The 115,343-nt window shown below is 53.5% G+C and carries 92 protein-coding genes, 1 tRNA gene and 1 pseudogene (1 of these 94 only partly in view); 46 read left to right on the top strand and 48 right to left on the bottom strand.

Features of this window, described 5'->3' with window-relative positions; genetic code table 11:
- Positions 1-155: 155 nt before the first annotated feature.
- Together H9I52_RS12495 and H9I52_RS12490 are read left to right on the top strand one after the other, a co-directional pair.
- Positions 156-3,446 carry a SusC/RagA family TonB-linked outer membrane protein gene (locus H9I52_RS12495; protein ID WP_187454153.1) on the top strand — a complete coding sequence of 1,097 codons (3,291 nt, stop codon included), beginning with the start codon at positions 156-158 and terminating at the stop codon, positions 3,444-3,446.
- A gap of 12 nt (positions 3,447-3,458) precedes the next feature.
- Positions 3,459-5,111 carry a SusD/RagB family nutrient-binding outer membrane lipoprotein gene (locus H9I52_RS12490; protein WP_262386061.1) on the top strand — a complete coding sequence of 551 codons (1,653 nt, stop codon included), beginning with the start codon at positions 3,459-3,461 and terminating at the stop codon, positions 5,109-5,111.
- 81 nt (positions 5,112-5,192) lie between these two features.
- Here H9I52_RS12490 and prfB read toward each other — a convergent pair.
- The 8 genes from prfB to H9I52_RS12450 form a co-directional block, all read right to left on the bottom strand.
- A protein-coding gene (gene prfB, locus H9I52_RS12485; protein WP_139516252.1) for a peptide chain release factor 2 occupies positions 5,193-6,270 on the bottom strand; the annotation gives its coding sequence in 2 pieces (ribosomal slippage) (positions 5,193-6,218 and positions 6,220-6,270; 1,077 coding nt in all).
- Positions 6,271-6,405: 135 nt separating this feature from the next.
- Positions 6,406-7,470: a branched-chain amino acid aminotransferase gene (locus H9I52_RS12480; protein WP_139516253.1), complete on the bottom strand. Its 1,065-nt coding sequence runs from the start codon at positions 7,468-7,470 to the stop codon at positions 6,406-6,408.
- A gap of 107 nt (positions 7,471-7,577) precedes the next feature.
- On the bottom strand, positions 7,578-8,126 hold the full coding sequence (locus H9I52_RS12475) for a cob(I)yrinic acid a,c-diamide adenosyltransferase (RefSeq protein WP_139516254.1): 549 nt from the start codon (positions 8,124-8,126) through the stop codon (positions 7,578-7,580).
- A gap of 120 nt (positions 8,127-8,246) precedes the next feature.
- The gene (locus H9I52_RS12470; RefSeq protein ID WP_187454151.1) at positions 8,247-8,972 is read right to left on the bottom strand and encodes an ABC transporter ATP-binding protein; all 726 of its coding nucleotides are present in this window, start codon (positions 8,970-8,972) and stop codon (positions 8,247-8,249) included.
- A gap of 15 nt (positions 8,973-8,987) precedes the next feature.
- Positions 8,988-12,044 (bottom strand): hypothetical protein, encoded by a 3,057-nt coding sequence (locus H9I52_RS12465; protein WP_187454150.1) that lies wholly within the window; start codon positions 12,042-12,044, stop codon positions 8,988-8,990.
- Between the two features lie 6 nt (positions 12,045-12,050).
- On the bottom strand, positions 12,051-12,338 hold the full coding sequence (gatC, locus tag H9I52_RS12460) for an Asp-tRNA(Asn)/Glu-tRNA(Gln) amidotransferase subunit GatC (protein ID WP_139516257.1): 288 nt from the start codon (positions 12,336-12,338) through the stop codon (positions 12,051-12,053).
- 26 nt (positions 12,339-12,364) lie between these two features.
- Positions 12,365-13,246 (bottom strand): lysophospholipid acyltransferase family protein, encoded by an 882-nt coding sequence (locus tag H9I52_RS12455; RefSeq protein WP_262386060.1) that lies wholly within the window; start codon positions 13,244-13,246, stop codon positions 12,365-12,367.
- A 124-nt stretch (positions 13,247-13,370) separates the two neighbouring features.
- Positions 13,371-13,958 (bottom strand): NUDIX domain-containing protein, encoded by a 588-nt coding sequence (locus tag H9I52_RS12450; protein WP_187454149.1) that lies wholly within the window; start codon positions 13,956-13,958, stop codon positions 13,371-13,373.
- 439 nt (positions 13,959-14,397) lie between these two features.
- Here H9I52_RS12450 and H9I52_RS12445 point away from each other — a divergent pair, with 439 nt between their 5' ends.
- Together H9I52_RS12445 and H9I52_RS12440 are read left to right on the top strand one after the other, a co-directional pair.
- Positions 14,398-14,652, top strand: coding sequence for a hypothetical protein (locus H9I52_RS12445; RefSeq protein WP_139516259.1), 255 nt, complete (start codon positions 14,398-14,400; stop codon positions 14,650-14,652).
- A 135-nt stretch (positions 14,653-14,787) separates the two neighbouring features.
- Positions 14,788-15,363 carry a ribonuclease HII gene (locus tag H9I52_RS12440; RefSeq protein ID WP_187454148.1) on the top strand — a complete coding sequence of 192 codons (576 nt, stop codon included), beginning with the start codon at positions 14,788-14,790 and terminating at the stop codon, positions 15,361-15,363.
- 42 nt (positions 15,364-15,405) lie between these two features.
- On the opposite strand, the gene H9I52_RS12435 is transcribed toward H9I52_RS12440, so the two are convergent.
- The 3 genes from H9I52_RS12435 to H9I52_RS12425 form a co-directional block, all read right to left on the bottom strand.
- Entirely contained in the window at positions 15,406-15,849 is a 444-nt protein-coding gene (locus tag H9I52_RS12435; RefSeq protein ID WP_139516261.1) for a response regulator, read from the bottom strand.
- Positions 15,850-15,916: 67 nt separating this feature from the next.
- Positions 15,917-17,449, bottom strand: coding sequence for a sensor histidine kinase (locus H9I52_RS12430; RefSeq protein ID WP_187454147.1), 1,533 nt, complete (start codon positions 17,447-17,449; stop codon positions 15,917-15,919).
- A gap of 35 nt (positions 17,450-17,484) precedes the next feature.
- On the bottom strand, positions 17,485-17,847 hold the full coding sequence (locus tag H9I52_RS12425) for a CZB domain-containing protein (RefSeq protein WP_187454146.1): 363 nt from the start codon (positions 17,845-17,847) through the stop codon (positions 17,485-17,487).
- A 225-nt stretch (positions 17,848-18,072) separates the two neighbouring features.
- On the opposite strand from H9I52_RS12425, the gene gcvT reads away from it, so the two are divergent.
- Together gcvT and H9I52_RS12415 are read left to right on the top strand one after the other, a co-directional pair.
- Entirely contained in the window at positions 18,073-19,173 is a 1,101-nt protein-coding gene (gene gcvT / locus H9I52_RS12420; protein ID WP_187454145.1) for a glycine cleavage system aminomethyltransferase GcvT, read from the top strand.
- A 152-nt stretch (positions 19,174-19,325) separates the two neighbouring features.
- The gene (locus H9I52_RS12415; protein ID WP_187454144.1) at positions 19,326-20,048 is read left to right on the top strand and encodes a 2-phosphosulfolactate phosphatase; all 723 of its coding nucleotides are present in this window, start codon (positions 19,326-19,328) and stop codon (positions 20,046-20,048) included.
- Between the two features lie 25 nt (positions 20,049-20,073).
- On the opposite strand, the gene H9I52_RS12410 is transcribed toward H9I52_RS12415, so the two are convergent.
- The gene (locus H9I52_RS12410) at positions 20,074-20,412 is read right to left on the bottom strand and encodes a nucleotide pyrophosphohydrolase (RefSeq protein WP_187454143.1); all 339 of its coding nucleotides are present in this window, start codon (positions 20,410-20,412) and stop codon (positions 20,074-20,076) included.
- A 50-nt stretch (positions 20,413-20,462) separates the two neighbouring features.
- Positions 20,463-20,912 carry a D-aminoacyl-tRNA deacylase gene (dtd, locus tag H9I52_RS12405; RefSeq protein WP_187454142.1) on the bottom strand — a complete coding sequence of 150 codons (450 nt, stop codon included), beginning with the start codon at positions 20,910-20,912 and terminating at the stop codon, positions 20,463-20,465.
- A 140-nt stretch (positions 20,913-21,052) separates the two neighbouring features.
- On the opposite strand from dtd, the gene H9I52_RS12400 reads away from it, so the two are divergent.
- Entirely contained in the window at positions 21,053-22,510 is a 1,458-nt protein-coding gene (locus tag H9I52_RS12400) for a hypothetical protein (protein ID WP_187454141.1), read from the top strand.
- A gap of 34 nt (positions 22,511-22,544) precedes the next feature.
- On the opposite strand, the gene mltG is transcribed toward H9I52_RS12400, so the two are convergent.
- Together mltG and H9I52_RS12390 are read right to left on the bottom strand one after the other, a co-directional pair.
- Complete coding sequence (gene mltG / locus H9I52_RS12395) at positions 22,545-23,621, bottom strand: endolytic transglycosylase MltG (protein WP_187454140.1); 1,077 nt, start codon at positions 23,619-23,621, stop codon at positions 22,545-22,547.
- 39 nt (positions 23,622-23,660) lie between these two features.
- A complete protein-coding gene (locus H9I52_RS12390; protein WP_187454139.1) occupies positions 23,661-25,148 on the bottom strand; it encodes a helix-turn-helix domain-containing protein in 1,488 nt (495 codons plus the stop codon).
- Positions 25,149-25,350: 202 nt separating this feature from the next.
- Between H9I52_RS12390 and aceB the strand changes: the two genes are divergently transcribed.
- Together aceB and aceA are read left to right on the top strand one after the other, a co-directional pair.
- Positions 25,351-26,979, top strand: a complete 1,629-nt coding sequence (aceB, locus tag H9I52_RS12385; RefSeq protein ID WP_187454138.1) for a malate synthase A — start codon at positions 25,351-25,353, stop codon at positions 26,977-26,979.
- A 167-nt stretch (positions 26,980-27,146) separates the two neighbouring features.
- Positions 27,147-28,430: an isocitrate lyase gene (aceA, locus tag H9I52_RS12380; RefSeq protein WP_187454137.1), complete on the top strand. Its 1,284-nt coding sequence runs from the start codon at positions 27,147-27,149 to the stop codon at positions 28,428-28,430.
- A gap of 211 nt (positions 28,431-28,641) precedes the next feature.
- Here aceA and H9I52_RS12375 read toward each other — a convergent pair whose 3' ends face one another.
- Entirely contained in the window at positions 28,642-29,814 is a 1,173-nt protein-coding gene (locus tag H9I52_RS12375; RefSeq protein WP_139516273.1) for a ribonuclease D, read from the bottom strand.
- Between the two features lie 638 nt (positions 29,815-30,452).
- On the opposite strand from H9I52_RS12375, the gene H9I52_RS12370 reads away from it, so the two are divergent.
- Both H9I52_RS12370 and H9I52_RS12365 read left to right on the top strand, forming a co-directional pair.
- The gene (locus H9I52_RS12370; RefSeq protein WP_139516274.1) at positions 30,453-33,518 is read left to right on the top strand and encodes a SusC/RagA family TonB-linked outer membrane protein; all 3,066 of its coding nucleotides are present in this window, start codon (positions 30,453-30,455) and stop codon (positions 33,516-33,518) included.
- 63 nt (positions 33,519-33,581) lie between these two features.
- Positions 33,582-34,910, top strand: coding sequence for a RagB/SusD family nutrient uptake outer membrane protein (locus tag H9I52_RS12365; protein ID WP_139516275.1), 1,329 nt, complete (start codon positions 33,582-33,584; stop codon positions 34,908-34,910).
- 76 nt (positions 34,911-34,986) lie between these two features.
- Here H9I52_RS12365 and H9I52_RS12360 read toward each other — a convergent pair whose 3' ends face one another.
- A complete protein-coding gene (locus tag H9I52_RS12360) occupies positions 34,987-35,895 on the bottom strand; it encodes a prohibitin family protein (RefSeq protein ID WP_187454136.1) in 909 nt (302 codons plus the stop codon).
- A 152-nt stretch (positions 35,896-36,047) separates the two neighbouring features.
- Positions 36,048-36,521, bottom strand: a complete 474-nt coding sequence (locus H9I52_RS12355; protein ID WP_187454135.1) for a hypothetical protein — start codon at positions 36,519-36,521, stop codon at positions 36,048-36,050.
- Between the two features lie 208 nt (positions 36,522-36,729).
- Between H9I52_RS12355 and H9I52_RS12350 the strand changes: the two genes are divergently transcribed.
- Together H9I52_RS12350 and H9I52_RS12345 are read left to right on the top strand one after the other, a co-directional pair.
- Entirely contained in the window at positions 36,730-36,972 is a 243-nt protein-coding gene (locus H9I52_RS12350; RefSeq protein ID WP_187454134.1) for a hypothetical protein, read from the top strand.
- Between the two features lie 246 nt (positions 36,973-37,218).
- The gene (locus tag H9I52_RS12345; protein WP_262386059.1) at positions 37,219-39,825 is read left to right on the top strand and encodes a M14 family metallopeptidase; all 2,607 of its coding nucleotides are present in this window, start codon (positions 37,219-37,221) and stop codon (positions 39,823-39,825) included.
- Positions 39,826-39,904: 79 nt separating this feature from the next.
- Here H9I52_RS12345 and H9I52_RS12340 read toward each other — a convergent pair whose 3' ends face one another.
- From H9I52_RS12340 to H9I52_RS12330, 3 genes are all read right to left on the bottom strand, one after another.
- The gene (locus H9I52_RS12340) at positions 39,905-40,213 is read right to left on the bottom strand and encodes a hypothetical protein (RefSeq protein ID WP_139516279.1); all 309 of its coding nucleotides are present in this window, start codon (positions 40,211-40,213) and stop codon (positions 39,905-39,907) included.
- A gap of 113 nt (positions 40,214-40,326) precedes the next feature.
- Entirely contained in the window at positions 40,327-41,616 is a 1,290-nt protein-coding gene (locus H9I52_RS12335; protein ID WP_316248036.1) for an S-adenosylmethionine:tRNA ribosyltransferase-isomerase, read from the bottom strand.
- Between the two features lie 66 nt (positions 41,617-41,682).
- Positions 41,683-42,459, bottom strand: a complete 777-nt coding sequence (locus tag H9I52_RS12330) for a class I SAM-dependent methyltransferase (protein ID WP_187454132.1) — start codon at positions 42,457-42,459, stop codon at positions 41,683-41,685.
- A 234-nt stretch (positions 42,460-42,693) separates the two neighbouring features.
- On the opposite strand from H9I52_RS12330, the gene H9I52_RS12325 reads away from it, so the two are divergent.
- Positions 42,694-43,272, top strand: a complete 579-nt coding sequence (locus H9I52_RS12325; protein WP_187454131.1) for a hypothetical protein — start codon at positions 42,694-42,696, stop codon at positions 43,270-43,272.
- Positions 43,273-43,362: 90 nt separating this feature from the next.
- On the opposite strand, the gene priA is transcribed toward H9I52_RS12325, so the two are convergent.
- From priA to rpsF, 6 genes are all read right to left on the bottom strand, one after another.
- Positions 43,363-45,900: a primosomal protein N' gene (gene priA / locus H9I52_RS12320; RefSeq protein WP_187454130.1), complete on the bottom strand. Its 2,538-nt coding sequence runs from the start codon at positions 45,898-45,900 to the stop codon at positions 43,363-43,365.
- A gap of 142 nt (positions 45,901-46,042) precedes the next feature.
- Positions 46,043-48,094, bottom strand: coding sequence for a thioredoxin domain-containing protein (locus H9I52_RS12315; RefSeq protein ID WP_187454129.1), 2,052 nt, complete (start codon positions 48,092-48,094; stop codon positions 46,043-46,045).
- 53 nt (positions 48,095-48,147) lie between these two features.
- Positions 48,148-50,007: a GSCFA domain-containing protein gene (locus H9I52_RS12310; protein WP_187454128.1), complete on the bottom strand. Its 1,860-nt coding sequence runs from the start codon at positions 50,005-50,007 to the stop codon at positions 48,148-48,150.
- Positions 50,008-50,221: 214 nt separating this feature from the next.
- Positions 50,222-50,665 (bottom strand): 50S ribosomal protein L9, encoded by a 444-nt coding sequence (rplI, locus tag H9I52_RS12305; RefSeq protein WP_139516285.1) that lies wholly within the window; start codon positions 50,663-50,665, stop codon positions 50,222-50,224.
- A gap of 21 nt (positions 50,666-50,686) precedes the next feature.
- Positions 50,687-50,938, bottom strand: a complete 252-nt coding sequence (gene rpsR, locus H9I52_RS12300; protein WP_139516286.1) for a 30S ribosomal protein S18 — start codon at positions 50,936-50,938, stop codon at positions 50,687-50,689.
- Between the two features lie 4 nt (positions 50,939-50,942).
- Positions 50,943-51,320, bottom strand: a complete 378-nt coding sequence (rpsF, locus tag H9I52_RS12295; protein WP_139516287.1) for a 30S ribosomal protein S6 — start codon at positions 51,318-51,320, stop codon at positions 50,943-50,945.
- A gap of 450 nt (positions 51,321-51,770) precedes the next feature.
- Here rpsF and H9I52_RS12290 point away from each other — a divergent pair, with 450 nt between their 5' ends.
- The 21 genes from H9I52_RS12290 (at position 51,771) to gmd (ending at position 79,110) form a co-directional block, all read left to right on the top strand.
- Positions 51,771-53,117, top strand: coding sequence for a cytochrome c3 family protein (locus H9I52_RS12290; RefSeq protein WP_187454127.1), 1,347 nt, complete (start codon positions 51,771-51,773; stop codon positions 53,115-53,117).
- A gap of 101 nt (positions 53,118-53,218) precedes the next feature.
- Positions 53,219-56,260: a TAT-variant-translocated molybdopterin oxidoreductase gene (locus H9I52_RS12285; protein WP_187454126.1), complete on the top strand. Its 3,042-nt coding sequence runs from the start codon at positions 53,219-53,221 to the stop codon at positions 56,258-56,260.
- 65 nt (positions 56,261-56,325) lie between these two features.
- Complete coding sequence (nrfD, locus tag H9I52_RS12280) at positions 56,326-57,783, top strand: NrfD/PsrC family molybdoenzyme membrane anchor subunit (RefSeq protein ID WP_262386058.1); 1,458 nt, start codon at positions 56,326-56,328, stop codon at positions 57,781-57,783.
- The gene (locus H9I52_RS12275) at positions 57,776-58,303 is read left to right on the top strand and encodes a DUF3341 domain-containing protein (protein WP_187454125.1); all 528 of its coding nucleotides are present in this window, start codon (positions 57,776-57,778) and stop codon (positions 58,301-58,303) included. The genes nrfD and H9I52_RS12275 overlap by 8 nt, the downstream gene beginning before the upstream one ends.
- On the top strand, positions 58,303-59,025 hold the full coding sequence (locus H9I52_RS12270) for a c-type cytochrome (protein WP_139516291.1): 723 nt from the start codon (positions 58,303-58,305) through the stop codon (positions 59,023-59,025). Before H9I52_RS12275 ends, H9I52_RS12270 begins: the two co-directional genes overlap by 1 nt.
- A gap of 6 nt (positions 59,026-59,031) precedes the next feature.
- Positions 59,032-60,342, top strand: a complete 1,311-nt coding sequence (locus tag H9I52_RS12265; protein WP_262386057.1) for a quinol:cytochrome C oxidoreductase — start codon at positions 59,032-59,034, stop codon at positions 60,340-60,342.
- 38 nt (positions 60,343-60,380) lie between these two features.
- Positions 60,381-61,457, top strand: a complete 1,077-nt coding sequence (locus H9I52_RS12260; RefSeq protein WP_187454124.1) for a cytochrome c oxidase subunit II — start codon at positions 60,381-60,383, stop codon at positions 61,455-61,457.
- Positions 61,458-61,480: 23 nt separating this feature from the next.
- A complete protein-coding gene (locus H9I52_RS12255; RefSeq protein WP_222940498.1) occupies positions 61,481-63,340 on the top strand; it encodes a cbb3-type cytochrome c oxidase subunit I in 1,860 nt (619 codons plus the stop codon).
- Between the two features lie 174 nt (positions 63,341-63,514).
- Complete coding sequence (locus H9I52_RS12250) at positions 63,515-64,594, top strand: COX15/CtaA family protein (protein WP_187454123.1); 1,080 nt, start codon at positions 63,515-63,517, stop codon at positions 64,592-64,594.
- 52 nt (positions 64,595-64,646) lie between these two features.
- Positions 64,647-65,498: a heme o synthase gene (gene cyoE / locus H9I52_RS12245; RefSeq protein WP_187454781.1), complete on the top strand. Its 852-nt coding sequence runs from the start codon at positions 64,647-64,649 to the stop codon at positions 65,496-65,498.
- A 9-nt stretch (positions 65,499-65,507) separates the two neighbouring features.
- Complete coding sequence (locus H9I52_RS12240; RefSeq protein ID WP_139516295.1) at positions 65,508-66,095, top strand: heme-copper oxidase subunit III; 588 nt, start codon at positions 65,508-65,510, stop codon at positions 66,093-66,095.
- Between the two features lie 22 nt (positions 66,096-66,117).
- On the top strand, positions 66,118-66,891 hold the full coding sequence (locus tag H9I52_RS12235; RefSeq protein ID WP_139516296.1) for a cytochrome c oxidase subunit 3: 774 nt from the start codon (positions 66,118-66,120) through the stop codon (positions 66,889-66,891).
- 91 nt (positions 66,892-66,982) lie between these two features.
- A complete protein-coding gene (locus tag H9I52_RS12230; RefSeq protein ID WP_139516297.1) occupies positions 66,983-67,324 on the top strand; it encodes a cytochrome C oxidase subunit IV family protein in 342 nt (113 codons plus the stop codon).
- A gap of 3 nt (positions 67,325-67,327) precedes the next feature.
- Positions 67,328-68,002, top strand: a complete 675-nt coding sequence (locus H9I52_RS12225) for an SCO family protein (RefSeq protein ID WP_187454122.1) — start codon at positions 67,328-67,330, stop codon at positions 68,000-68,002.
- Complete coding sequence (locus H9I52_RS12220; protein WP_187454121.1) at positions 67,977-68,531, top strand: DUF420 domain-containing protein; 555 nt, start codon at positions 67,977-67,979, stop codon at positions 68,529-68,531. Before H9I52_RS12225 ends, H9I52_RS12220 begins: the two co-directional genes overlap by 26 nt.
- Before the next feature lie 96 nt (positions 68,532-68,627).
- Entirely contained in the window at positions 68,628-68,816 is a 189-nt protein-coding gene (locus H9I52_RS12215; protein WP_187454120.1) for a hypothetical protein, read from the top strand.
- A 71-nt stretch (positions 68,817-68,887) separates the two neighbouring features.
- Positions 68,888-69,241, top strand: a complete 354-nt coding sequence (locus tag H9I52_RS12210) for a DUF983 domain-containing protein (RefSeq protein WP_262386056.1) — start codon at positions 68,888-68,890, stop codon at positions 69,239-69,241.
- 86 nt (positions 69,242-69,327) lie between these two features.
- Positions 69,328-73,059 carry a sensor histidine kinase gene (locus tag H9I52_RS12205; protein ID WP_222940497.1) on the top strand — a complete coding sequence of 1,244 codons (3,732 nt, stop codon included), beginning with the start codon at positions 69,328-69,330 and terminating at the stop codon, positions 73,057-73,059.
- A 147-nt stretch (positions 73,060-73,206) separates the two neighbouring features.
- Positions 73,207-76,779 carry a hypothetical protein gene (locus H9I52_RS12200; RefSeq protein ID WP_187454118.1) on the top strand — a complete coding sequence of 1,191 codons (3,573 nt, stop codon included), beginning with the start codon at positions 73,207-73,209 and terminating at the stop codon, positions 76,777-76,779.
- Between the two features lie 141 nt (positions 76,780-76,920).
- Positions 76,921-77,862, top strand: coding sequence for a GDP-L-fucose synthase family protein (locus H9I52_RS12195; protein WP_187454117.1), 942 nt, complete (start codon positions 76,921-76,923; stop codon positions 77,860-77,862).
- A gap of 138 nt (positions 77,863-78,000) precedes the next feature.
- Positions 78,001-79,110, top strand: coding sequence for a GDP-mannose 4,6-dehydratase (gene gmd / locus H9I52_RS12190; protein WP_139516304.1), 1,110 nt, complete (start codon positions 78,001-78,003; stop codon positions 79,108-79,110).
- Between the two features lie 109 nt (positions 79,111-79,219).
- On the opposite strand, the gene H9I52_RS12185 is transcribed toward gmd, so the two are convergent.
- The 7 genes from H9I52_RS12185 to H9I52_RS12155 all read right to left on the bottom strand — a co-directional run bounded on the left by H9I52_RS12185 (position 79,220) and on the right by H9I52_RS12155 (position 88,050).
- Positions 79,220-81,298, bottom strand: a complete 2,079-nt coding sequence (locus H9I52_RS12185; protein WP_187454116.1) for a beta-N-acetylhexosaminidase — start codon at positions 81,296-81,298, stop codon at positions 79,220-79,222.
- Between the two features lie 80 nt (positions 81,299-81,378).
- Entirely contained in the window at positions 81,379-82,728 is a 1,350-nt protein-coding gene (locus H9I52_RS12180) for a DUF58 domain-containing protein (RefSeq protein WP_187454115.1), read from the bottom strand.
- A gap of 64 nt (positions 82,729-82,792) precedes the next feature.
- Positions 82,793-83,860, bottom strand: a complete 1,068-nt coding sequence (locus H9I52_RS12175) for an AAA family ATPase (RefSeq protein WP_187454114.1) — start codon at positions 83,858-83,860, stop codon at positions 82,793-82,795.
- 213 nt (positions 83,861-84,073) lie between these two features.
- Entirely contained in the window at positions 84,074-85,309 is a 1,236-nt protein-coding gene (locus tag H9I52_RS12170; protein WP_187454113.1) for a DUF4350 domain-containing protein, read from the bottom strand.
- Positions 85,309-86,118 carry a DUF4129 domain-containing protein gene (locus H9I52_RS12165; RefSeq protein ID WP_187454112.1) on the bottom strand — a complete coding sequence of 270 codons (810 nt, stop codon included), beginning with the start codon at positions 86,116-86,118 and terminating at the stop codon, positions 85,309-85,311. The genes H9I52_RS12170 and H9I52_RS12165 overlap by 1 nt, the downstream gene beginning before the upstream one ends.
- A gap of 38 nt (positions 86,119-86,156) precedes the next feature.
- Positions 86,157-87,062: a hypothetical protein gene (locus H9I52_RS12160; RefSeq protein ID WP_187454111.1), complete on the bottom strand. Its 906-nt coding sequence runs from the start codon at positions 87,060-87,062 to the stop codon at positions 86,157-86,159.
- Between the two features lie 28 nt (positions 87,063-87,090).
- Complete coding sequence (locus H9I52_RS12155; protein WP_187454110.1) at positions 87,091-88,050, bottom strand: stage II sporulation protein M; 960 nt, start codon at positions 88,048-88,050, stop codon at positions 87,091-87,093.
- Between the two features lie 98 nt (positions 88,051-88,148).
- Here H9I52_RS12155 and H9I52_RS12150 point away from each other — a divergent pair, with 98 nt between their 5' ends.
- Positions 88,149-88,865, top strand: coding sequence for an RDD family protein (locus tag H9I52_RS12150; protein ID WP_187454109.1), 717 nt, complete (start codon positions 88,149-88,151; stop codon positions 88,863-88,865).
- An 86-nt stretch (positions 88,866-88,951) separates the two neighbouring features.
- Here H9I52_RS12150 and H9I52_RS12145 read toward each other — a convergent pair whose 3' ends face one another.
- The 3 genes from H9I52_RS12145 to H9I52_RS12135 all read right to left on the bottom strand — a co-directional run bounded on the left by H9I52_RS12145 (position 88,952) and on the right by H9I52_RS12135 (position 92,130).
- A complete protein-coding gene (locus H9I52_RS12145) occupies positions 88,952-89,683 on the bottom strand; it encodes an SDR family oxidoreductase (protein ID WP_139516313.1) in 732 nt (243 codons plus the stop codon).
- Positions 89,684-89,900: 217 nt separating this feature from the next.
- On the bottom strand, positions 89,901-90,338 hold the full coding sequence (locus H9I52_RS12140) for an RDD family protein (RefSeq protein ID WP_187454108.1): 438 nt from the start codon (positions 90,336-90,338) through the stop codon (positions 89,901-89,903).
- Between the two features lie 157 nt (positions 90,339-90,495).
- Positions 90,496-92,130, bottom strand: coding sequence for a bifunctional GNAT family N-acetyltransferase/carbon-nitrogen hydrolase family protein (locus H9I52_RS12135; RefSeq protein ID WP_139517821.1), 1,635 nt, complete (start codon positions 92,128-92,130; stop codon positions 90,496-90,498).
- Positions 92,131-92,489: 359 nt separating this feature from the next.
- On the opposite strand from H9I52_RS12135, the gene H9I52_RS12130 reads away from it, so the two are divergent.
- Entirely contained in the window at positions 92,490-92,816 is a 327-nt protein-coding gene (locus tag H9I52_RS12130; RefSeq protein ID WP_187454107.1) for a hypothetical protein, read from the top strand.
- A gap of 84 nt (positions 92,817-92,900) precedes the next feature.
- On the opposite strand, the gene H9I52_RS12125 is transcribed toward H9I52_RS12130, so the two are convergent.
- The 9 genes from H9I52_RS12125 to H9I52_RS23250 form a co-directional block, all read right to left on the bottom strand.
- On the bottom strand, positions 92,901-93,557 hold the full coding sequence (locus H9I52_RS12125) for a 3-oxoacid CoA-transferase subunit B (protein WP_187454106.1): 657 nt from the start codon (positions 93,555-93,557) through the stop codon (positions 92,901-92,903).
- Positions 93,558-93,586: 29 nt separating this feature from the next.
- Positions 93,587-94,891: a serine hydrolase domain-containing protein gene (locus tag H9I52_RS12120; protein ID WP_187454105.1), complete on the bottom strand. Its 1,305-nt coding sequence runs from the start codon at positions 94,889-94,891 to the stop codon at positions 93,587-93,589.
- 80 nt (positions 94,892-94,971) lie between these two features.
- Positions 94,972-95,670 carry a CoA transferase subunit A gene (locus H9I52_RS12115; RefSeq protein WP_187454104.1) on the bottom strand — a complete coding sequence of 233 codons (699 nt, stop codon included), beginning with the start codon at positions 95,668-95,670 and terminating at the stop codon, positions 94,972-94,974.
- A gap of 291 nt (positions 95,671-95,961) precedes the next feature.
- On the bottom strand, positions 95,962-96,915 hold the full coding sequence (locus H9I52_RS12110; protein ID WP_187454103.1) for a bifunctional riboflavin kinase/FAD synthetase: 954 nt from the start codon (positions 96,913-96,915) through the stop codon (positions 95,962-95,964).
- The gene (gene truB, locus H9I52_RS12105) at positions 96,899-97,705 is read right to left on the bottom strand and encodes a tRNA pseudouridine(55) synthase TruB (RefSeq protein WP_187454102.1); all 807 of its coding nucleotides are present in this window, start codon (positions 97,703-97,705) and stop codon (positions 96,899-96,901) included. The genes H9I52_RS12110 and truB overlap by 17 nt, the downstream gene beginning before the upstream one ends.
- A complete protein-coding gene (locus H9I52_RS12100; protein WP_187454101.1) occupies positions 97,702-98,490 on the bottom strand; it encodes an undecaprenyl-diphosphate phosphatase in 789 nt (262 codons plus the stop codon). Before H9I52_RS12100 ends, truB begins: the two co-directional genes overlap by 4 nt.
- Positions 98,491-98,805: a DUF3098 domain-containing protein gene (locus H9I52_RS12095; RefSeq protein ID WP_139516322.1), complete on the bottom strand. Its 315-nt coding sequence runs from the start codon at positions 98,803-98,805 to the stop codon at positions 98,491-98,493.
- Between the two features lie 78 nt (positions 98,806-98,883).
- A complete protein-coding gene (locus tag H9I52_RS12090; protein ID WP_139516323.1) occupies positions 98,884-99,777 on the bottom strand; it encodes a cell division protein FtsX in 894 nt (297 codons plus the stop codon).
- An 84-nt stretch (positions 99,778-99,861) separates the two neighbouring features.
- Positions 99,862-104,442 carry a translocation/assembly module TamB domain-containing protein gene (locus H9I52_RS23250; RefSeq protein WP_187454100.1) on the bottom strand — a complete coding sequence of 1,527 codons (4,581 nt, stop codon included), beginning with the start codon at positions 104,440-104,442 and terminating at the stop codon, positions 99,862-99,864.
- 258 nt (positions 104,443-104,700) lie between these two features.
- Here H9I52_RS23250 and tsaD point away from each other — a divergent pair, with 258 nt between their 5' ends.
- The 5 genes from tsaD (at position 104,701) to H9I52_RS12060 (ending at position 108,116) form a co-directional block, all read left to right on the top strand.
- Positions 104,701-105,711: a tRNA (adenosine(37)-N6)-threonylcarbamoyltransferase complex transferase subunit TsaD gene (gene tsaD, locus H9I52_RS12080; protein ID WP_187454099.1), complete on the top strand. Its 1,011-nt coding sequence runs from the start codon at positions 104,701-104,703 to the stop codon at positions 105,709-105,711.
- Between the two features lie 12 nt (positions 105,712-105,723).
- A complete protein-coding gene (locus H9I52_RS12075; protein ID WP_187454098.1) occupies positions 105,724-106,140 on the top strand; it encodes a thioesterase family protein in 417 nt (138 codons plus the stop codon).
- A gap of 23 nt (positions 106,141-106,163) precedes the next feature.
- On the top strand, positions 106,164-106,637 hold the full coding sequence (gene smpB / locus H9I52_RS12070; protein ID WP_187454097.1) for an SsrA-binding protein SmpB: 474 nt from the start codon (positions 106,164-106,166) through the stop codon (positions 106,635-106,637).
- Positions 106,638-106,712: 75 nt separating this feature from the next.
- Positions 106,713-107,501: a C40 family peptidase gene (locus H9I52_RS12065; protein WP_262386055.1), complete on the top strand. Its 789-nt coding sequence runs from the start codon at positions 106,713-106,715 to the stop codon at positions 107,499-107,501.
- Between the two features lie 120 nt (positions 107,502-107,621).
- Complete coding sequence (locus H9I52_RS12060) at positions 107,622-108,116, top strand: HNH endonuclease (protein ID WP_139516328.1); 495 nt, start codon at positions 107,622-107,624, stop codon at positions 108,114-108,116.
- Positions 108,117-108,246: 130 nt separating this feature from the next.
- Here the strand turns inward: H9I52_RS12060 and H9I52_RS12055 are convergent, their stop codons facing one another.
- A complete protein-coding gene (locus tag H9I52_RS12055) occupies positions 108,247-109,104 on the bottom strand; it encodes an alpha/beta fold hydrolase (protein ID WP_187454096.1) in 858 nt (285 codons plus the stop codon).
- Positions 109,105-109,377: 273 nt separating this feature from the next.
- Between H9I52_RS12055 and H9I52_RS12050 the strand changes: the two genes are divergently transcribed.
- On the top strand, positions 109,378-110,442 hold the full coding sequence (locus H9I52_RS12050) for a fatty acid desaturase family protein (protein ID WP_187454095.1): 1,065 nt from the start codon (positions 109,378-109,380) through the stop codon (positions 110,440-110,442).
- A 54-nt stretch (positions 110,443-110,496) separates the two neighbouring features.
- On the opposite strand, the gene H9I52_RS12045 is transcribed toward H9I52_RS12050, so the two are convergent.
- Positions 110,497-111,300 (bottom strand): hypothetical protein, encoded by an 804-nt coding sequence (locus H9I52_RS12045; protein ID WP_187454094.1) that lies wholly within the window; start codon positions 111,298-111,300, stop codon positions 110,497-110,499.
- Between the two features lie 59 nt (positions 111,301-111,359).
- On the opposite strand from H9I52_RS12045, the pseudogene rpsA reads away from it, so the two are divergent.
- The 3 genes and pseudogenes from rpsA to cphA all read left to right on the top strand — a co-directional run.
- Positions 111,360-113,177, top strand: a pseudogene (gene rpsA, locus H9I52_RS12040) (30S ribosomal protein S1); the annotation flags it as partial.
- 541 nt (positions 113,178-113,718) lie between these two features.
- Positions 113,719-113,789: transfer RNA gene (locus tag H9I52_RS12035), tRNA-Cys, on the top strand.
- Between the two features lie 271 nt (positions 113,790-114,060).
- On the top strand, positions 114,061-115,343 hold the 5' end (the start) of the coding sequence (gene cphA, locus H9I52_RS12030) for a cyanophycin synthetase (RefSeq protein WP_187454093.1). Its footprint extends 1,363 nt past the window's final position; only the first 1,283 of its 2,646 coding nucleotides appear in the window; its start codon is at positions 114,061-114,063; its stop codon lies beyond the right edge, outside the window.

Below are 115,343 nucleotides of genomic sequence, written 5' to 3'. Positions count from 1 at the left end.
CTTGCAAGGACACACACAGGATGTGACAAACCAGCCCGGTTGGTTGTGAAAAAATCACCCCTAAAATCCAATGTCAAGGCTGGAATTTTGTTAGGTTTGGAAAATCATAAACCCTTTTCACTCACTTAAAAGCCACAAAACAACACTTCACTCACATGAAAAAACTGTTTCTATTGTTCAACCTTTTGCTCTTTACAGCCCTGTTGCAGCAGGTTGTGGCGCAAAATCGCTCCATTTCTGGGCGAGTAACTGACCGGGCTTCCGGCCAGGGACTGCCAGGAGTAACCGTTGTTGTGAAAGGCACAACGGTAGGAGCTTCTACCAATTCGGATGGAACGTATGCGTTGAGCGTGCCTGCTTCGGCTACCGCTCTTACCTTCAGCTCCATTGGTTACATTGCAGTAGAAAAGACTCTTGGTGATGCTTCTACTTATGATGTAGCCCTGGCTACCGATTCCAAGCAGTTGGGCGAAGTAGTCGTAACGGGTGCACTGGGTATCCAGCGTCAGCAACAGCAAGTAGGTTATGCTACGGCTTCGCTGGATAGCAAAGAGTTGACCCAAGCCCGCGTTACTAACGTTGCCAACGGCCTCGCTGGTAAAGTGTCGGGTCTGCAGATTCAGACTCTGAACAACGGTGTTAACCCAAGCCCACGCGTAACGCTGCGCGGTAGCCGCTCCTTGACCGGTAACAACGAAGCCCTTATCGTACTGGACGGTGTTATCACCACGAACGATGTGTTGGGAGCTCTTAACCCCGACGATATCGCTTCTATCGACGTGCTGAAAGGTGCTAACGCAGCAGCTTTGTACGGTTCGCAAGCTTCTAACGGTGCCTTGATCATCACCACCAAAAAAGGCAAAGCCGGTACTTCGCAGGTTACTTTCTCGCACACTTCGCAGTTCGAGTCGATCTCGTTCCTGCCTAAGTTCCAGAAAGAATTTGGTCCTGGCTCACCTGACTGGTACAACAACTCAGACAACGCCAAAGCTGGCGTGTTCTTCAAACCCGACAATACCCCTGATACAGGCTACGGCTACCAGTACCAAGGCTTCGAAAACCAGCAGTACGGTCCTCGTTTCGACGGTTCAGTTCGTCCTTTCGGTCAGGCTTTGGCTAACGGAGACGTACAGCAACTCACGTATGAGGCCCGCCCAGATGAGAAGCGTAAGTTTTTCAACACTGGCTATCAGATGCAGAACGGCGTAACGTTCTCGGGTGGAAATGACAAAACGAAGTTCTTCGCTTCTTACCAGAACCTGCGCAACAATGGCATCGTGCCGAAAGACGTATTTGACCGGAACGCCTTCCGCTTCAATGCTTCGCACGAAATTGGTCGTTTGACGGCTGGTTTCAACATTTCGTACACGCAGCAAAAGGCTAATGTTACCTCGAACCTGGACCGTAACACCTCTGTGTACTGGAACGTGTTCAATACGTCGGTAATGGCTCCGCTCACGTCGTACAAAGACTACCAAAACGACAAATACTCCGATCCAAGCTTCGGCTATTACAACGCCTACTACTTCAACCCGTACTTCATCATCGATGCTAACCGCACGACTGATCGTCGGAATACAGTACAGGGTAACATTGACTTGTCTTACAAGCTAACTGATTGGTTGCGTGTGCAATACCGTTTGGGTACCACCACTACTGCCCAATCGAACGAGAACACGCAAAACAAGTTCACACTCGCACCAGGTTCTCCTAAGCAAATCGCCAGCTACACTGGTTTTGTACAAGACCTGAGCAGCAACTTGACGCGCATCAACTCGGATTTGTTCGCCAGCATGGACAAAACCTTTGGCGATTTCAGCGTGCAGGCCATCCTGGGTAACAACGTTCAGCAGCTGGACAGCCGTTATGACTATGTAGCTTCAACTGCTTTGGCTGTGCCGGTTACGGATGCAGCAGGTGTATTCAACCTGCAAAACCGCATCGGTAACTTAGATGGCCGTGCAGCTCGCGCTCAAACCCGCTTGTACGCCTTCTACGGAGACCTGACCCTCGGTTACAAAGACTTCTTCTACCTGCACGGTTCAGGTCGTAACGACAACATTTCTATCCTGGATGCTGGCAATCGCAGCTTCTTCTACCCTGCGGTAGATGCATCTTTTGTTGTTACCAACGCTGTTCAGTCTTTGAAAGACCTTTCTTTCTTGGATTATGCTAAGATCCGTGGCGGTATCTCTAAGGTGAGCCAAGTAAACTTGTCAGGTGCAACCGTCAACGGTGTGTACAACACGGGTGGTGCTTACCAGACTGCTGCTACCTATCCCTTAGCACTAGGTTTCCCCTTCCCTTCGCGGGCATCCTTCACCGCAGCTGGCCAACTGGTTCAGCCCGGTCTCAAGCCTGAAGATACCCGCTCGATCGAAACAGGTATCGAACTCAGCTTCTTGCAGCGTCGCATCGCGGCCGCTGCTACTTACTACGCTCAGCGCAGCACCAACCAAACGGTTAACACAACTATCTCTGGTGCATCGGGTTACCAAACTCTTCTGCTGAACGCAGGTGAAGTGCAAAACCAAGGTGTTGAACTTGACCTGAATCTGACTCCCATTCGCTTAGAGAATGGCTTGAGCGTGACGGTTGGTGGTAACTTCAACTACAACAACAACAAGGTAATTTCGCTTCCAGGCGATTTGCCACAGCTCGTGCTTGCTGGTAGCGGTGCCGCTGGCCAAACTACCAACGCAGACTTGTACGCTATCAAAGGCAAGCCTTTCCCTTCTTTGGTGGGTACCTATTATCAGCGCACCGACGATGGCCGGGTGAAAATGGCAAAAGTGAGTGATCCGAATGATCCGACCCTGCAGCGCTACGTTCCGCTGATTGCTACGGACACCAAGAATTTCGGTAACACTCAGCCGAAGTACAAGTATGGCTTCAATGCCAACATCACTTACAAAGGGTTGACGCTGTCTGGCCAAGGTGAACTCCGCACGGGCTATGTTGTGTACAACACCATTGGCGAAAACCTCGACTTCACGGGTGGTGGCCAACGCAGTGTACAGTTCGGTCGTCAGGATTTCGTATATCCTAACTCGGCTATTCCTCAGACGGATGCCGCTGGCAATGTCACCTATGTGCCTAACACAACGGCACTGACGCCTGGTGGTTCGGAGTTCTGGGCTAACACGCCAACTTGGAACACGGGCGTAGCTGAAAACTACGTTACCTCAGGTAAATTCTTCAAGATCCGGGAAGTATCGCTGAGCTATGCGTTGCCGACTGCTATGGTATCAAAAATTGGCTTGGTGAAGGGTGCTTCGGTGAATCTTTTTGGCCGGAATATCTTTACGTGGGTACCGAAATCAAACATCTATACGGACCCCGAATTCAGTAACACCGCTATCGGCAGTAATGCCATTGGTATCAACACTGTTTTGCAAACGCCTCCTACCAAATTCTACGGGGCAACGCTTAACGTAACCTTCTAATCTGATTTATTCATGAAAGCACTTTTTAGAGTCCTGCTCGCTGCAGCGCTTACCTCTACAGCGACAGGTTGCGAGAATTTTCTCGATATAAACAAGAACCCCAATACTGCTACCTCAGTAACTCCCGATGCACTTTTGGCTAACGCTCTTGTTACCACTGCTGCTATTTACACGGGCGGTATATCTGCGGGCAGTAACTATAACACCTATGCCAGCTTTGCTGCTGGTTATTGGGGTAAGTCGGGTACGGTAAGTGGCTTTTCGCAAGAGCGTACTTACACGTATTCCACTACTTATTACCAAGCGCTTTGGAACAACACCTATGACAACCTGAATGACTACAACCTCATTCAGCAGCAAGGTGCGACTACTTACCCCAACCATGCGGCTATTGCCCGCATTATGAAGGTGTATGATTTCCTGTTGCTGGTAGATGAGTACGGTGATATTCCTTACACCAGCGCATTGAAGGGACTTGGAAACACGACTCCTACCTATGACAAGGCAGCTGACATCTACAAGGATTTGGTAGTGCAGCTAAAAGGAGCAGTGGCTGATATCAATGCAGCACCTGCTTCGGCTCCTGTTGTAGGCAACGAAGACGTCGTATTTGGTGGCGGCGCTGCTGGTATGACTCGTTGGAAGAAGTTTGCCAACAGCCTGCGTCTGCGTATTTTGTTGCGTGAGTCGTCGACCAACGACGCCGCACTGAATTCTTATGTAGCCACAGAAATGGCTGCTTTGCAGACTGCTGCCGACGGCTTCATTGACCGCGACGTAGCAGTACAGCCAACTTACACGGCTAATACCAACCAGCAAAACCCGTTCTATGACCGTTACGGATTTGCTGCAGGTGCTACCCGTGCACAGTCGGAGTACAGCTATATCCTGCCTACGAACTACATCATCCGGCAGTACGAGAGCAACAGCGATAACCGTATCACTCAGCTCTACCGTGTTGGCCAGATTAATATCGCAGGCACAACAACTGCCAAAGCTGGGTACGCCGGAACCGACCTAGGTGAAGCAGTGCCTCCGCAGTTTGACCCTACAGATGGTGCTACCGTTGGCTCGCGTTTCCTGCAAGGCGGAACTTTCTTGCGCAGCGCTACTGCTCCAACCATACTGATGCTCCTGTCTGAGCACCTCTTCTCGAAGTCTGAAGCCGAAGCGCGTAATTTGATTACCAACGGTGATGCCAAGCAGGATTACCTGGACGGCATCAAAGCTTCGTTCGTGACCACTTACCGTGACGGTAACACTGTACCTACTACGTTGGCTGCCTCCGCTTCTGCTCCGGGCACCACGCAGTATGCAGCCTACCTGACTGCTAATGCTGCCAATGGTTTGGTAGATTGGGACGCCGCTACTACAACTGTGCCTGAAGGAACAGCTGCTTCCACTGCTCCGCTCACTACTCCGCGTGCCGTAAGCAAGACTGATAAAATTCTCTATCAGAAGTACTTAGCTGAAAACACGATTGCTAGCGTTGAAGCATGGGATGACTTCCGTCGTACTGGCCAGCCTAAATTTAAGCCGGCTCTAACTGCAAATCCGATTCCGAAGCGTTTGTTTTACCCACAAACGGAGGTTAGCACCAACCAAGCTAACATCCCAGCTGGCGTAAATCAAAACACGCGAATCTTCTGGGACGTGGTAGACTAACCGAGTCCACCTCCAGAATACAAAAAAGGGCTGCCCAATTGGGCAGCCCTTTTTATTTAGCACGTTGGCAAAAGCAAACAGTTAGTTCTGCATCAAAAAACCTTTGATGTACTCATCGAGGTCACCATCCAGCACATTCTGCACGTCAGTGCGCTCGATGCCGGTACGCAGGTCCTTAATGAGCTTGTAAGGATGCAGCACGTAATTGCGAATCTGCGAGCCAAAATCGATGCGTTTCTTAGTGGCTTCCACCTTATCACGCTCGGCGTGGCGCTTGTCCATCTCGATCTGATAAAGACGCGATTTGAGCATGCGCAGCGCGTGTTCCTTATTCATGAGTTGGCTACGCTCAATCTGGACGGCGATGATGATGCCCGAAGGGGCGTGGGTAAGCCGCACGGCAGTTTCCACCTTGTTCACGTTCTGACCACCCGCGCCGCCCGCCCGAAACGTATCCCAGGTAATATCGGCAGGGTTGATCTCGATGTTGATGGTATCGTCGATAACCGGGTAGGCAAATACCGAAGCAAACGACGTGTGGCGCCGCCCGCTGCTATCGAAGGGCGAGATGCGAACCAGCCGATGCACCCCGATTTCGCTTTTGAGGTAGCCGTACGCGAAGTCTCCGTCGATCTCAAGGGAGGCCGACTTGATGCCTGCGCCCTCGCCGGGCTGGTAGCTGATCTGCCGGACGCCAAACCCGTGGCTTTCCGCCCACATAATGTACATGCGCATGAGCATTTCGGCCCAGTCCTGGCTTTCGGTGCCGCCGGCGCCGGGGTTGATGTCGATGATGGCCGAGAGCTGGTCTTCCTCATCAGAAAGCATGCGCTTGAATTCGAGTGCTTCGACGGCTTTTAGGGCCTTATCGAATTCCTGCTGCATTTCCTGCTCGGTTGCTTCGCCTTCTTTGTAAAAATCAAAGAGTACCTCCACGTCGCCCACGGTTTGCTCTACTGCTTCGTAATCGGTGGTCCATACCTTTTGGCCCTTGATTTCTTTCAGTATGGCCTCAGCCTTTTTGGAGTCGTCCCAAAAGTCGGGGGCGGTAGTCTGCTTCTCGATTTCGTCTACTTGGGCCTTGCGCGTATCGTAGTCAAAGGTACCTCCTCAGGGCCTCAGCGCGGCCCTTCAGTTCCTTAACCTGGTCTTGGGTCATGGGAATCTTAAAAGTGAAATGTTAGGACTGGAATGCACTAAAGGTCTCAAAAAATAAAGCGGCTAGCTCTAAAAAGAGCCAACCGCTTTATAAAATATTGATTATCAGATGTTTATGCAGAAAGGTAGTTTGGTCTTAAACCTGTACCATCCAGCCGTGGGTATCAGGAGCAGCGCCCGTGCGGATGGCCGTCAATGCGTCGGATACACGCCGGGAAAAGGCCTGTGGACCGGTCGTGGGCAACGTATGGTCTTGGCCTTGGTACCCGATTACGGCAATGGGCGCAATGGTGGCCGCAGTGCCAACGCCGAAGGCTTCCTCTAGCGTACCCGCCGCCAAAGCATCCAGAACTTCAACGGCCGAGACTTTGCGTTCTTCGACGGTCATGCCCCAATCGCGGGCTAGTTGAAGCACGCTGCGGCGCGTAATACCATCCAGAATGGAAGTGCTCAGCGCCGGGGTAATGAGTTTGCCTCCAATGACAAATGCCACGTTCATCGTGCCCGATTCCTCGATGTAGCGGTGTTCCGAAGCGTCGGTCCAGAGCAGCTGGTTGTAGCCTTCCTGCTGAGCCAGCTTGGTTGGGTACATCGACGCGCCGTAGTTGCCGGCATTTTTAGCGTAGCCTGCGCCGCCTTCGGCCGAGCGCACGTACTTTTCTTCGAAACGCACCCGCAATGCTTTGTTATAAAACGCGCCTACGGGGCAGGTAATGATCATGAAGCGATACGTATCCGAAGGACGTACGCCCAGCATGCCGTCGGTGGCAAACATGAACGGCCGAATGTACAGCGAAGTCCCTTGGGTGTTCGGCACCCATTCGGCGTCCAGCTTGATGAGTTGCAGCAGGCCTTGCATAAACAGCTCTTCGGGCACGGCAGGCATGCACATGCGCTCGGCCGAGGCGTTGAGGCGCCGCAGGTTATCTTCCGGACGAAAAACAGCAATATCGCCTTGCTCGTTTTTGTAGGCTTTCATGCCCTCAAAAATGGCCTGACCATAATGCAAAGCCGAGTTAGCAGGACTTACTGTGATGTCGCCGTAGGGCACAATCTGAGGCTCTTGCCATTCGCCATCGCAGTAGTCCACCACAAACATGTGGTCGGTGAAGGTTTTCCCGAACTCGAGGTTTTCGGGGTCCAAGAGCGCCAGGCGCGAAGCCGTGGTGCGTTGGGTCCGGATGGTTAGGGTTTCGAGCATAAAAGTGGGGGTGGGTGGAAATGTGTGTTGAAGGAAGGGTGGGTGGTATTCTTAAAACGGGATTCCGGAGTAGCAGTTGCCGGGTGGGGGGTTCGGCAACGGGTACGTTACAGGCGCGGTTTCCAAGTAACCTCTTCCGCGCCCAAATCGTGCGCCATCTGGCGACTAAGCACGAACAGATAATCAGATAAACGGTTTAGATATACAATCACCAAATCGGCCACGAACGCATCTTCGTGGAGCGCAATTGCCAGGCGCTCGGCGCGTCGGCATACGCAGCGCGCCACATGCGCGTACGACACCGAGGCGTGTCCGCCGGGCAGGATAAATTCCCGCAATTCCGGCAGGTGCTCGTTCATCTGATCGATTTCGCGCTCCAGCAGCAAAACGTCGCCGTCGTGCAGATCCGGAATTTTCATCTTCGACTTTTCAGGGTCTGATGCCAGGGAAGCGCCAATGGTGAAAAGCCGGTCCTGAATTTCTTTGAGCATCTCACGGCGCGGGCCGTTTACGTCTTGGTCGCGCACCAAGCCGATGTAAGAATTCAGCTCATCGACGGTTCCGTAGCAATCAATTCGCAGGCTCGATTTCGGGACGCGCGTACCGCCAATTAAGGAAGTGAGGCCTGTGTCGCCCGTCTTGGTGTAAATTTTCATTCAGCAATTGTCATTTGCCAAGCAACAGTCGGCCAGCCAGTATGGATAAGTATACTTTGTAAGTAACTGATAATCAAGTATTTATAATTCGTATAGTTGTAATGGGAGCGATAAGCTTGTCTAACCCGGCACCGTCAGATGGTCGTGCCGGGCAACATCAGTGTTTACGGCATCCGACTCGACCAAGCCATCGCGCAGGCGCACAATGCGGTGGGCATACCGCGCAATATCCTCTTCGTGCGTTACCATGATAATGGTATTGCCTTTGGCATACAGCGCCTCAAACAGGTCCATGATCTCGTAACTCGTCTTACTGTCGAGGTTACCCGTTGGTTCGTCGGCCAGGATGATGCTGGGGTCGTTAACTAGTGCGCGGGCAATGGCCACGCGTTGGCGCTGACCACCTGATAGCTCGTTGGGGCGGTGTTTGGCCCGGGTTTCCAGGCCTACGCTTTTGAGGGCTTGCATGGCCTTTTCTTCGCGGTCGCTTTTGCTAAAACCTGCATAAATGAGCGGTAGCGCAACGTTATCGAGTGAAGTAGCGCGCGGCAGCAGGTTGAAGGTTTGGAAAACGAATCCGATTTCCTTGTTCCGAACTTCGGCCAGCTGGTTATCGGTCATGCGGCTAACATCCTGACCATTAAGTATATAACGTCCGCTGGTTGGAGTATCCAGGCAGCCCACAATGTTCATGAGGGTAGACTTGCCCGATCCCGAAGGACCCATGAAAGCGACGTATTCGCCCCGTTGGATGGTGATGGTGACGGACCGCAACGCGTGGATGCGTTCGGTACCCATCTGGTACATTTTGGAAATATCGGTTGTTTCGATAACGGGGTGCAGCATAACCAAGCCAAGAGGTTAGTTCCAGGGGGCAGTAGCCGCAGCCTGCGCGGCGCGGCGCGCGTCGTACTGAGAACGAAAGGTAGCGTATTCCAGGGGGGAAAGCAACGAGCGCAATTTCTCCAAAGAGGCCTCCGCATATTCCGTCAAACCAGCCGGAATAGCTGCCAAAGCGTATCCTTTCAACAGCTGCGGCGAATCTGCATTGTATTCCAAGCTGCGCAGTAGCACGTCGTAAGCAGCGGCGAAGTCGCGTCGGTGCGCATAAAAGTTAGCGGCGGCCAGCACTCCTTCTTCCACGTAAGGGGCCTGATTGGCAAGCTGTTGGTAAAGCTGGGCCGCCTGTGTGGGGTTGTTGCTTAGCTCGGCCGCTACTGCGCGGTAATAGAGGCGGTAAGGCTGGTGCAAAGGCTCGAAATACGCGGTACGAGCAAATTGCTGCAATGCTGCCAGCTGTTTGCCACGCACTAACAGATTACCTCTCAAGATATTCCACTCAGAAGTTTGCGGCGACTTGGTGGTAGCCTGCGGGGCAAACTCCTCGATGACTGCCTGCACATCTGCTAGCTGGTTGCTGACCAACGCGCGCCGCGCTTGCGCCAGCATGGCGACTTGCCGGGCCGGCGCAGCACGAATAGCTTTCGGAGCAGACAATTGCTCTGATGGGGGCAACTCAGCACCGCGCAAAACGATGTATTGTGCCCGAACCGAATCAGTGGCCTGCCCGAAGTCGGTGGGGTAGCGGAGTTGCAACACTTGCACCAATTGCCGGGCAGCCTGAGCCTGGCTGGCATCGGGAATGCGCGTTGCCCGCACGGCGGCGACGCGTGCCGAATCAGGTTGGTTGCTCAGTGCCAAAGCGTATGCTCGTGGCAAATGCGCATCGGCATAGCCATTGGTTGCGGCTTCCGTGAAACGCGCTGCTGCTGAAGCGTTTGCGCCTTCCTCCAAAAGCCACAGACCTTGCAGATGTTGGTAGTACGCCACACCGGGCGAATTGCCAGTGGTCAAAGGAAGCAGGGTGGCTTGGGCCGTAACGGGCCGGTCTCCGTACTGCTGCGTAAGCGCCACCAAGAACGTCAACTGATCGAAATATGCGCTGTTGCCTTGCCGTTTTACCAACTTGGTCAGCGCTGGCAGCAACGTAGTGTCATGGGCAACGGCGCGACGCAAGGCATCGTGATAAAGGCGCGAAAACTCTGGCAAGGTCAGGTCCTGATCAGAAGCCAAAACCTTCACCTTCGGAGCCAGCTTGCCCGTAAGTTGGGCCAAAAGCAATGCGTTGCTCTGAATAACGGGTTGACTATCAGGTGATTTTGTTTCTTCGGTTAGCTTCTGGGCTTCAGCCAATTGCTGTTGCTGCACCAGAAATGCAATGCGATTGGCGCGAATTACTGGGTTTTCAGGCGCCAGCGCCTCGGCCCGGTGCAAGTAAAACTCAACCGAATCGGTAATGGTCGAACGGGTGTAAAGCTGTGCCATGTCGTTGGCGAGCGCTGCACTCTTCGGCGCACTTTTGAGGCCTTGACGCAACACCTGCAAGCGATCGAAGAAGTCGTTGGGCTCGTTGTAGAGCGAGGCCAGGCGCAGCGAAATCTTCTCTGAAGGCCGCCGACTCAAGGCCCTGCGCAGCGCATTGATCTCGTTTTGGCGTTGGGCACGAAAGTGATACAACGCCGCCCGCCCAAGGCTGGCCTTGTGGTTGAAGCGATCGAGGACGTCGCTCTCGGCGTAGTAGCGCTCGGCCAGCAGCGCCAGCGCATCAACTGTTGGCTGTTGTTCGCTCTGGAGGCGGGTCAGGTCGCCTAGGTTATTGAAGTAACCGGCCTGCACCTGGTCGCGCAGAAAAAAGTTGTTTCGTGCCTGCACCGCGACAATGCCCGCAATGCCCAGCAAATACACCACGTACAGCGGAAAGCGGCGCGGGTTATACACCACGCGATACACGCGCAGGCGCTGCCGAATAAGCTGCGCGAAGTTGATGAGGATATACAGCAAAAATGCGCCCCCGCAGGTAAGAAAGGCCAGCGCCACGAAATCACGACCCGCCGTCAGCAACGGGTCGTTGGCTGTAGCAAACGCGTACCCCACAAAGCCTAATGCTAACACGCAGAACGTCAAATAGTTATACCTGGCGCCGGGCGCATACGGCAGCCATTCGCCATAAGAGGTAGCGCGGCGCTGCAACCCAAACCAGCCGATAACCATGGCCGGCAGCAGCAATACGTACGGATCGAGGTGAACGCCCGGCAGAATCAGTAGCTCGCCATCGTTGAGGTAGTACATGAGCAAAATGCCCAAATACAGGCCGCTAGCCAACAAGAAAGGCAGCAGCCCAAAACGGCTGGACGCATTTTCGGCCTGCGTATTAAACCACAGCAAGCCGTGAATATTCTCGAAGGCCACCCACAGAACGAGTAACCCCACCGCGATTGCACCGGAGGTAGTAGCGTAACTGGCTAAATGTAAAGCAGTTGTGTTGGCGGGGTAATCGCTGCGCAGAAAGAGCAGCGCCGACAATCCGGCAAGTAAACCCGCAAACAACAGGATGCGCTGCCACAACGGTACATCCGTCCAGAAGGCATGAAAAGTATAGGCCGGCACACCCAACGCCAGCAGCGCCAGCATCAGAAAGTACTGCTTCTGCGCGTCGAAAATGCCCAGCAAGTCGGCATTGAACGACATGAGCAGGAAAATCACGAAGGCCATGCCTGCCACAAAAGCCGGGCGGGCGAGCGTACTAATCGCCGCTAGCGCATAAGCCAAGGCAATCGCTACGAGCACCAACAGTGCAGCGGCCGCTTCCGGGCGGACGTAAGGGCCCGCCATGTCGTAGGTTTGGGTAATCAGGTAACCATTGACGCGCATTGGCAGCGCCGCCAAGCCCACCTGTACCTGGTGTAGTACCAGCGGTACGGGCTTGAGCTGCGGTACGGGCAGCAGCGGAAACGTCTGGTCGTTGCCGGTGACATAGTGGTAGCAGGCTAGGCCAAAGGCCAGCAACACCAAAAGGCCCAGCCCCAGAAGCGGGCTGCGCCAAAGCGACCGAGATTGCGAAACTGAAGAAATCGGCACCCGAAGTTAGTCCAGTACTTTCGGTACGCGGAAATAATCCGAGTCTTTGCGCGGCGCGTTGCGCAGCCCGTCTTGGTGACTGACAGTGTTGCGCGGCTCATCGGGACGAAGCACGTTGATCTCTTGCGATAGGTGCACCAGCGGCTCGATGTTGCTGGTGTCGAGCTGGCGCAGTTGATCTACCCAGTCCAGAATCTTGTTCAGGTCGCCGAGCATTTCCTGCTCTTTGGTAGCATCAAATTCCAGACGGGCCAGATGTGCCAGATTGCGGAGCGTGTTTAGATCGGTACTCAAGGGATATGGAAATAAGAAGGTCAGAATTAAGAATTAGGCAGGCTTAGCTCGGCTTTGCCGTCAGCAGCAACCGCATCTTGCACAGGATCAGAAGATTGTGCTTTAGGCGCTGCCTGAGCTGCTGCGTCAGTCAGCCGCCACGAGGAGACCTCCGGGATGCCCGCCGCTTCGGGCCGAAATTCGCTGGCAATGATGGCGTACGCTTGGTCTTTCAGAGCGGTAACGTCGGCTAAGGTCAGGGTTTTTGTCGGGATGGGCTCATGAATCACCACGCGTAACGGCGAATAGCGCACCCGCAGCGTGCCGCTCACGTCGGGCATGAAGCGATGATTCAGGGGCATCGTGATGGGCACTATCGGTACACCGGCTGCAATGGCGAGCTGAAAAGCTCCTTCCTTGAACGGCACCATCTCTTCGCCGGGCTTGGGCGAAATCGTGCCTTCCGGAAAAATAACCACCGATCGGCCCGCTTCTAGGCTTTTGCGCGCCTGCACAATGGAGCGGCCCCGGCTTACGGCACTGTCGCGGTTCACGGTGATATACGCCCGGCCAAACAGTGGTCCCCAAAGCGGAACTTTGGCCAAACCGCTCTTGCCCACGATGTTAAGAAACCCCGGAATGGCCTTGAACAGCAGCGGAATGTCGATGTAGGAACTGTGGTTGGCCACATACACGCACGGCTGACCGGCGGGCAAGGGTTTCTTACGGATTACCTCCACCGGCATTCCCCACATCCGGATGGCGAAAATGGACCAGCCGCGGTTGATGGTGTGCAAGTGGCGGTACCACGCGGGTCGCTGCGCCAAAAGCCATTGCGCAGGATACGTCACCACGAAGGGCAGCACAAACCAAAAGGTGCTCCAAGTAGTGTAAAGTCGGTGGCCGAGGAATTGCAACAAACGACGCATACCGCAAATTTAAGGGTTTGAAAGTTTAGGCGTTTTCTAAACCAGTAGTTTAACCTTCCGAACGTGAAGGCGGTATGAATCGGAGTATTCAATCCAAGTTTATAAAATATTGATTATCAATAGTTTATGTATTTTGCTTTCGGGCCTGTAATGTTCTTTCTGCTTTCAGCAACCCGATTACGCTGATGGCGTCGGTGATGCGGTTGTCCATGGCCATTTGCACGGCTTCGGCCAGCGGAAGTTTCCACAGGCGGAGCTCTTCGGTTTCCTCCGGCTCTACATCGCCGTGCTCCAGTTCTTCAGCTAGAAACACGAAGCCTTCTTCGTCGGTGACGGAATTGGACGTGTGCAAGCGGGCAATGTTGGTCCAGCGGCGGGCCGTCATGCCGGTTTCTTCCCGCAGCTCGCGCTGCGCCGATTCCAGAATATCATGCTCGACCAAGCCGCCGCCCATCGGAATCTCCCAACTGTATTCATTCAAGGGGTAGCGGTATTGGCCCACCAGCCACGTATTGCCGTCAGCATCGACAGGCACAATGCCGAGGGCCTTGTTTTTCATCGACACCACGCCGTAGATGCCCGGACCGCCAGCGGGGTTGATAACTTGGTCCTCACGAACGCTAATCCAGGGATTATTATATTTTATCTCGGTTCTGACTACTTGCCACGGATTGCGAGTTTCGTCAAATGCGTGGTCTGGAACGTGATGCATAGCTTGGGGTAAGCAAAATGGAATAAGGCAAAGGTACAATCTGCGGAGAAAGTAAGCTCAACCGTACAAACGTCTACCGAGCGGGAAGGCGGCTTTACCGCGTGGAGGGGGACTTTGGTCAAAAAGATTCGTCGCAAAGGGCTGACGCATAATAGCTTTGTGTAACAAAAGTACCAGCGCTGGTAGGGAATATGGAAAGGAAGGACCTTCCAGCGTGGCGTCGGGTGGAAGTTAGGAGTAGGGTGGATGAATAATCAACCCCGACGCACAGAAAAAGGCCGTTGTGTAAAACAACGGCTTTTTTGTTTGTATGCACTAACGCACTGACGGCCAACAGGTGAGCAAGTAAAGGCCAAGGTTTTGTTCCAACCCCAATCTTATCGCTGCCGTAACATTCTCTTAACCGGCTGCTCACTTCCCGGCCGGTTCGGAATATTCTATGGCAAACCAACCAAAAAAACAGTCCGCTCCACAGCAACCCGGCGATCCGCTTTTCAACCTCAAGCACGCGCAGGCCGAAGCCGAGCTGCAAGCCAAAACCGGTGGCCTCGGCCCAATCACCAATGTGTACACTACGTCTGACGAGGAAGACGAAATAGACCGCGGACAAGGCCCCCTTGACAAGCAAGGCCAGCGTCGCGGCGCCAATGACCCAACCGACCTGAGTGGCAGCACTGCAGGAAGCCACAAATAGAAACTGCGTTCCAAATCGGAACATCTTTTAAATCAATACGATAACGGCCGTCCCGGTAGCCTGCCTTGCTACCGGGACGGCCGTTCCGCGTTTCGGCTTACGGCATAGTCGGGCGCGAGCGGTATTTTTGGGGCCATGCTACTTTCTTCTTACACCGGCCAAGCGCTGGAGGCTGGCATTGACGAGGCGGGGCGCGGCTGCCTAGCCGGACCCGTATTTGCGGCAGCTGTCATTTTGCCCCCCGATTTTGCGCCCGCCTACCTCAACGATTCCAAACAGATGACGGCCAAGCGACGCGAACATATGCGCGGCGAAGTCTGCCGGGAGGCCATTGCTTGGGCCGTCGCCGAAGCATCGCCCGACGAAATCGCCAGCATCAACATTGCGCAGGCCAGCTACTTAGCAATGCACCGCGCCGTGGCGGCTTTGCCGGTCGTGCCCACTCATTTGCTGGTCGATGGCAACCGGTTTAAGCCGTACGCGGGCATCGAACACACGTGTATGATTGGCGGCGATGGCCGCTTTCGCCACATTGCTGCGGCCTCCGTGTTGGCCAAAACCTTCCGCGACGAACGTATGCGGGAGCTAGCCGCCGAGTATCCGCAGTACCATTGGGAGCAGAACGCCGGCTACCCGACGGCGCAGCACCGCGACGCTATCCGTAAGCACGGCCCCACAGAACATCACCGGATAGGTTTTCGGCTGCTATAGATTAACTAAGTGATTATGGAATAGTTGCCTTTTGACTAGCAGCTAATTCTTCAGTTGCAGCAAGTCCAGGAAAAGACTAAACCCATCGACTGTAGTAGCGCCTTCGCCAAACTTGTCGAAGCTAAGCGGCTTAATGATGTAGCCGCTCACAGCCAACTCCTGCGCTTTCATGCGCTCGGTTTCAAGGTCGGAGGTGGTCATGATAAATACATTCAGACCCACAAACTCGGGGTCGGAGCGCAGGGTTTCGAGCAGCTCAAGCCCGTTCATACGGGGCATGTTAATGTCCAGCATGACCACGCTGGGCTTGGTGATTTTGTCTTGGCCCGCTTCGCCACGCAGCAAATTGAGGGCGTCGCGGCCGTTGCGAGCGATGTGTAGCGGTACGGCGATGTCATGCTTGCGCAACTCACGCTGCACGTTCATAATGTCCATTTGGTCGTCTTCGACGAGCAAAATGCTGGGTTGAGAAACGTCGGTTGCCATGAGTGAAAGGAAAAACGAAGGCGGCCGGAATAGGATACGCTTTTGGCCTATACGGCTTTTGGCCGGGTTAGGCTGCGGACAACGGCTGTTGGGGCCGCAGATCTAGGGCGCCGCCGTGTTCTTTAGCCCAGGTAAAAGTGAAGGTGGCGCCCTGTCCTTCCGCCGATTCAACCCGAATGGTGCCCCCGTGCTGCTCCACAATCTTCTTGACGATGGTCAGCCCAATGCCCGTGCTTTCGAAAGTGTCGCGTTCCGTTAGGGTCTGAAAAATGACGAAAATGCGGTCGTGATACTCAGGGGCAATGCCAGGGCCGTTGTCCGAAACCGAGAATACATACTGCTGCCGATCTTCCCGACATTTGATGCGCACCACGCCGGTTTCGGGGCGCTCGTGGTACTTGATGGCGTTGCTGATAAGGTTGGTGAACACCTGCTGAAGCTGCACGCGCGTGGTCGAAAGCGTGGGCAGGTAGGAGGGAAGCATTATTTGAAAGCCCTCGGGCGGCGCCAGCGAATCGATGATTTCGTGCAGCAATTCCCGCACATTTACCCGCTCCGCAACCTGCGTGACGCGCCCCACGCGAGCCAGCTCCAGAATTCCGCTGATCAGGTGCTCCATCCGCTGCACGCGCACGCGCATCAGCTTCAAAAACTCCTGAATCGCTTCCGGCACGTCGCTGCCCATGTCTTCTTCAATCCAGCGCGAAGCACTCTCAATGCCGCGCAGCGGTGCTTTTAAGTCGTGCGACACAACGTAGGCAAACTGGTCCAGCTCCTTATTGCGCTGCTCCAATTGGTTGATGGTGCGTCCGATGGTGCGCGACATCGTGTTCAGCGACAGCGTTAGGGCACTGAGCTCGTCTTCTTCCGAATCGTGCATGCGGGTAGTGTACTCGCCATCGGCAATGCGCGTGGCCAGTGCCACCATGGTGTCGATGCGCCGGGAAATAAGCCGGACAATATAGATAGCCCACGTTAATCCTAATACTGTGGTAATCAAGGTTATAACAATTGAGATATAACGAGTTTGCTGAATGCTGGACGCCAGCTTTGCGCGCTGTTTGTCGCGTGAGGTCAGCTCTTCGCGGTCGAAAGCATTGAAAAGCACCCGAATCTGATCGATAAGGCGTTTGCCTGTTAGGTCTTCCGCCAGGTTGCGGTGCTCCAGGCCGTCCATGGCGATCTGGTTTTTGTCGCGAAACCGCGCCTCCCGTTTTTCGCTGATGAGCAGGTGGGAGTACGCTGTCCATTGCTGGTACAGGTGCTGCGCCCGCACGATGCGCGCGTACTGCGGGTCTTCTTTGTCGAGCAGGCTGCGCAAGTGATTGAAGCTGGTCAGCAGGGTGCGTTCGCCCTCGTAATAAGGCACCAGCACCGCTTCGTTGCCGATCAGCAGGTAGCCCCGAAAGCCCGATTCCATATCGACGATGCTGCGCAGGAGCGTAGTGGCTTCCGCCGTCACGTTCTGCGACTGCGCCACCCGCTGCGAGTTGCGCAGCACCTGCCGCGAAAGCTGGTAATTGATGGCCACAACCGCCGTAAACAGCACCGAAATGGCTAAAAAGCCAGCAAAAAGTTTGGTAGAAAGCTTGAGCTTCATGCAGCAACTACAACGGCGCGGCGCAACAAGGGTTACTACGCCTGCGCGAGTTTTTGCTGCATCAGGCGCAACAAATCCGTCAGTTGGTCAGCCAGTGCATCTACTTCCAGCAAGCCATCAATGGCCTGCTCGGTTTGGCCTTGCAAGCGCAGATCCATGAGGCGGTTGGCCACGCGATGAATTTCACGGTGCACCCGATCGAGCTGGCGGCTTTCCGGCAAATGACTGTATTTTATAAGTGCCTCATTATGAATCCATTGGCCGAAAGCGCAAATCTCCGGGCTGCGGATGGGCTCCTCGTCAATGTTGGCGCCATATAGGAAAGAGCGCAGCTTCGATTTGAACAGTAAATGCTTAACCGATACTGTGCGAAATTCTTGTTGTAACTCTTCGTTCATAGTAGCTACGAAGCTATACGGAGCAACCGGCGAAACGATCCGGCAAAAGATCTAGTCCACGGGAAGCAATGCTTATTCGTAAAAAGGGTGGCGTCGCACACCCGGTTTTATTGGCTAATTTCGCCCTTCTTGAATGGCCAGTCACAAACCGAAACCTAGGCGCAAAGGTAGAGATCTACTGCCCGGCGGCCGGCCATAATTTCTCACCAACCCTTAGTCCCACCCATGGCCGAAGAACTCAAAACTGTTACCCTCAACGATTTGCACCAGCAATTGGGCGCCAAAATGGTGCCGTTTGCGGGGTATAACATGCCCGTGCGGTATTCCTCCGACCTCGACGAGCACCACACGGTGCGCCGGGCGGTAGGCATTTTTGACGTGTCGCACATGGGCGAGTTTCGGGTGCGCGGCCCGCAGGCGCTGGACCTGATTCAGCGCGTGACCAGCAACGACGCCAGCAAGCTCACCGACGGCAAGGCCCAGTATTCGTGTCTGCCCAACAACGAGGGCGGCATCGTCGACGACTTGTTGGTGTACCGACTGGCCGAAAACGATTACCTGCTGGTCGTCAACGCCTCGAACATTGAAAAGGACTGGAACTGGATCAGCCAACACAACACGCAAGGTGCCGAAATGGAAAACATTTCAGACCAGATCAGCCTGTTTGCGGTGCAAGGCCCGAAAGCAATTGACGCCCTTCAAAGCCTCACCGATGTTGACCTGAAGAGCATTCCGTATTACTCCTTCGTGCAAGGCACCTTTGCCGGTGCCGAAGACGTAATCATTTCAGCTACAGGCTATACTGGTGCCGGTGGCTTTGAGCTGTACGTGCCCAACAAATCGGCGCGTGAGGTGTGGGATAAAGTAATGCTGGCTGGTAAAAAGTTCGGTATCAAGCCGATAGGTTTGGGCGCCCGCGACACCTTGCGTCTGGAAATGGGGTATTGCCTCTACGGCAACGACATCGACGATACCACGTCGCCGCTGGAAGGCGGCTTGGGCTGGATCACGAAGTTCACCAAAGAATTTACCAATTCGGCCGCCATCAAACAGCAGAAGGAACAGGGCGTTAGCCGCAAACTGGTTGGTTTTCTGATGGACTCCGGCGGCATTCCACGCAGCCATTATCCGTTGGTCAACGAGGCCGGCGAGCCGATTGGCGAGGTAACTTCCGGCACCCAATCGCCTTCCCTAAGCAAAGGCGTAGGCTTAGGCTATGTAAAAACTGAGTACAGCCAACCCGGTAGCCAGATTTTTGTGCAGGTACGCGGCAAAAACCTGCCTGCCACTGTCACCAAGCTGCCTTTTGTAAAAGGCACGGAATAACCAAAATCATAAGGGTGCAGCTGTTGTACCAAGTCCGTCATCCGGAGCGTGAGCGAAGGACTTCTATACACGCAGTATTCACTGCAATAGAGGTCTTTGGCTCACGCTCCGGATGACGGACATTTTTATAGACTCATCTCTTGATACCCCAGATGCCTTCTCTTGATATTTGCTTCACGCCGGAGCTATTGCCGCTCTATGACTTGCGCGGTCGCGTAGCGGTAGTCGTTGATATTCTGCGCGCTACCTCTTCTATGGTTACGGCGTTTGCGGCGGGCGTGACGCACATTGTGCCGGTCAGCGAGCTGGACGATTGCCGGCGCCTCGGCTTGGAGCAAGGCCACCTCACCGCTGCGGAGCGCGACGGCCGGCAGGCGGAAGGCTTTGATTTGGGCAACTCGCCCTTTGGCTATCTAGACGGCGTGGTGGCAGTGCGGGGGCGCGCCGTGGCCATTACCACCACCAATGGCACCACGGCCATTCACCGCTCACTCAGCGCTGATGCCGTCATTCTGGGCGCTTTTCTGAATCTGGAAGCCGTTGCGGCGTTTTTGCGGCGCACCGGAAAGGATGCTGTGGTCGTGTGCGCGGGCTGGAAGGGAAAATTTAACCTGGAGGATACCGTTTTTGGCGGTGCCCTGGCCGAATTGCTACAAGCCGACTTCGACGTAACAAGCAGCGACGCGACGCTGGCGGCGCACCACCTCTGGCAACAAGCAAAGCCCGATCTGGCGGGGTATCTGCTCCAGTCGTCCCACGTCCGCCGCCTCAACAGTCTGGAAGCCAATCAAGACATGGAATTTTGCGTCCGGCTGAACGAATACAACCTTGTCCCAATCTGGCATGACGGGCGCTTGGTGGTGGCCGAAAAATAAGCGCCTAAGCTGGGTAGAGGCTGGTTTAGCCTTCCGCGCTTTTGAGCTTGTCGTTGTTGCGGTGGCGGTCGGCGTCACGGATGGTTTTCTTGGCAAGGTTGCGTTCGAGCGCCTCCGTCAGATCCACTCCGGTTTGGTTGGCCAGACAAATCACCACGAACAGCACGTCGGCCAACTCATCGCCCAGAACCCGATCGCGGTCAGAGGCCTTAAACGACTGCTCGCCGTACTGCCGGGAAATGATGCGCGCCACTTCGCCCACTTCTTCCGTGAGAATAGCCATGTTGGTAAGCTCGTTGAAATAACGAACTCCAGTGGTCGTAATCCACTGATCGACAGTCTGTTGAGCTTCTTGGATGGTCATAAAACCTGTATTGGTAAATACTTGATTATCAATATGTTGTATGCTAAATCTCAAGCTGATGGCGAGTCCAGTACAATGGTCACGGGCCCGTCGTTGAGCAAGCTCACCTTCATGTCGGCGCCAAACTCGCCGGTCGGTACTGGTTGACCCAGCAAGGTTTCCAGCATCTGCACAAACTGCTGATAGAGCGGAATGGCCACCGGCGGCGGCGCAGCCCCGATGTAGCTGGGGCGGTTGCCCTTGCGGGCGTCGGCCAGCAGCGTAAACTGGCTGACTACCAGCACCTGGCCGCCCACATCCTGCACGCTGCGGTTCATTTTGCCTTCCGCATCCCCGAAGATGCGGAGTTGCACCAGCTTGCGGGCAATCCAGTCGAGGGAGCGGGTGTCGTCGTCGGGAGAAAAGCCGGCCAGAACCAGCAGCCCCGGGCCAATATGGCCCGTGATGCGGCCTTCAACGGTGACACTTGCTTCGCTGACGCGTTGAATAACGACTCGCATACAGGATATTTGGAGGGAAGAAGCACGCGTCGGCTCTGCAACGCGTGAGTGGGACAGCTCTTTTTATACTTCGCAACGCCTTACAAGCGGGCAAAATAGCAATGCAGGCCGCGGGAAACGACAAACTAACAACAAACTCCTTGTTCTGGCTCTGGACGGCGCTGCTCCTGGTCATGGTCGTGCGCCTGTACAAGCTGCCGCAGGCATCGTTGCCCGACTACGATTCGGTGCGTAACTGGCAGATTGTCCATGAGATAGCGCAAGGCCGACTCCAGAACTTGTTTCACCACGCCAGCCCCGGATTTTTCATCGTGTTTGCGCCGGTGGCGGCTCTGCACCCCGATTTTCATTGGTTCCAGTACCTCAACGTGCTGATTTCGGTGCTGGCAGTTGGCTGGCTGGTAGCATTTATCGGGCGCGAACTGGACTTGCAAGGACCCGATTTGGCCCTGATGGCGCTGCTTGTGGGCACGGCGGTATTCCCCACTTTTTCATCCCGCGACTTTACCATGGGCTCCCTGAGTCTATTGGTATTTGTAGGCTTGCTGCGTACTTACTATCAACGATTTACAGAGCCTTCGCAAAGTGCGTTGCTCAAAGCCGGCGTCTGGCTGGCACTCGGGTTGTGCGTGAACTATAAATTCCTGCTGACGCTGCCGATTTTGGCGGTTTTGGAGCTGCTGTGCAACGATAAGCTGCTGTTGCGGCAGAAAAACCTGTGGCGGCTGTTGTTGATCCTGGCCTCGCCTTACCTGGTGCTGGGTTTGCTGGGCTGGGCCGCTGGGCTACCCATATACCGTTGGCCAGCAACGTATTATGCTGTTCTGTTCCCGTCGGCCATCAACGCGGCGGGGCGTACAGGCAACGTGCGGCTGGACCTGCTCTACTACTTCTGGTTCCTAATCGACTTTGAGCTGCCGTTGCTGCTCGGGATTGTGTTTTTCCCGTTGGTGTTCGGGCGCGAGATCTGGACGGGCCTGCGCCGCCCCAATCTGCTGGTTTACTTGGCCGTGTGGGCGTACTGCCTGTTGGGCGGGATGTCGTTGCTGTTGAAGGCGCCGCGGGGGCTGCTGTTTGCGTACGGCCTCTTTGCCGTGCTGGCGTATCTATGTTTATTGCGTCTTACTCGCACGCGGTTGGTGATCAAACTGGTGGCTGTTCTGCTAGCTGTGGCGCTTAACCTCTTTCGTATTCAGCGCGAAGTATATGCCTATACACCAAGCAATTACCCAAAAGCGGCGGCTTGGCTGAAGGCACATAAAGCCGAAGGACTTGTCAGCACGGTCGGCCAACAGATTGTCCCGTACGTAGCGCCCGACTCTGTAATCGTCATCACGCATGAGCGGCAAGTGGCGCCCCTGTACAAGCGCGGCTACCGCTACGTGCTGCTCGATGCGTATTGGCGCGTCGCTGGTATCCGGCACTTCCAAGGCCTTCGCAAGCAAAAGCCGGTCGCGGCTTGGTCAGAGCCCATCTTAACCTCGCCCTTGCTTTTTTTGGAGCACTCCGAGTTCACGGGCTTAGGCTACGAAGAAACCCTCGCCATCCAGCGAGCCGCCAAGCAGGATTCGCTACAACTGCGGCTGTTGCAGCTCTGAGCACACAACATATTGATTATCAATATGTTGTGTGTTATCGTTTGATCTTCAAACTGTCCAGCATGTGCTGATATTTCCTCGCATTCTGCTTGTGAATGGCGAAAGTTTCGGCGAAGTCGGAAAAGCCGCTGTGGTCGGGGCGGGCGCAGAAGAAAAAGTATTTGTGCGCCGTTGGCTTAAGCACCGCGTCGAGGCTCTGGCGGTTGGCCGACGTGATGGGCCCCGGCGGTAATCCCTTGTTTTTGTAGGTGTTATAGGGCGAATCGACCAGCTTGTCCTTGTTCAGCACACGTTTCACGCCGAAGTTGCCGATGGCCCAAAGCAACGTTGGGTCGGCTTGCAAACGCATGCCCGTGCGCAGCCGATTGAGGTACACGCCCGCGATTAGCGGTTTGTCTTCGGGCTTGGCGGTTTCGCGCTGCACAATGCTGGCCAATACATGCACTTGAGTAGGCGAAAGCCCCAGCGAGTCGGCACGTTGGCGCCGTAAAGGCGTCCAGAAGCGCCGGTGCATGGCCGCCGCCGAATCGAGAAACTGCCGCGCCGACGTATTCCAGACTAGTTTGTAAGCGCCTGGTAGAAAGAGCGTTAATATAGTCGTAGTGTCCAGCTGATACCGTTGCTGTAGAAAGGTATTGTCTTGCAGCAGCTGGCGCAAGCTCCCCGAATCGGTTTCGAGTTGTCGTGCGATCTGGCGAGCCAGTTGGGGCTTGTATTTGAACGCATCCAGCGTAAAATCAACGGTATCCTGCTGACCAGCCAGAAGTTTACTGACTAAGTCAGAATTGCTCTCTTCGAAGTTCAGCAAATAACGGCCCGGCCGAACGTGCTGCGGGTAATCGCGTTGTTGCGCCAGCCAGAAAAATGTTTCGGGTTCAAGCAATAAGTCTTGGCGCTCAATGGATTGCATGACGTCGTCAAACGAAGCGCCGGTGCGGATGTACAGGTACGCCGGCCCGAACGGAGAAGGCGTTACATTGGGTTTCCACAGCACGCGCCATGCCCCATACAGCGCAATCGCGCCCACGAGCAGCACCACCAGCAACAGCGCTTTGATAACACGGCGACGCAGGCGAGCAGAAGACGATTTGGGGCGCAAAACTTGAGGCATTCCCTGAAATTTGAGTCGGCAAAAAAGCGGTTGGCGGCGTTAATCGCCGTTTACCAAAGCCGCGACAGCTTCTTCCAGTTCCAACTGTCGCTCTTGGCGCTCTATTTCAACAGGCGGCGCCGAGCGCACTTCGCAGTCGGGAATGGGGCAGCGCTCGCAGGTTTCGTTCACTACTTTCAGCGGAATGGCCGGATCACTGATGAACTTAACCTTCTGACGCAGAGCGTCATCGCACAGCAAGCCAACAGTCACGCTTACGGCTGGTTCGGTGGCGGTGCGAGCGCGGGCCAGGGTAAGGCAGAGGTATTCGTTATTGGTGCCGTAATAGCGCGAATGCTGGGCGCCCAGCGCAATGTTGGGGCCGGTAGTAGCCGGCTGTTGGCGCAGCTCCTGAATCAGGCGCAGCGAAATCCAGCGGCGGCAATAATGCTCGTGGAGTTCGTTGCCGTGCGGATTGTGCAAGCGTGAAATGTGCAGCTCCTTGGTCAGCACGAAATCGTTGGCGGCCGTTGCTTGGTCGAAACGCAGAAAAAACATGCTTTGCAACCCAAAATGCCGCGGCAGCAGGTTGGTGACGCGCTGCATAAACATCTCCGGCGACACATCATACTTAGTAATCAAATCCAGCAGCTGCGTGGGCGCCCATTTTTTGTTGGCGAAAAACTTCTGCAAGTCCCGCACCAGCGTTTCTTCCTCCATCAGCAACGCGCCGGCGAAATAGGAAGCCTTGAAGTTATTGAGCACTTCGTCGAAGGAGCGAATGGGAAAGTTGGCGTTTACATAAGGCCGCTCCTTGAGGTTCAAGTAGTTAAACGCCACCTCGCGGCCCAACACAAACGCTTGCTGCGTACCCGAAAGGCCCGGCCTGAGCAGTAGGCATCTGGTTTTGGGCTGGTATACCGAGCGCAAACGCCCCAGATTGGTGTATTGCCCCAGTGTTTCGCGGTCCAGCTTATAGCCGTACTTTTCTACCAGCACCCGTTCCAACTGTGTGGTGTCGAAAGGGGCAGTGGTCGTGATGTTTTGCTCGACGGTGAAGGTGCGCACGTCCTGCTCCAGCTCCTCAAAATAGTTGTCGCACATCTCCTGGTACGAGCGCAGCGCTGCCAGAAAGAAGTTTTCCTGCCGCATTTCGTAGTTGCGGGCGATCTCAAAAAGGGTGCTGATGAAGGCATTCATCTTGGCCGGCGCGTCGGCAATCAGCTCCACGATGCGTGTGGGGTCGAGCCCAAACATCTCCAGCGGAAACTCCTTCAGCAAATCCGACTGGAGCAATTCAGAGATAGGCGCTAGGCGACGGCTTAGGGTCAGTGAGGTAAGCTGATCATACGTCACACCCAGCACCTTGCTGAGGCTCAGGATCTTATCGGCTTTGGGGTATTTTTTTCCTTTCTCAATCTCGTTGAGATACGAAACCGAAACATCGCAGGCGCGAGCCAGCTCGGCCGGCGTAAAACCACGTTCCTGGCGCAGTTCGCGCAGTTTTAGTCCAAATATTAACCGGACAACCTGACCGTGACTTAGCATATGCAGCAATAGAAAGGGCGAAGCATGAGGAAGTCCACAAAGAACTAGGATTTCGTCAAGTCAACACGAAAGACGGATAAAAAATCCTGCAAATCTACGTTGAAACAGCGATTAATAATTATTAGCGAAAATTCGCTTGTTAATAAATATTCGCTGTTATATATTTGGTTATACAGCTTCTATCACCCTAACCCTCAGCGCTATGAAGTTTGCCGAACCCCACACGCTAGTTCCAAAGCCCAAATACCTTACGCCTGATCGGGTGAAAGTGCTGGGTGAGTTCACTTCCGAGTTTGCGGAGATTCTGACGCCCTCGGCGCTCGCTTTTATTGCCGAGCTGCACCGACGTTTTGATGGTACGCGCAAGCAGCTGTTGGCACGGCGTACGTTGCGGCAGCAGCAATTTGAAGCCGGCGTGCTGCCTGATTTCCTGCCTGAAACTCAGCTGATTCGAGATAAGGAATGGACTGTATCGCCCGTGCCGAAAGACTTGCTGGACCGGCGGGTAGAAATTACGGGCCCTACGGACCGCAAGATGATCATCAACGCGATGAACTCGGGCGCCAAAGTATTCATGGCCGATCTGGAGGATTCTAACTGCCCCACGTGGAGCAATGTGATCGAAGGGCAGCGCAACCTGCGCGATGCTGTCCGGCGCACGATCTCGCTCAGCACGCCCACCAAAGAATATAAGCTCAACGACGAAACCGCCGTGCTGATGGTGCGGCCGCGTGGCTGGCATCTGCTTGAGCGTCATGTGCTTGTGGATGGCGAGCCCATTAGCGCTTCGCTGTTTGATTTTGGCCTTTACTTTTTCCATAACGCCCACGAGTTGTGCGCTCGCGGTAGCGGACCTTACTATTACCTGCCCAAAATCGAGAGCCACCTCGAAGCGCGGCTCTGGAACGACGTGTTTGGCTTCGCGCAGTGGTCGCTGAAAATGCCGAAATGCGTAATCAAAGCCACGGTGCTAATCGAGACGTTGCCGGCGGCGTTTGAACTCAATGAGATCCTATATGAGCTGCGCGAACATTCCGCGGGCCTGAACTGCGGCCGTTGGGATTATATTTTCTCCTACATCAAGCGGCTTGGTGCGAAGCCGGAGTTTCGCTTGCCCAACCGCGCCGACGTCACCATGACGGTGCCCTTTATGGCGGCTTACTCACAGCTCGTCATTCAGACTTGCCACCGCCGCGGCGTGCACGCCATCGGGGGCATGGCCGCTCAAATTCCCATCAAAGATAACCCTGAAGCCAACGAAGCCGCGCTGGAAAAAGTCAGGCAGGACAAGGTGCGCGAGGCCCAAAACGGCCACGACGGCACCTGGGTCGCACATCCGGGGTTGGTGCCGGTGGCGCTGGGCGTGTTTAATGAGCTGATGACCAGCGCCAACCAAATTGATCGCAAGCGCGAAGACGTGCATGTAACCGCTGCCGATCTGGTGCGGGCACCCGAAGGCCGCATCACCGAAGAAGGCCTGAAGCTCAACATTGATGTGGCCATCCAGTACCTCGAAGCGTGGTTGGGCGGCAACGGCTGCGTACCCATCTACAACCTGATGGAAGACGCCGCAACGGCCGAAATCTCGCGGGCGCAGGTGTGGCAATGGATTCATACACCTAATACGAGGCTCGCCGACGGCCGCCCCGTAACGGTGGAGCTGTACCGTTCGCTTGTGCCCGGTCAGCTGCACAAAATCCGCGATCTGGTAGGGGAGGCCCGCTACGATATGGGCCATTACGAGCAAGCCGCCCGGCTGTTCGACCAGTTGGTGGTCAATCCGCAGTTCACGGAATTCCTGACGCTGCCGGCCTACGAGCAACTAGGGTAAGCCGCATTCGGAGGCATCTTCCGGTCATGTTTTTCCGGCTTTTTTCTGACAGGCTTTATGTCTAACGGTCGACTATTGTCTTTGATTTAGATACGTTATTTAATATAAATAATTGATTGTGAAATATTTGTGATTTACAACTAAATCAACCTCAACTTCATTTCCTCATGAACAAGCACGAACGAATCGCCGCTATTGCGCACGACTGGTCCCATAATCCACGCTGGTCTGGAATTGAGCGGCCATACGCTCCCGAAGACGTAGTGAAGCTGCAAGGCTCTGTCAGGATTGAGTATTCGCTGGCCCGCCAAGGAGCCGAGCGGCTGTGGCGATTACTGCATTCGGAGCCGTATGTGGCTGGGTTAGGGGCCCTGACCGGCAATCAGGCGGTGCAGGAAGTGCAGGCCGGCCTCAACGCCATCTACCTCAGTGGCTGGCAGGTAGCGGCCGACGCCAACCTCGCCGGCCAGATGTACCCAGATCAAAGCCTGTATCCTTCGGACAGCGTACCCAACGTGGTGCGGCGCATCAACAACGCCCTGCTCCGCGCCGATCAGATCCAGACCCTGACCGGCGACGGCAATGTGCATTGGTTGGTGCCCATTGTGGCCGATGCGGAAGCGGGCTTTGGAGGCAATCTCAACGCGTTTGAGTTGATGAAAATGATGATCGAAGCCGGGGCCGCGGGCGTGCATTTTGAAGATCAGCTTTCGTCGGCCAAAAAATGCGGCCACCTCGGCGGCAAAGTGCTAGTGCCTACGCAAGAGGCTGTAAATAAATTGATTGCGGCCCGCTTGGCTGCCGATGTACTGGACGTCCCCACGCTCATCGTAGCCCGCACCGATGCCGACGCCGCCGACCTCCTGACTTCGGACATCGACGAGCGCGATCTGCCTTTTGTCATCGACGCTACCCGCACCAGCGAAGGTTTCTACCGCGTTCGGCCGGGCGTCGAAGCCTGCATTGCGCGGGGGCTGGCTTACGCACCCTACGCCGACCTGATCTGGATGGAAACGTCGCACCCCGATTTGCAGCAGGCACGCGAATTTGCCGAAGGCATTCACGCCAAATATCCCGGTAAGTTGCTGGCTTACAATTGCTCACCGTCTTTCAATTGGGCGTCAAAGCTGAGCAAAGAGCAAATGGAAACCTTCCGGGAAGAGCTAGCCGCAATGGGCTACAAATTTCAATTTATCACGTTGGCAGGCTTTCATGCGCTCAATACGAGCATGTTCGAGTTGGCACAGGCTTACCGCGACCGCGGTATGGCGGGCTATTCCGAGCTTCAGGAACGGGAGTTTGCTCTGCAAAAGCACGGTTTCAAAGCCGTAAAGCACCAGGCATTTGTCGGTACGGGCTATTTCGATGCCGTTCAGCATGTAGTTTCAGCCGGCAAAGCCAGCACTGCCGCGTTGGTTGGCTCTACGGAAGAAGCACAATTTTCTACCTGAACCGCGGCTTGGGGCGGGGGAGTTGGATTTCACGGATTTTGTGGACGTTTTGGGTTCTTCGCTCATGTCCTTTGATAAGACTTGAACAGCAAAAAAGCCCGCTGCATATACAGCGGGCTTTTTATAAATATATGGTTATCAAGCGCTTATAGAATGAGCCGAATCTTCTGCAAGATCCGTGAAACCCGGCTCCTCGGCCCCAAGCCGTGGTTCAAACAAACGGATCTGCCAACGAACCATAATCTAGGTTGTGGCGCTCGGCGGTTTCGCGCAGAATGGTTTTCTGCCACGGCCGCAACACTTGCTCGGCACCCAACTCGATGATATCGGCCACCAAGCGGTTGGAAAGCACTAAGTTGGCTACGTAGCCGTTTATGTCGTTGGTAATGTGCGTCTTCAGCGTAAGCAGAAGTTGCTCGCGGGCATCGGCCCGAGCCGCTTTGTCGCCGTTGAGGCGTCGGCGGAACGGAAAACGGCGCTGCTCGGCAGGCGGGGTGGGCTCGGGAACCGCAACGAAATTATCGGGCGAAAGCGCCGCCAGTTGGTCGAGGTAGGGCATGCGCTTCAGCTCCGGGTGCAAGCCGCGGGCGGCCTTCCAATCGTTGGCGCTGCGGGGCGTATCGCGCACCAGCTCCGACAAGCGGTCGTTGGCAAAAACCATATAGGGCGGCCTGTCCAGCTCCTTAGCCAACTGATCGCGAAGCAGATACAAATCGCGGAACAACGGTAGCTCGTTGGGCTGAATGCGGTATTTGCCCGCAATCCGCAGGTATGGGCGTTCGTCGCGAGTATAACGAACGTCTTCGAGCGCTGCATTTTCTTCGTTGGCCCACTGCGTGCGGCCCAGGGCAGCTAGCTTTTCGCTGAGGCGGTCGGCTAGCTCAAACAAATACAGCACGTCGTTGGCTGCATACAGCTTCTGTGCTTCGGTAAGCGGGCGCTTCAGCCAGTTGGATTTCTGTTCGCCCTTATCTACTTCAATTCCTAACTCGCTCTGTATTAGGCGGCCCAGGGAAATGTTGTTGTCCGATTCGCCCAGTAAGGTATACTGCACGCTGGTATCGGTAATGGTGCGCACATGCACGCCGAATAGCTCATCGAGCAGCAGAATGTCGGATTTGCAGCTGTGAAATACCTTCTCGATAGCCGGGTTGCGCAACAAAGCCCAAATTGGCTCCAGCTCGTGGGCCGGGTTGGTAAGCGGAATAGGATCGAGAAGGTAAACTTCAGTGCCGTCGAAAATCTGAATTAAAGCCAAGTTGCGCCCGTAGCGGTGGCGCATGTCGTCGAACTCTAAATCAACTCCTAAACGCGGTTTAGAGCCTAAAATTCCGGCAACGTGCTCAATAGCAGCGGGCGTCGTTAGGTATTGAATATTAGCCATTAAATAAGAGGAACTGCAGAAAAAAGGCTGTTGAAAGCGGCTGGACGCAGAAGGTTCTGTGAGGGTAAAGGTATGCAGTTACGGCGGGAGAATGCAATCGGGTTCGTGTTGCATCCCATTAAGCCATGGGCTGAGTACAAATGGAGCCCGCGCAGTCACTTATTTAAGTAGCTCAACCCTCTGCAAACCGCTCCTTGAATTTACAGCTACACGGTTGCTGACCGTGCCGGATTTGCTTGGATGCAAGCTAATTCAGCATCAGCGCATAGCTATAAGCGATTATTCAAGAAACGTTTGCACTGGATTTTACGGCCAGATGAGCCTTCGATTTGAAATAAATTATTTCCCTGTTTTGTCTAAAGTATTGTTGTTGAAAAAGTGCCTTTCTGTTGCATAAGGCTGCTTTTCGACTATTTGTAACTAGTGAAACCTCCTATTTAACCTTAGTTATATCTTATTTTATTTAGCTAGGTTAAACCATCAAACCTGCTTTTAATTTAATTTGTAGTCGGCCAGTTGCAGCTTTAGGCCGACACTCTCTTGTTTTACCGGTCAGGATGCAAAACATTCATTCTGTTTTGTATTAAAATCTCAGTCCGGCATTTTTCACTCTAACCGGCCCAGTGGGTCAACCTCTAATGAAACAAAAATTTCTACTCACCCTTGTGTGGTTCCTGTTGCTGGCGACAGCGGCGTGGGCCCAGACCAGGACAGTAAGTGGTCACGTAACCGGAGCCGATGGTTCTGGACTGCCTGGGGTAACAGTGCTGGAGAAAGGCACTACCAACGGCGCCAGCACCAACGCTAGCGGCGAGTTTTCGCTCACTGTTCAGCCTAATGCAACCTTAGTAGTAAGCTCAATTGGGTACACTACCCAAAACGTTGTGGTCGGCAATCGTTCGACCGTCGACATTACTTTAAAGACCAACGACGTACTGCTCAGCGAAGCAGTCGTGGTAGGTTATGGTACCCAATCGAAAGCTGACTTGACGGGTGCTATCACGCAAGTGTCGGGACGTGAGGTGCAGAACGCACCCGTACCGAGCTTCGAGCAAGCCATCCAGGGCAAAGCAGCCGGCGTTTTTATCGAAAATAGCAGCGGCAAGCTGGGCCAAGGCATCAAAGTGCGGGTGCGCGGAACAAGCTCCGTGAGCGGTGGCACGCAGCCGCTGTACGTTGTAGACGGCATTCCGATCATTTCGGAAAACCAATCGGGTACTTCTGCTGCAACCAACCCGATTGCCGACCTGAACCCAAACGATATTGAGAGCATCAGCATTCTGAAAGATGCCTCAGCCTCAGCTATTTACGGTTCGCGGGCATCTAACGGTGTTGTGCTGATTACCACCAAGCGTGGTAAGGCCGGTGGAACAAACTTCACTTTAGGCTACCAAACAGGCCTAAGTGAGCCTACCCACCTCAAGGATTTCTTGAATGCCCAAGAATACGTAGAGCTCATCCGTGAGGCCGGTGCAAACCGCAGCGCTTCGTACCTAGCTAACACCGTTGAGGCTCGCCTACGCCGTTACTCGGCTGGCAACGACGACTACAAAACCGGTGCTGTCAACGTTGATTGGCAGAAAGAAGCTTTCCAGCGTGCTCCCTTCAGCCAGTACGACCTGAGCACGAGCGGTGGCAATGATAAGACTCGCTACTTCGTGTCTGGTCTTTACAGCGACCAGAAAGGCATTATTATCGGCAACAAGTTTGAGAAGATCAGTGCTCGGGTAAACCTCGACCATAAGGCAACTGAACGCCTGACCATGGGCTTGAACTTTGGCTTGAGCCGTACGCGCAACAACCGTATTTCGAACGACAACGCTTTCAGCACACCTATTCAGATAGTGGCGCTGTCGCCCATCACGCCGCTGATCGACCCACGTACTGGCCTAGCCAGCGGCGCTCTCGATCTGGCTACCGGCTTGCCCAACATCAACTATCCGGTTTACTACAACCCGATCCTGAGCTACATCGGCCAGAGCTACGTAGCTACTACGTACCGCAGCCTAGGCAACGCATTTGCCCAATACGAATTTGTACCTGGCTTGACATTCCGCAGCGAACTAGGAATCGACCTGTTGAACCAGGATGAGGATGCCTATTATGGCCGGATCACGTACCGCAACAGCGGCCCCAACAACGGCGATGCTTTCAACCGTCGCGTAATCAACGGCCGCTATACGACCAACAACTACCTCACTTACCGCAAGACTTTCGCCGAGAATCACTCGCTCGAAGTCGTTGGTGGTATGGCTTACGAAGAGCGTAAGCTTAAGACAAGCAGCGTATCGGGTCAGCAGTTTCCCAGCGATGCCTACACCAAGATCTCAGGTGCGGCCATTATTAATGCCGGCTCTACGAACGAAACAAGCAGCGCTTTGCTGTCTTACTTCGGCCGCGTAAACTATGCTTTTGCCAACAAGTACTTGGTTAGCGCAAGCTTCCGCGCCGATGGTTCGTCGCGTTTTGGGGTGAACAAGCGCTATGGCTATTTCCCAGCTGCTTCAGTAGGTTGGGTGATCACGGAGGAAGACTTTATGAAAGACCAAACTATCCTGTCTTTCCTGAAGCCTCGCGTCAGCTACGGCATCACGGGTAACCAAGACTTCGGTGACTTTGTGTCGCGCAACCTGTATGGCCCAGCTGCCTACGCCGGAGTCCCCGGTCAGGCTCCTACGCAGATCGGTAACCCTGATCTGAAATGGGAAACCACTGCTCAGGCGGACGCCGGTCTGGAATTTGGCTTCTTGGGTGGCCGCATCAGCGGTGAGGTAGATATCTACCAGAAGAAAACGAAAGATTTGGCCCTGTTCGTAAACGTGCCTGCTACCAGCGGTTTTACGCGTCAGTTCCGCAACGTTGGTAACCTGAATAACAAAGGCGCTGAATTCGTAGTGAACACGCGCAACCTAGAAGGTGCTTTCACTTGGAATACCAGCATCAACGCTTCTACTAACCGCAACAAAATCACCAACTTACAAGGACAGGTGATTGAGGGCGGCTTCCTAAACCGTGCTGTTGAAGGCCAGCCTATCGGTGTATTCTTCGGTAAGGAATATGCCGGCGTAGATCCTGCTAACGGTGACGCCCTGTTTTATCTGAACACCCCGAATGCCGATGGCAGCCTCGACCGCACCAAGACCAACGATTACGACGCCGCTCAGCGCGTAATCATCGGTAACCCTAACCCCAAGTGGACGGGTGGTGTAACCAACACCTTCGGCTTTAAGGGCATCGACTTCAGCTTTACCTTCCAAGGTGTATTCGGCAACGACATCTACGATGGCGGTGGCAAATTCCAGTCGGCTAACGCCAGCAACGGCTACGACAACCAGACCAAGGATCAGTTGAAGCGTTGGCGGAAGCCTGGTGATATCACCAACGTGCCCAAGCCCGTATTCTTTGACCCCAACGGTACGGCGGGGGTAGGCGAATCGTCGCGTTACATCTCTGACGGCTCCTACGTTCGCCTCAAGACCGTGACGCTGGGCTACAATCTGCCTTCTTCGCTTGTTAAGGCCGCGCACCTCCAGTCTACTCGCATTTACGTGAGCGGTGTGAACCTGCTGACGTTTACGGATTACAAAGGCTGGGACCCCGAAGTGAATGCCGACTATCTGGCTGGCAACATTTCGCAAGGAAACGATTTCTACTCGGCTCCGCAGGCCAAAACTTACACGATTGGCGTCAACATTGGTTTCTAAAAGTCCGTCGGACTTTTGCCAGAAATCAACGTGTTCTGACACTTTCTACTTCGAATCGATAACATGAAGAAGATATTTCATTCTCTAGCGGTAGCCTCGCTGCTGCTAACGGTACCGCTGGCCAGCTGCGACAAAAAGCTGGACATCAACCCCAAGGACTCCATAGACGCTGCCAATGCCCTCAATACATCCGCCGATGTGGAAGCAGCATTGGTAGGCGCTTACGACGGCCTCAGCGACAATGATTTGTACGTGGGCAACATCCCCTTCATTTCGGAATTGCTGGCCGATAACGGCGAAATTGACTTTGTGGGCACGTACGTGCAGCCGCGTCAGTTCTTCCAGAAATCGGTGTTGGTCAACAATTCGTTTGTGGCCGGCGTTTGGAACAATGCTTACAACACCATCAACATTGCCAACAACGTGTTGGCTAATCTTGACAAGGTTACTGCTTCACGTAAAGACCGCGTAGAAGGCGAAGCCAAGTTCCTGCGCGCAGCCATGCACTTTGAGCTGGTTCGTTTGTTTGGCAAAGACTGGAACGATGGCAGTCCACAGTCTAACCTAGGTGTGCCGTTGGTACTGACTCCAACCAAGCAGCTTGACGCTTCTGTGCAGGTGCCACGCAATACGGTGGCCGAAGTCTATGCTCAGGTAATAAAGGACTTTCAGGATGCCGAAGCTAAAATTCCGGCTTCCAACGGCTTCTTTGCTACCAAAGCTTCCGCCGCTGGTATGCTGGCTCGCGTGTATTTGCAGCAAAGCCGCTTCGCCGATGCTGCCGCTGCTGCTAACCGCGTCATTGCTTCGGGACGTTACTCGCTGGTAAGCTCCTATGCCGATGAGTTTACCACGACGACCAACACCTCGGAAGACGTTTTCGCAATGCAGGTAACCTCGCAGGACAACACCACCGACAACCTGAACTCGTACTTCTCGGGCTCGCAGCGCGGTGATATCGAGGTGCTGCAACCGCACCTCGACCTGTACGGACCAACGGACGAGCGCGGCGAGTTTTTCGACGCGCCTTACTCCCTGAAATTCGATCAGCAATACGGTAACGTTAAAGTGATGCGTTTGGCAGAAATGTACCTCGTGCGCGCCGAAGGCAACTTCCGCGCGGGTGGGACGCCCGTAGGTGCTACGCCGCTGGCCGATGTAAATACGGTTCGCGCTCGCGCCGGCGCTACCCTGCTGACTGCGGTAACGCTTCCGCAAATCCTGCTGGAGCGCCGCAGAGAGCTGGCCTTCGAGGGCTTCCGCCTCCACGACGTAAAGCGCAACAAGGAAAACGTTGGCACGCTTCCCTATAACTCGCCACAATTGGTGCTGCCGATTCCGCAGCGCGAATTGGACGTAAACCCCAATCTGAAGCAAAACCCAGGCTACTAAGCCCGGCCATTTTACCAACAAAAAAAGGCCACCGCGAGCATCGCGGTGGCCTTTTTTATATATGGTTGATAGTCAATTATTTATCCGAGAGCAGCACTTGCGGAGTGGAACGTCCGCCTCCCATGATGATGACTTTGCTGTTGGGGGAGGTGGCAATCTCTTTGTTGGCTTTGATCATTTCGTATTGCAGCAGTTTGTCGCTGAGTTCCGCATTGAGGATCTTCTGGTAATCGGCGATGCCTTGGGCCTCGATGCGCTTGCGGTCGGCTTCCTGACGCTCTTTCTGCAACACAAACTGCATTTTCTGCGCGTCCTGTTCGGCGGAGATCTTGCTTTCGATGCTGCGCTTCACCGATGCCGGCAGCTGAATGTTACGAATAAGCAACTGGTTGAGCTGTAGCCCGTTCTTGCGAAAATCCTTCTCGATGGTATTGTAAATGCGCGTCTGAAATTCATCGCGGCGGGTCGAGTACAGGGCTACTGCATCGTAGTACACCGCGTTGTCGCGGATGCGGGTGCGCGTGATCGGCCGCACGATTTTATCCTGATAATCTTCGCCGATGGTGGCCAGTATTTGCGGCGTCCGGTCGGGCACAGCGTGGTAGAGCACCGTGAGGTCGATGACAACCTCCAGCCCATCGGCCGAGAGCACCCGGATGGCATCGTCGCCGGACTGCTGGCCCTCGCCATGCTGCGCCGACATGGTATAGTTCTGGGTGCGGGTGTCGAAACGCGTGACTTCCGTCAGCGGGTTGATCAGGTTAAGGCCGCTGGGCAACACCTGCGGCTGTACTTTTCCAAAGAGCGTCTGGACGCCCACTTGGCCCGCATCTATCTGTACGACAGTGCTCAAGGCCAGTCCTAATACAATTAAGGTAAGCCCGGCAAACAGAAGCGTACCCCGAAACCGCTCGAAGTTGTAAGAGATTTTGCCGGCGTTGAAGCCCAGAATGAGCAGTACAAAGCCAAAAAACAAGAGGGTCATATCCCTGAATAAAAGGTAAACCGATACGGTCGGCGGTCGGGCTAACCGGGCGTCAGGCTTGCGTGAACAAGGGCTGAAAACGCCGAAAAGGTAGTGGTTTAGCTTTCATTCTGAAGCTCTGGGCCGCAACTTGGCGTTGCGGCCGGGCTAGCCTAGTCTTCGTCTTCTTCCTCGCGCGTAAAATCCAGCTCTTGGGCCACCGCCAGTGCATCCTCAATTACTTCATCCATAGCAGGTTGCGTATCGGCGTCGAGGGTGCGCTCGAAAAGGTGGAGCACTTGCTCGCCATCTTCGTTCACGTAAAGATTTGTGAAAAGGCGCTCAAACAGCTTGGCATCGCGCGTGATGATGTTGTCGATCTCGGCAGCCGAACGGGCACCCAGCGCGCGGTGCAGCAAATCGAGAACATGGCGACTTTCTTCGTGGTCGCCGAGGTCGGCCAGCATCTTCATAAGTGCCATCGCAACACCCAAGCGCACTCGCTCAAAACGGAAAGGCCGCTCCGTGCCGCTCGCTTTGGTAAAAGTAATGTAGGCTGCTTTTTCGGCGTCGGTGAGGTAGTACGCCGCTTCAGCCTCCGTTGAGAAAGCAATTTGCAACAACTCCTTGTAATGTAAGTTGCTCATAATTAATTAGTTATGATTATTGCGCGAGTCGCTTAGTTTCAGCGAGGCTCAGCAAAAAAGTCGAATGGGCGGGCAAAAACGTAACCCCAAGTGGCAAAGGTACGATTGGAAAGGATGAGGAAGCGTGCGCATTTGCGAAAGCCTAAGGCTTCGGCGACCTTCTCTATTGCTGCGTACCATACATTGTTGAGCTTAAATCCACATTCCTATGACACACAAAACCAAATGGTTAGCTTTTGCCCCCAGCGGCTTGGTAGTGATTGGCTTCGGTGCCTGCCTGATTCAGTGGGCCACTAGGTTGAAAGAGAAAGGTGCGCCCACGGGCGAATGGGTCGCCGCTGGCACACTGGCCTTGGGCGTCTTCAATTCGGGTATTTCGTTGTTTGGCCGCGGCGTGGCGGAAAGCGTACTCTACCAGATTCGTGAAAAGGATAAAGAACCAATCAAATAACATAAGTAATTGATTAATAGGCTTTTATAAAAAGCCCGTCGGTATTGTCGACGGGCTTTTTCGTGGACGCAGGTCATGATGTGATTTAGGAAGGTTTATAGGAGCAAAAGCAGTTTGATTTGGAGGATAGATTGGTGCACCGCAAAGGGCGTTTGTGAGAATTAATGCGGCGTAGTGCGGGTATTGCGGCGAGCGTTGCGTTATTTCAGCTTTTACAATGTCTTCTTTACCCTTTACTTTCTTCTGATGACGAAACCATTTCCTTTCTGGCAGGCTTCTCGTCGCGTTCTGACATCCGGTAGCTTTTGGCTTGTCGGGTTGCTGATGCTGTGTTGGGCCTCCACTTCTTACGGTCAGAATACGGCGGCCAGCGACGCGGGAGCGCTGCAAACGCCCGATCAGTTTTTGGGCTACAAATTAGGTAGCCGCTTTACCACGCATGCCGATTTGCTGCGCTACGTAGACCACGTAGTCCAGCATTCGCCTGGCCGCATGAAATTGCAGCGCTACGGCCAGACCTACGAAAATCGTCGGTTGGAGATTGTGCAGGTTGCCACCCCCGACAACATGACGCATCTGGAGGACATTCGGCGCAACAACCTGCGCCTAGCCGGCCTGGAAGGTGGCTCGCCGCTGCGCCAACAGCCGCCGGTGGTATGGCTGAGCTACAATGTGCACGGCAACGAGTCGGTTTCATCCGAGGCCGTGATGCAGGTGCTCTACGACTTGGCCAACCCGCAAGACCAGCAGATGCAGCAGTGGCTGCAAAATGCCATCGTTATTATCGATCCGTGCGTCAATCCCGACGGCCGCGATCGGTATGCGATGTGGTACAACCGGGTGCACAACCAGATGCCGAATGCTTCGCCGTATTCTTGGGAGCACCACGAGCCGTGGCCCGGCGGGCGCTACAACCACTACTACTTCGACCTAAACCGTGACTGGGCCTGGCAAACGCAGCAAGAAACCCAGCAGCGCATTGTGCTCTACAACCAATGGCTGCCGCAGGTGCACGCGGATTTTCACGAGATGGGGCCCAACAACTCCTACTACTTTTCGCCCGCGGCCAAACCGTTTCACGCCGACCTGACGGCTTTTCAACGCAAGTTTCAGAATGTAATTGGCGACTACAACCGTCAGGCTTTCGACAAGAACAACTGGCTCTATTTCACGCGCGAAACCTACGATCTGTTTGCCCCGACTTATGGTGACACGTGGCCTTCTTTCAACGGAGCCATTGGCATGACCTATGAGCAGGGCGGTGGCGGCCCGGCCGGCATCGCGTACGCCCGCAACGACGGCGATACGCTCACGCTCGCCCAGCGCATTGCGCACCACCACGCTGCCAGCCGCGCCACCATTCAGGCTACGGTCGAGCACCGCGACGAGATTATCCGGGAGTTCCAGAAGTACTACGAGCAGGCGCGCACCAAGCCTCAGGGCGAATACAAATCATTTGTGCTATCGGGCGCCAGCGATCCGGGGCAAGTTAAGGCCTTGACGCAATACCTTGACAGACAGCAAATTAAATATGGGTATGCGCCAAAACGTGTGAAAACCCGTGGTTTCAATTACACATCGGGCAAAACCGAAAGCGTGCAGATCGAGCCGCGCGACGTGGTGGTGAGCATGTACCAACCCAAATCGACACTGGTGAAGGTGCTGTTTGAGCCTCGGGCGGCCCTTGAAGACTCGCTTACTTACGACATCACGGCGTGGTCGCTGCCCTATGCCTTTGGCCTAAAAGCCTATGCGTTACGCGATAAGCTGGACGCTTCGGGCAAAGCGCCTTCCGCTGCTACGGTGAAAGGCAGCGGCGCCAGCAGCGACAAGCCGTATGCTTACCTGGCCCGCTGGAATGGCTTGCAGGACGTGCGCTTCCTGGGGCATCTGCTGTCGCAAAAGGTAAAAGTCCGGGTGGCGGAAGAAGCATTTGAGTCGGAAGGGCAAAAGTATATGCCTGGTACCCTGATTATTACGCGTACCGGCAACGAAAGCCTGGGCGCTCGTTTCGATCAGTTGGTTCGTGCCCAGGCCGATTCGGCGGGCGTAGTGGTACAGGCCATAAAATCGGGCTTTTCTACCACGGGCGGCGATTTGGGCTCGGGCTCGGTACACTTTGTCAAGCAGCCCAACGTAGCCGTGGTGAGCGGGCAAGGCGTCGATCCGACGGCATTTGGCGAAGTATGGCACTTTTTCGAGCAGCAGATTGGCTACCCGATCACGGTGCTGGGCTCCGATTATCTGAGCACGGTGCCGCTGCAAAAATTCGACGTGCTGATTCTGCCCGATGGCGACTACTCCGACATTTATCCCGAACGCAATCTTGAAACCCTGAAGGCGTGGGTGCGCGGCGGCGGCAAGCTAATCGCACTGGAAGGCGCTTCACGCTTTCTGGCCAACAAAAAGGATTTCCTACTCAAAACGAAACCTGCGGACTCGGCTGCAACCAAAAAAACCGATCCGTACAAGCTGCTTCGTCGCTACGGCGACGCCGACCGCAGCCGGGCCGAAGATCGGGTGCAAGGCAGTGTGTACCGCTTACAGCTCGACAATACGCACCCGTTGGCCTTTGGCTACGGCGATACGTATTTTGCGCTGCTGCGCGAGCCGCTCAACTATCGCTTTTTGGGCGAAGGCGGCTGGAACGTAGGTGTTCTGAAAAAGAACAGCTACGCGGCTGGATTCACGGGCGTGCTAGCCCGCAAGCAGCTGACCGACACCTTTGTGCTGGGCTCGCAAAGCCTTGGTCGTGGGCAAGTTGTGTACATGGGCGACAACCCCCTGTTCCGGGCTTTCTGGCAAGGCGGCAAGTTGCTGTTTGGCAACGCCGTGTTCTTGGTTGGCCAGTAAAAGCTGTAGACGTTAGGACATAAAAAAAGCCCCGTCAGAATCCTGACGGGGCTTTTTTGCAGCAGAAAGCGGTAAGATACTACAGCTTCTTTGCTTCTTTTTTTACGGCGTTGGCGCCTTTCTTTACGGCGTGGCCTGTCTTTTGGGCCCCTTTCTTCACGACGTGGCCCGTTTTGGTGGCTGCTTCTTCGGTGCCTACTTTGGTGTCGTGCACTACTTCGCCGGCTTTGGTGCGGCCCGTGCGGGATTCCGTTTTCACCGTGCCGTTATCGCGGACGGTGGTAGTAGTTTTGGCACCAGTCGCCGAGTTGGTCTGAGTAGTAGTAGTCTGGGCAAAAGCAGCACTTGAGAAAGCTACTGCAGCGAGGAGCATGATTATTTTTTTCATGATTTCTGATTAATTAGTTGAGTTGTTCTGCAACAACACACCCTTATACGCTACGGAAGAAATAAGTTGTATTGCGAAGCTCAACAGTCGGCTAAAGCGCCGAACATCAAAGCTTAAGGCAACAGCAAAGAGCTGTCTCCGTAGCTCAGAAAACGATAATCGTGGACCAGTGCGTGGTCGTAGAGCTGGCGCCAGTTGGGGCCCACCAAGGCCGCTACCAACAGTAACAGCGTGCTTTCAGGCTGGTGAAAGTTCGTAATCAGGCCCTGCACTACCCGAAAGCGGTATCCCGGCGCAATCAGCAGCTGGGTAGAGGCCTGCAACACATCAGTGCCCGCCCGGTCGAGGTACGCCAAAAGGGCTTGGAGCGCTTCTTGAACGGAGGGCTGCGGGCCGCTTTCGTAAGGCTGCCATTGGTGTACTTGTAGCGCGTTATTTGTAATACCTTGATTATAAAATAGTTGTGATCCAAGCCAATATAAGCTTTCCAGCGAACGCAAGCTGGTAGTGCCTACCGCAATAATTGGCTTGGGTGCGTGTGCCAGCAAATGCAGCAACACTTGCCGTTCGACCGTAATGGGCTCGGCGTGCATGGGGTGCTCGGCCATCCGATCCGCTTTCACAGGTTGAAACGTGCCGGCTCCGACGTGCAGTGTCAGGCGGGCCGTGTCGATGCCACGTTGCGCCAAATCGGCAAATACCTTGTCGGAAAAGTGCAGGCCGGCCGTGGGGGCGGCTACGGCGCCTTCGTGGGCTGCATACACAGTCTGGTAGCGTATCGCATCGGCGTCCGTATCGGTGCGGTTGAGGTAGGGCGGCAACGGCAAATGACCAGCCTGGCGCAACACTTCGGCAAACGGAAGTTCGGCGGGCGTCCAGCTAAAACGAATGAGGGAGTAGCCTTCTACTGCCGCTTGGCGCTCGGCAGTAAGCGTGGCGGGCTGGCCATTGGCTTCAAACTCCAGCAAGACCGGCCCGGTTTTCCAGCGTTTGCCGTTGCCTACGAGGCACTTCCAGACGCAGCTACCCGTCTGTTGCATGGCTGGCTCAATGGCGCGGTGCGGCGCAACGGGCTCTAAGCAAAACAGCTCCACCACGCCGCCAGTAGGCTTATGCGCAAACAGCCGCGCCCGAACGACTTTGGTATCGTTGAACACAAGCAGGGCATCGGGAGGCAGTTCGCTGGGCAAATCTTGGAAACTACGATCGGTAATTTGGCCTGTGCGGTACACCAACAACTTCGATTGGTCGCGGTCGGGGAGGGGCTCTGGAGCGATGCGCTCGGCGGGGAGCTGATACGTGTAATCGTGGATGGAAAGCTGACGCGGATCGGGGAAAACATACATAGCTGCAAAGGTACGGCGAGCCGCGCGCTTGGCCTCATGGCCTGCTGCGGAGGGCATCTGAAATGCAAAAAGCTCCTCTTTCAGCCGAAAGAGGAGCTTCGAAAGCTGGTGGCTGCTATAGGTTTAGCGGCCTTTGCCAAAAAACATCAGGTGTTGCTGGGGCAGCGTTTCCACGCTCTGTTCGAACTTTAGCCCAACAGCTTCCAACTCTTTCCGTGCCTGGGCCACGCTCATTTTGTGTACGCGCTTGATGGGCACTTCCGAGTCCTCAGCACGGTACTCCACCAACGCTACGCGCCCCGTTGGGGTGAGCGATTTGCGAATGGCCTGCATCATCTCCCGCGGGTGATCAAACTCGTGGTAAGCATCCACGATGAGCACCAGATCGACGCCGTTATCGGGCAAATTGGGATTTTGCACGGTGCTCAGTACCGGCTGCACGTTGCTGACTTTGGTACGAGCGGCAGTCTGTTGCAGGGCCGTGATCATCTCGGGCTGAATGTCCACGGCTAGTACTTTGCCTTGAGGTACTAACTGGCTGATTCTGAAAGAGAAGTAGCCCGTGCCCGCCCCGATGTCAGCGACTACGTCGGTGGGTTTTAGATGCAGTTCGTGCAGCAAAAGGTCAGTGCCTTCTTCCTGTTGGCGGTCGGCCCGCTCCAGCCAATCGGCACCTTCGTGGCCCATGACGTGCGCAATCTGGCGGCCGTAATAATACTTGCCGATGCCGTTGGGGTCGGCAGCCGTGTGGTACGAGTAACCCACAGAATCGGCGGCCACACGCACACGCTGGTCGGCAAAAGATACTGAGGAACTCTCGGAAGGCGGCTGGGTGCAAGCCGAAAACAACAGCACGCCGGGCAGAAAGGCGCGTAGCAAAAACACTGGTAAAAAAGCCATTAGCAACGAGCAGGATGATCTTATTCGATCTAACATTCGTGGTAAGTGATGCGTTCGGTTTGGGTGCGGAGAACGCTTTCTGGTTGATATTAGGAATAGGAAAAACTGTATACAAAGGCAATTATTGCTTATAATTCGGTCCGAAAGCCTCTTTTTTCAATTTTCTTCGACTTTTGCCGCTGTCGTTCGTACAGAAATTCGTTCCCAATTCTTTCACCTAACCCTTCCTTTTCCATGAAACACTTGTCCGGACTCCTCAACAAGCTTACTGCTGTAGCTGCCTGCGCCATTGCGCTCAGCAGCTGTAATCGCGCCGAGTATGCCATGCTGCCCAAGACCTCGTCGTACCACGGTACCACGACCGCGCGCGCAGTAGCTGCTACGCCTGCCAATCAGCCTGAGACCCCAGTGGCCGCCGAAGAAGCAGCCGTAGCGGCACCTGAGCCAGCGCCCGCAGTAGCCGCCGCTCCTGCCCCGGCCAAGATGGCTCCGGTAGCCAAAGCAGCTGCCCTGGCTAAGTCGCAGACTGCTGCTCCCAAGCTGAACTTGGTGCAAAAGGCGCTCGTGCAGAAAGCTGTGAAGAAAGCGGACAAAATGATGAGCAAGATGCAGCTGAAGAAGCACTCGGAAGTAGCTTCGGCGGATGATGCTAACGCACTGAACCATAACATCCGGACGGGTATCATCCTGTTGCTGATTGGCTTGCTGTTGTCGCTCTTTACCGGCATCAGTGGCATCTTCGGCGTGTTAGGCGGCATCATCGCCATCATCGGTATCGTGCTGATCATCCTAGGCTTGCTCGACGAAGTATAAGCCAGCTTTAACCAAACAAAAGGGCCCGCCTGATTTATCAGGCGGGCCCTTTTGTTTGGTATTTGGCGTAAATACTTGATTGTAAGATACTTACATAGGGTCAACGTCGGCCACGATACGGGCTTGCTTAAAGTCTTTCTGGTCTTTCACCACATTGATAGCTTCCTGAATCTGGCTTTTGGCGTGCTTCAGCACCGTGTGCTCCCGATCGAGCTTAACGGTGATTTCCTGCAAATAGAAATTTCGGATTCGAAAGATATAAGGCGCCTCCGGGCCCAGCACGGCCTCGCGACCTAGTCGAGCCACTAGCTCCTGGGTAAGCAAAATCGCGGCTTGTTCGGCCACCGGCTGATCTACGTGCTTCACCGTGAGACGAATCACGCGCATAAAAGGCGGAAAGCTGTATTCGCGGCGCTGCGTGATTTCGTACTCGTAGAATTCCAGGTAGTCGTTGCGGATTACCTTATCGAAAATTACCTGCTGCGGATCGGCCGTCTGGATGATCACTTTGCCCTTTTTGCCCTTACGGCCCGCCCGCCCGCTCACCTGCACAAACATCTGGAAAGCCCGCTCGTGCGCCCGGAAATCGGGATAATGAATGATGCTATCGGCGTTGATGATGCCCACCAAACTCACGTTGGCAAAGTCGAGGCCTTTGGTCACCATCTGCGTTCCGACCAACACATTTGTCGCTTGATTCTCAAAATCCGCAATAATCTGCTGATAGGAGTTTTTGGCGCGCGTCGTGTCGAGGTCCATGCGCTGCACGTTGGCTGCGGGCAGCATTACTTTCAGGTCATCTTCAATCTTTTCCGTGCCGAAGCCCACCGTTTTCAGGTTGCGCGAGCCACAGGCCGGGCACTCGACGGGCATGCGGTCGTGGTAGCCGCAGTAGTGGCACCGCAGCTCGTGGGCGTGCTTGTGGTAGCTTAGCGAAACAGCGCAGTTCTTGCACTTCGGAATCCAGCCGCAATCAAGGCACGAAATAAAAGGCGAGTAACCCCTACGGTTCTGAAACAGAATGACTTGCTCCTTTAAAGCCAGCTTCCGCTCAATCTCGCTCAGCAACTCCGGCGTGAAGTGATTGTGCATCTTCTTGGCTTCGCGCTGCTTGCGCGTATCCACCAACTCAATCTCGGGCAAGCCGGCTTCGCCAAAGCGCTTGGTGAGCGTTACCAACCCCCACCGGCCCGCGCGCGTCTGGTAGTAGGTTTCAACCGAAGGCGTAGCAGAGCCCAGTAACGTTTTGGCACCTTGAAAGTTAGCCATCATGAGGGCTACTTCGCGAGCGTTGTAGCGTGGGGCCGGCTCGTATTGCTTGTAGCTGCTCTCGTGCTCCTCATCCACAATGATGAGCGACAGGTTATCGAAAGGCAAAAATACCGCTGAACGCACGCCCACTACTACCTGAAAGCGCCCGGAAAGCACGCCGTTCCAGACCTCAACCCGCTCGTTATCCGAGAATTTGGAGTGATACACGCCTAAGCGCGTCCCGAATACGCGCATCAAACGCGTTACGATCTGGGCCGTTAGTGCAATTTCGGGTAGGAGATACAGTACTTGTCCGCCGCCATCTAAAGCCTTGCGAATCAGGTCGATATAGATTTCGGTTTTGCCCGCGCCCGTAACGCCGTGCAGCAGCACAATATCCTTGTCCCCAAACAGGTTTAACACCGAGTCGCGAGCCGCAGTTTGGGCTTCGCTCAGCGTGAAATTGATCTTCGCTTCGGGCTCATCGTCGAGCGGGAAGCGGGAGACAATCACATCAAACTGCTCCAAAACGCCGTTTTTGATCAGCGTATTAACCGCAGAAGGAGAGAGGTGCGGGCTGCTGGTAAGCGAAGCTTTTTCCAGACCGCGGTGATTGGCATGCACATCCTGGTACACCGGTACGCGCTGCAAGTAGCGCATCAGCACGTCGAGCTGCTTGGGTTTGGTAGCCAGCTTAGCGAAAAGCTCTTCTAAGGCGGCTTCTTCCACAAAGTGATGTGCCAGCCGAACCTTCTTCACCACTTTTGGCGAATACTTGTCGGATAAATGCTCAAACAAAAAGATCACATCTTTCTGCATCAGCGACTTAATGACCTTATGAAAGCTGTTAATCGCCAGTATTTCACCTACGTCGGTGAAAGTCAGAGATTTGCCTTCTTCCAGACTCAGCACTTCTACCAACTTTTGCTCCTGCTCGGAAAGCGGATAAGGATTTTCTTCCGCTGAAAACGCAGGGTGCAACTGAATGCGAGACTCCGAGCTAAGCTTCAGGGCCGCTGGCAGCGCCGCGTTGATCACCTCGCCCAGTGTGCACATGTAATAGTCTGCCATCCAGCGAAATAGCTTCAGCTGAGGCTGCGTCACGACGGGCGCGTCGTCAATGAATTCCAGAATGTATTTGGCCTGATAGAGCTTCGGCGGCGTTTCGTGCACGGCCGCCACGATGCAGCTAAGGGTCTTTTTGGCCCCAAACTGCACAATAACCCGCCCGCCAATCACAACCTGATCGTTCAGCTCAAAAGGCACGCGGTAGGTGTAAAGCTTGGGCAGCGGCAAAGGCAGAATCACGTCCGCAAACAGCGTAACGCGATCGGCCGCAGTCGGCTCCGGCAAAGCAAAATCGAAGGTGAGGCTCAACGGTCAGGGCAAGGCTAAAGGGACGGCAAAGGTACGCCGAATTTGTAGCGCAGAAATCTATATAGCGCCAATACGCTATCGACTTTCGCATGCTTCAACAAGTGTTGAAACAGCCGCTTGAACCCCTTTTCAAGCAATATGCTTAAAGCTTTCGAATGCTAGTTAGTTGATTTAAAGCCTCTTCTGTGGTGTGTACAGGCTGTTGGCAAGCACGGTTGAAACAGACATAAAGCGTAGTCTGATTGCCCTGAGCCGTTCGGTGCCGAAGCAAGGGCAACTCACTAGTTGTAGTAGTTCCGGCTAGTACAGTATTGGGCAGGAAATGCCGGCTTAGTTCATGGCGTCTCGTTTCCGCTTCCGGCCCTACAATAGCGATTTCGGCTGTGGGTTGCAGCAACATAGTGGCCAGACTAGCCCAGTTGGTAAGATGCTGAGGCTCTTTCATGACCAAGTCCTGCACGTGCGCAAGCATAGTTGCGGCCAACTCGGTATAGCTAGACTTCTCCATGTGTAACCCGAGGCGATGCAAGTTATTGGTCATCAAGGAATTGGACCCAGGAATTACATTGTCAAATAGCTCCTTTTTACGGGCAATAAGTTTTTCGCCCGAATCATCGGTGTAGAAGAACTGAGCTTCCACAGGATCGAAAAAGTGATCGAGCACATACTGCATTAGGGTGTCAGCTTCTTGTAGCCATTGCGCATCAAAAGTGACCTCATACAAGCCGATATATGCCTGAATGACCAGTGCATAATCTTCCAAAAAGCCCGAAATCGTGGCGCGGCCGTTCTTGTAGTTGCGGAACAAACGCGGCCCTTCGCGAAGATTGCGCTGGAGAAACGCGGCGTTTTGCAGAGCCAATTGTAGAAATTCGGGCTCGTCGAATGCGCGGTAAGCATCGACCAAACCACTCAACATCAAGGCATTCCAACCGGTCAGAATTTTGTCGTCCAACCCCGGCCGAATGCGTTGGTCACGGGCACGCATAATTTTCTGTTTCCAGCCCTGCACCAACTCTGCTACTACGCCGGGCGTAAGCTCATGCTCCTTAGCAAATGCCGTGTCGGAAGCTCGGCGATGCAGGATGTTGCGCCCATGCTCCCAATTGCCGACGGCTGTGCAGTTGTAGTAATCTGAAAATAGAGGCTCTTCGTCGCCCAGAATTTCGCGCAGCTCGTCTTTCGTGAACACGTAAAACTTGCCCTCTTCGCCTTCGCTATCCGCATCCAACGACGAATAAAAGCCGCCTTCCGAATGCAGAAGCTCGCGCTTTACAAATTGGATAGAATCATATACTACTGTTTTAAATTCCTCATTACCAGATACTTGGTAAGCCTCTGAGTACAAGCTGATAAGCTGACCGTTGTCATAAAGCATTTTCTCGAAATGCGGCGCCAGCCATTCGGCGTCAACAGAATAGCGGGCAAATCCGCCGCCAACTTGGTCGTAAATACCACCCCAAGCCATTTCGCGTAGCGTTAGCAGCGTTTGATCAAGGATATCCTGATTGTTGGTGAGGGTGTAGGCTCGGAGCAAAAAGCGCCAGATGCTAGGCATTGGAAACTTAGGCGCCCGGTTCATGCCACCAAGTTCGCGGTCGAAGCGGACCGCTAGATTATGGAGGAGTTGATCAAATTGCTCGCTAGTAAGCTTCGTTCCAGCCGCTCCAAGGCTATATTTTTCAAGCTCACTGGTACGCAGCACCTTTGCGAATTGCTCTGCCGATTGCTCCAGCTCAGTACGGTGTTCTCCCTGATAGGCTTGGGCGATGCTTTGCAGAAGCTGCACCCAATTGCGGGGCGAAAAGTACGTGCCCCCGTAAAAAGGTTTGGCTTCAGGGGTCAAAAACACATTCAGCGGCCACCCACCTTGTACTCCCATCGCCTGTAGCGCATCCATATACACCTGATCGACATCGGGCCGCTCTTCCCGATCGACTTTAATGCAGATGTAGTGTTGGTTCATGACTTCCGCAATCCGCTCGTTCTCAAACGATTCGCGCTCCATGACATGGCACCAATGGCAGGCGGCATAGCCGATGCTTACCAGAATCGGTTTTTGTTCGTTCTGGGCTCTTTGCAGCGCCTCGGTGCCCCACGGATACCAATCAACTGGGTTGTGGGCATGTTGCAACAAGTAAGGGCTGCTTTCGTGGGCCAACCGATTGGAGTGAGCGGATGCTAGGATTGACATAGGAACGGGCAGGTATTGAAAACAAAACCCGGCGTTACCGGCCGGGTTTTGTTTTACGATTTCTCAGGATTTTCGTCTGCTGCAGGTTTCTTGCGAGGCGGCCGACTTCGGCGTTTCGGCGCCGGTTTTGGAGATGCAGCTTTGGGCAATGCTTCTTCGGGCACAGGCGAAGTACTAGCAGGAAGTTCCGGTGGAGCTACTAGTGGGGTAGAAGGCGCGACGGGTGCAGGAGTTTCGGGAGCCAAACCGGCTAAAAGTGCGCTCAGAGCTGCTTCGGCAGCCCCCGTCTTACTTCTTCCCGTGCGAGCAGGCTTTTTGGCTGCGGCCGGTTTGGGAGCTTTAGTAGCTGATTTGCGCACTGCAGATCGGCCGGTAGTAGCCGTGCGTCCGCCTCTGCTGCGCGTTGGTCGCGCAGGTACCGGCACGGAAGTGATCAACTCAGCGTCCGACGCCTCAACTGGCGATGCTACCTCGGGTGCTGACTCTAGAGCATCAGCATGAGAAACTTCCGCTGGTAGCTGGTCGTGACCTAACTCAATATGAGGAAGCTGATTTGTATCCGTTTGTATATCAAGGGTTTCTGGTTCTTCGTTCTGTGGGATTGCCACCGAAGATGAATCGACACTTTGTTCGAGCAGAAGGGCTGCTTCTTGTGCTGCGCGTTTGCGTGCAGTGCGTTTGGCTCCCCCACGCGACCGCCGCTTTTTCTTTGCAAACGGAGCAAGCTGGGGTTCAGGAGTAGAAATAAACGAGTGTGGTTCATGTACTTCGTATTCCTCCTCTTCCTCCTCGGGCTCGACTTCTGAAAGTGCCGCTACAGGAGTTGCTTCTGATACTGCAGGCAAGACATGTGGCGTGTCGTCAATCTGGCCCACGTCAATGCGTTCCTCGTCATCAAATTCCGGCTCCGGTTCCGACAACGGCTTAGCAGGCAGCGGAAGGGCCGCTATTTGCTTCTGTACTTCCCGGATCTCAGCCCGTAGATCGACTTGTGCAGCAAGCTTTTGAAGGCGGGCGAGCGTACTTTCCAAGAATTGGCGGTGTTCGGGTGCGGCCGGATACAGTGGCCGATGTGCCAAGGCTTGTTGAATACTTTCCCACTCTTTTTTGAAGCGGCCAAATGCACCGTCGAAGTAAGTGCGCGTGAACCGTTCCCAGATATAATCCTCCGCCACCGACGATGGATGAAGCATGTCATCCGCGTAGAAGCGATAATCCCGCAAATCATCCAAAAGCAGCTCGTAAGCCGGAAAATACGACACGTCGGGCAGCAGCTCGCTGAGGTAATGGCAAGCAACGCGCAGCACTGATTTGCTTACGGCATTCAGGGGCAAGGTGTCTTTCAGGTGCCGTACGGGGCTCACGGTCAGTAGGATGCGGAGCTTCGGATTGCGAAGCCGCAGGTAAGCGTGCGTCTCGGCAACCGCTGCTACAATCTCATCAGCCGTTAGTAGTTCCTTATCAAATCGGTCGGCAGGTACCTTATGGCAATTGCTTACGATCTCTTGTGTTTCACGCAAGCGGTAAGCGTACGCAGTTCCTAGGGTAAGTATCAGTAAATCAGATGATTGTATAAAATTGCTAGTTTGCAGCACTACTTGCTGTATGTGCTGAAGAAGCGCAACTGGTGAATCTGCACCGACGGTTGCGTGCAAATCATAGCTTTGCCAGCGTCCACGTGCTTCTACAAGGTGTTGCTGCCAGTCCATTTCTTCCCCTGCGGCCGCCCGAATCAGCTTGCAAGCGGATAGCGGATTGAAAACCGTTCCAAACGGATTGACCAGGGTATGGACTTTCGCGGCCGCCAGACGATTGCCAATGACATCTGAAAAACAAGAGCCCACGGTGATCACCCGCGCACTTAAAGGCAGTTGATTGGGATGAGGCGTAAGAGACAGTTCGGTACGAAACATTAGAAACAGATACGGTCAAAAAACCGGCTAAGGAACAAGCAACCTACTCAACTCCGGCCGTTCGGCCAAAAATCAGCGGTAGTAAGGCCATAAGGCTGCTATGAGCAAGGAAGTCTGGCTGGCTTTTGCAAGTGCCAATACATCAGCTTGTTACAAGCTAACAAAAAAGCCTGACCACTGTTGTGATCAGGCTTTTCTTATCTTGGTAAGCAGCTTACTCAGCTACTACGTTGAAGCGAATCTGGTGCTTCACTTCCTTGTGCAGGTTGATGGTAGCGGTGTACTCACCAGCTGCCGTTGGGTCCTGATCAAAAGAAATGCGCTTGCGATCCACATCAATGCCTTTGGCCTTCAGAGCCTCGGCGAGTTGCAGCGTAGTTACACGGCCGAAAATCTTGCCGCTTTCACCCACTTTAGCGCGGATGTCGAGGGCCACATCACCAATCTGGTTGGCGACTGCCTGAGCGTCGGTTTTGATTTTTTCAGCTTTGTGCGCCGCTTGGCGTACGTTTTCAGCTACAATCTTTTTGTTTGACTTGTCGGCCAGAATAGCCAGACCCTGCGGGAGCAGGTAGTTGCGACCGTAGCCAGGCTTTACAGTTACGATATCGTTCTTGTAGCCCAGGTTCTTTACGTCGTCTTTCAGAATTACTTCCATCTCAGTACTACGGTTGACAGGTTACTTCAGCGAATCGGTTACGTAGGGCATCAGTGCCAAGTGACGGGCTTTGGCCACGGCTTGAGCTACTTTGCGCTGGAATTTCAGGCTTGTGCCGGTAATACGACGGGGCAGAATGCGGCCCTGCTCGTTTACAAATTTCAGCAGGAAGTTCGGATCTTTGTAATCCACGTACTTAATGCCAGCCTTTTTGAAGCGGCAGTATTTGGTACGGGTATCCTGCTTGTGGATTTTCTCGTTGGCTAGGCTCATGGTTTTATTGGGCTACGGCTTCCGATTCTTTTTTGGTTTTCTGCTGGTTCATTTCACCGTTGCGACGACGCTGATTGTATGATACAGCGTGCTTGTCCAGTACAGTGGTCAAGAACCGAATTACACGCTCGTCGCGGCGGAAGGCCAACTCAAGCGTATCTACAATGTTACCGGCACCCGTGAACTCCACGAGGAAATAGTAACCAGTAGATTTTTTCTGAATCGGGTAAGCCAATTTCTTTAGGCCCCAAGCTTCAGTGTTGATGATGTCGGCGCTATTTTCCTTAAGCACCTGCGAGAACTTCTCGACCGTCTCTTGCACTTGGCTCTCGTTCAGAACGGGAGTCAAAATGAAGACCGTCTCGTAATTTCTTACTTCCATTACGACGGGGTTGAAATAAATGGTTGAAATAAAATGAGCTCGCAAAGGTAGCTAAACCACAGAGAATCTGCACTGATTCTCGCTAAATAATTTGCTTTTGTAAGTGGTCTGCCCAAGCTTTGAAGTATACACTTAGGGCTTCATAAGCTCAAATGAGTCAGTACGACATTTACCAGTTAAAAAGCAAAACCTTTGGAGCTTAGAAGCAGTTGGAACCTTGAAGGCCAAGAACATTGCTTGACAGGTTTTGAAATGGAGTTTGGACTTTTACAAGTTCCACTTCACTGTCTATATATATAATAAGGCACAGATGGAGTGGGTTTTTGAAGGCTTTAATCAAGTTGAGCTTTGGCAAAAATTAGAAAAGCCGCTTTTGTTTCCTGCGATTCCCGACCTACATTTGTGGCCTTGAAGCACCCCTGCGTTTCTTTTTCCCAGTCACTTTGTGCTATGAATAGCATCCGACTTCGTCCTCTATCTCACCTCTTTTTTGCTCTCTTTCTAACTTTTGCCGCCGTTGGTAATACATCAGCGCAACAAGTAGGCGCGGCTCCTGCCGTAAGCAAAGAAGGTGTTACCCCAGGCGCTACTGCTGCCGCCGCTCCGGCTGCCGCTGCTGGTGCTACCACTGGTGATGCCGCTGCAATCTCAGCTGGCGATGCCTTATTTAAAGGTAACTGTGCCCAATGCCACGCTGTAAACGAAGTGGTAGTAGGCCCTGCCTTAGGTGGTATCACGAAACGCCGACCAATGTCATGGATTCTGCCTTGGGTAAAGAACTCCAGCAAAGTAGTAGCCAGCGGCGATGAATATGCGGTAAAGCTGTTCAATCAGTACCAGAAGCAGCAAATGCCTAGCTTCCAGCTTTCTGACGCCGAGATTACCTCAATCGTTTCTTACATCACTTCAGAAGAAGGTAAAGGAAGTGCTCAAACTGCGGGAGGAGTTACAACTGATAACCAATCCAAAGTTGATGGTAAAACCGACGGTGGCGGTGCTGATGCAACTGCAGGAGCTGGCCAATACGTTGATATTCTGCTGATTGTATTAGTGGTAGTTCTGATTGTGCTGGTGGTAACGTTGGTTATCATCGCCAACATCATGAAGGACGTACTGCGCGGCCGCAAAGATTTGGACGGTCGCGATGTAGAAGTTCTGGAGCAACGCTTCGATTTTTCTAAACTCTACAAAGCTCCAGCCGTGCGCTGGATTGCCGGAGTTGTTTTCGTACTGGTTGTACTTTATGAATCTGTACAAGGAGTAATGGCCATCGGCTTATCACAAGGTTACCAGCCGACCCAGCCGATCGCTTTTTCGCATAAGCTCCACGCCGGTGAAAACCAGATTAACTGTTCTTACTGCCATACCAGCGTATACAAGAGCAAGAGCGCTAACATTCCTTCGGCCAACATCTGCATGAACTGCCATTCGCAGATCAAGACAGAGTCGCCGGAAATCAAAAAGATCTACCGGGCAATCGAGCGTAAGCAGCCTATTCAATGGGTGCGTATTCACAACTTGCCTGACTTGGCCTATTTCAACCACTCTCAGCACACTCAAGTGGGTGGCATTGAGTGCCAGACCTGCCACGGCCCGATTCAGAACATGGAAGTTGTGTACCAATATTCGGCCCTTACTATGGGTTGGTGCATCAACTGCCACCGTGAAACGCCTCTCAACACGAAGGGCAATGGCTATTACGACAATCTCGTAAAGCTACATAACGCATCAAACAATGGCGTTCCGTTCACAGTGTCGTCGAATGGCGGTACTGAGTGCTCGAAGTGCCACTATTAAGAAAGGTTTTGGGGATGGGGTTTTAGGCTGAAGTCTAAAACCCTTTCTGTGCCCCATATCTCATAAAAACCCCAATACCGAATACCACAATACCCCACACGATGCAAGAGTCGCCTAAGTACTGGAAGGGAATTGAGGAACTGGAGAACTCACCAGAGTTTGTAAAGACCGCGCTTACGGAGTTTGCGGACTTTCTGCCGGTGAAAGAAGCTCATGGCTCTTCCGACGCCACGGTAGCCCCTCGCCGCGACTTCCTTAAGCTAATGGGCTTTGGCCTTGCAGCTGCAACCCTAGCCAGCTGCGAAACGCCCGTAAGAAAAGCTATTCCATACCTAAATAAGCCGGAAGAAGTCGATCCAGGCATTGCAAACTGGTATGCTTCTACTTATTTTAACGGGGCGGATTATAACAGCGTTTTAGTAAAGACTCGCGAGGGCCGTCCTATTAAGTTAGAAGGTAACCCCGAATCTCCTATTACCCGGGGTGGCCTCTCAGCACGGGCCCAAGCTTCGGTGCTGGATCTTTATGATAGTGGCCGCCTGCAGCATTTTGCTATCAATAAGCAAAAGGCTGATACTGATCGTGTCGACCAAGAGATCCGCACAAAGCTTGCTTCCGTGACCGGCCGCATCGCTATTGTGTCTCCGACCATAATTAGCCCTTCCACTAAGAAGGTCATTGCGGAGTTTGCATCACGTTATCCAAACACGGAACATGTGATGTATGATGCCAATTCGAGTTCTGCTTTGTTACAGGCTAATGGCGGCGTATTACCTGCCTATGATTTCAGCAAGGCTGATGTCATTGTTAGCTTGGGTGCTGACTTCCTCGGAACTTGGCTTTCACCAATCGAATTTGCTCCGCAATACATCACTAACCGCAAGGTATCAAGCGAGAAGCGCAGCATGTCGCGCCACTTCCAGTTTGAGCCTTATTTTTCGCTGACGGGCGCCAACGCTGACGTACGCGTTCCGGTTAAGCCTTCTGAGATGGGTGCTGTTGCACTTGCGCTTTATAATGAAGTTGTTGGAGGTGGAGCTACCTCTTCCTTCAACAGCCCTCAGCTGAAGAAGGCAGCCGCGGAGTTGAAAGCCGCGCGTGGCAAAAGCCTAGTGGTCTCAGGTTCCAATGACTTGGCAGTTCAGACGCTTGTAGCAGCTATTAACCAAGCTCTTGGGAACGTAGGGACTAGCATTGATTTGACGAAGCCGTCTTTGGTTCGTCAGGGAGATGACGCCAAGATGCTGCGTCTCATCAACGATATGAACGCTGGAACTGTGGGGGCTGTGATTTTCTATCATGCCAACCCAGCTTACAACCACCCGCTCGCGGACAAAGTCAAAACGGGTATTGCAAAGGTTCCTGTTAGCATTTCTTTCAATGACCGCCTAGATGAAACCGGCTCATTGTGCTACTATGCTTGTCCTGACCACAATTACCTCGAGTCTTGGAATGACTATGAGCCTAAGCGAGGCTATTTAAGCTTAGCTCAACCAGTTATCTCACCTCTTTTTGCCACTCGCCAAGCTCAAGATAGCTTATTGACTTGGGCAGGCAACCCCCAAAGCTACTATAACTACCTGCGTGCTAATTGGCGTGGTGTGTTGAGTGGAGATTTCCAGAAGGCTTGGGACAAAGCTGTTCATGATGGAGTTGCATTAGGTTCAATGTTGCCAGCTGCCGCTGCTCCAACAGCCAATCCTTACAGCGTTGATCAGGCAATCTCAGCGATTACTTCAGCGCCAAAAGGGTCTGGTGTAGAACTGGCTCTGTACGAGAAAGTTAGTGTGGGTACTGGTAGCCGCGCTGATGCCAACAATCCTTGGCTGCAGGAGTTACCTGATCCTATTTCCAAAGCAACGTGGGGTAATTACGTAGCTGTTCCACGAGATATGGCTATTGCCAACAAGTGGGAGCAAGGTGATGTGCTAAAGGTTACAGCTAATGGCAAGTCGATAGAATTGCCGGTGCTTGTTCAACCAGGGCAGCCCAAAGGGTCTGTAAGCATTGCTATTGGCTATGGCCGCGAAAAAGCTGGTCGGGTAGGAGATGGAGTAGGCGCTAACACTTATCCATTAGCGGTAATTCGCAACAATGCGATAGGGTATTTTACCAACGTTACTTTAGAGAAAACCGACGCACGTTCGCCTATTGCTCAAACGCAAACGCACCACACGATCATGGATCGTAAGCCTGTGGTGCAGGAGTCTACGCTGGCCCAATACATTAGGAATCCTAAAGAAGTAACTGAATACGATAAAGTTGCCACTCCAGATGGTTTGGAGAAACCTAATAAGGTTTCCTTGTGGCAAGACTACGAGTATAAGAACCATCATTGGGGAATGGTTATTGACCTCAACTCTTGCATAGGCTGTGGAGCTTGTGTATTGGGCTGCCAGGTTGAAAACAACGTAGCTGTAGTAGGTAAGCAGGAGGTTATTAACCGTCGTGAGATGCACTGGCTGCGTATCGACCGTTACTATAGCTCCGACCACCACAAAGATGAGTTTGAGACCAAAGGTAAGCTAGCAACGTACCGTGCTATGGAAGATCCGTCGGAAAATCCTTCGGTCATCTACCAACCGATGCTATGCCAGCATTGCAATCATGCTCCTTGCGAAACGGTATGTCCTGTACTAGCAACTACTCATAGTTCGGAAGGTCTAAACCAAATGACCTATAACCGTTGTGTGGGTACGCGCTACTGTGCCAACAACTGCCCTTATAAGGTTCGCCGCTTTAATTGGTTCTCTTACTACTCTAATGAGAAGTTCGAGAATGTAAACGGCCACATGTTTACAGACTTGGGACGGATGGTTCTGAATCCAGATGTCACTGTCCGGGCACGAGGTGTAATGGAGAAATGCAGCTTCTGCGTACAGCGTATTCAACTAGGTAAGCTGGAAGCTAAAAAGCAAAAGCGCCGTCCAAAAGATGGTGAGGTTGTAACAGCATGTGCTCAATCCTGCCCAACTCAAGCAATCGTATTTGGTGATTTGCGTGATCCTAACTCGCGGGTCTCGCAGATTACTCGTCGTGAAGATGGTGAGCGTGGGTTCCATGTTTTGGACGCAATAAATGTGCAGCCAAACATCACTTATCTCACCAAAATTCGTAACGTCGAAGAGGTTCGTAACGCTTAGAATCTGAGAATTAGGCGAGGCCGAAATACATTCGGCCTTTCCACCACTCCTTTAAGTTAAAGATTATGCAGCACGTATCACCTGTACGGGAGCCGCTCGTTACCGGGGGGAAAACGTACCATGACATCACGCAAGATGTGTGCCGCCAGGTAGAAGCGAAGCCGAATGTTCGGTGGATGGCAGCCTTAAGCGTGGCGCTCTTCTTCCTCGGTATATTCCTGTATTCTGTTTACCGGACCTTGTGGTTCGGCATCGGAGAATGGGGCTTGAATAAAACAGTAGGATGGGCTTGGGACATCACCAACTTTGTATGGTGGGTAGGTATTGGTCACGCTGGTACGCTGATCTCTGCTGTCTTGCTCTTGTTTCGTCAAAAATGGCGGAGTTCAATCAACCGAGCTGCAGAAGCGATGACCATTTTTGCGGTAATATGTGCGGCAATGTTCCCTGTTCTGCACATGGGGCGTCCTTGGCTAGCCTACTGGGTTTTTCCATTACAGAACACATTCGGCTCATTATGGGTGAATTTCAATTCCCCTCTGCTATGGGACGTATTTGCTATCTCGACATATTTCTCTGTATCGCTAGTTTTCTGGTACATAGGTCTGATTCCTGACTTTGCTACCATTCGCGACCGTGCCAAAGGTCCAATTGCCAAAGTTGCATATGCAATGCTGAGCATGAACTGGCGTGGTTCCGCCAAGGCCTGGTCGCGCTATGAAACAGTTTCGCTGATTCTGGCAGGTGTTTCAACTCCTTTGGTACTTTCGGTGCACACCATTGTATCTATGGATTTTGCTACCTCAGTTGTACCGGGTTGGCATACTACAATCTTCCCGCCATACTTTGTAGCAGGTGCTATTTTCTCAGGTTTTGCAATGGTGCTTACCCTGATGCTTATTACGCGTGTCGTGTTTAAGCTGGAGGACTACATCACATTGGAGCACATTGCTTTGATGAACAAAATCATGATGATCACGGGCTCAATTGTTGGTGTAGCATACATCACAGAGTTTTTCATCGCATGGTATTCGCAGGTTGAGTTCGAGCAATATGCGTTCATCAACCGTGCAACAGGTCCTTATTGGTGGGCTTACTGGTCGATGATGACTTGCAACGTTATCACTCCACAGTTGGTATGGATTCGGCGTGTACGGTATAGCATCCCTCTGACATTCGTATTGTCGATCATTGTGAACATTGGAATGTGGTTCGAGCGCTTCGTGATCATTGTTACCTCTCTTCACCGTGATTATTTGCCGTCTTCATGGGCAATGTTCTCGCCTTCTATCATTGATATTGGTATCTACGTTGGAACGCTAGGCTTATTCTTTACTCTGTTTTTGCTCTTCGCTAAATTCTTCCCAGTTATCAACATGGCAGAGGTTAAAACGATCCGCAAATACACAGTTGACAATGGGCCTACCTACACTGGCCATCACGAGCATCACACCTCGACTCATCAACCTGCCACCATCGGAGTTCCTGCTTCCGCTCCTGTAAATTACAATAAGCATGACTAAGCGCTTCGCCCTCGGCATCTTCGATGACGAAGACGTGCTGTTGCACGCAATTGAAAATATCCGCGCAGCGGGTGTAAAAATTCATGACGTTTTTTCACCCTTCCCTGTCCACGGAATTGATGACGCATTAGGCATTGAGAGGTCGCGTTTGCCCATTGCTGCTTTCTTCTATGGTCTTTGCGGTTTGTCCTTTGCATTGTGGCTTCAGATTTATATGCTAGGCTTCGATTGGCCTATGATTATCGGTGGTAAGCCACACATTGCTTTGCCTGCTTTTATCCCGGTTTCCTTCGAGCTAACTGTTCTGTTCACTTGTCATGGTATGGCCATTACATTCTTCATCATTACGAAGATGTATCCTAAACCCAAAGTGAACGTGATGGATGTGCGCTCTACAGACGATAAGTTTGTAGTAGCCATTGAGTTACAAGATGGCAAAACGGATTTTGGTCAATTGACCCAACTGTTGCGCAGTAATGGCGCATCAGAGGTGAATGAAAAAGAAATGACCCAGAAATAATGACGCATTCGCTGAAATTAGGTCTGCAAGCGTCGGTTATCCTGTTTGCCTCAGTGCTGACTACAGCTTGTAACCATGCTGATGACACCGGCTTGGAATATGCTCCACAGATGTACGAATCAATCCCGTACGAGCCGTTGAGGCAGGTAAATACAAACACTATTAATCCAATGGGTATAAATGAGCGTGTGCCTGTAGTGGGTACCATAGCTCGTGGTAAACTCAATTACTATTCTCACGTTCCCAAAGACAGTGTAGTTATTGCGGAGCGTACTCTAAAGAATCCTTACGCTTATACAAAGGAAAATCTAGAGGAAGGGAAAGTACTTTACACCAGAATCTGTTCTCATTGTCATGGAGAACAAGGTGATGGTCAAGGGCCTGTAGGAATTAAGTTTAAGGGTGTACCGAACTATTCTACAGGGAATTATAAAACCATGAATGACGCGCACATTTATCATGTCATTCAATGGGGACGCAACAGAATGATGCCACATGGCTCGATTGTCAATCCCCAAGAGCGTTGGAAGATTGCCATGTATGTGCGCGTACTTCAGCGTGGAGAGGGGCCAGACGGTCTATCTAAGCTTGTACAAACGAAACAGGATTCGACGCAGCTCACAGATCGGGCTACACAAAAACCTGTACTAAATGCACAGGCTGACAAAGGCTCGGAAACTCCGGGTCAAGGTGACAAAGCAAGAAACGGAACGGCGGAATAATTCCCTATGGCAACTCTGACGCATCACGAAAGCGCCACGGCTGAATATCTTGAGGATTCGCCGAACGCTCGCAAAAAGTTCATATACATCATCGTAGCAGGAGCGATACTGCTTGTATTAGGTCTGATCATGGCCGCGATGGGAATCGGTGCAGAACATCATGCAGCCGGTCATGAAGCCGCTGGTCATGCTGGTGCAGAACATCATGGTAGTCCTATCTGGCTTAAGCGCTTTATAGTGAGCCTATGGCACAACAATGTGTTTTTTACCGGTGTATCGGTGGTTGGCACAGTGTTCATGGCAATTCAATATGTAGCCTACGCTGGTTGGTCCGTCTTAATCAAACGGGTTAATGAAGCACTAAGTGCTTGGGTAATACCAGGAGGCATTCTTATGGTGATAATTTTCTTCATAGGGAATATCAACCATGACCTCTTTCACTGGACGATGCCAGGTATAATGGACCCCAAGTCTGCTAACTATGATGAAATCATTGCCGGTAAGTCAGGTTTTTTGAATATGCCTTTCTATTTGATTCGGATGGTGATATACATTGCTATCTGGGCATATTTTACCAAACGATTGCGCGACTTATCTCTAGCTGAAGATTTGAATGGTGGAACGGAATACTTCCATAAGAGCATCAATGTAGCTGCCCTATTCTTGGTTCTATTCGCAGTTTCATCGTCAATGTCTGCTTGGGACTGGGTAATGTCTGTTGACGTACACTGGTTTTCAACGATGTTTGGCTGGTATGTATTTGCTAGTTGGTGGGTTTCTGGTATCGCAGCTACTACTTTGATAGTGATCTACTTGAAACAGGCTGGTTATCTGCGGTTTATAAATGCAAGCCATCTGCACGACTTAGGCAAATTCATGTTTGGCTTCAGCATCTTCTGGACCTACGTTTGGTTTTCTCAGTTCATGCTGATTTGGTATGCCAACTTGCCTGAAGAGTCAGTTTATTACAACCAACGCTTAGGTGGCTTCAACGGTCAGTACACTTGGATATTCTTCTTCAACTTGATCATCAATTTCGCTTTCCCATTTTTGGTGCTTATGACCCGGGATGCAAAACGGCAAATGATCATGTTGAAGATCGTTAGCATTGCCATCTTAATTGGGCATTGGTCAGACTTTTATTTAATGCTGATGCCTGCAACTATGCAGGAGAACAATGGGTTTATCATTGAGATAGGGACAGCGATGGTTTTCCTAGGAAGCTTTCTGTTACTTCTTACAAAGCGTTTGTCTCAAGCTTCCTTGGTTCCTGTTCATCATCCTTTCTTGGACGAGAGCGTACATCACACGACCTAGTATCACCGTTGTTCGGCCTGACTTTCTAACGTTTTCTCATGATTGCACTTGGTATTCTTCTGGTATTGGTGTTGCTACTGGTCGTTTTTGGCCTGTTGTTCCGCCTCCAGATTCTAACGTCCATATTTTCAGGCAGCTTCACACGTGATATTGGTGTAAGCAACCGTGTGAACGCCATTCTAATGGTTGTCTTTTTGGTAGTAGGGGGCGCTGCTTTTGCTTGGTCTTTTGCTGACAACTTCGGCAAAATGAACCCCCCAATTGCTTCGGTGCATGGACATGAGATGGAGCGATTGTTTTGGACAACAATGATTGTTATTGGCATTGTATTCGTCCTGACGCAAGCGTTGCTGTTCTTATATTCCTACAAATACCAACATAAAGATGGCCGTCGGGCTTTCTTTTTTCCCCACAACAACAAGATTGAGATCATCTGGACAGTTATCCCAGCTATTGTTATGGCTGGTTTGATTTTCGCCGGATGGAAGGAATGGACCAAGATCACCGGTCCTGCACCCAAAGATTCTGTTGTAGTAGAGATAATGGGCAAACAGTTCAACTGGTTGTTGCGCTACCCTGGCCGCGATATGAAGCTAGGTGTAGTAAACTATCGCTTGATTGACGCCACCAATGAGTTTGGGCTTGATTTGAATGATAAGAGCTCACTTGACGACTACGTATTCACATCAGGAGAAATCCATGTGCCGAAGGGGCATCCAGTTTTGCTGAAAATTCGCTCACGCGACGTTTTGCACGCTGTATACATGCCTCATTTTAGAGTACAGATGTATGCAGTTCCAGGGATGCCAACAAAGTTTTGGTTCACACCAACTAAAACTACGGACGAGATGCGGTCTGAACTTGGCAATCCGAAGTTCAATTACGAATTAGCATGTAACCAAATTTGCGGTCGCGGTCATTTTGCAATGAAAATGAACATTGTAGTTGACGAGCCAGAAGATTATGTGGCTTGGTACGCTCAGCAAAAGTCGTTTTCAGAGCAAAATCCTGATGTGCTTGCTAGCTTTAAACAGAAGGCAAACAAACCTGTTAATCAAGAAGCTACTCCAGCCGCAGCAGCTGTAGTCCCCGTTGCTGCTAAGGCTTCGTTGTAATCATATTTTAACGCACGCTCCTTATGGCTGCTAATATTCCAACTAATTCTCAAGTGCAAGGTGGCATTGGGGCAACTGAGCCACATACCGAGCATGATGAGCATCTTCATCACGACGAGCATCACGAGCAAAGTTTCCTGACTAAATATGTGTTCAGTCAGGATCACAAAGTGATCGCTAAACAGTTCCTAATTACCGGTATCTTCTGGGCAATTATTGGCGGTACTCTTTCGAGCTTGTTCCGCGTTCAATTAGGTTGGCCTGAAGCCACAATGGAGTGGTTGACTCCTGTATTAGGTAAATGGGTAGAAGCCGGAAAACTCAACCCCGAGTTTTACCTAGCTCTTGTAACCATGCACGGCACTATTATGGTGTTTTTCGTGCTAACCGCAGGTTTGTCAGGCACCTTCTCTAACTTCCTGATTCCGTTGCAGGTAGGCGCAAGGGATATGGCATCGGGTTTTATGAACATGCTTTCATACTGGTTTTTCTTTATATCCAGCATGATCATGTTTTTATCCCTGTTTTTAGAGACTGGACCTGCATCAGCTGGTTGGACAATTTATCCCCCGCTAAGCGCTTTGCCTCAGGCTATACCTGGCTCGGGAGCTGGTATGACTATGTGGCTGGTAAGTATGGCGTTGTTTATCGTTTCTCAGCTCTTGGGCGGCGTTAACTATATCACTACGGTCATTAACCTGCGTACCCGTGGTATGTCCATGTCGAAGTTGCCTTTAACTATCTGGGCGTTCTTCCTGACAGCAGTACTTGGATTGCTTGCTTTCCCCGTATTGTTTTCGGCTGCACTGCTCCTGATTTTTGACCGTAGCTTCGGTACAAGTTTCTTCCTGTCCGACATATACATTGCTGGACAAGCGCTGAATCATACTGGTGGTAGCCCAATCCTCTTCCAGCATTTATTCTGGTTCTTAGGTCACCCTGAAGTTTATATCGTGATCATGCCGGCAATGGGTATGGTATCAGAGATATTAGCCACCAATGCTCGCAAACCAATCTTTGGCTACCGCGCTATGATTGGCTCTTTGATTGGCATCTCTTTGTTGTCTTTCGTGGTATGGGCTCACCATATGTTTGTGACGGGAATGAACCCTTTTTTAGGATCGGTATTCATGTTCTTAACACTCATTATTGCTGTGCCTTCCGCAGTGAAGACTTTCAACTGGATTGCCACGTTGTGGAGAGGTAATATCCGCTTTACCACGGCTATGCTATTCTCGATTGGCTTTGTTTCTCTGTTTATCTCTGGTGGCTTAACCGGTATTATTCTTGGTAATGCTGCGCTGGATATCCAGATGCACAACACATATTTTGTGGTAGCTCACTTTCACTTAGTGATGGGCAGTTCCGCATTCTTTGGCCTTTTTGCTGGAGTTTACCATTGGTTCCCGAAGATGTTCGGTCGCATGATGGATGAGAAGCTAGGTTATGTACACTTCTGGCTTACTTTCTTGGGTGTTTATTTGGTGTTCTTGCCAATGCACTACGTTGGCATCGCTGGGTTCCCACGGCGCTATTATGCTTGGACGAACTTTGATGCCTTTAGCCAATTTGCTGATCTGAACAAGTTTATCTCAATCTCTGCGATTCTGGCATTCTTTGGTCAGTTTGTATTCATCTTCAACTTCTTCTATAGCATCTTCCGCGGTCGTCGTGCTACTCAAAACCCATGGCGCTCCTCGACTTTGGAGTGGACTACTCCCGTTGTACCTGGGCACGGTAACTGGCCTGGTGCTATTCCTTCAGTATACCGCTGGCCTTACGATTACAGTAAGCCAGGTGCTGCAGAAGATTTTATTCCGCAAAACGTACCATACTCGCAAACGCAGTCATCGAATTTGCCTTACGAGCGTGATATGGAATAAACCGCAACCTGCGGTTTGTTAGCAACAAGAGGCCGCTATGTACATAGCGGCCTCTCAGCTTTTAAGAGACTAAAAGGAAATCTTCTGCTGGCGGTGCCAGACAGGATTTCCTTTTTTTTTGAGCAAATGACTGCTGAAGCTTGTTGTTATACCAGCATGAAGTAACGAACGATAATGGAAAGACATTCATTCGTAAAACGCTTTCGTTTTATTGCAATTGCCACAGTAATAGCAGTTTATGTATTAATACTTGTTGGTGGTGTAGTAAGAAGTACTGGTTCGGGAATGGGATGTCCCGACTGGCCAAAGTGCTTCGGGGCATGGGTGCCGCCTACTCAAATCAGCCAGTTGCCGGCTAATTACAAAGAAGTATATACTGCTAAGCGGGTAGAGAAGAACAAAAAGCTTGCTGCTACCTTGGAGAGGTTAGGCTTCAGGCAGGTAGCAGGTGATATCTTTTCTCACCCCAACCAATACATCGAAACCGATTTCAACCCAATTAAAACTTGGATCGAATATGTTAATCGGCTAGTAGGAGCACTAATTGGTGTACTAGTGTTTCTGACTGTGCTTTTTGCATTGCCCTATTGGCGAATCGACAGAAAAGTATTCTGGCTTTCATTTTGGTCCTTCCTGTTAACTGGTGTCCAAGGCTGGTTGGGTTCATTAGTGGTTTCGACCAATTTGCTGCCTATAATGGTCACCATACATATGGGTTTGGCATTGCTTATTGTTGCCATGCTAATTTATGCTGTCAGCAGGTCGCAGCGAGAATATGTGCAGGACAGCCCTGGTACAGTAACTGCTGGTCTGATGCCTTGGCTATGGCTAGCTACACTGCTAACCTTTCTTCAGATTGTACTCGGAACTCAGGTGCGGGAACAAGTTGATATAGTGTCATTTACGAACAACTATATCAACCGCGAGCACTGGATTGAGGAGTTAGGTAGTATTTTTCGATTCCACCGTACTTTCTCTGCTTTCTTGTTGTTTGTCAATGTATATGTTGCTTACAAGCTCTACTTACAGCCTTCAAAAAAGCTGCATCAATACGCAACCACAGGATTAGCTCTGCTTGGATTAGAGATCGTTGCAGGTGTGACGCTGGCAGCCTTTTCTTTGCCGCCCTTAGTGCAACCTGTTCATCTCACCGTCGCGACGTTGATATTCGGCATCCAGTTTTTAACGATCATCACTTATCGCCAGCAGGTGAAATCGGATGCAAAGAAGACTTATCCGACCGTTGTTGCGTAACTTTGCGGCCCCGTTTGGACCCGATCCTTCGGGAGTTTTGTTTTCCGTATTGATGACTAAAGCGAAGGCTTATTTTCAGTTGCTGAAATTCCGGTTGTCCCTGACTGTCTCTTTTTCGAGTGCAATCGGGTACTTACTAGGAGCACACGAGTTGAATTGGGGCCGGGCCTTATTGGTGTTGTTGGGTGGCCTCGCCGTTACCGGCTCTGCCAATACTATCAACCAGATTCATGAGATCGATCTCGACAAGCTCATGAAGCGCACGGCCAAACGTCCGTTGCCGATGGGAGTTCTCAGTACAACCGAGGCTTGGGTGTATGCCGTTTTGTTGGGCGCGTTTGGTTTACTGCTGCTAGGATACTTTTTTAACCCTCTGACGGCTGCTTTGTCGCTGTTATCGTTAATTCTTTACGGGTTCATTTACACCCCCTTAAAGACCATTTCTCCTGTCTGCGTTGCAGTAGGAGCCATCCCAGGCGGGATGCCTCCCTTGATTGGATGGGTGGCCGCAACAGGAGTGCTGGGAGTAGAGGCCTGGATTCTTTTTGGGATTCAGTTTATGTGGCAATTCCCGCACTTTTGGGCTATCGCGTGGGTTTTAGATGAGGATTATAAGAAGGCTGGCTTCAAAATGCTGCCTACACCTGGCGGGCGCGATTTGCGTACTGCATTCCAGATCATGACGTACACATTGCTGCTAATCCCGCTGAGTTTGTTGCCTTTACAGTTTGGGATGACTGGCAAAACTTCGGCATTGATTGCGGTGGTCTGTGGCGTGTTGTTTTTGATGCAGACTTTCTATTTGATGCGTACCTGCACTAAAAAAGCTGCTATGCGCATCATGTTTGGCTCATTCCTTTACCTGCCGATCGTTCAGATCGCGCTGGTGTTTGATAAACTGTAACTATTCAGTATGAATACACCTGACATTTTGAAAGATAAAGAACCAGCCATTGCCACGCATCCCGCGCGGCTGCTGCTGTTCTTGCTGATGATCAGCATCTTCATGATTTTTGCTGCCTACACCAGCGCCTATATTGTGCGACGTGAAGAAGGAAACTGGCTAGAGTTTGCTCTGCCCAATACCCTGCTACTTAATACTGTCGTAATTATCCTGAGTTCTGTTGCAATGCAATGGGGCTACTTGGCCGCGCGTCGTGATAACATCAAGCAAGTTCAGCTAGGAGTAGGGCTGGCCTTGCTACTGGGTATTGTGTTCCTATACGGGCAGTGGCACGTGTGGGGACAGTTGGTAGAAAACAAGATTTTTTTTGGTGGTGTCGATGCTAATCCTTCGGGCTCCTTCGTATACGTGCTGACGGGCGTACACGCCTTTCACCTTATTACCGGCCTGATTTTCTTATGGATTGTGTTGCGGAAGAGCTTGCGCTTTGAAGTGCATTCCCGGCAAATGCTTTCCATTGGTAACGCCACCATTTACTGGCACTACCTCAGCGCGCTTTGGTTGTACCTGTATTTGTTCCTACTTTTGAACAACTAGATTTCGTTTTTACCTGCACGCTATGTCCACCACTTCCACGACACAGACTGTCCACTCGACCGCTACGCTTGAAAAGCCGCGCACCGGCACATGGGACGGGGGAAACGAACCGTTCAAAGCAAGCTACGGCAAGCTCATGATGTGGTTCTTTCTGCTGTCGGATGCTTTCACGTTCGCAGCATTCCTAACCACTTATGGCCTTATCCGTCACCGCCACATGGCGTTTACAGGTGAGGAAGAAGCATTCAAGTTTTCCAGCGCTTACTGGCCCATTCCGGATAAGGTATTCAATGCTTTTCCTGGGTTCCACGGTGTAAACTTGCCGCTAGCCTTCGTGGCCTTGATGACGATGATCCTCATCTTCAGCTCCGTAACCATGGTACTAGCCGTGGAAGCAGGACACCGCATGGACAAGCGCGATGTGCAGAAATGGTTACTGTGGACCATCCTTTTTGGGGCAACTTTCTTGAGTTCGCAAGCATGGGAGTGGTCGCACTTTATCGGCGGGACAGAAGAAGGTACTCGCATGGCTGATGGTACTGTCTTCCATGGCGCTAACCTAGCCATGAACCAATACGGTCCCGTACTCTTTGCCGACCTTTTCTTCTTTATTACAGGCTTCCATGGTACCCACGTTTTCAGCGGGGTGTGCTTGTTAGTTTGGGCTTTCATCGCCACCACCAATGGTACCTTCGAAAAACGTGGCCACTACGAAATGATCGAGAAAATCGGCCTTTACTGGCACTTTGTAGATCTGGTTTGGGTGTTCGTGTTCACTTTCTTTTACCTCGTTTAATTGTCAGACTGCTTATCAGATAATGGCCTTTTATTAGGTAATTATCTGATAAGCAGCGAGTTGACTTTAGAATATTTTAACCATTCACTAAATGGCTCAGCACGCATCTAATCAGCCCACGCAGGTAGGGGAAATTCCAAAGCCGGTAACAGCTTGGATCTGGAAAACCTTCTTCGTATTGGTCGGTATCACTGCTTTGGAGTTCGTTTTCGTGTTCACGATGCACGCAAGCACCCTCCGCAACAGCATTTTCATCATCCTTACGATTTTTAAAGCCTTCTTCATCGTTGGAGAATTCATGCACTTAAAGCATGAAACCAAAGGGCTTATCTGGACGATTTTGATTCCGATGGCCCTGTTGATCTGGCTGCTTGTTGCCCTGATTACGGAAGGCTCTTACCTCGGTGAGGTAATTCATAACGCATTTCAATAATCGATGAGGCCCAAACAAACGTTGGTTTTGGGCCTCATCCTTTTGGTGCCAGTCTTAGCCTTTCTGTTTCTGAAGAGCTTTGGTTCCAACAGTTTCGCGCTTCGCACTTACCTGCCCGATCGTGTTGATTCAACGCAGATAGGGGAGAAGTGGAAGCGCGATACTGTTTTCCATCAAGTGGCCGACTTTAGCCTGCAATCGCAATCGGGCCGCACGATTACGCAGAAAGACCTGAACGGCAGCCTGTACGTTGCCAGCTTTTTCTACACAACCTGCGCAGGCGCCTGCCCCCAGATGAACAACCAGTTGGCGCGGGTTCAGGAAAAGTTTCGGCACGAACCACGTGTAAAGTTGGTTTCGTACACCGTTGATCCGGCACATGATTCTGCTGCTGTGCTGGAGCGCTACGCAGAGCAGTACGGCGCTATTGCCGGTAAGTGGTATTTTCTTACTGGCAACAAATCAGCGATCTACCAGTTAGCTACGCGAGAGTTTCGCTTGCCGCCTCCCACGGGAGAAGCGCCTGGGCTGGTGCACAGTCAGCAGTTATTCCTCGTAGACCGCGACAAACATGTCCGAGGAATCTATGATGGTACTGACACACGGGAGATCGAGCGGCTCATCACCGAAATCAGCATCCTGCTTTATACCTATGACCACAACAAATCCGGTACTTGATCCGGGCAAGCAGACGAAGTACAAAGTCATCATGGGGGCGCTGGCGGCCGTAATACCGCTTGCAGTAGCTGTCTTGTATTTTTGGCCGGGAGCATTTCGGATTCCGGGCGCTGAAGTTAAAATGCTGCCGGCTGTCAATGCCGTCTTAAATTCGCTGACAGCAGTTTTCCTCCTCTTAGGATATTATTTCATCCGCCGCAAAGAGGTTGCTAAGCACCGTGCGATGATGGGGATTGCCTTCATCTTGGGATCAATTTTTCTGGTTTCCTATGTGGCGTACCACTCCCAAGGCATTGTCACCAAATTCGGTGGGGAAGGCTTCATCAGAACGGTTTATTATTTCATCCTGATTACGCACATTTTGCTTGCTGCTGTCACGGTTGGCTTAGTGTTGTTTACTTTGTATTTTGCTCTAACACAGCAGTTTGCAAAGCACCGCAGGATTGCCCGCTGGACTTTCCCCGTGTGGCTGTATGTATCGGTGACGGGCGTGGTAGTTTACCTGATGATTGCGCCTTACTACGTGTAAGCCCAGGAAACTTTGTTGAATTCAGGCTGTTAGATAAATATGAAAAAGGTTTTTGCATCCGGGTTCTTGCTGCTGTTGTTGAGCATGTTGCTTAGCATGGCACCGATAGCAGCACAAGCGCAATGCACCATGTGCAAGACGCAGGTAGAATCGGCGCGGACCGAAAAAGATGCCGCCGACTACACGGGGTTGAACAAGGGCATCGTTTATCTGATGACCATCCCTTATCTGCTAATGGGTGCAGTGGGTTTCTTCTGGTATCGGCACAGCCACCAGAAGAAGTAGTGGGCTCAAGCCCTCACTCGGCCATCTTAGCCCTCGTGGCGCTGCGGTGTCCAAGATGCCGGCGTGGCCCGTTGTTTCGGTACTCAGTCTGGAACCTTGCCAAGTTCGACGACATGTACGAGACGTGCAGCGTATGCGGCCAGCACTACGAGCCGGAAGTAGGCTTCTATTGGGGCGCAATGTACGTGAGCTATGGCTTCTCAGTAGGCATCGTTGTATTAACGGGCATCGGACTCTATTTCCTGGCAGGCGATCCCCCGGTTTGGGTGTACGTGACCACGGTAGCGGCAGTCGTACTGTTGCTGACCCCAATGATGTTTCGCTATGCCCGCGCAGTGATGCTTTACTTGTTTGGAGGCATCGATTATGATCAATCCCTAGCCAGAGGGCCTTCCTTGGAAGCGCAACGCTTTGGTCGTGAATAGGAAATGCCGCCGAATGGCGGCATTTTTGTTAGAAGCCTATATCTCGGTCCGCTGCGGCGGTGTTGTCTAGCTTAGCTATTCTCCTGTTGAAATCGTATCGCTTTTCCCCACTGCTGTTATTGCTGGCTTCTTTGCTTTGCTTGGTGGGGGCTTACGTGAGTAACCATTACGGCCAAGAGGCCGGCGTGCTTTCACGTGCCGATACAGCCCGTTTGCAGGCTATGCTTATCGATGCTGAGCAAACTGCTGAGGGCGAAGCCGATGTAGTAGCCGAGCAAATACTGCAAAAAAAGCTCCGCTTCAGTACCTTAATCAACCGCACCACCTATCCCTGCTTCGTCTTTAAGGGCGAGAAGTTGCTTTACTGGTCTGACCATACAACCAAACCCGAGGCTGAGAATGTCGGCCAGAATTTCCGCGAAAAGCTTGTGGAAATGAAGTTTGGTAACTTCTTGGTATTGAGGCGATTAGTCGGGCAATACGTTATCCTGACGTATGTTCCGCTGGAGCGCCATTACGGCATCAGCAACCGCTACCTGCGGGAGGGCTCTGAACGCGCCTTGTTTCGCGGCATGGCGGTGAAGCTCATTCCCAATAGTTCCAATCCTCATTTTGCCCGTTTGTACGCCGAGGAAGGCAACTACCTTTTCTCGGTGGAAAGCATGCAGCCCAATCCCGTAACGGGCGAATATCTGCCGTTAGCCCTGCTTCTGATCGGTTTTGGATTCTATTTGGCGGGCTGGATAAAGTTGGCCCAGCACCTCTTTGCCCAGAGCAAAGTACTGCAAGGAGCCTTGGCCGTGGTCGTGCCGCTGGCTGTATTTCGGGGCGGTCTGCTCTACTTTGGACTGCCCTTTTCCTTTATTGAGTTGCCGCTCTTCGACCCTAAAGTCTATGCAGCTTCTCTGCTGTCGCCTTCCCTGGGTGACTTGCTGATCAACGCGGCTCTTTTCGTGGTGGCCGCCTACTACGTGCTTTTGCTGTTTCGCTGGTACGGCGTAATGCGTCTGTTCCGGCGTATAAGTGGCATCGGGCCGCGAGCAATTGTCGGCATGCTCGCCATAGCGGGTTTTTATAGCCTGCTCGAATCACTTTACCACTTTTACGCCAATACCTTCAACAACTCCCAGCTTGTGCTGGATGTCACGCAGGATATCCAGGTTTCCGGATTCAAAATCCTGCTCTGCCTGGCCATCATTCTGCATACCGTTGGGTATCTGATTGGTTTCTACATACTGGCGCAGGTTTTCAGCGCCATCGAACATCCCTCGAGCAAACGAGTTACAGCACTCATTTTGCTGTTGACTGCGTTGGTGCTTCTGCCTACCTGGCTGATTACCGAGCAGTTGCACGCGGCAACCCTGCTGGGCATCACGTTTATTTTCTTCTTCGTGCTGCGCCTCACCGGCATCAAGCAATTGGCTGCCGTGGTGCCATACCAAGTGTACCTGTTTATTTTCATGATGCTGGCCATCAGCTCGGCTGTTGGCAGCTTGGCCTTGTACGAGCACTTCGATCGCCAACTGATTCTAAATAAACAGCGTGTAGCAGGTAACTTATTGGTAGACAACGACTTGCAGGGCGAGTATCTGTTGGCCGAGCGCATGCATAGCATCGCCGAAGACTCTCTGATTATCAAGAAGTTGGGCAGTCCGTTCTCCAATCAGGACATGGTGCGCCAAAAAATCGTGAAGCATTACCTGCGCGATTATTTCGACAAGTACGAAGTCATTGTAACCCTATTCGACCAAGCCGGCCGGCCGGTTGAGCCCGACGATGGCATCGGGTCGCTTAAGCAATTCAGAAACAGGTTGTTGCGTACTGCCGTCTCTACCGACCAGCCCAACCTGTACCTGATTCACAACAGCAACTCGTTTAGCTCGCGGCGCTATGTGGCTTTCCTGCCCGTCCGGACTCTTACGCCCGGAGTTTGCACGATTGTTTTGGAGCTGTCGCTCAAGAAGATAACGGCATACAGCGTGGTGCCGGAGCTGCTGATTGACCAAAAGTTCTTTCAACCCGGCTTAGGACCCGAGTTGAGCTATGCCGGGTATGAAAATAACCGCTTGGTATATAGTGAGGGTGATTTTGATTACGTCAACCGCCTGACCACCACCCAGTTGGCTGATCCGCGGTTGTATACTTCGGGCTTGTCGATTGGGCGGGTGCACCACTTGGCTGTGCGCGGTGCCCAGCACCGAACTGTGGTTGTGACGACTTACACGTATTCGTTTAGCAACTGGCTGGCCAATTTTTCCTTCCTGTTTCTGCTGCACACGTTTTGCTGGCTGCTTTGCGTGGGCTTGTATATGCTGGCCAAAGGACGTTACCTGAACGTCTTCCGCACCAACTTCAGCACCAAGATTCAGCTGTTCCTCAACTTCGGAATCTTCATTCCGCTCTTGGTCGTCAGCATTGCCACGGCCAGTCAGGTTACCGATTCCTACAAGCGCGACTTACGGCGCAACTACGAGCGCCGCGGCAAGGCCGTGCAGGAGAACTTGTTGAAAAATAGTGCTTTATTGGCTGATTCGGCCGGCCGCGTTGCCCTCACCGATTTGGCCGACAACGTAGCCAGCCTCACGGAAACCGACCTGAACCTGTACGGTGCCGACGGCAATCTGCTGGTGAGCAGCCAGCCCATCATCTTTGAATCGGGGCTGCTCAGCCCGCTGATGAATGCACAGGCGGTGGCCTCTTTGGCCGAGCGCGGGCAGCCGCGGGTGCTGCTTTCGGAGCAGGCGGGTTCGTTGTCGTTCAACGCGCTGTATCTGCCGTTGCGGGCACCGTCGGCGCAGCCGGGGCGTTCGGGTACCGTGATTGGTTACGTTGGCATTCCCTTCTTCGATTCGGAAAAGGATTTGGACAACAAGCTTATTGAGTTGATTTCCACCATCTTGAACATCTTCACGGTGATGTTCATTCTGTTCCTGTTGCTTACGTTTATTGCTTCCCGCATCCTAACCGAGCCGCTGAAGCTCATTACCGAGAAGCTGCGCCATACCACGCTTACGGGGCAAAACGAGATGCTCTCGTATCAATCGTCGGACGAAATCGGGTTACTGGTGCGCGAGTACAACGCCATGTTGCTGAAGCTAGAAGAGAGCAAACAGGAGTTGGCCACCCAGGAGAAAGAGGCCGCGTGGCGCGAAATGGCCCGCCAAGTAGCGCACGAGATCAAGAATCCGCTTACGCCGATGAAGCTTTCGCTGCAATACCTGCAAAAAGCCATTGCGGAGCGCCGCCCCAATACCGAGGAGTTGATTGGCAAGATTTCGCAAACGCTTATCACTCAGATTGATGTGCTTACGGATATTGCCACATCGTTTAGCACGTTCACCAATTTGCCCGCCATGCGACCCGAGCGCTTGGATATTGTGCCTATTCTGCGGCGCACAGTTGAGTTGCACCAAGGCGGGTTGGTGGGCGGCATTCCGTTGGTGTTGCCCGACGACGCAGAACAGGAACGCTATATCGTTTATGCCGACGAAAATCTGCTGGTACGTACGCTTAACAATTTGTTAATCAATGCGTTGCAGGCGGTGCCTGAGGGGCGTAAATCCAAAATCAAAGCCAAACTAGAGCCGGTAGGCACCGATCGGGTCCGGATTTGCATACAGGACAACGGCACGGGCATTCCGGAGGCGGTACGCGACAAAATATTTGTGCCCAATTTCACCACCAAAGCCTCGGGTTCCGGTATTGGCTTGGCTGTGGCGCGCCGCGGCATCGAGAGCGCCGGCGGCCGGATTTGGTTTGAAACCCAGGAAGGCGTCGGTACTACTTTCTGTGTAGAGCTACCGCTAGCTCCCGAATAAGCTTGATAGTGAAGTGCTTATAATTTTATAAAGCAAATAAGCAGAATATAGCAGCCCATAAGCGGGCAAAGCCACGGCACGAATCTGGCGGCTCCGAGCGTTGTTGAGCTGAAGAAGTATTGGTTATCAGTCCCTTTAATACACCGTATGATTAGCAGCACTACGCACGGCCTCCTGCGCTTTTGCCTGCTGCTCGTCCTGCTGCTGGTGGCTGATGTTGTTGTGGGCCAACAGATTGGGCCGCCCAATACCCGCCGTTGCCAATGGCTTCGGCTCGTGCCGGGCCGCGATTCTACGGCGTTTCGGCTTCCGGATTCGCTTACCGTAGTGCCGTCGTCGGTGACGGCCAATGGGCGCTCCGTATCGTACGATTCGCGCTCCGATCAATACTTTTTTATCCGGGCCCAAAGCCGCTTTCCAGCGCCCGAGCCTGGCCAACCTGACTTGCAATTTCCGGCCGCCGAACCCGATTCCGTTTTGGTCTGCTACCGGGTGTTGCCGCTGCGGCTCACGGCCCCGCGCTACCGTCGCCCGCGCAGCCTGATCGACAGCGTTGGCTTTCCGCGCAGGCCTTTCAGCTACGAAGATTTTGCGGTCAAAGAGCAGATTCTCAGTACGCCGGGTATCAACAAAACGGGCAATTTGGCGCGCGGAATTTCCTTCGGCAATACGCAGAACGTGTTCGTTAACTCAGCGCTTAACCTGCAATTGGAAGGCAAACTGACCGATCAGATCAATCTGATTGCTGCTATTTCGGATCAGAACGTGCCGTTTCAGCCGGAGGGCAACACGCAGCAGCTCCAGCAGTTCGACCGCATTTACATCACGCTCACGCATCCGCGCTGGAACCTGTCGGCCGGCGACGTGGTGTTTCGCAACAAGCCTGACTATTTCCTGCGGTACTACAAAAACGTGCAGGGCGCAGCCGTAGAAGCCAATTTGGTGCAAGGCCCCGGCAGGCGGAGCAGTACCACAGCCGCTGCTGGTGTGGCCAAGGGCAAATTTGCCTCAATTGATATCGCGCCGCTGGAAAACGTGCAGGGACCGTACCGATTGCGCGGGCCTAATGGGGAGCAGTTTATCATCGTGCTTGCCAACTCGGAGCGGGTGTACCTCGATGGCCGGCTGATGACGCGCGGCTTCGATTTCGATTACGTCATCGATTACAACCAAGCCGAGATCACCTTTACGCCCAAGCACCTGATTACTCGCAACTCGCGCATCAAGGTTGATTTTGAGTACTCCGACTTCAACTATGCCCGCTCGCTTTTCCAGCTCAGTCACTACCAGGAGTTGGGCCGGTTGCAAGTGCACGCAAACTATTACCGCGAATCGGATAACCCCGATAACTCACCAAACCTGGAGCTGAAGGAATCGGATCGGGAATTATTGCGCCGCATCCCCGACAACGTGGCGCAGGCCGTTACGCCCGGCGCCGACTCTGTGGCTTATGACCGGCGTCAGGTGCAATACAGCCGGCAGGTTCGGTTAGATCCGGTTACCAATCAGCGCATTGCGTCGTTTTCGTATCCTCCCGATTCTACGCGGGGCGTCTATAACGTTCGGTTTACGGAAGTGGCACAAGGAGAGGGCGATTACGTGCTGAGCAGCCAAAATGCCAATGCCAACGGGCGCGTATTTGAATACGTAGCCCCCGTCAACGGCAAGCGGCAGGGGCGTTACCAGCCGGTGCGCCTGCTCCCGACGCCCCTGCAAAAGCAGATGGTGACGATGGGCGCCAGCTACCGCCTCGATTCGACGGCTATGGTTTTTGTCGATCTTTCTTCTTCGGATCTCGACTTAAACCGCTTTTCGCCACAATCGGATAAGGGGCAAGCCTTTCGCGTCGGGTACGCGGTGCAGGATCGGGAGTTGAACCTGCCCATCCTGAAGAACTACAAGTTCCGCAGTACGCTGGATTACGAATACACCAGCAGCCGATTCTCGCCCGTAGATCGCTACCGCGACATCGAATTTGACCGCAACTGGAGCACAACCAGCACGGTACAGGGCAACGCTACCCGGCGTCCTGCGCGCGAAGACAATATTTTTAACTTCTCGGCGGGGGCAGTAAAAGATCCTAACAACCTGTTCAACTACCGGCTGAGCCGCCGCTACCGCGCGGGCGAAGTCAACGGAGTGCAGAACTGGCTTGATGTGGCGCACCAGTTGGGCGCTGTGGAAATGCGCGGCGGCTTGTTTCTGCTGAGCTCCGAAGCTGGCCGTCGGCAATCGCGCTGGGCGCGAGGCGAGGCAACGGCGCGCTACGTGCGCGGGGCCATCGTGCCGGGGTACGCGTACCGTTTCGACAAAAACCGGGTGGCGCTACCCGGTGGCGATTCGCTTAGCTCGGCCAACTATTACGACGAGCATGCTTTCTTCATCCAAAGCCGCGACAGCGCCAAAACCCGGTTCCGCATCGACTATACCTACCGCCGCGACCGCGACACGCTCAACGATGCCTTGCAGCTGCGCGGCCGCGCTCAGACTTGGCAGGGAATTTTTATTAGTCGTATTGGTAAATATCAGGATATCAATGTATTAGCTACGTATCGTGATTTGGCTGTGCGGGATAGTGCCCGGCAGCGGACCGTATTGGCCAAACTGGACTGGAACGCCTCATTGCTGCAAAACCAGATTCGATCGGAGTTGAGTTACAGCGTCGCGACGGGTCGGGAACTGCGGCGCGATTACTCCTTTTTGCCCGTGCCCAATGGCCAAGGCACGCACTATTACGGTGGCGACGCCAACGGCAACGGTCGGCAGGATAAAGAAGAGTTTTTTGAGGCCCAAACGCCGGATGCACAATACCGGACGCACATCAAGGTGTTTCTGCCGACCAGCGACTATATCTCGGCCTTTACCAATCGGTTCAGCTATCGCCTCACCATGGCAGCCCCGCGCAGCTGGCGCGAAAAGGGTGGTTGGTGGGCAGCAGCGGCCCGTTTTAGCACGCTTACCAGCGTCGCCTTAGACCGTCGCACTACCGACAAGAGCCTAGGTTCGCGGCTGAATCCCTTTGCATTGCAAACCGACGATGCTCTGTTGCTGTCCCTCAATAAGCTGCTGCGTAATACGCTGTATTTCAACCGCTCCAATCCCATCTTCGGGGCAGAGTTTACGGTGCAGCAAACCCAGCAAAAAGTACTGCTCACCAACGGTTCCGACATCCGCAACCTCGCCAGCCAGAGCATTCTGCTGCGGCGCACGCTGGCTCAATCCTTCACCGGCCGGCTTACCACGACGCGTAGTATCCGGCAGAATGTATCGGATTATCAGACACTTATCACGCAGCCCAACCGCAATTATCGGCTGTTGATATACGAAGCCACCCCCGAAATCAGCTACCAACCAACTACGGCCTTACGGTTTACGGGCACTTACGTGCACTCGAATAAGCAAAACACGCAAGGGCCAGAACTCGAGACGCGGGGCGTTTTTGATGAGTTAGGTCTTGAAACCCGGCTTAGCCAGGTCAGCAAACGTACCGTAACGGCCGCGACCCGCTTTGTGCGCGTGGGATTTACGGGAGAACAGGCATCGCTGGTTGGTCTGGAGATCCTGAATGCCTTGCGGCCCGGCAACAACCTGACCTGGAATCTTAACCTCGAACAACGCCTTAGTAACGGCCTGAACCTCACCTTAGCCTACGACGGCCGAAAACCCAACGGGCTTGGCGCCGTACACACCGGCCGCATGCAAGTTTCCGTGCTGTTCTGATTATATTTCCAGCTACGAAGGACGGAACTGCTCAGCTTTCCTGATCATACAAACACATGATTTGGGTATTGCAGGTTACCTTTACCTTCTGATTGCATACATGAAGTCTGGCAATACTCCTACGTTATTAAAGAAAAATACATGAATCTCGACGCTCCTGTATACATCGCAGGCCACCGCGGAATGGTGGGCTCTGCAATCATGCGCCGCATGCAACGCGCGGGGCATACCAACTTTGTGGTTCGTAATTCTGCCGAACTCGACCTGCGCAATCAGGCGGCAGTAGCTGATTTCTTCGAAACGGAAAAGCCCGAATATGTAATCCTGGCTGCTGCCAAAGTAGGAGGCATCTGGGCCAACAACACCTACCGGGCCGAGTTCATCTACGATAACTTAATGATCGAAAGCAACGTCATTCACCAAAGCTATCTGCACGGGGTGAAGAAATTGCTATTTCTGGGTTCATCGTGCATCTATCCCAAAATGGCGCCGCAGCCGCTGAACGAAGATTCGCTCCTGACCGGCCCTCTGGAGGAAACCAACGAACCCTACGCCATCGCCAAAATCGCCGGCATTAAGCTGTGTGATGCGTACCGGAGCCAGTACGGGGTGAACTTCATCTCGGCTATGCCCACCAACCTGTACGGCCCCAACGACAACTACGACCTTAAAAACTCGCACGTGCTGCCTGCGTTGCTGCGTAAGTTTCACGAAGGAAAGCAAAACAACGCGCCGGAAGTTGAGATATGGGGCACGGGCACGCCGCGCCGCGAATTTTTGTACGTCGACGATTTGGCGGATGCCTGCTACTTTCTGCTGGAAAACTTCGACGAGGCTGGCTTGGTCAACATCGGAACCGGCGAGGACGTATCCATCGCTGAGCTGGCTGCGCTTGTCAAATCCGTAACGGGCTACGAAGGAAACGTGGTTTTCAACTCGACTTACCCCGATGGTACGCCGCGCAAGCTCATGGATGTCAGCAAATTGGCAAAACTAGGCTGGCGATATTCCACTTCTCTGGAAGAGGGTGTTAGGAAGGCTTACCAGGACTTTCTGACCAAGGTAGAACAGCCTCAGGCATAGCGCTTTGTAGTTTTAAATGGCTGTTCCTATAGGCCTTTGATTTGGCAGTAAACAGCCCACGCCCATAAAATCTTTTTGTTTAGTGCTCTGGCACATCATGTTGATACAGAGCCTTTTATCAATCAAAAGCATTTCCTCATGAAAGTTGCTCTAATCACGGGTATCACCGGTCAAGACGGATCTTATCTGGCCGAGTTCTTACTAAACAAAGGCTACGAAGTCCACGGCGTAAAGCGTCGTTCGTCGCTTTTCAACACCGACCGCGTAGACCACCTCTACGAAGGCAACGACCCTGATGCCAAGTTTAAGCTGCATTACGGTGACCTGTCGGATACCACCAACCTGATCCGGTTGATTCAGGAAACGCAGCCCGACGAGATCTACAACTTGGGTGCAATGTCGCACGTGAAGGTGTCGTTCGATGCGCCCGAATACACGGCCGATGTGGATGGCGTAGGTACACTGCGTATTCTGGAAGCGGTTCGGATTCTGGGGCTTACGAAGAAGACCAAGATCTACCAGGCCTCGACTTCCGAGCTGTATGGCTTGGTGCAGCAGGTGCCCCAATCGGAAACCACGCCCTTCTACCCACGCTCGCCCTACGCGGTGGCTAAGCTCTATGCTTACTGGATTACGGTCAACTACCGCGAGGCGTACAACATGTTCGCTGTCAACGGTATCCTGTTCAACCACGAGTCGCCGATGCGCGGGGAAACCTTCGTGACGCGCAAAATTACCCGTGGCGTAGCCCAGATCGTGACGGGTCTGCAAGATTGCATCGACCTGGGTAACCTGGACGCAAAGCGCGACTGGGGCCACGCCAAGGATTACGTGGAGGCCATGTGGCTGATTCTGCAACAGGAGGTTCCCGAAGACTTTGTCATCGCCACCGGCGTTACGACCACCGTTCGCGAGTTCATTCGTCTGGCATTCTTAGAAGTGGGCGTTACCGTAAGCTTCAGCGGCGAAGGCGTTGACGAAATCGGAACGGTAACCGAATGCAGCGATCCCGAATACCAACTGCCTATCGGCCAAGTAGTAGTGAAAATCGATCCGGCTTATTTCCGCCCCACGGAAGTAGAACTGCTAATCGGTGACCCTACCAAGTGCAAAGAGAAGCTGGGCTGGGAGCCCCGTTACGATTTAGCTGGCTTGGTGAGCGAAATGGTGAAAGCCGACGTCGACCTGTTCAAGCGCGATAAGTACCTGTTGAAAGGTGGTCACAAAGTATTCACCTACAAAGAATAGGTAAGAAAATTTAGATGTAAATGCTTGATTATCAAGTATTTGTATTCATAAAGTAAAAAGAGCCGCTAAGATCTTAGCGGCTCTTTTTACTTTATGAAGAAGGAGTGGGTTAGCTTGCCAGCAGCTTGCGCAGGCTGTCCACCACAACGAGTTCCGTCTGACCGGCGGGTGCTTTAGCGGCTTCCACTTGCTTCAGCGCAGCGGCTTGCCAGGCTGCCGACGGAACTTCTCCTTTTTCCAGCATACGCAAGCGCTCCAAAGCTAAACCCGATAAGGCACTGAGCCGCACGGACAGGGGAGCATATTCTTGAAGCAAGGGCGAGGCAGCGAGGGTAGGTTGAAGCAGTTTGTCATTGACTTGCCATTGAGCAAGCTGTGCCTGTACCGCGATGAGCGCCGCACGGGCCGAAGCGTCTTTGGGCATTCTACTGCCGGTTTCCGTTGAAATACCTTGTACCAGTTTATCAACTTGGACCCCAAACTGATGGGCTACCTCCGATTCGGGTAGGGCCGCATCTACCAGACGATTCAGGGGTGTGCGAGTCGTATACTTGAAGCCCTGAAAATGCCGCTTGTATTCTTTTACGGGTTCGATTACGCTGGCCAGCGTGCGGAGCGGGGCCACGTCGCGGCCTGCGGCCAATTGCTTTAAGATCTGTTCGGGCGCGCGGCGGTGTTGCAGGCCTAGTAGCTCCATCTCGTCGCTGACTGCTGCCAACCGGCGATACATATCCGGCACGTCGCGTACCGTAGCCGGCGACCACAGCCGCTCTGCAACTGCCGCTGCGCGCGGCCAGATCCGGCTGTCAACAATGGTAGAATCCACAAATTCGCTCCACATGGTGGCTTCACCTCCCAAAATCAGCTTCTTCTGGGCGTCGGTGAGTGGGGCGTCGGCGGGCAAAGGGTCGTTGAGGTAATGGCTGGCGGCGCCGTAGTTCAAATCGATGTAGTAGCCGTTGGAAAGCAGCGTGGCGTGCCCCGCTTTAGCAGCTTCAAAAAGCCCTTTTCGCCCGCGCCAACTCTGGATAACGGCACTTTCAGGAAGGCCTGGCCCCAAAATCTCGTCCCAACCCACCATCGTCTTACCGTATTTGGTCAGCAGGGGCAAGATGCGCCGATTGAAGTGCGTTTGCAGCGCATGGTTGTCGAGCTGGCCATTGGCTTTCACCATGTGGTTTTCGCGCATGAAAGCGGCAATCCGCGGATTGCGTTTCCATTGACGCCCGTCGTTTTCGTCGCCGCCGATGTGGAAATAGGGATCGGGGAACAGCACGGTCATTTCGCCAAAAAGCTTGTCCAGAAACTCGTAGGTGCTTTCCCGGGTTGGGTCGATGGCGATGTTGAGAATGCCCCAGCGGTCCGTCACACCATACGTAGAGTCGTTGCTGGCCAAGGTTGGATTGGCCGCAATCAGGGCCGTGGTGTGGCCGGGCATGTCAAACTCCGGGATCACCCGGATGCCACGGGCCGCCGCATACCGGACAATCTCTTTTACCTCATCTTGGGTATAGTAGTGGCCCTCACCACCTACTTGCTGCAAACGCGGAAATAACTTGCTCTCTACTCTAAAACCCTGATCATCTGATAGATGCCAATGAAGCACGTTGAGTTTCACCGCCGCCATACCGTCTAGGTTGCGCTTGACGACGGAAACCGGCATGAAATGCCGCGCGGCATCCATTAGCAAACCACGCCAGGCAAACCGAGGCTGGTCGGTAATGTCGACTTCGGGAAAATAGAATCCCTTTTTGTCCTGCACCACCAGTTGTTCCAGCGTGGCTAGGCCGCGCAGGGCGCCTATACTCGTTGCCGAGGTAAGCGCGATGCCCATGGGCGTTACGCGCAAGCTGTAGGATTCATCTTCGCTCAGCTTGGCTTGCCCAGCTCGTCCGTAATGAATGGTAAGGCCGGGTGCTTTGCCCGCGTCAACTTGCTTGGTGCGCTGCGCCAAACGGGCTACGAACCGGGCCGAAGCTTCGCGCACAGCCGGATCCGAATCAGTTTCTAGCTGTACACTCAGTTGGCCTTTGATGGACAGGCGGGCGGCTCCCCAATGTGCCTCGGCCGGCACGGGCATCAGGTTGGCCGAACTCACAGACGTTACGGTGGGCGTCTGCGTTTGACAAGCGGCTGGGGTAATTACGCTAGAGAGCGCGGCGGCAAAAAGGAAAAGCGAACGAAGCATACGAGTGGGTTAAGCGACCAAGCCAGCATACGAAAATCGGCAAGGCAAGATAGGTAGTTGCGTGCTGTCTGCTTTGCTGCTCAAATCAACCCGCGGGCTTTGAACTCCAAATACCGATTGAGGGTGTTTACGGTCAGGTGCTCGGGTGCCGTGAGCAGCGCGTGGATTCCGTAGCGTTGCAGCTCGCGCACGATCTGCCGCTTTTCTTGAGCGAACTTTTCGGAAATTGTCTGATTATAAACCTCTTCTGTGGTGCGGGCTGGCGCATCGAGGTAGTGGCGTAGCTCGGTGTTTTCAAAAAACACAACTAGGAGCAAATGGTCTTTGGCCAGGCGCCGCAGGTATGGGAGCTGCCGCTGCATGCCGTTCAGCGTCTCGAAATTGGTGTAAAGAATCAGCAGGCTGCGCTGACGAATTTTGGCTTTGACGTTGGTATACAGCAACTCATAATCCGTTTCTAAGTACTTGGTGCGCTGCTTATAGAGAACCTCTAGGATCTTGAGCATATGGCCGCCGCGACGGTCGGCGGGCAGGAGCGCGCCCAAACGGTCGGAGAACGTAATAAGGCCCGCTTTATCGTGCTTAATAATGGCAATGTTGCTGACGACCAGCGCCGCATTGATGGCATAATCCAGCAGGCTCAGCCCTTGAAATGGCATGCGCATCACCCGGCCTTTGTCAATGAGGGAGTACACTTGCTGCGCGCGTTCGTCCTGGAAGTGGTTGACAATCAAGGTGTCGCCGCTGGCATCGGTGCGGCGCGCCGTGGCTTTCCAGTTGATGGCCCGCGGGTCGTCGCCGGGCACGTAGGGCCGGACCTGCTCAAACTCCAGGCTGTGGCCCACCCGCCGGATACGCTTCACGCCGACTTCGGTAAGCCGGTTGCTAATGGCAAGCAGCTCATATTGGCGCATTTGCAAAAACGACGGATACACCGGTACCATCTGATCTTGCCCGTAGCGGAAGCGCCGCCGCACCAAACCAATGGGCGAGGCAGCAAACACGTTCAAAGCCCCAAATTGGTATTCGCCACGCTTCACCGGCCGCAGTTGGTAACGAATAATGCCTGTTTCGCCAGCCTTCAACGAGCTGCGAAACAGCACATCGCGGCGCTGAAACTGGTGCGGAATCTCATCTATCGTTTCAACGCTCACCGGGAACCGGTAGCTGTTTTCCAGATAGATTGCGAGGTCGTTGTCACTGCCATTGGCCAGCTTGTCGCCCATCACCCGCCGGCCAAATACCTGCCCGGCGCCGTTGCTGCCGGGTGCATACAGCAAGAGCAAATCAAGCAGGGTAAACGTAGTCAGCATGCCCAAAGCCACCCGCATGGGCTGTAGCAGCGAAGGCAGAAAAAACGCCACTACAAATCCTGTCGCTACCAGCGCTAACGCAATAAAAAAACGCTTTGTCAGGTAAAGCGACTTCATTGGATCTGGGAATATTATTTATAAATAATTGATAATCAATATATTATGAGAAAGGAATGCTTTCTTACCGCGGCACTTCAACTTGTTGAATAATCAATTGTACTACTTCGTCGGGGGTGCCGCCTTCCATTTCGCGCTCGGGGGTGAGCAGGATGCGGTGACGCAACACGGAAGGAGCCAAGAACTGGATGTCTTCGGGGGTGACAAAATCGCGGCCCCGGAGGGCAGCGAGCGCTTTAGCGCCGTTGAGCAAGGCCAGCGAGGCCCGCGGCGAAGCGCCCAGATAAAGTGCTTTGTGTGCCCGCGTTTGCCCGACCAGCTGCGCAATGTATTCCAGCAGCTTCGGCTCGACGTGCTGGCGCCGCACCTGCTGGCGTAGCTCTGCAATCTGCGCCGCCGAGAGCACCGGCTGCACCGCATCCAGCGGTATGCCTCCGAAGCCCGAATGATGCCCTTGCAGGATCGCAACTTCTTCCTGCGCCGTCGGGTAACCCACGTTGATTTTGAAGAGGAAACGGTCGAGCTGGGCCTCTGGAAGCCGATAGGTACCTTCTTGTTCCACAGGGTTTTGCGTAGCCAGTACTACAAAGGGCTCCTGCATTTGGTACGTGGTGCCGTCCTGCGTTATGTGACGCTCTTCCATGACCTCAAACAGCGCCGATTGCGTCTTGGCCGGTGCCCGGTTGATTTCGTCGATCAAGATGATGCTGGAGAAAATCGGGCCGGGGCGAAACTCAAATTCGGCTTTGTTGGGCCGAAAAACCGAGGTGCCCAGCACATCCGACGGCATCAGGTCGGGGGTGAACTGGATGCGGCTAAAGGGCACATCCAGCGTGCGGGCTAATAATTTGGCAATGAGAGTTTTGGCTACGCCCGGCACGCCTTCCAGCAGTACGTGGCCATCGGCCAGAATAGCCGTGAGCAGTAACTCTACCAACTGCTGCTGACCAACAATTACTTTACCCAATTCACGCCGCACGGCCTCCGCACTGGCACTCAACCGGCTGAAGTCGGTGCGGGGTACGAAAGCATCGGTGCTGGCGGCTTGAGCGAGGTTAGTTGTACTCGTGTTTTCGGCCGGCTCAGACGAGGACGTAGCTTCCGGTGCAAAGGAATGATTATCGTTTTCCATGAAGTGGCAAAAGGTTCAGGCGGCAAGAAGGGGATAAATAAAGAGAGTGATTTTAAGCACAAGATCTATTTTTGGATAATTCAGAAATATTTACATAGTTAATGGCTATTATTCTCAGTTAATTTGGTGTTACGCTTTTCCAATACAGTTTATCATCTGTATTAGAAAAGTTATAAATTATAAAAATACAATTTATGATACCAGTGCAATTTTCTATTTTGCCTCTTTTCGAAACTCATTGAGCGTTTTGCTGAGCAGGAGCAAATCGCGGTCGGAAACGCTTGGCGCAGTCAGGCTAAAGTTGATGGTGCGTACCAGCGCGTCTATTCTGGCGCGCGGCATACCTGCCTTTTGAGCAATGCGTTCGCGCAGTAGCTCATCGTTCAGATCCAGAGTGGGCTCCTGAAAACGGGTTCGGAGGTACTCCAGAAATAGGCTGATTTTCTTCTCCGCAATAAGCGCGTGGTTGCTTCCCTGTCGGTACAACGAGGCCACGGTACTCGCAAACAGCAGCGTGGTATTGGGCAGCTGCCTAAGAATCGGAATAATACGCTGACGCCGTTTGGCTTCGAAGAGCAGGAAGAGCAGAAGTCCCACACTCCCAAGATAATACGCCGCTCGCAAGGCCTCGTGCTCCAGCAGCACCCGCAGCAGAGACTGCTCTCCTGGCCGGCCTTGTTTCTGGTACTCATCCCACCAGATGGGCCGGGCCGGCAAATACGAAAGAGTAGCAAAAGCAAACCCTTCGGTATGAGGCTGCAACACGAAATAGTTGGTGAACGCGGCGGGTACCGAACTCAGGTAAAAGTTGCCGCGTCCGTGCGGAATCCGCACCAGCACGGCGCGGCCTTGCTCGTCGGTGGCGAGAAGTGTGCCGCGCGTCAGGCTGTCGAGTAGCAAGCGCGAGGTGACGTTTAAAACCGGGTAGCGGAAACGGCTACCCGCTGCGTGCGCCAGCTGCGGATTGAGCAGCCGCAACGTGACGGAGTCAGTAAGCAAATCCGCAGCTGTGCGCGCTTGGTGCTGCTTGTGCCGGCCCAAAAAGGGCGCCGTGTGAAACCCTAGTGTATCGCGGAAATGCGAGTTAAACTGTTCGGCCGCGATGAAAACGTCGTTGCCGCGGGCCACGTAACGCAGCAAGGCTCGGCTATCGGGTTTGCTTATGGTAAATGATTGATTTATAAATAGATAATTGTGCTTGGGAGTGCGTAAGGTAGTCTGCGCCGAGTCTTCGCCAAGTTGGTTATAGACGGGCAGCCGCACTTGCTGAACTCGCTGGCCAAACACCTCGGGCAGCACTTGGTACAGCACGTAAGTGCCATACGGAATCTTGTCTTTGTTGAGGTAAGTCGGCGACCAATCCAGGGGTTTGGGGCGGTAATACTCCACGGCGACGTAGCTGCCAAACAGCGCCAACAACCCCACCAGATACCAGCGAAACGTAGTCATCAGGCGGCGCGGCGGTTAGCCAGTTGAGTCAGAAAATCGAGGCGGGCAGTGCGGGTAACAGCGTAGTGCTCGGCGGTGAGGGCCAGCTCACCGTACCACACGTACTCAAACTGGCGCGTAATTTCCGTAAAAGCCAGCCGAAGTGGGGCAGAGGCCATTTCCTGCACGTAGGCTTGGTTGGTTTTGTCGGGCTGCCACTCGATCAGGTGGTGGTCAGTGAGCTGCTTGAGCACTTGCAAATAACCCAGGCGCACAGCCAGTCGGTAGTTGGCGCTGGCTTCAGCTTCGGCTAATAAGGCGTTGAAATCCAGCGCATGAATGTCTTCCGATTCGGTGTCATAAGCCAAGGCGGCGCGGCGCGGTGAGCGCCCGAAAGCGCCCGTCAGATCGACTTGAAACAGCTTCAGAATCACAAATGCGATGGCACCCAAAAACAGCGCGTAGAACACGTAACGCCAGAAACCCTGGTAGCTGCGGCTGTTCAGCCACTCCGACACTTTGTTCCAGAAACGCATCCAAAACAAGTCCCAGGCACTCATTTCACTCTTGACTTCCACGTACTGAAAATCACGCTGCCGACGGAAGTCGTGGAGGCGACCAGGTGCAGGACGGCGAAGCGTAACAGTCGCAGAGCGATCAGCGGGGAAATGCTGCGGATTTACGGAGCCATTGGGAGAAGCTCCGCGCCCCTGGGCCGCGCCAAAGCGCGGCGCTAAAACGCAGAAGGTGACAATTAACTGTGTGATTAACAGAAAATTAGCGAGCCGCAACTGAAATGTATGCCAAGGAGATTGCAAGCGAATAATCAAAAAAATTGATTAAGTATAACTATTTGATAATCAAGTAATTAATATTCGCCTTCCTCGTCCGGGCGGTAGGCGTAGTCTTCCACGACCGCCGGCTTTTGCCCAATGCTATCAACCAAAGCCCGCAAGCCGATGCCTTCTTTGCGCTCGACCAAGTTGAAGTATTGAAACATAAGGGCAACTATAGTGGGAATGTAAAGCAGACTCGCGCCGACCGTAGCAATACTCTGTGTTATCATCATTGCTATATCGGATACTGGCCAATGCATGACTTTAGCAGCTAAAACAAGGTACTGCGGGATCTGGAAGATGATGTTGAGAAAGCTCTGGATAAGCGTCATAACGAATATCAACCCTAAGGTAGACCACCATTTGCCACTGATCAAAGACAGGCAGCGCCTCAGCGTACGATCGAAGCTGCCGCCTTCCATCACCATGACCACCATAAACAAACTAAGCGGTACTGCTAAGTAAATGCCGGGCACAAACAGCAGCACAAAAGCAATACCCAAAAGAATGCTCACGCCCACCAACGACAAGAGCATCCAGGGCGCTGTGCCGCGAACTTTTTGCCAAACCATCCGCGGTGTAACCTCTTCTTGTACAGAAGATTCCATGCGAAGCAATACATACCCGTAAACCGTAGCTGCCAGCAAAACATACGTCAGGAGCAGGCCGGCCAAACCGACAAAGTAGCCTAGTCCTGTCGGAATAGCGCCGAAAGCAGAAAAATCGCGGTTGGGTTGAGTAAGAGCGCGGTTGAATACCGAAGCCTGAGCCAAGCCTAACGAAATACCAGTTACCAATGCCACCGGCAACACGATGTACACCACGGCCTTGCCCAAGGGCCGCGCATGCGCTGCCAGAAACTCAAACGTCGCGCTGATCTTCATGCCAAAATCGCGTTCCTGGCGGAAATCAGCTTCTTGGGTAAATTTTGATTGCATACGTAAGTATTTGTTAATCAAATAGTTGTTAAACAGGGCCGCCGTCGCCGAACCGGAGCCTGAGTTGACGAGGATACAGGATAAAATACCAACCAATAAAGGCTGCCGAGCCGCCGATGATGGCTACACTCAGCGCAGCAGGCATTTCGGTGTGGCGCGTCACGAAGCCTTCCAGAAAGCCCGCCAAGATGAAAATCGGTACCAAGCCAATGGCAATCTTGACGCCGTCGCGGGCACCGCGCCGGAAGGAGGCCGCGCGCGAATAAGTGCCCGGAAAAAGCAGGCTGTTGCCCATCACAAAGCCCGCGCCGCCGGCCAGCACAATGGCCGAAATCTCGAGCGTACCGTGAATCCAAATGGTGAGCAGCGAGGGCAACAACACGCCCTTCTGGTAGAAAAAGTACTGGAAGGAGCCCAGCATCACGCCGTTTTTGAACAGCATGTATGCCGTGCCCAGCGAAAACGAAACGCCCAGCGCAAACGTCATCAGGGCCACGCGCACGTTGTTGATGGTAATAAACAGGAACATTGGCGCTTCCGACATGCCTTTGTACACGGCCATAGGATCGCCTTTCTCGATGTTGTCGAGCGTGGTGTTGACGTAGTCATCGCCGAGCACCACGCGCACAAACGTGTCGTCGTAAGCTGCCGACAAAGCGCCAAGTGCCGTGAACACCAAAAACACAACCAGCGCCCACCCCAGCGTGCGGTGATGCCTGCCTACTGCCAAAGGCAATTCGTGCTGCCAAAACCGCTTAAACCGCCCCGAAGCCTCCTTTTTGTTTTTATAAATGGCCTGGTGTAGCTTGCCAGTCAGCGCGTTGAGATACTGCGTGGTCGGCGAGTTCGGATAGAAGGTTTGGGCGAAGGCCAAGTCGTCGGTCAGCTCCACGAAACGCGTAGCCAGCTCGTCGGGGCCGGCGGGGGGCTCGGTTTCAAAACGCCGCCATTTGGCCTCGTTCTGACGCAGGAAAACGGCTTCGCGCATAAGGGGGCAACACGTAAAAACGGAGTAAAAAGCGGCAGACGCAGTCTGACAAATATAAAGATTTAGCCTTCGTTCCGGGCCTTATTTGGCCTTTTGTTATGAGCACGATTCGCATTCATACCACCCAAAACGTCACGCTAGAATACGAGGTCGCCAGCCTCGGCGACCGCATCCTGGCCGCCCTGATCGACTATGGCCTGTACCTCGTGTGGTTTCTGCTGTGCGCCGTGCTCAACTCTCAATTTGGCCTGGGATTAGGCCAGGTGGGCGTGTTGTTTATGTTGCTACCGACGATGGTGTACCACTTGGCTTGCGAGGTCTTTTTCAACGGCCAAAGCCTGGGCAAGAAAGCCCGGCACATCAAAGTGATTCGGCTGGATGGCACGCGGCCCAGCTTAGGCAATTACGTGCTGCGCTGGTTGTTACGCCCCATCGAAATCCTGACGTTTGGCGGTGCCATAGCGGCGCTCACCATTTTGCTCAATGGGCGCGGCCAGCGCCTCGGCGACTTGGCCGCGGGCACGGCTGTGATTAGCCTGAAGCCTCGGCCGCAGCATGCCAGCCCCTTGTCAGCCGGCCTCACCTCTTCCGACTACATGGTGGTGTTTCCGCAGGCCGCGCAGCTCAGCGACCACGATGTGGCCGTCGTCCGGCAACTGCTGTTCAAAAGCGTGCAGCGTCAGAATTATCTGCTGCTCAACGAAGTAGCCGTCAAGGTGAAATCTGTTACCGGCATCCGCACCGACTTGCCTGATGAGGCCTTTTTACGCACCATCCTCCGCGATCACGCGCATCTGCTGATGCAGCAGGTATAGGTAGCATTTTGATCGGTACTAAAAGAGGCGCCCCACATCATACGGGGCGCCTCTTTTATTTTTGCAATTGTCTGATTGATAATATGTTACCAAGCAACGTGTTGTCCTTGCCAATTCAGGAAGCTCCCATTTTCTTCGGCGTGAAGCTGATCGGTGAGGCGGATGATGCCGCGGGCCGAGTCGGTGGGGTTAAGGGCCGCGCCGGTGCCGCCCATGTCCGTACGCATCCAGCCCGGATCGACCATAATTGAAATCAGCCCGTAATGGCCGACTTCGGCAGCCACAGTGCGCATGTACATATTCATGGCGGCTTTGCTGGCGCTGTAGTGATACTGGCTGCCCGAGGCCTTAAGCGTAAGCGAACCTAGGCCCGAGGACAAGCTCACGATGCGGCTCTTATTGCCAGCTCGTAGCAGGCCCAAAAACTCTTGGGCAACCAGCAGTGGGCCTACCGCATTGGTGCCGAATACCTGAAGGGCGTCGTCGTAACGCAGATTGCCTAAATACTGGGTGTTGGGGTCGTCGTTGAGGCCAGAACCTGGGTGCCCAGGCAGGATGCCCGCGTTATTGATCAGAATATCAAGGCCATCGGTGACGGCTTCTACGGCTTTGCGGGCCGCTTCCAGCGAAGCCGGATCGGTCACATCAAGGCCAATCACGACCAGCCGATCGGGGTATTGCTCGTGCAGGGTGTTCAAATCGATGGCTGATTCGGGCTGGCGAGTAGCGGCAAAAACCTGGTCGCCGCGCTCCAGGTATTGGCGCGTGAGTTCAAGGCCCAGGCCGCGGTTGGCACCGGTAATAAGGACGCGTTTCATAGGGTGAGTTGGGTTGAGGTAAGCTCTGGTGGTACTTCGGGTTCGCGATCGCAGTTTACGTAATTATCGCGGCCGGATGGGCAATATCAAACTTTGCTAGGTCCAAACAATGCGGCCTACACGGGCCTGTCAAGTAGCTACAGAATGCATAAAAAGTAAAGCCGACAACCCAAACGGGCGCCGGCTTTAACGCAATATGTTGATAATCAGTAAGTTGCTACTTGCGTACGCGAATCACGATGGTTTCGGAGCGCAAGTCGTGCTTGCCCTGCTCACTCTTGAGAAACGAAAAAGCCTCGTAGGGCACGCAGCGCCACATCGTGCGCTTGAAAACCGTCCGAAAATCGGGTTGCGTGCCTGCGTAAGTAACTACCCGCGTGCCGGTTATCATTTTGCCGATGGTGCGCCCAAACACGGTTTCAAAAAACAAGTAATAGACGATCAGGACCAGCACGCCGAATAAGCGGCCGAGCAGCGGGTTGTCTAGCTGGTTTAATGCGGCCTCCATGCCGGCCACCGATAGAATTATCCCGATCTGGAAGGCAAATGCGTAAATAAAAACCAAGTCGAGGAGGTAATTGGTGAAGCGACGGCCCTTGCCGGCAAGCTCCAATTGTTCGGCGGTTTCTTGAGAATCAGTAGAAGTTACTTCCATAAAGTGAAGGGACAGAAAGGGTTAAATAGTCTGTGCAACTTCTAAAATTGGCAAGAAATAACCTAGTACTTTTTCTGGTTCATTATAAATATTCTAAGGAAACAAAAAAGCCGGCTGCTCTAAAAGACAGCCGGCTTTTTACTAGAGGTGTTATACTTTACTCTACGTGGATTTTGCGCTTAGTAGAGCGAGGTGCCCGTTCTTCGCCTTGCGCCAGCAGCTCGTCGTCGCGTTCGGTTTTCTTCACCCAGCTTACCGAATACAAATCTTTCCGGCGGTCGCGAAGGTTGCGCACGGCGCCGCTGGAATTCAGATCCTTGAGCAAATCAAGGTCAAGATCCGCAATGAGCGTCATCTCGGTGTTCGGCGTAGCTTCGGCCACGATGGCATCGTGCGGGAAAGCAAAGTCTGAAGGACTAAATACCGCCGACTGCGAGTACTGAATGTCCATGTTCTCGACGCGCGGCAGGTTGCCCACCGAGCCGGTAATGGCCACGTAGCATTCGTTTTCGATGGCGCGGGCTTGGGCGCAAATGCGCACGCGCTGGTACGCGTTTTTGGTATCCGTCCAGAAGGGTACGAACAGGATTTTCATGCCCTCGTCGGAGAGCATGCGCGCCAGCTCCGGAAACTCCGAATCGTAACACACCAGAATGCCAATCTTACCAAAGTCGGTGTCGAAGCACTTGAGCTTGTCGCCGCCGCGCATGCCCCAATAGCTGGCTTCGTCGGGGGTTACGTGCAGCTTATATTGCTCATCCACAGTGCCATCGCGGCGGCAGAGGTACGAAACGTTGTAGAGCTTGCCATCTTCGTACATGGGCATGGAGCCCGCGATAACGTTGATGTTGTAGCTCACGGCCAGCTCCATGAACTTGGTCTTGATGGGTTCCGTGAACGCCGCCATTGCCCGAATGGCCACCGACGGTGATTCTTCGTTGGTGAGCGCCATGAGCGGCGCATTGAAGAATTCTGGAAACAGCACACAGTCAGCCTTATAGCCGCTTACCGTATCCACAAAAAACTCAATCTGCTGGTAGAAGTCTTCCAAGCTGCGGGTAGCGCGCATCTGCCACTGCACAATTCCGATGCGCACGTTAGACTTCTGGTTACCAATGAGTTTCTCTTCCTCTTCGTAATACACGTTGATCCATTCGAGCAGGGTGGCGAAAGCCTTCGACTCGGAGTCGTAGGGCAGGTAGCCCTTGATAATCTTGCGAACGTGAAACTCGTTACTGAGCTGGAAAGTCAGAATCGGGTCCGTGATTTCCTTGTTGCGCACCATCTCCACGTACTTGGCCGGCGTCATCTCGTTGGCATACGCCGCGTAGCCGGGAATGCGGCCGCCGGCTACCATCGCCCGCAGGTTCAGGTTTTCGCACAACTCCTTGCGCGCATCGTAGAGGCGGCGGCCCAAGCGCAGCGAGCGGTACTCGGGGTCCACGAACACATCGACGCCGTACAGCGTGTCGCCATCGGGGTTGTGGGTGTTAAACTTGCCGTTGCCCGTGATTTTGGCGTAGGTATGTTTGTCGCCGAAGTCGCTGTACTGCACGATGATAGCCAGCGCCGCAGCTACGACCACGCCGTTGTCTTCGATGCAAATCTGGCCTTCGGGAAATTTCTTGATCAGGGCGTAGTACTCATCAGAAGCCCAGGCGCCCTCCATGTTGGAGTACACCTTGTCCATGATGTCTTTCACGGCTTTGAAGTCGTTTCTTTTCAGGGTCCGCAGTACCAGCTTGTGAGCCGGAACAGCGGTGGGCGTCAGCAGCTCGCCAGGGGAGGGCATGCCGGGTAGCGCCTGCTTTTTAGCGTGGCTGCCGCCGGTTTTGCCGCTAGAATTGGTTGCCATAAGTAGGTTGGGGTTTTTACAAAGCTAACGAATGCCGCTGCCGGCCGCCGATAAATCAGCTCGGCCAGGGTGCAGCTTCGTTTGAGGGTACTCCGCTTTACGGGTTAAGGTTTAAGAAGCAATAAGCTTGGCCGCCCGGAAAGAGCTATCCTTCACGGTTTTGCTTTCCGGAATTAACGCAGTCACTTGCGGACGGGTTTGATTTGAAAACCGGTAAGAAAGGAAAGCAAAGCCCCTGTGTTCGTGGTAATAAAGAATATAACTACCAGGTGCCAACATTCGTTTCGGGAGTATTGATGAACTCCCTATCCGCCAGCCCCATGAAAGTAGTGCGTCTTCTCTTCCTGCTTAGTTTCGCTGCCGCCTTCGGCGCGTGCTCGTCCAATTCATCGTCTGACAACGCGAATTCCTCTACTGCCGGACAAACAGGAGCCTCGGAGCCGCCCAAGAATATTTCAGCGGCCTACGATTCGGCTGTCGCTGATAGCTCTACGGCCGTCGTAAATGCCGATTCGGCCAAGCGTGGCAAGGAACCAATCCCGCATAACGTACCGGCCGAGGAGTACGCTGCTCCGGCTCGTAAAACGCCCACGTCGGCCAATCCTGCTCCCGCCAATAAGTAGCAGTAACGCGCATACTGCCTAAAAAGGGCTGCCCGATAACGAGCAGCCCTTTTTTGATTGACGAAGGCAATAGCGTTGCGGTTGCTAGAGAACCATTTCGGGTACCCCTTCTTCCGGAATTACAAGGCGCCCAGCGGTGCCGGCTTTAATCTGGCCTATGGTGACGCCGGGCGCGCGCTCACGCAGCACAAAGCCGTCGGGGGTGATATCAAGCACGGCAAGTTCCGTAACGATTTTCTTGACGCAGCGAATGCCAGTTATTGGTAACGTGCAGTCAGTCAATAACTTACTTGAACCGTCGCGGGCGGTGTGCTGCATGGCCACGATGATGTTTTTGGCGGAAGCCACCAAGTCCATGGCGCCGCCCATGCCTTTTACCATCTTGCCCGGAATTTTCCAGTTGGCAATGTCGCCGCGCTCCGAAACTTCCATCGCGCCCAAAATGGTGAGGTCGACGTGCTCACCGCGAATCATGCCGAAACTATCGGCCGAGCTGAACAGCGACGAACCCGGCAGGGTCGTAACCGTCTGTTTGCCAGCATTAATCAGGTCGGGGTCAACCTCGTCTTCCGTCGGGAAGGGGCCCATGCCCAGCAAACCATTTTCCGATTGCAGTTCTACATTGATGCCCGCCGGAATGTAGTTGGCTACCAGCGTCGGAATGCCAATGCCCAAATTGACGTAGTATCCATCGCGCAACTCCTGCGCTATTCGTTTGGCAATGCCGTGTTTGTCTAACATAATGCGGGTGGGAAAGAAAGAGGGACGAGTTATTTAACCAGGACAGCTTTCGATTCGATGACCGTCTGGCGCACCAGCATCTTGTATTTGTCGGCCAAGTCGCCGTAGCTGTTGGGGTATTTCTGGGTGTAGAGGAGCGCCACGATTTTCTCCTTCGGGTCGACCCAATAGGTAGTGCCGAAGATGCCGCCCCACTCAAAGCTGCCTTCCGAAAGGCCCGACTTGGCCGCACCCTGCGGCGTGACGATGCTGAAACCCAACCCAAACTTATTCAGGCCTTGGTTCACGTCGCCAATCTGGTTTTGCGTCATCAAACGCACCGTCGCCGGTTTGAGCAAACGCCGGCCTTTGTACTGGCCTTCGTTAAGCATCATTTGCAGAAAAATGGCATAGTCGTCGATGGTGGAGGACAGGCCCGCGCCGCCCGAGAAATAGGTGCCGGCCTCCTTGGGGTAATCCGGGATCATGCCATCACGCGGCCCCATCTTGATGGTATTCTTAGCGGCATCTTGCGTGTAAAGCGTCGCCAGACGGGGCTGCTTATTGGCGGGCAGGTAGAAGTAGGTGTCGCGCATGGCCAGCGGTTCGAACAAGCGCGTGCGCAAAAACTGGTCGAGGGGCTGGCCGGAGAGCACCTCGATCAGGTAGCCCAGCACATCTACGCTCAGGCCGTACGTAAAGCGTTCGCCCGGCTGGTGCATCAGCGGCAACGGGCCCAGCGCGTTCATGCGGGTCGCCAGCTTGTCGTTTGGCGTGCCAATGCCGCTGGGAATGTGCGCCTTCGCATAAATCGCTTTTGCTTCTTTGCTGCCAATAACCGGGTAGCTGATGCCCGACGTGTGCGTGAGCAGCTGGCGAATGGTGATTTCGCTGCGGGCCGGAACAGTAGTGTAGGTAGAATCCTGCTCGTTGAATGTAGCCAGCACCTTCGGGTTGCGGAAAGCCGGCAGATACTTCGAAATAGGATCGTCGAGCTGAAACTTACCTTCATCGTAAAGCATCATCACGCCTGCGCTGGTGATGGCTTTCGTCTGAGAAGCTATGCGCACGATGGCATCGGCTTGAAGGGGCGTTTTGGCGTCTACATCGTTCAGACCGAATGCTTTACGATAAATAACGTGACCATCGCGCATGATCAGAGCAATGGCGCCGGGTACCCGATTGGCCTCGGTGTACTCGCGCAGCAGCTGGTCGATGGCAGGCAAGGAGGCCTGGGCGGAAGCCGAGGGTTTGGCCTTGACAGCGGGCCGGGTGGCGACCGGAGCCGCTGTTTGTGCGCTGGTGGTATAGCCGCTGAACAGGAGCAGCAACGCAAGAATCGTAGCCTTTCTCATAGGAATAAAAACTTAGGTTTTAGAGCCAAGCAAAGGGCTCTCTCACTTGCTATACTTGATGCTTGTCGGATGCCGATGCGCTATTTCTGCCGCACGGTGCGCTGCTCAATGCGCTTCTCGTAGTTTTTGCCTTCAAAAATGCGCTGGACGAAAATACCCGGCGTATGAATCTGGTTTGGGTCGAGCTCGCCGGCGGGCACCAGCTCTTCTACTTCCGCAACCGTAATTTTGCCCGCAGTAGCCATCATGGGGTTGAAGTTGCGGGCCGTGCCTTTGTAGATCAGGTTACCGGCTGTGTCGCCTTTCCAAGCTTTCACAAACGCATAATCGGCCCGCAGCCACGTCTCCATCAGGTACATTTTGCTGTTAAACTCGCGGCTTTCCTTGCCTTCGCCTACCTCGGTGCCGTAGCCGGCGGGCGTAAAAAAGGCCGGAATGCCAGCGCCACCGGCCCGAATGCGCTCGGCCAGCGTACCCTGCGGAATCAATTCGACTTCCAGCTCGCCGGAAAGTAGCTGGCGCTCAAACTCAGCGTTTTCGCCCACGTACGACGAAATCATCTTGCGCACCTGCCGCTTCTGGAGCAATAGTCCAATGCCAAAATCGTCGACGCCGGCATTGTTGGAAATGCAGGTCAGGTCGCGCACACCGAGGCGCAGCAGCTCCTGAATGCTGTTTTCGGGTATGCCGCACAGGCCGAAACCGCCGAGCATAAGGGTCATGCCATCGGTGATGCCTTGCAGGGCTGCCTGGGCATCGGCTACAACTTTATTGATCATGGAGAGGAAAAGTGGGTGGGAAAATCAGGAAATAGGGGCTAGTGGAAGCGGCGCATAAAGGAAGGATAAAAATTCATCCATTTTCTGAAATCCCTAAAGTCTCCCTTTGAAAATGGGTAAATCATTGATTGCCCAAATGTTACAAAAGTTCTGTGCAGTCTATTGCCTCAAACGGTTTGGGTGAAATAAGTGATTAGGTAAATAGTTGATTATAAGGCTTTTAAAAAAGGCTTGACTGAATACAGCCAAGCCTTTAATAGCTTAAGTCAAAAAGTAGCTGATGCTTGGCCTTCAGCCGCCGATTAAGTGGTTACGGGCGGCCTCAGCATCCAGAAACAATTGCGCCTTAAGCGCATCTAAGCCGGAGAATTTTTGCTCGTCGCGAAGGCGTGCAACGAACTTAACGGTGAGAAGTTGGTCGTAGAGGTCGCCATCAAAATCGAGCAGGTGGGCCTCAACCGTTTGAGCCAGATTGCCGCCTACCGTAGGCCGCACGCCGATATTGAGCATGGCCGGGTGAACAGTGCCCGCAGCGGTAGTGGCCATCACAGCGTACACGCCGCGGGCTGGCACCAACTTTAGCGGCTCTTCGCAGTGAATATTGGCCGTCGGGAAGCCGATGGTGCGGCCCAGTTGTTGGCCGCGCACGACGGTGCCGGTGAAGGTGTAATCGTAGCCGAGGTAGCGATTGGCCGTGCTGACGTCGCCATTTTCGAGGGCGCGACGAATACGGGTGCTGCTAACAGCCACGGCGTCAATATCTTCACGCGAGATTTCTTCTACTTCAAAGCCGTAGCGACCGGCATTTTGTTGCAGGTACTCAAAGCCACCTTCGCGGTTTTTGCCGAAACGATGGTCGTAGCCAATTACCAGCTTGCGCGTACCTACCATATCGACCAGCAATTGCTGAATGTACTGTTCCGAAGTCAACTCGGAGAATTCGCGCGTGAAAGGTACGATCAGGAGGTAGTCGACGCCGAAGTCAGCTAGCCTTTCAATGCGCTCCTCTAAGGTGCTAAGTAAATGTAAATCAAGGGGTTGTGGATGCGCTACGGGCGGAGCCAACACTAACCGCGGGTGGGGCCAATACGTAATGACAACCGAAGGCCCCTTGCTAAGCTGCGCTTCTTCCAGCAACCGGCTCAAGATTTTCTGGTGACCCACGTGCACGCCATCGAACGTGCCGCTGGTAACAACGGCATTGGTCAGATGCGGAAACTGCGCCGGGTCACGAACGACTTGCATCGGAAGAAGGAGTATCGGGAGAAGGAGCTACGTACGCCTGAATACGGCGCCTGGGGGGCCGACGGTTGGCGTTTTCGCGCGGCGCGCCGGATGTATTTTCCGAGCCTTCCGGCCGGGGCGGCCGCAGGGCTTCGATGGCTTCCATCGTCAGGGCATCGGCCACACGGTACTCGCCGATGCGGGTGCGGGTGAGCTGGGCAAGGTGGGCTCCACAGCCCAAAAGCTGGCCAAAATCGCGGGCGAGGCTCCGGATGTACGTCCCTTTCGAGCAAACCACGCGAAAATCCACTTCCGGCAGCGCGACGCGCGTAAGCTCGAACGTCTTGATTTCGACTTGCTTGGATTTGATTTCGGCCGAGTCGCCGCGGCGGGCTACTTCGTAAGCGCGTTCGCCGTTGATTTTCACCGCGGAATACAGCGGCGGCGTCTGCTGAATGAAGCCCACGAAGCTTTCAGCAGCCGCTTCCAGCGCTTCCAGCGTGATGTGCTCATACGGAAGCTCTTGATCTACTGGCGTTTCCAGATCGAAGGAAGGCGTGGTCTGGCCGAGGCGAAACGTGCCGGTATATTCTTTTTCCTGCGCCTGAATCTCGTCGATGCACTTGGTCATTTTGCCGGTGCACAGAATGAGCAGGCCCGTCGCTAGCGGGTCGAGGGTGCCGGCATGGCCGATTTTCTTGATGCGCAACGTGTTCTTGACCTTCCGGACAACGTCAAAGGAAGTCCAGGTAAGAGGCTTATCGAGGAGCAGGATCTCGCCCGATTCAAAATCAAACGGGCCGTGGCTCATATGAGGTGCAGGTTCACGCCCAGCGAAATCATGATCAAGATCGTGACTCCGAGGATGATACGGTAAAACCCGAAGGCGCGAAAGCCAAAGCGGGAAACAAAATTTACAAACGACTTCACAGCCAGCATCGCCACAAGAAAGGCGATCACGTTGCCAAACAGCAAAAGCTTCAAATCGCCGGGTTGCGGCCCGGTTACTTTGTATACTTTATACAATTGGTAGCCTGTGATCACGACCATGGTGGGCACAGCCAGCAAAAATGAGAAATCGGCCGCCGAACGGCGGTCGAAACCTTGGACCAAGCCACCGACGATGGTAGCGGCCGAACGCGAAACGCCGGGTACCAGCGCCAAACACTGAAACAACCCGATTTTGAAGGCTTTGCTGAGGCTCGGGGTGGTGACTTCCTTGCGCGGACCACTGAACCAATTGTCGACAAAAAGCAGCACGATGCCGCCCACAACCAGCGAAATCGAAACGACTGTCACGCTCTTCAGTAGCTCCTCGATCACGTCCTTCAGCAAAAAACCGAGGATGCCAAACGGCAAAAAAGCCACCGCCAGCTTTACGTAAAAGTCGAAGCTCTGCAAAAAGCGCCGCCAGTAAAGCGCCACCACCGACAGGATAGCGCCAAGCTGAATGGACGTGATGTAGGTTTCGGTAAAAGGTAACTGCCCGATACCGAGCAGGTTAGCCAGAATAATCATGTGTCCGGTGCTGGAAACCGGTAGGAATTCCGTCAGCCCTTCCACGATGGCCAACAGCAGCGCGTGCCAATAACTCATCTAGGGGCGTTTGTAGGTAGGGCGCGCCGGCGCTGTCACGGGAGTGGCAGTTGTGGTGGCCGTTTCGGTGCGGGTGGCGGTGTCGGTAGCGGGCTGGGGTACAGAGCCGGGCCGCGTCATGATGGCCCAAAACTCAATTCCGAAGCCGATAATCAGCAAAATTGGGCCGAGCGTAATACCCAGAAATCCTTCGCCGTAGTCGCTCGAATCGAGCGTCATGGTGATGAAGCCGGCGGCCAAAATAGCCAGTCCTACAAACATCAACTGGTAGTTGCGCCGGCCAAAGGCGAAGCGCGGAGTTTGCTTTTGTTCCATTACGGTTTTTATTCTTCTAAAAGGTTGTTACATAAATAGTTAACTATAAATTAGTTATGTAAGGTGCTTTTTCGTGTTCTAATACAGATCGTCCAGAGACATGCCCAAATACTTACGCACGGCCCGGTACGAGCTCAGAAATCCGATGCCGCAGCCCAGCACAATCATCACGAGCATCAGGCCGCCGATAAGCCGGTCGTCGCGAAGCAAGCGCAACTCATCTACTTGGAGGTAAGCGTATTGCAACAAGGCCAACAGCAGCAGCGCTGCCAGCGCGCCGCTCACGAAACCTTGCCATGTAGCCCGTCGCAGAAACGGCCGCTGGATGAAAAGCGAAGTCGCGCCGACCAACTGCATGCTGCGAATCAGGAAGCGTTGCGAGAACAACGCCAACTTGATGGTATTGTTGATCAGGACCACGACCACGAACGTGAGCACCACGGCAAACCCAAGCAGCACCAAGCTGATGCGGCGCAGGTTCTGGTTGATTTGCGTGATCAGGCTTTCTACGTATTGCACCTCAAACACGCCCGGCTCCGCGCTGATTTCCTGCCGAATGCGGGGCAAGCTTACCGAATCGGCGTATTCCGCGTTGATTTTGAGCAGATACGCGTCGCGTAGCGGGTTGTCGCCCAGAAACTGCTGAAACTCTTCGCCGGTCTGATCAACAAACTGCTTGGCGCCTTCTTCCTTCGACAGAAAACGGACTTGCGGCTGGTTGTCTTTGTAGGCGATGTAGGGCTTGTGGGCAAAATCTTGTTGCAAACGGAGCAACTGCGTTTCGGGCAGGTTACGCTCCAGATACACCTGCATTTCAATGTTCTCCTTCACTAGGTTGGAGAGTTTGTGCGCATGAATCAGCAGGAGTCCGAATAGCCCAATGATCAGCAACGCCAGCGTAATGCTGAACACCACCATGGTGTGCGGGTAGCTGCCAAGTTTTTTCTTACGGGTGGGGCGGGCTTGAGCCATGCGGGCAAAGGTACTACTGGAAATGAAGAAAGCGGAACGAAGAAAGCGGGATGCGAAGTGCGAAATCTGATTCTGGGTCTTCTGTTATAACGAAGTTCGGGGGTCGTCGTCGATGTTCAAGACTTCGCGGGCCCGCCGGGCGTTGGCGTCGCGGCGGCGCAGGTGCTTACGCGCAAACAGCTCCCGGAACGAGTCAAACTGCTCGGTGTGCACCAAGCTGATGCCCGCGCGAGCCTGGTTGGCGTAGGTAGAAGAAGGGTCGGTGGAATTGAGGTTGAAATCGCGCGGCGTGGTCTCGTAGCGCAACCGCGCCCGAAACTTGCCATCCGGCCGCAGGTAGTATTCGAGGCTCAAGTCGCCCAAAAGGGAAGCTTGGGTATTGACCGACCCGGTTGTAGCGGAGCCGGTGCTGTTGCTAAAGCCGCCTTCCCGCGTCACGCGCAGCCGTCCGTTGAGGAAGCTGTAGCTCAGCCGCACCTGCAAAGCCTGCAAATCTTCCGCCGTCAAGCCGTTGAAATTGAAGGAGATCTCCAAGTTGGGGTCGATCTGCGACGTGAGCAGGCCCAACTGCGTTGAGATGATCTGGCCCAGGCTGTTGCCAAACGCGTTGTCGCGCCCACTCAAGGACGTAATCGAAGACAACGAGCCGACTTGCGTTAATTGTTTAAATACAATCAGGCTAAATACCTGACGGTTAAGCTCTTGCTCGTCGTTGCGGATAGCCGAAAAGAACGAGGCTAAATCACCTTCGAGCGACGAAGGAATGTCGTTGAACTCCAGATTGAGCTTAATCAGCGGCAGCAGCAGCGGTCCCGTCAGGTTCATAACCGCCGTTACGGGTACCACCGACGAGTTGGTGCCTTGCGTAACCGGCGCCAACGACGTGCGTTGCGTGTAAGCGGCGGTCACGTTCATTTCGCCCTGCAGCGGGTCACCGTTCCAATTGATGGTGCCACCGGGCCGCACCACAAACTCTTTATTTACAAGGCCTTGCAGCGTGAAGTTATAAGCGCCCCGCACGATTTCCACCTGCCCGTACATGTTAAAGTCGCCGCGGGTGTCGATGTTGAGGCGCAGCTGCCCGTTTGCCGTGCCCCGGATGATGTCGCCGGTGCTTTCGTCGAGCAGAATCTCCACGTAGGCGTCGGGCGTCACTTCCAGGTTCATGTTCAGGCGAATGCCCGACAGCTCTACCTTGCCCTCGGCCGCCGTCGGGATCTGTACTGTGGTCGTGGTATCGGCAATATTGCGGTTGACAAAGCGTATATAATTGGCCTTTTGAGCCTTTGCGGCATTGTCAAGCGGCAGCGACAACCGCGTGCCAGGGTCGCTGCGGGCTGTTACGCGCACGACCAAGTTGTTGGTTGGACCGCGCACTTCGGCCGTGCCGGTCGCGTACGCCGTGCCGAAATACAGGTCGTTGTCTTTGCGAGTGGTGCTAAGCACCTGTAGCTTCCGGAATGTGCCCTTCAAATCGAGGCGCATATCGTGAAAACCCTGGTGAAATATATTGCCGTCAATGACGCCCGAATTACCCAGCGGGTCCGATAGCTTGATGTTATTCAGTGCAATACGGTCTTCGGTAAAGCGAATACGGTCGGCAAAGGAATAGGTCGTGCCCAGGTAAATAAATGTGAGCTTGCCATCCGTCACGTCAATATTGCCGACGAGGTTGGGAGCGGCCAACCGCCCCGTCAGCCGGATGGTGCCGACGGCCGTTCCGCTCATGTCGCGGAACAAGGTATTGAGCAGTGGCTCAGCCAGTTTCACGGGGGCGCTGTTTAGTACGCCGGTCAGGTTAAGTTGCTGTTGCTCTTCGCGCGGCGCGTATGTGCCGCTTACCGTCACGACGCGCTGCTTATCGCGCTCCACATCCAGGTTTACGGCCAGACGACTGTTGGTATTGTCCCAATCGCCGCGGCCTACCACGTTGCCTATCAATACGTTGCCAAATTCCAGCGAATCAACGTTGAGCGTGCTATTGATTACCAGCGGCCCGTACACTCCACTGATGGTGCCTTGTGCATTGGCACGGCCCGTGATCTGTTGGGTAGTAAGCGAGCTTAGCGTTTCCAGCTCCAGATCTTTCACGTTGAGCTTCAGGACTTTGCTGGGATTTGTAGAGATAAACCCTTGGGCACTAACGCTTTGCGCGCCATTAGAGAGCGTTAGGTTTTTGATGTCGAACTCCCGGCCCGCGCCCGAAATAATGACGGAGTTATCCGGGGCAATGGTCCAGTCGCGGCCCAGTAGGTTTACGCCCGACTGCCGCAGCACCACCTGCACCGCATTGGGCAGAAACCCAAGCGAGCCGTTGATGGCGGCCCGGTTGGTGGTGCCAGTTTGGGCAAGCGCCGTGGAAAAATTGATCTTTTCCTGATCCCACACGCCTTCCACGTAAAACTTCTCGGTTTTGCCGAGACCCGGCAGCAGTTGCCGCTCCGAAGTAATGTTGGCCTGCGCCAGTACTTCCGGTTTGTAAGGCAGCTTGGAGGTATTGAATTCAAAATCAGTATTTAACACCCGAACGCTGTCGAACCGGATGCCGTCGAAGTGCCCGCCGAGCGAGAAGATGGACGTCTGGCCGTTGCGGAACGAGCCGTCGATATGCGAGAAATCGGAAACGGTTAGCTGAGGAATGAACAGCTGCAACACGGGGTTGGCCTGTTTCAAATACAGGTTCAGGTCGATGGCGTACTCAGAGATCGGCCCTTGCCGTTTCCGCTGGTAATAGCTAGCGATGGCCGCGTCGTTGCTGGCAAAATTAAGCTCGTACTCGTGCAGCAGCGTTTGCACATCCCGAATGACGGTGGTAAAGTTGAAATTGCCGGCGGCCGTAAGGTTCAGCACCTCCGAGCGTACGGTCAGGCTGCGTTGCCCACGGGCATTCACGCTCACCACGTCGAAGGTGTCGATGGGCACCATTTTGCCGGCGTAGCCAACCTTCGAATTGCGGAGCGAGATGCGGCCCACCAAGTCATCGAGGCGCAAGCCCTGAAAACGCACGTCGGCCGTGGTGGCCACCGTGACGCTCTGCTTCGTAAGCCCAAGCGCCCGCAAATCGGCCTGTTGCACCTTGGCCCGCACGTCGAAAGCCTGGCGGCCTTTGGCCAGGTCGATACTGCCGTCGGCGTGTAGTTTGAGGTTGGGGTCGTTGACGTTGAGGTGACCGGCGAACGACTGGCGGCTGAACTTGCCGTCGGTGTGGATGTTGCGGAAGCGGTAGCCGTTGAGCCAGATACTTTGCACATCTGCTTTGGCTTGTAGCTGAGCACCTTGCGGCGTGAAGCCCACGCCCTGTACCCGGCCGTTCATGGTGATGTCGCGGATGGTGCTTTCATCGCCGAGCAATTTGCCAAGCTGGAACGCGGTGGTCTTGACCTCGCCCTCATAGGAAGAATAACGCGGATCGGTTTTGAACTTGAGGTTGACGTCCGACACCACATCGCCGAGGGCAGTGTGGAACGAGCCGTTGGCCACAAAGTCGTTGTAGAAACCCACAAACTGCCCCTGCAACCGCACCGTGCCGAGGCGCTGCACGTAAGGCCAGCCACTTTTAGGAATGTAGCGCCGAATGTCGCGGCCATCGATCACGGAGGGCTGCAAGCGCATTTCCACGAGGCTTTCCTTAAAATTAGGCAGGCCTTCGACGTGGATGTTGCCGACCACGTGCGTGTTCTGTCCGTAGCGCACGTCGAGGTTTTTGGTGGCAAAATCGCGCACATATCCTTTAGCCTGCCCCGAAATCAGGACCGTTTCGTTCCACTCCTCTACCTGCGGCGCAAACTTGGCAATGTCGTCGGAATAAACCCGGGAGGGATTCAGCCGGGCTGTTACCTTCACGGAGTCGTTAAACGACGTAAATGCTAGAAAACGCTGATAGTCAAAGCGTAAGTAATCGCTTAATTGGCTGTTCAATACGCGCAGATTCAGCCCCGAAAACTCCCAGAACTTGGGGCTGTACGTCATGTCGGCGGTAAGCTCCCGCAGGCGTGTTTGCGAAGGTGTATCCACCGCCCGCAAGCCTTGTACGAGCGCGTGAATGGTATCGCCTTTAAACCACAGCTGCGAGGCATCGGCGTAGATGCTGTCGATGCGCATGTGGGCGTAGTCCATGGCCTTGCCGTAGGTAGCGGCCCGCTTCACATTTTGCCGATCCAGCACAAACCGCCCGTTGCGCAGCCCAATGGCCGAAATCTTAAAATCGAAAGGCTTGGAAACTTTGGTGGTGTCGGAAGGCCCGATCAGCCGTTTTACGGAAGCTAGGAATTCAGAAAGGTTCGTTGAGTCAGGTGTGCCCTCGTAGGTCACCAGGTCAAAGCGGGGTTCGTCGAGCGTGAGCTTGCCTACATGGAGGTGGCTCGGGTCGAAGACCGAAAACATCTGAATATCGGCGTCGGCCCGGCCGATGTTGAAAAGCTCGTTGCCGCGCCGGTCGAGCACGCGCACGCCCTCGAGCAGCACATGCGAAAACGGCCGCACATCCACCCGCCCGATCAATACTTTGTGGCCCAGCTTCTCGGTGAGGATGCGCGCCGCCCGTTGCGCGATTTGCGTCTGCACGCTCGGCACCCGCAGGGCTATCAGCACGCCGCCCACCGCCAGCGCCAGCAACAGCACTAGAGCCAGGAGAAACTTAAGCGTGATGGATAGAAAACGAGGCACGAGGAGTTTATATAAAAAGCGGCTACTCTACGAAGATGCTGCTTTTTGCTCAACCGCTGCCTGAAACCGGCAACAGAAAAGCAACTGCACAGCAAACGCAGACGGACAGGGCACGGTTGGGATAAAAATACTCACCAGCAGATCAGACAACCCGACTGGACAGAGGTTTACTATTTTAACGACCTTTGTCTTGGTTTCTGGTGCCACAAGCCTAAAAAATACCGAGTAGCACCGATCAGTGATTTCCTCTACTTATATATGCATACTCCTGTCATTCTGGCAATTGAGTCTTCGTGCGATGATACGTCGGCGGCGGTGATGGCCGGCGGCGAAATTCTGGCCAACGTAGTAGCTACCCAGCAAGTGCACGAACAATACGGTGGGGTAGTGCCGGAGTTGGCCTCGCGGGCTCACCAGCAGCACCTTATCCCGGTAGTGCAGGAAGCGCTTCGCCGGGCGAAGGTACAGAAATCCGACCTCGACGCTATTGCTTTTACGCAAGGGCCGGGCCTATTGGGCTCGTTGTTGGTGGGCGGCATGTTTGCCAAAACGTTCGCTTTGGCGTTGGGTAAGCCCCTGATTGCGGTCAATCACATGCGAGCGCATATTCTGGCCCATTTCATTCGCGACCCCAAGCCTGCGTTTCCGTTTCTGTGCCTGACGGTGAGCGGCGGCCACACCCAACTCGTTATCGTGCGCAGTGCCTTGGACATGCAGATCATCGGCCAAACCATCGACGACGCTGCCGGCGAAGCCTTCGACAAAACCGCCAAGCTGCTCGGCTTGCCGTATCCCGGCGGTCCGCACCTCGACCGGCAGGCACGCCAAGGCAACCCGACGCGGTTTCCGTTTCCGGTGGGTGCGATGCCAGGCTACGATTTTTCCTTTAGCGGCCTAAAAACCTCGGTGCTGTATTTCTTGCGCCAGCAAAGTGCTGCTGATCAAGATTTTATCAAGAATAACCTGGCGGATTTGTGTGCCAGTATTCAATACACGATCATCCAAACGTTGCTGCGCCAGCTCCAGCGCGCCGCCGCTGATCATGGCCTGACGCAGGTTGCTTTGGCCGGCGGAGTAGCGGCTAATTCGGGTTTGCGCGAGGCGTTACAAAATCTGGCGGCAGAAAAAGGCTGGCAGGTATTCATTCCTGACTTCGAATTTTGCACCGATAATGCGGCTATGGTCGCCATGGCCGGCCATTTTCAGTACGAAGTCGGCGATTTTGCCACGCAGTTCGTAAGCCCAGATCCGCGCCTGAAACTGACGTAGCTTTCCCTTTCGATGAAGAACCCTTTCCAGTCCGGCGCCGTCAAAACGTATACGCACGTAGTAACGCCGGCTGATTTTGCCGTGCTCGACGGCCGCACGATCCATGAGCTATACAGCACCTTTGCGCTGGGCCGCGACATGGAGTGGACGAGCCGGCAATTCGTGGAGGAAATGCTGGAAGCCGGGGAGGCGGGCATCGGCACAATGGTGCACATCGACCACATAGCCCCCGCTTTTGAAGGCGAAACCGTCGCGTTTTGCGCTACTTTCGAGGCGTTGGAAGGCCGGGAGCTTACCTGCACGCTGGAAGCGCGCGTCGGCCCGCGACTCGTTGCTACGGGTCGTACGGGCCAGCGCATTACTTCGGAAGAAAAGCTGACTGGCCGTTTTGCCGCGCTTCGTAGTGTTGATGTGCCTGTTGATAAATAATTGATTAGTAAGTAGTTATAGCAATGTCTAAAGAAAAAGATTCTACGCCTAAACGCGTCAACATCGTCAACCGCCGAGCTAGCCACGAATATTCTTTTCTGGCGAAGTACGATGCGGGCATGATGCTGCAAGGCACGGAAATAAAAAGCATCCGCGATGGCAACGTGAACATGCAGGACGGCTTCTGCACGTTTCACCCCGACGGTAGCCTGTGGGTGCACAATCTCAGCATCGCGCAATACACGCAAGGCACTTACAACAACCACGAGCCCAAGCGCGAGCGCAAGCTCTTGCTCAACAAGAAAGAGCTGCGTCAGTTGGAGGGCAAAATGCAGGAGCAGGGCGTGACCATCGTACCCATTCGTATGTTTGTGAACGACAGGGGCTTTGCTAAACTGGAAATCGCGTTGGCGAAAGGCAAGAAGCTCTACGACAAGCGCGAAGACATCAAGGCCAAAGACCAGAAGCGCGAAATGGACCGCGCCCGGGAATATTAGAGCCAGCAGCTACGCTTCCGCAACGAAGAAATCCCCAACTTTGCTCCTTCTTTTTCCTCTACTCTAGTACTTCCTTTGGAACACGGAATCTGCGCGTTGAGCGTCGTGCCGGTGCGCGCCGAGCCTACGGACAAGGCCGAAATTGTTACCCAACTCATTTTTGGCGATTGCTACACCATTTTGCTTACGCAGGGCAACTGGCGCCAAGTCTGCATTGCGGCCGATCAGTACATCGGCTGGATTGACTTCAAACAGCATTTGCCCGTTACGGCCGACTATTTCGCGGCGTGGCAAGCCCAGGACCACCCGCGCACGCTGGATATTGTGCAGATGGTGAGCGACACCGCTACGCGCATCCCGGTTTCGTTGGGCAGCCGCTTGCCTTTTTTCGATGGGATGACGTTGCGGTTGGGCGAGCAGCAATTGTTTTACAACGGCGCAGCCACCAACCCCACCAACGGGTCGGCGGAGCGCCGCGCGGCGTTGCTCGTGAAAATGGGGCAAATGTTTCTGAAATCGCCGTACCTGTGGGGCGGCAAAACGCTGTTTGGCATCGACTGCTCGGGCTTGATGCAGCAACTCTACGGCCTGATCGGGGTGCAGCTCCCACGCGATGCCCGCCAGCAGATTGACCACGGCCGGCCGGTGCATTTTGTGTCGCAGACGCAACCCGGCGATCTGGCCTTTTTCGACAATGCCGAGGGCAACATCGTGCACGTGGGCATGCTGATCGAAGACCAGCAGATTCTGCATGCCAGCGGTGAGGTCCGCATCGACCCGCTCGACCACAACGGCATCTTCAACCGCAGCCGCCAGAAATACTCCCACAAACTGCGCCTGATCAAGCGAATTTTGCCCGATTAACCGGCCTGTACGCCGCGCCAAAAACGCTGCTGACGAAAGGAAACTTAACGTCTCAGGTGTTGTTAATGCGCTTAGAATCATCTAGCTTTCGCTGTACCCGATGATTCGAACCACGAGCGTATGGACCAAAAAGTTCTTGTATTGAACGGCGACTACACCGCGATTACGCTGTGCAGTGTGCAAAAGGCCTTCGTGCTGCTTTTTCTCGACAAAGCCGAGATGATAGCCAAGTCCGATCATGGTGCGCTACGCACCATCAGCCATTCCTATCCTAAACCCAGTATTATCCGGTTGCAGCGCTACGTGCGCGTGCCGTACAAGGGCATTGCCCTGAGCCGGCATAACGTGATGAAGCGCGATCATTTTGAGTGCCAATACTGCGGTTCTACCAAAAACCTGACCCTCGATCATGTGTTGCCGCGCTCGCGCGGTGGGGAGTCGTCGTGGAGCAATCTGCTGACGGCCTGTGCCCGTTGCAACCACGCTAAAGGCCATCGCACGCCCGAAGAAGCCGGGTTGGTCATTCGGCAAAAGCCAAAAAAACCAACCTTAGCAGGTTTTCTTAGGCTTAGTGCAGGCAGTATCGACCAGAATTGGCACGCATATCTGAATTGACTTGAAACCGGCATCTCGTGGCAGCCGGTTTTTTTGTGTCGAAACGCAAAACTGGCCGCCATTACAACGCAAGAGGCCTGGCAAAATGCATTGCCAGGCCTTCTGTTGTAATACATTGACTATCAATTGATTATAAACCAGCTTGTGTGCTCGCTTTTCCAGCGAAGGCCAGCAAATCCTGCGACAAGCGGTCTTTGTCGGTGAAGAACAAGCCGTGCGGAGCGCCGCTGTACACAAGGTATTGTGCATGAGGCAGATGCTTGGCCGTTTGAGCACCGCTGGCTTCAATGGGCACTGTTTGGTCGGCGTCGCCGTGCACGATGAGCGTAGGCACTTTGATCGTCGCCAGATCCTGACGGAAATCGGTGGTAGCAAACGAAACGGCGCAGTCGTAAGTGGCTTTGGGCGAAGCCAAAGACGTCACCGTCTGCGACCAGTCCAGCACCGCTTGGCTCACGGGGTGGCTGATCATGCTCACGTTGAAAAACTGCTTGCCGAAACCGGACAAAAAGTCAAACCGGTCTTTCTGGATACCGGCCAGCATCTCATCGAACACTGACTTATCGACGCCGGTTGGGTTGTCGGCAGTTTTTAGCAAATAAGGCGGCACTGCGCTGATAAAGGCCACTTTCGAGACGCGCGCTCCGCCGTGGCGGCTCATGTAGCGGGCCACCTCACCGCCACCCATCGAAAACCCAACCAAGGTCACGTTTTGCAAATCCAACGTGTCGAGCACGGCCTTCAAATCGTCGGCCAGCGTGTCGTAATCGTAGCTTTCCCAAGGCCGCGACGACTTGCCAAAGCCGCGGCGGTCGTAGGCAACTACGCGCAAACCGTGTTTGGGCAGTTCCATCATTTGATGTTCCCACATGGTATGGTCGAGGGGCCAGCCGTGTATCAGCACGACCGGTGCACCTTGGCCCCAGTCTTCATAAAAAAGGTTGATAGCGTTGCCGTTAGCATCTTGCCCAGCTTTGATGTAGCTCATAATCAGCGGATAAATGTGAAGAAAAACAATGTTGCTACATACGCCGGGCAAGCCCAGAAAGATTGTGCTCAGCCGTGCAAGCCAAGATGTTGCACATAAGGGCCTTGCAGTGCGCAAGGGACTCATAGTCAGCCTGCCTGCGCAACCGATGACGGGCTGTTTTGTAATTTTCCTGGGCCGTCTGGTTACTGACGAGCAACTGATTTGAATTAACTCACATCCGTTGAGGTTGTAGCCCCGTACCTTTGTGGGTATCCCATTTTACGGTTGTTCATGTCAGTTCCCAAATTTGCTGCTTCCCGCTCGTTCCATACGGAGCTAAAACGCAGAATCAACGACTACTTCGAAGAAGTAGGCAAATCCACCACCGGTACTTCCAGTCTCTTTGTTAAGGCCGTGGTGCTGTTAGTCGCATTTGTATTTTTATATGTCCACCTGGTATTTTTCACGCCGCCCGTATTGTTGGCTGTGCTTGAATGTATGCTGATGGGCGGCGTAGGGGCAGCGATTGGCTTCAATGTGATGCACGACGGAGCGCACGGCAGCTTCAGCAAATCGAAGTTTGTCAACAGCTTCGCGGCCTTCACGCTCAACGTAATGGGCGGCAACAGCTTCATGTGGAACATGAAGCACAACCTTATTCACCACATGTACACCAACGTCGATGGCGTCGACGACGACATCGATGTGCAGCCTTGGATGCGCATGAGCTCCACGCAGCCGCGCCACAAGCTGCACCGTTTCCAGCACCTCTATTTCTGGTTTCTGTACAGTCTGCTCTACATCGCTTGGATCTTTGTGATGGATTACCAGAAGTATTTCAAAGGCAAAATCGGCTCAATGCCCATCAAGAAGATGTCGTTCAGCGATCAGTCGGTGTTCTGGGGCTTCAAGGTGTTGCACTTGCTGCTGTTCATCGTACTGCCGATTTATATGCTAGGCTTTGTAAGCTGGATGGTCGGCTTTCTGGCGTTTGGCAGCGTGGCTGGCTTTACCCTGAGTCTGGTTTTCCAGTTGGCGCACACCGTAGAGCATGCGGCTTTCCCAATGCCCCACGAAATCACGAATAAGCTAGAAGACGAGTGGGCCATCCACCAGATCAAAACCACCGCTAACTTCGCTACCCATAATAAAGTGATTAGCTGGCTGGTAGGCGGTCTGAACTTCCAGGTTGAGCACCATTTGTTTCCGAAGATCTCGCACGTACACTATCCTGCTATCAGCAAGATTGTCAAGCAGATGTGTGAGGAGTTCAACATTGAGTACCACGAGTACCCGAAGATGCGCTACGCAGTGGCGTCGCACGTATCATTCCTGCGCCAGATGGGTCGGGCGTAACTTGAGCCATATTAACCAGAAAGCCCCGCCTGCTGTAGCAGGCGGGGCTTTCTGTTAGCGCTTCCAGCTCATTACAGGCTCCCAATCTATTAATACCCACTTTCTTCTGCGCTTTTCGCCGAAATACAAATTGGCTTTGCCACCGCCTGGGTCCGTGTAGATAATTTGAAATATTGCTCTGTCGAAATTTCTATTAAATCCCACTCTCGAAAACCTGATGTACGTTTCGCCAGCATCGTGCATGGATTTGGGTTGCAAGTGAAAAGGGGGCATTATTTTGCTCTGCATTACTGTATAGGGGCCCTTCCTTACTACTTTGTTAATAAGGTCTTGTTTGTCCCACATCTGCCTGAGCAAGGGGTGGAAAGCCGGGTCTACCTTGTGAGTTTGTATAATACGAGAGGCTTCCCTTGCCGCTATGCTCTTTAGAGTGTCAACAGAGCAGTCATTACATATGTTGCCCAAAAGAGGTGGGAATCCAAGTTCTTCTATAAGTTCAACATGAAATATTGAGTCTATGTACCAAGCGTAAGTGGTGCTATCATTGCCTATTTCAGGCGCTTCAACAGGTCTGTATCTGTTATCCATTTTGATGGCTTGGTTAAATAGAGCAACCAGCACCGAATCTTCTTGCTGTTTGTAAAAAGCCGAATTAGGTGAATAGTTATCGGGCTGTTGTTTACAGGCTTGAGCGATAGCTGCCACTAATGCTAAAAGCAGTAGGTTCCATGGCTTCACGAATTGAAAGCAGACGACTTTATGTGTACTGATGATCTTCGGAAAGCTCCTTATCATTCTGTATCTTTGCCGCCCCGCCAGGGTGGCGGGCCTGTGTCTGACGCTCAGGAAGTTACTCATAACGCGTTCCGGGTTTTGGCCCTAAACCGGACGTGTATAGCAGGGCCGCAGCAAACATAATGGCAGAAGTAGTAGATAACTTCGATTGGGACAACGTCGGAGCGGCGCAGTTTGGTGGTAACTATACCGCTGAGCAGCGTGCCGAGATGGAAAAAATGTACAGCGACACGCTGACGACCGTCCAGGAAGAAGAAGTGATCAAAGGAACCGTGGTTGGCATCACCGACCGCGACGTGATCTTGAACATTGGCTTCAAATCCGACGGCCTCGTGCCCCTGTCCGAATTCCGCGACTTGGTTGACCTGAAAGTAGGCGATCAAGTAGAGGTGTTCATCGAAGACCAAGAAGACGCTAACGGCCAGCTGATCCTGTCGCGCAAGAAGGCGAAGATCAAGCAGGCATGGAAGTCGATCTACGACGCGCTGGAAAATGATACCATCCTGGAAGGCGTTGTAAAGCGTCGTACCAAAGGTGGTCTGATCATGGACCTGGACGGCGTAGAGGCTTTCCTCCCCGGCTCACAAATTGACGTGAAGCCTATCCGTGACTTCGACATCTATGTAGGTCGTCGCATGGAAGTGAAAGTGGTAAAAATCAACGCCGCTTTCGACAACGTAGTAGTTTCGCACAAAGTCCTGATCGAGAAAGACCTCGAGAAGCAGCGCGAAGCCATCCTCAACAACCTGGAGAAAGGCCAGATCCTCGAAGGCGTTATCAAGAACATGACCAACTTCGGTGTGTTCATCGACCTTGGTGGCGTAGACGGTCTGTTGCACATCACCGACATCTCGTGGGGCCGTATCGCGCACCCGAGCGAAGTGTTGCAGCTCGACCAGAAGCTCAACGTGGTAGTTCTGGACTTCGACGAAGCCAAGAAGCGTATCTCATTGGGTCTGAAGCAGTTGACTCCTCACCCGTGGGATTCGCTGCCCGCCGACATGGGCGTAGGCTCGAAGGTGAAAGGCCGCATCGTGAACGTTGCCGACTACGGTGCGTTCATGGAAATCATCCCGGGCGTGGAAGGTCTCATCCACGTTTCGGAAATGTCGTGGAGCCAGCACTTGCGCAACCCACAGGACTTCATTAAGCAAGGCGACGTAGTTGAAGCGCAGATCCTGACGCTCGACCGCGAAGACCGCAAGATGAGCCTCGGCATCAAGCAATTGACCGAAGATCCATGGACCCGCGCTGACTTCGGTACGAAGTACGCCGTAGGCACCAAGCACAACGGTCTGGTGCGCAACCTGACCAACTTCGGCCTGTTCGTAGAGCTGGAAGAAGGTGTAGACGGCCTCGTGCACGTTTCGGACCTGTCATGGACCAAGAAGATCAAGCATCCTTCGGAAGTAGTGAAGGTGGGCGATCGTCTGGACGTGGTGGTGCTCGAACTCGACGTAGCCAATCGTCGTCTGGCGCTGGGCCACAAGCAGTTGGAAGAAAACCCTTGGGATACGTTCGCTACGGTGTTCACCCCTGGCTCGGTTCACCGTGCTACCATCACCGAGAAGAACGACCGCGGCGCGGTGCTCGAGTTGCCTTACGGCATCGAAGGCTTCGCTTATCCAAAGTCATTGCAGAAAGAGGATGGTTCGCAGGCTGAAAACGGCGAATCGCTCGACTTCCGCGTGGTAGAATTCTCGAAGGATGACCGTCGTATCGTTCTGTCGCATTCGGCTGTTTACAACCAGGCACAGGAAGAAGACACGCGTGCTTCGAAGTTCGCGAAGAAGAAGCCCGCTGCTGGTGCTCCGGCTGCCGGTGCTGCTCAGGGCGATGCCAAAGCCAACGACGCCAAGAAATTGGCTCCGGCTGAAAAGTCGACCCTCGGCGACCTCGATGCATTGTCCGCTCTGCGTGACCGCATGATGGGCAATGAGCGCGATGCTGGTGTGCAAAAGCTGCAGGCCAACGCCGAAGCTAAGGCTCCTAAGTCAGCTGCTAAAGCTGAAGAGGCTCCGGCCGCTGAAGCTCCTGCTGAAGAAGCCCCCGCCGCTGGCGGCATTCTGTCGGCCGTAACCGGCGCTGCTTCGGCGGCTTTCGATAAGGTGAAAGAAGTTGCTGGCGACGCTGTTGAAGCTGCTACGCACTCCGAAGCTTTCGAGAAAGCCAAAGAATTGGCTGGTGACGTAGTTGAGCGTGCTACGGAAGTAGCTGGCGACGTAGTCGACAAGGCGAAAGACCTGATTAGCGGCGACGAAAACGCCGACAAGAAGGACGAAGAGAAAGCCTAAGCTTTTTTCTTAAGCTGATTGGAAAGGTCCCGGAGCAATCCGGGACCTTTTCTTTTGAATAGGAAACCGAAGCACCCAGGTCTTCTCACAGGAGGTCAGCGACTTACAGCGGCAGAAGCTTAAAAACCGCGTAGTGGTTTGGCAAAAGCAATATTATCCTGTAGCTTTGCATCCCATTCAAAAACCAGGTGACGTGACCGAGTGGCTAGGTAGAGGTCTGCAAAACCTCCTACAGCGGTTCGAATCCGCTCGTCACCTCTTTTTCCTAGTTCCTGTTTTCGTTTAGCTCTGTGCCCCAGCCGATTAGCCCCGGCTGGGGTTTTTTGCTTTTATGGCTTTGAGGAAAGTGTATTTTTATTTTGATAAATGTCTTATTATGAGATTGTTATAAATAAATTTAGGTTGAAGCCATTGGGTTCATTACCTTATGATAAGGTGGCAAACAGTCCAAGCGGCCCGTTGTCACAACATCCTTGGCGCAAACTCACTCGTACAACCGCGCACAACTTTCTTCCATCTCCCTTTCCCTATGAAGATCATTGACCTGCGCACGATGCGCGGCCCGAGTTACTTCTCCGTCAAGCACCACAAGCTTATTGTGATGAAGGTTGACTTAGAGGACTTTGCCGACAAGTGGTCGAATGCTGTAGCTGGCTTAGCTGGTCGGTTGACAAAGCTTTTTCCTGAACTGGGCAAATCCCGGGTGGTTTCGGACTCGGTAAAGCAATCGGCCAAAAACCCGCCCCTGACTAAAGAACAACTTGCTGATGGAGAGCCTCTTGGCCATGTAATCCAGCATGTGGCCTTGGAGCTACAACGATTGGCCGGCATGCCGGTATACTGGGGCAAGTCGTATCCGGCGCACGAGGCAGGGGTGGAGTTTGTGGTGTTTGCCTACCAGGAAGAACGTGCTGGCCGCGTAGCTGCCGAAGCGGCAGTAGAAATCGTGGAAAGCCTTTGTCGGAAGCAAAAGACTGATATTAAGGGCATTGTAAATGAGCTGCACGATATTCGCGAGCAGGAATTCTTCGGCCCAAGCACGTACAGCATTGTGGCCGAAGCGGCGTCGCGTGGGATTCCGTATATCCAACTCAAAAACAGCAACATCATCCAGTTGGGGTACGGCGTAAACCAAAAGCGCATCTGGGCGACTACCACTACTTATACCTCGCACGCGGGAGTTGAGATTGCTGGTAACAAGAACCGGACAAAGGCCATGCTGCGTGATGCCGGCGTACCTGTGCCGCGCGGTACTACAGTGTATTCGCCTGAGGGCCTGCGCGATGCGATTGACGAGTTGGGGTTCCCCATTGTGACCAAGCCGCTAGACGGCAACCACGGTAAAGGAGCTACCATCAATATTTCGAACTGGAAAGAAGCCCTTGCGGGGTTCAAAGCTGCGCAGGTGTATTCGCGAGCGGTTATTGTCGAGCAGTTTGTGACAGGGTTTGACTACCGACTACTGGTAGTTAACGGTAAGCTGATCGCGGCTGCCAAGCGCACGCCCGCGGCCGTTGTTGGTGATGGCGTGAGCACTATTCAACAGCTCATCGATAAAGTAAATCGTGATCCACGTCGGGGTGTGGGGCACGAAAAAGTACTGACGGCCATCAAGGCTGACAAGCATACGATGGCAATCCTGAAGGCTAGAGAACTGACGCTCAAGTCGGTGCTGCCCCAAGGTGAGACGCTGTATTTGAAGAGTACTGCCAACATCAGCACCGGTGGCACTGCCAGCGATGTGACTGATCTGGTCGATCCGTACAACGTCTTGTTGGCCGAGCGCGTGGCGGGCATCATAGGGCTCGACAT

Source organism: Hymenobacter sp. BT491, from assembly GCF_014349165.1.
GTDB classification, from domain to species: Bacteria; Bacteroidota; Bacteroidia; order Cytophagales; family Hymenobacteraceae; genus Hymenobacter; species Hymenobacter jejuensis.
This window is presented reverse-complemented; position numbering and strand designations above follow the sequence as displayed.

Excerpts from the sequence above, each read along its gene's own strand:
- H9I52_RS12495 (WP_187454153.1), top strand. The coding sequence starts at position 156 with ATGAAAAAACTGTTTCTATTGTTCAACCTTTTGCTCTTTACAGCCCTG.
- H9I52_RS12490 (WP_262386061.1), top strand. The coding sequence starts at position 3,459 with ATGAAAGCACTTTTTAGAGTCCTGCTCGCTGCAGCGCTTACCTCTACA.
- H9I52_RS12480 (WP_139516253.1), bottom strand. The coding sequence starts at position 7,470 with ATGCTCGAAACCCTAACCATCCGGACCCAACGCACCACGGCTTCGCGC.
- H9I52_RS12475 (WP_139516254.1), bottom strand. The coding sequence starts at position 8,126 with ATGAAAATTTACACCAAGACGGGCGACACAGGCCTCACTTCCTTAATT.
- H9I52_RS12470 (WP_187454151.1), bottom strand. The coding sequence starts at position 8,972 with ATGCTGCACCCCGTTATCGAAACAACCGATATTTCCAAAATGTACCAG.
- H9I52_RS12455 (WP_262386060.1), bottom strand. The coding sequence starts at position 13,246 with ATGCGTCGTTTGTTGCAATTCCTCGGCCACCGACTTTACACTACTTGG.
- H9I52_RS12450 (WP_187454149.1), bottom strand. The coding sequence starts at position 13,958 with ATGCATCACGTTCCAGACCACGCATTTGACGAAACTCGCAATCCGTGG.
- H9I52_RS12445 (WP_139516259.1), top strand. The coding sequence starts at position 14,398 with ATGGCAAACCAACCAAAAAAACAGTCCGCTCCACAGCAACCCGGCGAT.
- H9I52_RS12440 (WP_187454148.1), top strand. The coding sequence starts at position 14,788 with ATGCTACTTTCTTCTTACACCGGCCAAGCGCTGGAGGCTGGCATTGAC.
- H9I52_RS12435 (WP_139516261.1), bottom strand. The coding sequence starts at position 15,849 with ATGGCAACCGACGTTTCTCAACCCAGCATTTTGCTCGTCGAAGACGAC.
- H9I52_RS12430 (WP_187454147.1), bottom strand. The coding sequence starts at position 17,449 with ATGAAGCTCAAGCTTTCTACCAAACTTTTTGCTGGCTTTTTAGCCATT.
- H9I52_RS12425 (WP_187454146.1), bottom strand. The coding sequence starts at position 17,847 with ATGAACGAAGAGTTACAACAAGAATTTCGCACAGTATCGGTTAAGCAT.
- gcvT (WP_187454145.1), top strand. The coding sequence starts at position 18,073 with ATGGCCGAAGAACTCAAAACTGTTACCCTCAACGATTTGCACCAGCAA.
- H9I52_RS12415 (WP_187454144.1), top strand. The coding sequence starts at position 19,326 with ATGCCTTCTCTTGATATTTGCTTCACGCCGGAGCTATTGCCGCTCTAT.
- H9I52_RS12410 (WP_187454143.1), bottom strand. The coding sequence starts at position 20,412 with ATGACCATCCAAGAAGCTCAACAGACTGTCGATCAGTGGATTACGACC.
- dtd (WP_187454142.1), bottom strand. The coding sequence starts at position 20,912 with ATGCGAGTCGTTATTCAACGCGTCAGCGAAGCAAGTGTCACCGTTGAA.
- mltG (WP_187454140.1), bottom strand. The coding sequence starts at position 23,621 with ATGCCTCAAGTTTTGCGCCCCAAATCGTCTTCTGCTCGCCTGCGTCGC.
- H9I52_RS12390 (WP_187454139.1), bottom strand. The coding sequence starts at position 25,148 with ATGCTAAGTCACGGTCAGGTTGTCCGGTTAATATTTGGACTAAAACTG.
- aceB (WP_187454138.1), top strand. The coding sequence starts at position 25,351 with ATGAAGTTTGCCGAACCCCACACGCTAGTTCCAAAGCCCAAATACCTT.
- aceA (WP_187454137.1), top strand. The coding sequence starts at position 27,147 with ATGAACAAGCACGAACGAATCGCCGCTATTGCGCACGACTGGTCCCAT.
- H9I52_RS12375 (WP_139516273.1), bottom strand. The coding sequence starts at position 29,814 with ATGGCTAATATTCAATACCTAACGACGCCCGCTGCTATTGAGCACGTT.
- H9I52_RS12370 (WP_139516274.1), top strand. The coding sequence starts at position 30,453 with ATGAAACAAAAATTTCTACTCACCCTTGTGTGGTTCCTGTTGCTGGCG.
- H9I52_RS12365 (WP_139516275.1), top strand. The coding sequence starts at position 33,582 with ATGAAGAAGATATTTCATTCTCTAGCGGTAGCCTCGCTGCTGCTAACG.
- H9I52_RS12360 (WP_187454136.1), bottom strand. The coding sequence starts at position 35,895 with ATGACCCTCTTGTTTTTTGGCTTTGTACTGCTCATTCTGGGCTTCAAC.
- H9I52_RS12355 (WP_187454135.1), bottom strand. The coding sequence starts at position 36,521 with ATGAGCAACTTACATTACAAGGAGTTGTTGCAAATTGCTTTCTCAACG.
- H9I52_RS12350 (WP_187454134.1), top strand. The coding sequence starts at position 36,730 with ATGACACACAAAACCAAATGGTTAGCTTTTGCCCCCAGCGGCTTGGTA.
- H9I52_RS12345 (WP_262386059.1), top strand. The coding sequence starts at position 37,219 with ATGACGAAACCATTTCCTTTCTGGCAGGCTTCTCGTCGCGTTCTGACA.
- H9I52_RS12340 (WP_139516279.1), bottom strand. The coding sequence starts at position 40,213 with ATGAAAAAAATAATCATGCTCCTCGCTGCAGTAGCTTTCTCAAGTGCT.
- H9I52_RS12335 (WP_316248036.1), bottom strand. The coding sequence starts at position 41,616 with ATGCCCTCCGCAGCAGGCCATGAGGCCAAGCGCGCGGCTCGCCGTACC.
- H9I52_RS12330 (WP_187454132.1), bottom strand. The coding sequence starts at position 42,459 with ATGGCTTTTTTACCAGTGTTTTTGCTACGCGCCTTTCTGCCCGGCGTG.
- H9I52_RS12325 (WP_187454131.1), top strand. The coding sequence starts at position 42,694 with ATGAAACACTTGTCCGGACTCCTCAACAAGCTTACTGCTGTAGCTGCC.
- H9I52_RS12315 (WP_187454129.1), bottom strand. The coding sequence starts at position 48,094 with ATGTCAATCCTAGCATCCGCTCACTCCAATCGGTTGGCCCACGAAAGC.
- H9I52_RS12310 (WP_187454128.1), bottom strand. The coding sequence starts at position 50,007 with ATGTTTCGTACCGAACTGTCTCTTACGCCTCATCCCAATCAACTGCCT.
- rplI (WP_139516285.1), bottom strand. The coding sequence starts at position 50,665 with ATGGAAGTAATTCTGAAAGACGACGTAAAGAACCTGGGCTACAAGAAC.
- rpsR (WP_139516286.1), bottom strand. The coding sequence starts at position 50,938 with ATGAGCCTAGCCAACGAGAAAATCCACAAGCAGGATACCCGTACCAAA.
- rpsF (WP_139516287.1), bottom strand. The coding sequence starts at position 51,320 with ATGGAAGTAAGAAATTACGAGACGGTCTTCATTTTGACTCCCGTTCTG.
- H9I52_RS12290 (WP_187454127.1), top strand. The coding sequence starts at position 51,771 with ATGAATAGCATCCGACTTCGTCCTCTATCTCACCTCTTTTTTGCTCTC.
- H9I52_RS12285 (WP_187454126.1), top strand. The coding sequence starts at position 53,219 with ATGCAAGAGTCGCCTAAGTACTGGAAGGGAATTGAGGAACTGGAGAAC.
- nrfD (WP_262386058.1), top strand. The coding sequence starts at position 56,326 with ATGCAGCACGTATCACCTGTACGGGAGCCGCTCGTTACCGGGGGGAAA.
- H9I52_RS12275 (WP_187454125.1), top strand. The coding sequence starts at position 57,776 with ATGACTAAGCGCTTCGCCCTCGGCATCTTCGATGACGAAGACGTGCTG.
- H9I52_RS12270 (WP_139516291.1), top strand. The coding sequence starts at position 58,303 with ATGACGCATTCGCTGAAATTAGGTCTGCAAGCGTCGGTTATCCTGTTT.
- H9I52_RS12265 (WP_262386057.1), top strand. The coding sequence starts at position 59,032 with ATGGCAACTCTGACGCATCACGAAAGCGCCACGGCTGAATATCTTGAG.
- H9I52_RS12260 (WP_187454124.1), top strand. The coding sequence starts at position 60,381 with ATGATTGCACTTGGTATTCTTCTGGTATTGGTGTTGCTACTGGTCGTT.
- H9I52_RS12255 (WP_222940498.1), top strand. The coding sequence starts at position 61,481 with ATGGCTGCTAATATTCCAACTAATTCTCAAGTGCAAGGTGGCATTGGG.
- H9I52_RS12250 (WP_187454123.1), top strand. The coding sequence starts at position 63,515 with ATGGAAAGACATTCATTCGTAAAACGCTTTCGTTTTATTGCAATTGCC.
- cyoE (WP_187454781.1), top strand. The coding sequence starts at position 64,647 with ATGACTAAAGCGAAGGCTTATTTTCAGTTGCTGAAATTCCGGTTGTCC.
- H9I52_RS12240 (WP_139516295.1), top strand. The coding sequence starts at position 65,508 with ATGAATACACCTGACATTTTGAAAGATAAAGAACCAGCCATTGCCACG.
- H9I52_RS12235 (WP_139516296.1), top strand. The coding sequence starts at position 66,118 with ATGTCCACCACTTCCACGACACAGACTGTCCACTCGACCGCTACGCTT.
- H9I52_RS12230 (WP_139516297.1), top strand. The coding sequence starts at position 66,983 with ATGGCTCAGCACGCATCTAATCAGCCCACGCAGGTAGGGGAAATTCCA.
- H9I52_RS12225 (WP_187454122.1), top strand. The coding sequence starts at position 67,328 with ATGAGGCCCAAACAAACGTTGGTTTTGGGCCTCATCCTTTTGGTGCCA.
- H9I52_RS12220 (WP_187454121.1), top strand. The coding sequence starts at position 67,977 with ATGACCACAACAAATCCGGTACTTGATCCGGGCAAGCAGACGAAGTAC.
- H9I52_RS12215 (WP_187454120.1), top strand. The coding sequence starts at position 68,628 with ATGGCACCGATAGCAGCACAAGCGCAATGCACCATGTGCAAGACGCAG.
- H9I52_RS12200 (WP_187454118.1), top strand. The coding sequence starts at position 73,207 with ATGATTAGCAGCACTACGCACGGCCTCCTGCGCTTTTGCCTGCTGCTC.
- H9I52_RS12195 (WP_187454117.1), top strand. The coding sequence starts at position 76,921 with ATGAATCTCGACGCTCCTGTATACATCGCAGGCCACCGCGGAATGGTG.
- gmd (WP_139516304.1), top strand. The coding sequence starts at position 78,001 with ATGAAAGTTGCTCTAATCACGGGTATCACCGGTCAAGACGGATCTTAT.
- H9I52_RS12185 (WP_187454116.1), bottom strand. The coding sequence starts at position 81,298 with ATGCTTCGTTCGCTTTTCCTTTTTGCCGCCGCGCTCTCTAGCGTAATT.
- H9I52_RS12180 (WP_187454115.1), bottom strand. The coding sequence starts at position 82,728 with ATGAAGTCGCTTTACCTGACAAAGCGTTTTTTTATTGCGTTAGCGCTG.
- H9I52_RS12175 (WP_187454114.1), bottom strand. The coding sequence starts at position 83,860 with ATGGAAAACGATAATCATTCCTTTGCACCGGAAGCTACGTCCTCGTCT.
- H9I52_RS12170 (WP_187454113.1), bottom strand. The coding sequence starts at position 85,309 with ATGACTACGTTTCGCTGGTATCTGGTGGGGTTGTTGGCGCTGTTTGGC.
- H9I52_RS12160 (WP_187454111.1), bottom strand. The coding sequence starts at position 87,062 with ATGCAATCAAAATTTACCCAAGAAGCTGATTTCCGCCAGGAACGCGAT.
- H9I52_RS12155 (WP_187454110.1), bottom strand. The coding sequence starts at position 88,050 with ATGCGCGAAGCCGTTTTCCTGCGTCAGAACGAGGCCAAATGGCGGCGT.
- H9I52_RS12150 (WP_187454109.1), top strand. The coding sequence starts at position 88,149 with ATGAGCACGATTCGCATTCATACCACCCAAAACGTCACGCTAGAATAC.
- H9I52_RS12145 (WP_139516313.1), bottom strand. The coding sequence starts at position 89,683 with ATGAAACGCGTCCTTATTACCGGTGCCAACCGCGGCCTGGGCCTTGAA.
- H9I52_RS12140 (WP_187454108.1), bottom strand. The coding sequence starts at position 90,338 with ATGGAAGTAACTTCTACTGATTCTCAAGAAACCGCCGAACAATTGGAG.
- H9I52_RS12135 (WP_139517821.1), bottom strand. The coding sequence starts at position 92,130 with ATGCCCTCCCCTGGCGAGCTGCTGACGCCCACCGCTGTTCCGGCTCAC.
- H9I52_RS12130 (WP_187454107.1), top strand. The coding sequence starts at position 92,490 with ATGAACTCCCTATCCGCCAGCCCCATGAAAGTAGTGCGTCTTCTCTTC.
- H9I52_RS12125 (WP_187454106.1), bottom strand. The coding sequence starts at position 93,557 with ATGTTAGACAAACACGGCATTGCCAAACGAATAGCGCAGGAGTTGCGC.
- H9I52_RS12120 (WP_187454105.1), bottom strand. The coding sequence starts at position 94,891 with ATGAGAAAGGCTACGATTCTTGCGTTGCTGCTCCTGTTCAGCGGCTAT.
- H9I52_RS12115 (WP_187454104.1), bottom strand. The coding sequence starts at position 95,670 with ATGATCAATAAAGTTGTAGCCGATGCCCAGGCAGCCCTGCAAGGCATC.
- H9I52_RS12110 (WP_187454103.1), bottom strand. The coding sequence starts at position 96,915 with ATGCAAGTCGTTCGTGACCCGGCGCAGTTTCCGCATCTGACCAATGCC.
- truB (WP_187454102.1), bottom strand. The coding sequence starts at position 97,705 with ATGAGCCACGGCCCGTTTGATTTTGAATCGGGCGAGATCCTGCTCCTC.
- H9I52_RS12100 (WP_187454101.1), bottom strand. The coding sequence starts at position 98,490 with ATGAGTTATTGGCACGCGCTGCTGTTGGCCATCGTGGAAGGGCTGACG.
- H9I52_RS12095 (WP_139516322.1), bottom strand. The coding sequence starts at position 98,805 with ATGGAACAAAAGCAAACTCCGCGCTTCGCCTTTGGCCGGCGCAACTAC.
- H9I52_RS12090 (WP_139516323.1), bottom strand. The coding sequence starts at position 99,777 with ATGGCTCAAGCCCGCCCCACCCGTAAGAAAAAACTTGGCAGCTACCCG.
- tsaD (WP_187454099.1), top strand. The coding sequence starts at position 104,701 with ATGCATACTCCTGTCATTCTGGCAATTGAGTCTTCGTGCGATGATACG.
- H9I52_RS12075 (WP_187454098.1), top strand. The coding sequence starts at position 105,724 with ATGAAGAACCCTTTCCAGTCCGGCGCCGTCAAAACGTATACGCACGTA.
- smpB (WP_187454097.1), top strand. The coding sequence starts at position 106,164 with ATGTCTAAAGAAAAAGATTCTACGCCTAAACGCGTCAACATCGTCAAC.
- H9I52_RS12060 (WP_139516328.1), top strand. The coding sequence starts at position 107,622 with ATGGACCAAAAAGTTCTTGTATTGAACGGCGACTACACCGCGATTACG.
- H9I52_RS12055 (WP_187454096.1), bottom strand. The coding sequence starts at position 109,104 with ATGAGCTACATCAAAGCTGGGCAAGATGCTAACGGCAACGCTATCAAC.
- H9I52_RS12050 (WP_187454095.1), top strand. The coding sequence starts at position 109,378 with ATGTCAGTTCCCAAATTTGCTGCTTCCCGCTCGTTCCATACGGAGCTA.
- H9I52_RS12045 (WP_187454094.1), bottom strand. The coding sequence starts at position 111,300 with ATGAGTAACTTCCTGAGCGTCAGACACAGGCCCGCCACCCTGGCGGGG.